General features: G+C 71.1%; 102 protein-coding genes, 2 tRNA genes and 1 riboswitch (1 of these 105 cut by a window edge). Of the genes, 51 read left to right on the top strand and 53 right to left on the bottom strand.

Annotated elements, in window-relative coordinates:
- A protein-coding gene (locus IE274_RS05085; RefSeq protein WP_190114357.1) for a DinB family protein crosses the window boundary here: on the top strand, positions 1-273 show its 3' portion. It extends 222 nt beyond the left edge of the window; the window shows 273 of its 495 coding nt (coding positions 223-495); the start codon falls outside the window, past its left edge; it ends in the stop codon at positions 271-273.
- On the opposite strand, the gene IE274_RS05090 is transcribed toward IE274_RS05085, so the two are convergent.
- On the bottom strand, positions 270-1,436 hold the full coding sequence (locus tag IE274_RS05090) for a ferritin-like domain-containing protein (RefSeq protein ID WP_372446975.1): 1,167 nt from the start codon (positions 1,434-1,436) through the stop codon (positions 270-272). The two genes, IE274_RS05085 and IE274_RS05090, sit on opposite strands and share 4 nt — an antisense overlap.
- 201 nt (positions 1,437-1,637) lie before the next feature.
- On the opposite strand from IE274_RS05090, the gene IE274_RS05095 reads away from it, so the two are divergent.
- The 4 genes from IE274_RS05095 (at position 1,638) to IE274_RS05110 (ending at position 5,167) form a co-directional block, all read left to right on the top strand.
- Complete coding sequence (locus IE274_RS05095) at positions 1,638-2,576, top strand: AurF N-oxygenase family protein (protein ID WP_190114358.1); 939 nt, start codon at positions 1,638-1,640, stop codon at positions 2,574-2,576.
- A 97-nt stretch (positions 2,577-2,673) separates the two neighbouring features.
- The gene (locus tag IE274_RS05100; RefSeq protein WP_190114359.1) at positions 2,674-3,405 is read left to right on the top strand and encodes a TetR/AcrR family transcriptional regulator; all 732 of its coding nucleotides are present in this window, start codon (positions 2,674-2,676) and stop codon (positions 3,403-3,405) included.
- A gap of 70 nt (positions 3,406-3,475) precedes the next feature.
- The gene (locus IE274_RS05105; RefSeq protein WP_190114360.1) at positions 3,476-3,859 is read left to right on the top strand and encodes a DUF8847 domain-containing protein; all 384 of its coding nucleotides are present in this window, start codon (positions 3,476-3,478) and stop codon (positions 3,857-3,859) included.
- A gap of 165 nt (positions 3,860-4,024) precedes the next feature.
- The gene (locus IE274_RS05110; RefSeq protein ID WP_190114361.1) at positions 4,025-5,167 is read left to right on the top strand and encodes a C40 family peptidase; all 1,143 of its coding nucleotides are present in this window, start codon (positions 4,025-4,027) and stop codon (positions 5,165-5,167) included.
- Between the two features lie 223 nt (positions 5,168-5,390).
- Here the strand turns inward: IE274_RS05110 and IE274_RS05115 are convergent, their stop codons facing one another.
- From IE274_RS05115 to IE274_RS05135, 5 genes are all read right to left on the bottom strand, one after another.
- Positions 5,391-6,665, bottom strand: coding sequence for a styrene monooxygenase/indole monooxygenase family protein (locus IE274_RS05115; protein ID WP_190114362.1), 1,275 nt, complete (start codon positions 6,663-6,665; stop codon positions 5,391-5,393).
- A 20-nt stretch (positions 6,666-6,685) separates the two neighbouring features.
- A complete protein-coding gene (locus tag IE274_RS05120) occupies positions 6,686-7,369 on the bottom strand; it encodes a GTP-binding protein (RefSeq protein ID WP_190114363.1) in 684 nt (227 codons plus the stop codon).
- Positions 7,350-7,763, bottom strand: coding sequence for a DUF742 domain-containing protein (locus tag IE274_RS05125; protein ID WP_190114364.1), 414 nt, complete (start codon positions 7,761-7,763; stop codon positions 7,350-7,352). The genes IE274_RS05120 and IE274_RS05125 overlap by 20 nt, the downstream gene beginning before the upstream one ends.
- A complete protein-coding gene (locus IE274_RS05130) occupies positions 7,757-8,185 on the bottom strand; it encodes a roadblock/LC7 domain-containing protein (protein WP_229909300.1) in 429 nt (142 codons plus the stop codon). Before IE274_RS05130 ends, IE274_RS05125 begins: the two co-directional genes overlap by 7 nt.
- A 143-nt stretch (positions 8,186-8,328) precedes the next feature.
- Positions 8,329-11,100, bottom strand: coding sequence for a nitrate- and nitrite sensing domain-containing protein (locus IE274_RS05135; RefSeq protein WP_229909234.1), 2,772 nt, complete (start codon positions 11,098-11,100; stop codon positions 8,329-8,331).
- A gap of 808 nt (positions 11,101-11,908) precedes the next feature.
- On the opposite strand from IE274_RS05135, the gene IE274_RS05140 reads away from it, so the two are divergent.
- Entirely contained in the window at positions 11,909-12,754 is an 846-nt protein-coding gene (locus IE274_RS05140) for a protein phosphatase 2C domain-containing protein (RefSeq protein WP_190114367.1), read from the top strand.
- A gap of 375 nt (positions 12,755-13,129) precedes the next feature.
- Positions 13,130-14,485, top strand: coding sequence for a hypothetical protein (locus tag IE274_RS05145; RefSeq protein ID WP_190114368.1), 1,356 nt, complete (start codon positions 13,130-13,132; stop codon positions 14,483-14,485).
- A 253-nt stretch (positions 14,486-14,738) separates the two neighbouring features.
- Here IE274_RS05145 and IE274_RS05150 read toward each other — a convergent pair whose 3' ends face one another.
- Complete coding sequence (locus IE274_RS05150; RefSeq protein ID WP_190114734.1) at positions 14,739-15,233, bottom strand: MarR family winged helix-turn-helix transcriptional regulator; 495 nt, start codon at positions 15,231-15,233, stop codon at positions 14,739-14,741.
- A gap of 299 nt (positions 15,234-15,532) precedes the next feature.
- Here IE274_RS05150 and IE274_RS05155 point away from each other — a divergent pair, with 299 nt between their 5' ends.
- On the top strand, positions 15,533-16,372 hold the full coding sequence (locus tag IE274_RS05155) for a lysozyme (RefSeq protein ID WP_190114369.1): 840 nt from the start codon (positions 15,533-15,535) through the stop codon (positions 16,370-16,372).
- A 143-nt stretch (positions 16,373-16,515) separates the two neighbouring features.
- Here IE274_RS05155 and lon read toward each other — a convergent pair whose 3' ends face one another.
- Positions 16,516-18,942 (bottom strand): endopeptidase La, encoded by a 2,427-nt coding sequence (gene lon / locus IE274_RS05160; protein ID WP_190114370.1) that lies wholly within the window; start codon positions 18,940-18,942, stop codon positions 16,516-16,518.
- Between the two features lie 179 nt (positions 18,943-19,121).
- On the opposite strand from lon, the gene IE274_RS05165 reads away from it, so the two are divergent.
- Complete coding sequence (locus tag IE274_RS05165) at positions 19,122-19,841, top strand: GNAT family N-acetyltransferase (protein WP_190114371.1); 720 nt, start codon at positions 19,122-19,124, stop codon at positions 19,839-19,841.
- A 53-nt stretch (positions 19,842-19,894) separates the two neighbouring features.
- Here the strand turns inward: IE274_RS05165 and IE274_RS05170 are convergent, their stop codons facing one another.
- From IE274_RS05170 to IE274_RS40310, 3 genes are all read right to left on the bottom strand, one after another.
- The gene (locus IE274_RS05170; protein ID WP_190114372.1) at positions 19,895-20,566 is read right to left on the bottom strand and encodes a hypothetical protein; all 672 of its coding nucleotides are present in this window, start codon (positions 20,564-20,566) and stop codon (positions 19,895-19,897) included.
- The gene (locus IE274_RS05175) at positions 20,544-20,960 is read right to left on the bottom strand and encodes a PadR family transcriptional regulator (protein ID WP_229909235.1); all 417 of its coding nucleotides are present in this window, start codon (positions 20,958-20,960) and stop codon (positions 20,544-20,546) included. The genes IE274_RS05170 and IE274_RS05175 overlap by 23 nt, the downstream gene beginning before the upstream one ends.
- Positions 20,961-21,153: 193 nt before the next feature.
- Positions 21,154-21,804, bottom strand: coding sequence for a rhomboid-like protein (locus IE274_RS40310; RefSeq protein ID WP_190114735.1), 651 nt, complete (start codon positions 21,802-21,804; stop codon positions 21,154-21,156).
- A 601-nt stretch (positions 21,805-22,405) separates the two neighbouring features.
- Here IE274_RS40310 and IE274_RS05185 point away from each other — a divergent pair.
- The 6 genes from IE274_RS05185 (at position 22,406) to erm (ending at position 30,719) form a co-directional block, all read left to right on the top strand.
- Positions 22,406-23,110 carry a spermidine synthase family protein gene (locus IE274_RS05185; RefSeq protein ID WP_190114374.1) on the top strand — a complete coding sequence of 235 codons (705 nt, stop codon included), beginning with the start codon at positions 22,406-22,408 and terminating at the stop codon, positions 23,108-23,110.
- 66 nt (positions 23,111-23,176) lie between these two features.
- Positions 23,177-23,917, top strand: coding sequence for a response regulator transcription factor (locus tag IE274_RS05190; protein ID WP_190114375.1), 741 nt, complete (start codon positions 23,177-23,179; stop codon positions 23,915-23,917).
- A 188-nt stretch (positions 23,918-24,105) separates the two neighbouring features.
- On the top strand, positions 24,106-25,155 hold the full coding sequence (locus IE274_RS05195) for a HAMP domain-containing sensor histidine kinase (protein ID WP_372446983.1): 1,050 nt from the start codon (positions 24,106-24,108) through the stop codon (positions 25,153-25,155).
- 298 nt (positions 25,156-25,453) lie between these two features.
- On the top strand, positions 25,454-29,254 hold the full coding sequence (locus tag IE274_RS05200) for a multifunctional oxoglutarate decarboxylase/oxoglutarate dehydrogenase thiamine pyrophosphate-binding subunit/dihydrolipoyllysine-residue succinyltransferase subunit (protein WP_190114376.1): 3,801 nt from the start codon (positions 25,454-25,456) through the stop codon (positions 29,252-29,254).
- 160 nt (positions 29,255-29,414) lie between these two features.
- Positions 29,415-29,597 carry a DUF6104 family protein gene (locus tag IE274_RS05205; RefSeq protein ID WP_019075209.1) on the top strand — a complete coding sequence of 61 codons (183 nt, stop codon included), beginning with the start codon at positions 29,415-29,417 and terminating at the stop codon, positions 29,595-29,597.
- A gap of 342 nt (positions 29,598-29,939) precedes the next feature.
- Entirely contained in the window at positions 29,940-30,719 is a 780-nt protein-coding gene (gene erm / locus IE274_RS05210; RefSeq protein ID WP_190114377.1) for a 23S ribosomal RNA methyltransferase Erm, read from the top strand.
- A gap of 46 nt (positions 30,720-30,765) precedes the next feature.
- On the opposite strand, the gene IE274_RS05215 is transcribed toward erm, so the two are convergent.
- Entirely contained in the window at positions 30,766-31,722 is a 957-nt protein-coding gene (locus IE274_RS05215) for a TIGR03620 family F420-dependent LLM class oxidoreductase (protein WP_190114378.1), read from the bottom strand.
- A gap of 189 nt (positions 31,723-31,911) precedes the next feature.
- On the opposite strand from IE274_RS05215, the gene IE274_RS05220 reads away from it, so the two are divergent.
- A complete protein-coding gene (locus IE274_RS05220; RefSeq protein WP_190114379.1) occupies positions 31,912-32,592 on the top strand; it encodes a TetR/AcrR family transcriptional regulator in 681 nt (226 codons plus the stop codon).
- Between the two features lie 55 nt (positions 32,593-32,647).
- On the opposite strand, the gene IE274_RS05225 is transcribed toward IE274_RS05220, so the two are convergent.
- Positions 32,648-33,448 carry a hypothetical protein gene (locus tag IE274_RS05225; protein ID WP_229909236.1) on the bottom strand — a complete coding sequence of 267 codons (801 nt, stop codon included), beginning with the start codon at positions 33,446-33,448 and terminating at the stop codon, positions 32,648-32,650.
- A gap of 353 nt (positions 33,449-33,801) precedes the next feature.
- On the opposite strand from IE274_RS05225, the gene IE274_RS05230 reads away from it, so the two are divergent.
- Both IE274_RS05230 and IE274_RS05235 read left to right on the top strand, forming a co-directional pair.
- A complete protein-coding gene (locus IE274_RS05230; RefSeq protein ID WP_190114380.1) occupies positions 33,802-34,800 on the top strand; it encodes a DUF4097 family beta strand repeat-containing protein in 999 nt (332 codons plus the stop codon).
- A 1-nt stretch (position 34,801) separates the two neighbouring features.
- Complete coding sequence (locus tag IE274_RS05235; RefSeq protein ID WP_190114381.1) at positions 34,802-35,905, top strand: PadR family transcriptional regulator; 1,104 nt, start codon at positions 34,802-34,804, stop codon at positions 35,903-35,905.
- Between the two features lie 629 nt (positions 35,906-36,534).
- On the opposite strand, the gene IE274_RS05240 is transcribed toward IE274_RS05235, so the two are convergent.
- The 4 genes from IE274_RS05240 to IE274_RS05255 form a co-directional block, all read right to left on the bottom strand.
- Complete coding sequence (locus tag IE274_RS05240) at positions 36,535-37,095, bottom strand: Clp protease N-terminal domain-containing protein (protein WP_190114382.1); 561 nt, start codon at positions 37,093-37,095, stop codon at positions 36,535-36,537.
- Positions 37,095-37,304, bottom strand: coding sequence for a helix-turn-helix domain-containing protein (locus IE274_RS05245; protein WP_030687611.1), 210 nt, complete (start codon positions 37,302-37,304; stop codon positions 37,095-37,097). The genes IE274_RS05240 and IE274_RS05245 overlap by 1 nt, the downstream gene beginning before the upstream one ends.
- 68 nt (positions 37,305-37,372) lie before the next feature.
- Positions 37,373-38,335, bottom strand: a complete 963-nt coding sequence (locus IE274_RS05250; RefSeq protein WP_190114383.1) for a zinc-binding dehydrogenase — start codon at positions 38,333-38,335, stop codon at positions 37,373-37,375.
- Between the two features lie 539 nt (positions 38,336-38,874).
- A complete protein-coding gene (locus tag IE274_RS05255; RefSeq protein ID WP_190114384.1) occupies positions 38,875-40,125 on the bottom strand; it encodes an NAD(P)-dependent malic enzyme in 1,251 nt (416 codons plus the stop codon).
- Positions 40,126-40,689: 564 nt separating this feature from the next.
- On the opposite strand from IE274_RS05255, the gene IE274_RS05260 reads away from it, so the two are divergent.
- Genes IE274_RS05260 through IE274_RS05270 form a run of 3 tightly spaced genes read left to right on the top strand, consistent with a single transcriptional unit; the run spans position 40,690 to position 43,392 of the window.
- Positions 40,690-41,649 (top strand): ABC transporter substrate-binding protein, encoded by a 960-nt coding sequence (locus IE274_RS05260; protein WP_190114385.1) that lies wholly within the window; start codon positions 40,690-40,692, stop codon positions 41,647-41,649.
- 37 nt (positions 41,650-41,686) lie between these two features.
- The gene (locus tag IE274_RS05265; protein WP_190114386.1) at positions 41,687-42,634 is read left to right on the top strand and encodes an amino acid ABC transporter permease; all 948 of its coding nucleotides are present in this window, start codon (positions 41,687-41,689) and stop codon (positions 42,632-42,634) included.
- Positions 42,631-43,392: an amino acid ABC transporter ATP-binding protein gene (locus IE274_RS05270; RefSeq protein WP_269821281.1), complete on the top strand. Its 762-nt coding sequence runs from the start codon at positions 42,631-42,633 to the stop codon at positions 43,390-43,392. The genes IE274_RS05265 and IE274_RS05270 overlap by 4 nt, the downstream gene beginning before the upstream one ends.
- Positions 43,393-43,513: 121 nt before the next feature.
- On the opposite strand, the gene IE274_RS05275 is transcribed toward IE274_RS05270, so the two are convergent.
- Positions 43,514-44,287: a class I SAM-dependent methyltransferase gene (locus tag IE274_RS05275; protein WP_190114387.1), complete on the bottom strand. Its 774-nt coding sequence runs from the start codon at positions 44,285-44,287 to the stop codon at positions 43,514-43,516.
- A 118-nt stretch (positions 44,288-44,405) separates the two neighbouring features.
- On the opposite strand from IE274_RS05275, the gene IE274_RS05280 reads away from it, so the two are divergent.
- Positions 44,406-45,035 carry a CGNR zinc finger domain-containing protein gene (locus tag IE274_RS05280; RefSeq protein WP_190114388.1) on the top strand — a complete coding sequence of 210 codons (630 nt, stop codon included), beginning with the start codon at positions 44,406-44,408 and terminating at the stop codon, positions 45,033-45,035.
- On the opposite strand, the gene sodX is transcribed toward IE274_RS05280, so the two are convergent.
- Positions 44,939-45,400 carry a nickel-type superoxide dismutase maturation protease gene (gene sodX / locus IE274_RS05285; RefSeq protein ID WP_190114389.1) on the bottom strand — a complete coding sequence of 154 codons (462 nt, stop codon included), beginning with the start codon at positions 45,398-45,400 and terminating at the stop codon, positions 44,939-44,941. The two genes, IE274_RS05280 and sodX, sit on opposite strands and share 97 nt — an antisense overlap.
- 167 nt (positions 45,401-45,567) lie before the next feature.
- On the opposite strand from sodX, the gene sodN reads away from it, so the two are divergent.
- Together sodN and IE274_RS05295 are read left to right on the top strand one after the other, a co-directional pair.
- The gene (gene sodN / locus IE274_RS05290) at positions 45,568-45,963 is read left to right on the top strand and encodes a superoxide dismutase, Ni (RefSeq protein ID WP_030359892.1); all 396 of its coding nucleotides are present in this window, start codon (positions 45,568-45,570) and stop codon (positions 45,961-45,963) included.
- A 360-nt stretch (positions 45,964-46,323) separates the two neighbouring features.
- Complete coding sequence (locus tag IE274_RS05295; RefSeq protein WP_190114390.1) at positions 46,324-48,390, top strand: elongation factor G; 2,067 nt, start codon at positions 46,324-46,326, stop codon at positions 48,388-48,390.
- Positions 48,391-48,393: 3 nt separating this feature from the next.
- On the opposite strand, the gene IE274_RS05300 is transcribed toward IE274_RS05295, so the two are convergent.
- The 8 genes from IE274_RS05300 to IE274_RS05335 all read right to left on the bottom strand — a co-directional run bounded on the left by IE274_RS05300 (position 48,394) and on the right by IE274_RS05335 (position 56,480).
- Positions 48,394-49,443, bottom strand: a complete 1,050-nt coding sequence (locus IE274_RS05300) for a sigma-70 family RNA polymerase sigma factor (protein ID WP_190114391.1) — start codon at positions 49,441-49,443, stop codon at positions 48,394-48,396.
- A 339-nt stretch (positions 49,444-49,782) separates the two neighbouring features.
- On the bottom strand, positions 49,783-50,493 hold the full coding sequence (locus tag IE274_RS05305) for an HAD-IA family hydrolase (protein ID WP_190114392.1): 711 nt from the start codon (positions 50,491-50,493) through the stop codon (positions 49,783-49,785).
- Positions 50,490-51,515 (bottom strand): hypothetical protein, encoded by a 1,026-nt coding sequence (locus IE274_RS05310; protein WP_190114393.1) that lies wholly within the window; start codon positions 51,513-51,515, stop codon positions 50,490-50,492. Before IE274_RS05310 ends, IE274_RS05305 begins: the two co-directional genes overlap by 4 nt.
- Before the next feature lie 106 nt (positions 51,516-51,621).
- On the bottom strand, positions 51,622-52,026 hold the full coding sequence (locus IE274_RS05315) for a hypothetical protein (protein ID WP_190114394.1): 405 nt from the start codon (positions 52,024-52,026) through the stop codon (positions 51,622-51,624).
- Between the two features lie 44 nt (positions 52,027-52,070).
- Positions 52,071-52,670, bottom strand: coding sequence for a dihydrofolate reductase family protein (locus IE274_RS05320; protein WP_190114395.1), 600 nt, complete (start codon positions 52,668-52,670; stop codon positions 52,071-52,073).
- 260 nt (positions 52,671-52,930) lie between these two features.
- Positions 52,931-53,530: a GNAT family N-acetyltransferase gene (locus IE274_RS05325; RefSeq protein ID WP_190114396.1), complete on the bottom strand. Its 600-nt coding sequence runs from the start codon at positions 53,528-53,530 to the stop codon at positions 52,931-52,933.
- A 336-nt stretch (positions 53,531-53,866) separates the two neighbouring features.
- The gene (locus IE274_RS05330) at positions 53,867-54,943 is read right to left on the bottom strand and encodes a family 2 encapsulin nanocompartment cargo protein polyprenyl transferase (protein ID WP_190114397.1); all 1,077 of its coding nucleotides are present in this window, start codon (positions 54,941-54,943) and stop codon (positions 53,867-53,869) included.
- A gap of 130 nt (positions 54,944-55,073) precedes the next feature.
- Positions 55,074-56,480, bottom strand: a complete 1,407-nt coding sequence (locus IE274_RS05335) for a family 2B encapsulin nanocompartment shell protein (protein ID WP_190114398.1) — start codon at positions 56,478-56,480, stop codon at positions 55,074-55,076.
- Between the two features lie 369 nt (positions 56,481-56,849).
- Between IE274_RS05335 and IE274_RS05340 the strand changes: the two genes are divergently transcribed.
- From IE274_RS05340 to IE274_RS05350, 3 genes are all read left to right on the top strand, one after another.
- The gene (locus IE274_RS05340) at positions 56,850-57,083 is read left to right on the top strand and encodes a hypothetical protein (RefSeq protein ID WP_190114399.1); all 234 of its coding nucleotides are present in this window, start codon (positions 56,850-56,852) and stop codon (positions 57,081-57,083) included.
- Positions 57,084-57,228: 145 nt separating this feature from the next.
- A complete protein-coding gene (locus IE274_RS05345) occupies positions 57,229-57,822 on the top strand; it encodes an N-acetylmuramoyl-L-alanine amidase (RefSeq protein ID WP_190114400.1) in 594 nt (197 codons plus the stop codon).
- A gap of 98 nt (positions 57,823-57,920) precedes the next feature.
- Positions 57,921-58,832 carry a 1-aminocyclopropane-1-carboxylate deaminase/D-cysteine desulfhydrase gene (locus IE274_RS05350; RefSeq protein ID WP_190114401.1) on the top strand — a complete coding sequence of 304 codons (912 nt, stop codon included), beginning with the start codon at positions 57,921-57,923 and terminating at the stop codon, positions 58,830-58,832.
- Positions 58,833-58,924: 92 nt separating this feature from the next.
- Here IE274_RS05350 and IE274_RS05355 read toward each other — a convergent pair whose 3' ends face one another.
- Entirely contained in the window at positions 58,925-60,523 is a 1,599-nt protein-coding gene (locus tag IE274_RS05355) for a Na+/H+ antiporter (protein WP_190114402.1), read from the bottom strand.
- A gap of 46 nt (positions 60,524-60,569) precedes the next feature.
- Here IE274_RS05355 and IE274_RS05360 point away from each other — a divergent pair, with 46 nt between their 5' ends.
- The 3 genes from IE274_RS05360 to IE274_RS05370 all read left to right on the top strand — a co-directional run bounded on the left by IE274_RS05360 (position 60,570) and on the right by IE274_RS05370 (position 62,651).
- Positions 60,570-60,830 (top strand): UBP-type zinc finger domain-containing protein, encoded by a 261-nt coding sequence (locus IE274_RS05360; protein ID WP_190114403.1) that lies wholly within the window; start codon positions 60,570-60,572, stop codon positions 60,828-60,830.
- A gap of 244 nt (positions 60,831-61,074) precedes the next feature.
- A complete protein-coding gene (locus IE274_RS05365) occupies positions 61,075-61,488 on the top strand; it encodes an ATP-binding protein (protein ID WP_030359877.1) in 414 nt (137 codons plus the stop codon).
- Positions 61,485-62,651 carry an RNA polymerase sigma factor SigF gene (locus tag IE274_RS05370; protein WP_190114404.1) on the top strand — a complete coding sequence of 389 codons (1,167 nt, stop codon included), beginning with the start codon at positions 61,485-61,487 and terminating at the stop codon, positions 62,649-62,651. The genes IE274_RS05365 and IE274_RS05370 overlap by 4 nt, the downstream gene beginning before the upstream one ends.
- Positions 62,652-62,748: 97 nt before the next feature.
- On the opposite strand, the gene IE274_RS05375 is transcribed toward IE274_RS05370, so the two are convergent.
- Entirely contained in the window at positions 62,749-63,201 is a 453-nt protein-coding gene (locus IE274_RS05375) for a hypothetical protein (RefSeq protein ID WP_190114405.1), read from the bottom strand.
- Between the two features lie 102 nt (positions 63,202-63,303).
- On the opposite strand from IE274_RS05375, the gene IE274_RS05380 reads away from it, so the two are divergent.
- Together IE274_RS05380 and IE274_RS05385 are read left to right on the top strand one after the other, a co-directional pair.
- Entirely contained in the window at positions 63,304-64,272 is a 969-nt protein-coding gene (locus IE274_RS05380; protein WP_190114406.1) for a diacylglycerol/lipid kinase family protein, read from the top strand.
- Between the two features lie 318 nt (positions 64,273-64,590).
- Positions 64,591-64,848, top strand: coding sequence for a WhiB family transcriptional regulator (locus tag IE274_RS05385; protein ID WP_016639615.1), 258 nt, complete (start codon positions 64,591-64,593; stop codon positions 64,846-64,848).
- A 224-nt stretch (positions 64,849-65,072) separates the two neighbouring features.
- Here IE274_RS05385 and IE274_RS05390 read toward each other — a convergent pair whose 3' ends face one another.
- Both IE274_RS05390 and IE274_RS05395 read right to left on the bottom strand, forming a co-directional pair.
- A complete protein-coding gene (locus tag IE274_RS05390; RefSeq protein WP_190114739.1) occupies positions 65,073-66,539 on the bottom strand; it encodes a sensor histidine kinase in 1,467 nt (488 codons plus the stop codon).
- A 525-nt stretch (positions 66,540-67,064) separates the two neighbouring features.
- Positions 67,065-67,661, bottom strand: coding sequence for a TetR/AcrR family transcriptional regulator (locus IE274_RS05395; protein ID WP_190114407.1), 597 nt, complete (start codon positions 67,659-67,661; stop codon positions 67,065-67,067).
- Between the two features lie 95 nt (positions 67,662-67,756).
- On the opposite strand from IE274_RS05395, the gene IE274_RS05400 reads away from it, so the two are divergent.
- Positions 67,757-68,593: an SDR family oxidoreductase gene (locus tag IE274_RS05400; protein ID WP_190114408.1), complete on the top strand. Its 837-nt coding sequence runs from the start codon at positions 67,757-67,759 to the stop codon at positions 68,591-68,593.
- 94 nt (positions 68,594-68,687) lie between these two features.
- Here IE274_RS05400 and IE274_RS05405 read toward each other — a convergent pair whose 3' ends face one another.
- Positions 68,688-69,758 carry an SIS domain-containing protein gene (locus IE274_RS05405; protein ID WP_190114409.1) on the bottom strand — a complete coding sequence of 357 codons (1,071 nt, stop codon included), beginning with the start codon at positions 69,756-69,758 and terminating at the stop codon, positions 68,688-68,690.
- Positions 69,759-70,596: 838 nt separating this feature from the next.
- On the opposite strand from IE274_RS05405, the gene nagB reads away from it, so the two are divergent.
- Complete coding sequence (gene nagB, locus IE274_RS05410) at positions 70,597-71,382, top strand: glucosamine-6-phosphate deaminase (protein ID WP_190114410.1); 786 nt, start codon at positions 70,597-70,599, stop codon at positions 71,380-71,382.
- Positions 71,383-71,622: 240 nt separating this feature from the next.
- Here nagB and IE274_RS05415 read toward each other — a convergent pair whose 3' ends face one another.
- The 4 genes from IE274_RS05415 to IE274_RS05430 form a co-directional block, all read right to left on the bottom strand.
- Positions 71,623-73,125: a glycoside hydrolase family 3 protein gene (locus IE274_RS05415; RefSeq protein ID WP_190114411.1), complete on the bottom strand. Its 1,503-nt coding sequence runs from the start codon at positions 73,123-73,125 to the stop codon at positions 71,623-71,625.
- 6 nt (positions 73,126-73,131) lie between these two features.
- A complete protein-coding gene (locus tag IE274_RS05420) occupies positions 73,132-73,962 on the bottom strand; it encodes a carbohydrate ABC transporter permease (protein WP_190114412.1) in 831 nt (276 codons plus the stop codon).
- The gene (locus tag IE274_RS05425; RefSeq protein ID WP_190114413.1) at positions 73,959-74,948 is read right to left on the bottom strand and encodes a carbohydrate ABC transporter permease; all 990 of its coding nucleotides are present in this window, start codon (positions 74,946-74,948) and stop codon (positions 73,959-73,961) included. Before IE274_RS05425 ends, IE274_RS05420 begins: the two co-directional genes overlap by 4 nt.
- Positions 74,949-75,115: 167 nt before the next feature.
- On the bottom strand, positions 75,116-76,390 hold the full coding sequence (locus tag IE274_RS05430) for an extracellular solute-binding protein (RefSeq protein WP_190114414.1): 1,275 nt from the start codon (positions 76,388-76,390) through the stop codon (positions 75,116-75,118).
- A 422-nt stretch (positions 76,391-76,812) separates the two neighbouring features.
- On the opposite strand from IE274_RS05430, the gene IE274_RS05435 reads away from it, so the two are divergent.
- From IE274_RS05435 to IE274_RS05470, 8 genes are all read left to right on the top strand, one after another.
- Positions 76,813-77,652 carry a GntR family transcriptional regulator gene (locus IE274_RS05435; protein WP_229909238.1) on the top strand — a complete coding sequence of 280 codons (840 nt, stop codon included), beginning with the start codon at positions 76,813-76,815 and terminating at the stop codon, positions 77,650-77,652.
- Positions 77,653-77,783: 131 nt separating this feature from the next.
- Positions 77,784-79,928, top strand: coding sequence for a carbon starvation CstA family protein (locus IE274_RS05440; RefSeq protein ID WP_190114415.1), 2,145 nt, complete (start codon positions 77,784-77,786; stop codon positions 79,926-79,928).
- Positions 79,925-80,125: a YbdD/YjiX family protein gene (locus IE274_RS05445; RefSeq protein WP_190114416.1), complete on the top strand. Its 201-nt coding sequence runs from the start codon at positions 79,925-79,927 to the stop codon at positions 80,123-80,125. Before IE274_RS05440 ends, IE274_RS05445 begins: the two co-directional genes overlap by 4 nt.
- 122 nt (positions 80,126-80,247) lie before the next feature.
- Positions 80,248-80,529 carry a DUF3311 domain-containing protein gene (locus IE274_RS05450; RefSeq protein WP_190114417.1) on the top strand — a complete coding sequence of 94 codons (282 nt, stop codon included), beginning with the start codon at positions 80,248-80,250 and terminating at the stop codon, positions 80,527-80,529.
- Positions 80,526-82,148, top strand: a complete 1,623-nt coding sequence (gene mctP, locus IE274_RS05455) for a monocarboxylate uptake permease MctP (RefSeq protein ID WP_190114418.1) — start codon at positions 80,526-80,528, stop codon at positions 82,146-82,148. Before IE274_RS05450 ends, mctP begins: the two co-directional genes overlap by 4 nt.
- 174 nt (positions 82,149-82,322) lie before the next feature.
- Positions 82,323-83,039 carry a hypothetical protein gene (locus tag IE274_RS05460; RefSeq protein WP_190114419.1) on the top strand — a complete coding sequence of 239 codons (717 nt, stop codon included), beginning with the start codon at positions 82,323-82,325 and terminating at the stop codon, positions 83,037-83,039.
- A 188-nt stretch (positions 83,040-83,227) separates the two neighbouring features.
- Positions 83,228-83,369, top strand: a riboswitch (cobalamin riboswitch).
- Between the two features lie 129 nt (positions 83,370-83,498).
- A complete protein-coding gene (locus IE274_RS05465; protein WP_190114420.1) occupies positions 83,499-85,937 on the top strand; it encodes a ribonucleoside-diphosphate reductase subunit alpha in 2,439 nt (812 codons plus the stop codon).
- The gene (locus tag IE274_RS05470; RefSeq protein WP_372447265.1) at positions 85,928-86,947 is read left to right on the top strand and encodes a ribonucleotide-diphosphate reductase subunit beta; all 1,020 of its coding nucleotides are present in this window, start codon (positions 85,928-85,930) and stop codon (positions 86,945-86,947) included. The genes IE274_RS05465 and IE274_RS05470 overlap by 10 nt, the downstream gene beginning before the upstream one ends.
- Here the strand turns inward: IE274_RS05470 and IE274_RS05475 are convergent.
- Positions 86,860-87,141: a hypothetical protein gene (locus IE274_RS05475; RefSeq protein ID WP_190114422.1), complete on the bottom strand. Its 282-nt coding sequence runs from the start codon at positions 87,139-87,141 to the stop codon at positions 86,860-86,862. The genes IE274_RS05470 and IE274_RS05475 overlap by 88 nt on opposite strands.
- A gap of 93 nt (positions 87,142-87,234) precedes the next feature.
- On the opposite strand from IE274_RS05475, the gene IE274_RS05480 reads away from it, so the two are divergent.
- Positions 87,235-88,206, top strand: a complete 972-nt coding sequence (locus tag IE274_RS05480) for a helix-turn-helix domain-containing protein (protein WP_190114423.1) — start codon at positions 87,235-87,237, stop codon at positions 88,204-88,206.
- A gap of 70 nt (positions 88,207-88,276) precedes the next feature.
- On the opposite strand, the gene IE274_RS05485 is transcribed toward IE274_RS05480, so the two are convergent.
- The 10 genes from IE274_RS05485 to IE274_RS05530 all read right to left on the bottom strand — a co-directional run bounded on the left by IE274_RS05485 (position 88,277) and on the right by IE274_RS05530 (position 98,963).
- On the bottom strand, positions 88,277-89,656 hold the full coding sequence (locus IE274_RS05485) for a bifunctional albaflavenone monooxygenase/terpene synthase (RefSeq protein WP_190114424.1): 1,380 nt from the start codon (positions 89,654-89,656) through the stop codon (positions 88,277-88,279).
- Positions 89,653-90,768: a terpene synthase family protein gene (locus tag IE274_RS05490; RefSeq protein WP_229909240.1), complete on the bottom strand. Its 1,116-nt coding sequence runs from the start codon at positions 90,766-90,768 to the stop codon at positions 89,653-89,655. Before IE274_RS05490 ends, IE274_RS05485 begins: the two co-directional genes overlap by 4 nt.
- A 427-nt stretch (positions 90,769-91,195) precedes the next feature.
- Complete coding sequence (def, locus tag IE274_RS05495) at positions 91,196-91,849, bottom strand: peptide deformylase (protein WP_190114426.1); 654 nt, start codon at positions 91,847-91,849, stop codon at positions 91,196-91,198.
- Between the two features lie 232 nt (positions 91,850-92,081).
- Positions 92,082-93,062 carry a tetratricopeptide repeat protein gene (locus IE274_RS05500; protein WP_030359852.1) on the bottom strand — a complete coding sequence of 327 codons (981 nt, stop codon included), beginning with the start codon at positions 93,060-93,062 and terminating at the stop codon, positions 92,082-92,084.
- A gap of 164 nt (positions 93,063-93,226) precedes the next feature.
- The gene (locus IE274_RS05505) at positions 93,227-94,555 is read right to left on the bottom strand and encodes an HD-GYP domain-containing protein (protein ID WP_229909242.1); all 1,329 of its coding nucleotides are present in this window, start codon (positions 94,553-94,555) and stop codon (positions 93,227-93,229) included.
- Positions 94,552-95,967: an HD-GYP domain-containing protein gene (locus IE274_RS05510; RefSeq protein WP_190114427.1), complete on the bottom strand. Its 1,416-nt coding sequence runs from the start codon at positions 95,965-95,967 to the stop codon at positions 94,552-94,554. Before IE274_RS05510 ends, IE274_RS05505 begins: the two co-directional genes overlap by 4 nt.
- Before the next feature lie 245 nt (positions 95,968-96,212).
- Positions 96,213-96,521, bottom strand: a complete 309-nt coding sequence (gene rsrA, locus IE274_RS05515) for a mycothiol system anti-sigma-R factor (protein WP_190114428.1) — start codon at positions 96,519-96,521, stop codon at positions 96,213-96,215.
- Positions 96,518-97,192, bottom strand: coding sequence for a sigma-70 family RNA polymerase sigma factor (locus IE274_RS05520; RefSeq protein WP_030359848.1), 675 nt, complete (start codon positions 97,190-97,192; stop codon positions 96,518-96,520). The genes rsrA and IE274_RS05520 overlap by 4 nt, the downstream gene beginning before the upstream one ends.
- Positions 97,193-97,411: 219 nt before the next feature.
- Positions 97,412-98,017 carry an alpha/beta hydrolase family protein gene (locus tag IE274_RS05525; protein WP_190114741.1) on the bottom strand — a complete coding sequence of 202 codons (606 nt, stop codon included), beginning with the start codon at positions 98,015-98,017 and terminating at the stop codon, positions 97,412-97,414.
- A gap of 130 nt (positions 98,018-98,147) precedes the next feature.
- Positions 98,148-98,963, bottom strand: coding sequence for an SOS response-associated peptidase (locus tag IE274_RS05530; RefSeq protein WP_190114429.1), 816 nt, complete (start codon positions 98,961-98,963; stop codon positions 98,148-98,150).
- Between the two features lie 105 nt (positions 98,964-99,068).
- On the opposite strand from IE274_RS05530, the gene IE274_RS05535 reads away from it, so the two are divergent.
- From IE274_RS05535 to IE274_RS05550, 4 genes are all read left to right on the top strand, one after another.
- Positions 99,069-99,791 (top strand): M50 family metallopeptidase, encoded by a 723-nt coding sequence (locus IE274_RS05535; RefSeq protein WP_190114430.1) that lies wholly within the window; start codon positions 99,069-99,071, stop codon positions 99,789-99,791.
- A gap of 182 nt (positions 99,792-99,973) precedes the next feature.
- Positions 99,974-101,290: a 3-phosphoshikimate 1-carboxyvinyltransferase gene (aroA, locus tag IE274_RS05540; RefSeq protein ID WP_190114431.1), complete on the top strand. Its 1,317-nt coding sequence runs from the start codon at positions 99,974-99,976 to the stop codon at positions 101,288-101,290.
- Between the two features lie 15 nt (positions 101,291-101,305).
- Positions 101,306-102,316, top strand: coding sequence for a ribosome small subunit-dependent GTPase A (rsgA, locus tag IE274_RS05545; protein WP_190114432.1), 1,011 nt, complete (start codon positions 101,306-101,308; stop codon positions 102,314-102,316).
- Positions 102,317-102,490: 174 nt separating this feature from the next.
- The gene (locus tag IE274_RS05550) at positions 102,491-102,814 is read left to right on the top strand and encodes a DMT family transporter (protein ID WP_016645400.1); all 324 of its coding nucleotides are present in this window, start codon (positions 102,491-102,493) and stop codon (positions 102,812-102,814) included.
- Positions 102,815-102,869: 55 nt separating this feature from the next.
- Here IE274_RS05550 and IE274_RS05555 read toward each other — a convergent pair whose 3' ends face one another.
- Positions 102,870-103,475: a TetR/AcrR family transcriptional regulator gene (locus tag IE274_RS05555; protein WP_190114433.1), complete on the bottom strand. Its 606-nt coding sequence runs from the start codon at positions 103,473-103,475 to the stop codon at positions 102,870-102,872.
- Between the two features lie 147 nt (positions 103,476-103,622).
- Here IE274_RS05555 and hisN point away from each other — a divergent pair, with 147 nt between their 5' ends.
- Both hisN and IE274_RS05565 read left to right on the top strand, forming a co-directional pair.
- Entirely contained in the window at positions 103,623-104,423 is an 801-nt protein-coding gene (gene hisN, locus IE274_RS05560) for a histidinol-phosphatase (RefSeq protein ID WP_190114434.1), read from the top strand.
- A gap of 246 nt (positions 104,424-104,669) precedes the next feature.
- On the top strand, positions 104,670-105,068 hold the full coding sequence (locus IE274_RS05565; RefSeq protein WP_190114435.1) for a CBS domain-containing protein: 399 nt from the start codon (positions 104,670-104,672) through the stop codon (positions 105,066-105,068).
- Positions 105,069-105,178: 110 nt separating this feature from the next.
- On the opposite strand, the gene IE274_RS05570 is transcribed toward IE274_RS05565, so the two are convergent.
- Positions 105,179-106,657: a catalase gene (locus IE274_RS05570; RefSeq protein WP_190114436.1), complete on the bottom strand. Its 1,479-nt coding sequence runs from the start codon at positions 106,655-106,657 to the stop codon at positions 105,179-105,181.
- A gap of 125 nt (positions 106,658-106,782) precedes the next feature.
- On the opposite strand from IE274_RS05570, the gene IE274_RS05575 reads away from it, so the two are divergent.
- Complete coding sequence (locus IE274_RS05575) at positions 106,783-107,199, top strand: Fur family transcriptional regulator (protein ID WP_190114437.1); 417 nt, start codon at positions 106,783-106,785, stop codon at positions 107,197-107,199.
- A 123-nt stretch (positions 107,200-107,322) separates the two neighbouring features.
- On the opposite strand, the gene IE274_RS05580 is transcribed toward IE274_RS05575, so the two are convergent.
- From IE274_RS05580 to IE274_RS05595, 4 genes are all read right to left on the bottom strand, one after another.
- Positions 107,323-107,396: transfer RNA gene (locus IE274_RS05580), tRNA-Met, on the bottom strand.
- A gap of 101 nt (positions 107,397-107,497) precedes the next feature.
- Positions 107,498-109,429: a tetratricopeptide repeat protein gene (locus IE274_RS05585; RefSeq protein WP_372447267.1), complete on the bottom strand. Its 1,932-nt coding sequence runs from the start codon at positions 109,427-109,429 to the stop codon at positions 107,498-107,500.
- Between the two features lie 347 nt (positions 109,430-109,776).
- Positions 109,777-109,850, bottom strand: a tRNA-Met gene (locus IE274_RS05590).
- A 78-nt stretch (positions 109,851-109,928) separates the two neighbouring features.
- Complete coding sequence (locus IE274_RS05595; RefSeq protein ID WP_229909302.1) at positions 109,929-112,859, bottom strand: UPF0182 family membrane protein; 2,931 nt, start codon at positions 112,857-112,859, stop codon at positions 109,929-109,931.
- 151 nt (positions 112,860-113,010) lie between these two features.
- Here IE274_RS05595 and IE274_RS05600 point away from each other — a divergent pair, with 151 nt between their 5' ends.
- Entirely contained in the window at positions 113,011-113,568 is a 558-nt protein-coding gene (locus tag IE274_RS05600; protein ID WP_229909246.1) for a PPA1309 family protein, read from the top strand.
- Positions 113,569-113,602: the final 34 nt, after the last annotated feature.

A 113,602-nucleotide genomic window follows, 5' to 3' on the forward strand; every position in this document is an offset into this window, starting at 1 on the left:
CAGTACAAGATGCCGCCGGGCGCGAGCGTGCCCGCCCTCGTGGCCGCGTACGAGGCGGCGGCGCGGGCGACCGACGAGGCGGTGGAGCGCGCCGGGCTCGACCGCGTCGTACCGCTGCCGGAGGCGCCGTGGGAGCCCGGAGTCGTACCGCGCTGGTCCGTGCGCCGGATCGTGCTGCACCTCCTGCGCGAGACGGCGCAGCACTCCGGGCACGCGGACATCGTGCGCGAGGCGCTGGACGGGGCGAACACCACGGCGCAGCTCGGCACTTAGGCGTCGGCGGCGCCGGCGGCGATCGCCTCGGAGACCTCCGCGACCCGCTCGTGTTCCTCCGCCGCGAACCGCTCCGCGTCGAGCTTCTCGGCGATCTCCTCGTCCTGCGCCATCAGCTGGTCGAGGTTGGAGTTGCCCATGTCGAACACGCCCATGTCGACGTACGCCTGCTGGAGCCGCTTGCCCCACAGGCCGATGTCCTTGACGCACGGCACGATGCGGCTGAACAGCAACTGCCGGAAGAGCTGCAGGTATTCGGAGCGCTCGCTGTACTCCTCGGCCTCCTTCAGCGGGATGCCGAAGTTGGTGAGGACCTCGACGCCGCGCAGCCGGTCGCGCATCAGGTAGCAGCCGTCGATGACGAACTCCTCGCGTTCGCGCAGTTCGGCGTCGGTGAGCTGCTTGTAGTAGTCGCGCAGCGCCATCCGCCCGAAGGCCACGTGCCGGGCCTCGTCCTGCATGACGTACGCGAGGATCTGCTTGGGCAGCGGCTTGTCGGTGGTGTCGCGGATCATGCCGAAAGCGGCGAGGGCGAGGCCTTCGATGAGGACCTGCATGCCGAGGTAGGGCATGTCCCAGCGGGAGTCGCGCAGCGTGTCGCCGAGCAGCGCCTGCAGATTGTCGTTGATCGGGTAGAGCATGCCGATCTTCTCGTGCAGGAAGCGGCTGTAGATCTCGGCGTGCCGGGCCTCGTCCATGGTCTGGGTGGCGGAGTAGAACTTCGCGTCCAGGTCGGGGACGGACTCCACGATGCGGGCCGCGCACACCATCGCGCCCTGCTCGCCGTGCAGGAACTGGCTGAACTGCCAGGAGGTGTAGTGCTTGCGCAGTTCACCGCGCTCGGCCGCGTTCATCCGGTCCCAGTACCGGGTGCCGTAGATGGACATGGCTTCGTCGGGGGTGCCGAGCGGGTCGAGCGGGTCGACTTCGAGATCCCAGGCGATGCGCTTGGCGCCGTCCCACTGCTTGTCCTTGCCCTTTTGGTAGAGGTTCAGGAGGCGTTCGCGGCCTGAGCCATCTTTTTGCCCAACAAACATGGCCTCCCAGCTGAAGCGGGCCGCTCCGGTCGCGGGCACCGTCCAGGCGAGGGCTCCCCCGCCATCCGTTCCCTGGCCGGTACCGCTCTCCCGGCCTGCGTTGACGTACAGATCGCGTGTGGACACTGACGGCTCCTCGCGGGTCTCGGCGGCCCCCGCTGCCGCGCAACCGCCGCACAGGGGTGGCTCCTTGGCAGGCTCACACGGTGGTAGACGCGGGGTCAACAAGTCGTGCGCAAGGGATTGACGGCCTTGCTGACAAGCAGTCTCATAAGACGTGACCCCCGGTAACCCGCTTGCGAGAGCACACGAGGAGCAGGAGATCTCATGACGACCGTGGCCGAAGACAGCGAACTTGCGGGTCTGCGGGACGCGCTCGGCCTGCTCAAGGACCGCGAGCAGGTGGCCCAGCGCCTCCTCGAGTCCTCCGCGAAGCACTCCTTCGACCCGGACAAGGAGCTGGACTGGGACGCGCCCGTCGAGGACGGCAAGTGGTTCTGGCCGCCCGAGCTGGTCTCGCTCTACGACACCCCGATGTGGCGGCGGATGTCCGAGGAGCAGCGCCACGACCTCGCCCGCCACGAGGCGGCTTCCCTGGCCTCGCTCGGCATCTGGTTCGAGATCATCCTCATGCAGCTGCTCGTGCGGCACATCTACGACAAGTCCGTGACCAGCGCACACGTGCGGTACGCGCTCACGGAGATCGCCGACGAGTGCCGCCACTCGATGATGTTCGCCCGCATGATCGAGAAGGGCGGGGCACCGACGTACCCCGTCACCAGGCTCAACCACAACCTGGCCCGCGTCCTCAAGACCGTCTCCACCACCCCCGGCTCCTTCGCCTGCACGCTGCTCGGCGAGGAGATCCTGGACTGGATGCAGCGCCTGACGTTCCCCGACGAGCGCGTCCAGACCATCGTGCGCGGCGTGACCCGCATCCACGTCGTGGAGGAGGCCCGCCACGTCCGGTACGCCCGCGAGGAGTTGCGGCGCCAGATGGTGACCGCGCCGCGCTGGGAGCGCGAGCTGACCCGCGTCAGCAGCGGCGAGGCGGCCCGCGTCTTCTCTATCGCCTTCGTCAACCCGCAGGTCTACACGAACGTCGGCCTGAACCGCCGCGAAGCCGTCGCCCAGGTCAAGGCCAGCGGCCACCGCCGCGAGGTCATGCAGTCCGGCGCGAAGCGGCTCACGGACTTCCTGGACGACATCGGCGTGCTGCGCGGCCCGGGCAGGCGCCTGTGGAAGTCCTCGGGCCTGCTGGCGTAGGCCGGTACCACCGCGTCCCGGCCACCCTCGCCCCGGCCCGCCCCCGTCCCCATCTCCTCATATCTCTTCGTACGAAATCACGGTTACGCTGCGGGACATGACCCAAGCCGTCGGCCCCACCCGCGCGTACCGGCGCCTCAGCGTCGAGGAGCGGCGGAGTCAGCTCCTCGACGCCGCCCTGAACCTCTTCGCGCACCGCGCGCCCGAGGAGGTCTCGCTCGACGACGTCGCGGAGGCCGCCGGAGTGTCTCGGCCCCTGGTGTACCGCTACTTCCCCGGCGGCAAGCAGCAGTTGTACGAAGCGGCGCTGCGCACGGCCGCCGACGAGCTGGAACAGTGCTTCGCCGAACCGCAGGAGGGCTCCCTCACCCAGCGCCTCGGCCGCGCCCTCGACCGGTATCTCGCCTTCGTCGACGAGCACGACACCGGGTTCAGCGCGCTGCTCCAGGGCGGCAGCGTCATCGAGACCTCGCGCACCAGCGCCATCGTCGACGGCGTCCGCCGCGCGGCGGCCGAGCACATCCTCGCCCACATGGAACTCCCCGGGCCGCCCGGCCCCCGACTGCGCATGACCGTCCGGATGTGGATCACCTCCGTCGAGGCGGCCTCCCTCATCTGGCTCGACGAGGACAAGCAGCCGCCCCTGGACGAACTGCGCGAATGGCTGGTCGAGCAGTTCATCGCCCACATCACGGCCACGGCGGGCCGCGACCCGCAGACCGCCGCCATGGTCCGGCACGCCCTGGCGCTGGAGACGCCGGAGGGACCGGTGGGCAAGCTGGTACGCCGGGTGCTGCCGGTGGCGGCGGAGGCGGTCCACCTGCTCTAGGGGCCGCGCAGGCCACGGGGCCGCCTGGCCGCGGGCCGCGCGGTCGGGTCGCCGGGGAGACACTGGTGCCGTGAAGAGTGAAGAGACCCCCTTCGTGGGCGGCCCCCTGGACGGCCGTGTCCTCCCCGTCCTGCTCGGCCCGACCGGCCACCCGCCGAAGGTCTACCGCGTCCCCGTCCCCGACGACGCGGGCGGCGAACCCACGGTCCTCGTCTACCGCCGCGTACCAGCGGGCACCGCCCGCCGCTTCGGCCTGCATCCGGGGTGGACGTACGAGTACGACGCGGGGGGCGGCGAGGGTGCGGGGGGATGGCGGAACTTGAAGTGGCCCTGGTCCAAGCCGGGCCCTGGACCCGGGGCGAGCTCTGGCCCGGAGGCGAGCCCTGACCCAGAGGCGAGCCCTGACCCGGAGGCGAGCCCTGGCCCGGAAGGCGGGCGCGGACCTCAGTCCTGAGGAGCGGGGTCCGGAGCGGAGCCGGACGCAACCCGCCGCGCCGAGGAGCCCTGGACGAGTGACCTCATTGCGCCAACCGCCCAGTGCCGACGGGCGGCGCCCACGGGGACACCCCATGCTCACGGTGCGCGGCGGACCCTCCGCCCCGCACCGGGAGGTGACGACGTGTCAGGAAGATTCCTACGCTGGGCCTGCACCGGCTCCGCCCTCTCCGCGCTGCTCACGGCCACCCCCCTCACCCCCACCACCCCGGCCCGAGCGGCCCCGACCCCCGACGCCCGCCCCGTGGCCGAACTCCTCACGGACCTCCAACGCCTCTACCGCCAGGCCGAGGAGTCCACGGAGACCTACAACGCGACCGACGAGAAACTCACCGGCCAACGCCGCGAGGTCAAGGACCTCAACCGCACCCTGGCCGAGGCCCGCGCCTCCGCACACGACGGCAGAGGGGCCGCCGGCCGCCTGGCCCGGCAGCAGTACCAGCACGGCACCATCGAGATCTCCTCCTACGTACGCCTCCTCCTGGCCCGCAACCCGCAGGGCGCCCTGGACCAGCGCCACGTCCTGCGCCGCGCCGCCGCCGAACGCGCCGCCACCGTCAACCGCCTCGTCGACGGCGAGAAGAAGGCCGACGGCCTGGCCCGCGCGGCCCGGCGCGCACTCGCCACGCAGGAGTCCCTCGCCCAGCGGCAACGCATCGCCCGGGACGCCGTACGGACCCGGCTCAAGGAGGTCGAGGAGCTGCTCGCCTCCCTCAGCGCCGAGGAGCTGGCCGCGTTGGGCCGGGCCGAGGAGGCCGGGGCCGCACGGGCGCAACGGCGGCTCGTCGCGTCCGGGGCGCTCGGTGCGCCCGCCGGGGTCGGGCGGGCGCCGTCCGCCCGGGGGGAGCGGGCCCTGCGGTACGCCGTCGCGCAGATCGGGAAGCCGTACGAGTGGGGGGCGGAGGGGCCCGCCGCCTTCGACTGCTCCGGGCTCACCCAGCGGGCCTGGGGGGTGGCGGGCCACGGCATCCCCCGGACCAGCCAGCAGCAGTGGGCCCGGCTGCCCCGGGTCCCCCTCCGCGACCTGCGCCCCGGCGACCTCGTCGTCTACTTCCCCCGCGCCACGCACGTCGCCCTCTACCTCGGCCGCGGCAAGGTCGTCCACGCGCCCCGCCCCGGCGCCCGCATCAAGGTCTCCCCCCTCGCCGCCAACCCCGTCCTCGGCGCGGTCCGCCCCGACCCCCGGGCCACGCCCGTCCCCGACTACCGTCCGCCCCGCTTGCCCGCCGGGGCGACGAAGGGGGCGGACCGGGGGTGGGCGGGGTAGGCCCTGCCGGGGGCTCTCCCCAACCCCGCCCCTTCCCGAAACCGGGGCTCCGCCCCGGACCCCGCTCCTCAAACGCCGGAGGGGCTGGTTTTTCCAGCCCGTCGTGGGGGTCCCCCCTGCTCCTTAAGAGCTTGGGGGAGATTGAGGACGAGGCGCGAAGCGCGCCGACAGCGGGGGTCCGGGGGCTGCCGCCCCCGGTTTCGGGAAGGGGCGGGATTGGGGGCTACGCAGCCGCGACCCCCGCCACATACCCCTCCGCCAGCTCCGCCTCATAGAAGTAGTTCTCGAAGTCCGCCGGATCATTGAACCCATTGGCGAAACGGTCGGCGACAGGCTGGAGTTCACCCGCCGCGCCCAGCAGGTTGAGGACGTGCTCGGGCGGCACGCCAAGCATCGCGTTGGTCCACTTGGTGACGTGCTGGGCGGTGGCCCAGTACCGGTCGAACGCCCCCTGCATCCAGGCCTCGTCGAAGGGCCGGTCCCCGTGGGAGACGATGGAGGAGAGGTAGGACGCGGCGCACTTGGAGGCCGAGTTGGACCCCTGCCCGGTGATCGGGTCGTTGGCGACGACGACGTCGGCGACGCCGAGGACGAGCCCGCCGCCGGGCAGCCGCCCGACGGGCTTGCGCACGGTGGGGGCGTACCGCCCGGCCAGAGCACCGCCCGCGTCGGTGAGTTCGACCTTGGTGGCGCGCGCGTACTCCCAGGGAAGGAACTTCTCCAGGAGTTCGAGGGTGAGGGCAAGATGCTCACCGGGGTCCTTGATGCCCTGGAAGACGTCGAGGGGACCGCCGGGGATGCCTTCCCAGAAGAGGATGTCGGCGCGGCCGGACGTGGTGAGCGTCGGCATGACGAAGAGTTCGCCGACCCCGGGCACGAGGTTGCAGCGGACGGCGTCGAACTCGGGGTGTTCGGGCCGCGGCCCGAGCCCGTGGACGTACGCCACGGCGAGCGCCCGCTGCGGCGCGTCGTACGGCGACCGCGAGGCATCCCGCTCGAACATGGACACCAGCTCGCCCTTGCCGGCGGACACGAGCACCAGGTCGTACGTACGGGAGAAGTAGTCCAGGTCGGAGACGGCCGCGCCGTGGATGACGAGCTGCCCGCCGCGCTGCGCGAACGTCTCCATCCAGCCGGCCATCTTCACGCGCTGGTCGACGGACTGCGCGTACCCGTCGAGCTTGCCGACCCAGTCGATGACGCGAGTGGGGTATCCCCTGCTCGAACCCGGTGGAGAGCTCGGGGACGAGTCGGGGCCGGCGACAGAGACGCCGACGCCCTCGATGAGGGGCGCCTGGGACTCCCAGAAGTTCAGGCCCAGGTCGCGCTCGTGCTGGAGGGCGGTGTGGAACATGCACTGGGTGGACATGACCCGGCCGGACCGGATCTCGTCCGCCGTGCGGTTGGACATGAGGGTGACCTCGTACCCCTGCGACTGGAGTCCGAGGGCGATCTGGAGGCCGGACTGACCGGCTCCGACGACAAGTATCTTCCGCATGCTGGTGGGGATCCTTCTGTTCAGGGCTGCTCGGGGGTGCGGTCCAGCGCGTGGCCCACGAGCGCGAGCAGCGACTCGACGGCTGAGATCCGCTGCCGCGCGTCCATGATCAGGACGGGGATGTGCGCGGGTACGGTCAGCGCTTCGCGGACGTCCTCGGCCTCGTACCGCGGGGTGCCCTCGAAGTGGTTGACGGCGACGACGTACGGCAGTCCGCAGCTCTCGAAGTAGTCGAGCGCGGGGAAGCAGTCGGTGAGGCGCCGGGTGTCGGCGAGCACCACGGCGCCGATCGCGCCGCGCACCAAGTCGTCCCACATGAACCAGAAGCGCTGCTGGCCGGGGGTGCCGAAGAGGTACAGCACGAGGTCGTCGTCGAGCGTGATGCGGCCGAAGTCCATGGCGACGGTGGTCGTGGTCTTCTCGGGCGTCGCGCTCAGGTCGTCGGTGTCGGCGCTGGCCTGGGTCATCAGCGCCTCCGTCTGGAGGGGCGTGATCTCGGAGACGGCGGTGACGAGCGTCGTCTTGCCGACGCCGAAGCCGCCCGCGACGACGATCTTCGTGGCGATCGGCGCGCGGGTGTGATCGTTCTGCCAGGCCTGTACGCCCTCCTCGTGGGCGAGGAGTTCGGAGACGGCGGAGTCGGAGACAGTGGAGTCGGAGACAGTGGAGTCGGAGACAGTGGAGTCAGAGACGGCGGAGTCCACTCAGCACCCTTTCGAGCAGTGCGCGGTTCGGCTGCCCGGGGCCGTGGCCCGTTCCGTACACGCGGATCTTTCCCTGGTCGGCGAGGTCGCTGAGCAGAACGCGGACCACGCCGAGGGGCATCTTCAGGAGCGCGGAGATCTCGGCGACCGTACGCATCCGGCGGCAGATCTCGACGATGGCCCGCATCTCCGGCATCACCCGGGAGCTCAGCGGGTCGCCCTTGCCCAGCTCCCGCCGCTCCTCGGGGGCCTCCAGGGCGGGGTTCGCGGCGACGAACGTCTCGACGAGCAGGACGTGCCCGAAACGGGTGCGGCCGCCGGTCAGCGAGTACGGGCGCACGCGCGCGGGCTTCCCCCCGCGGCGCCGGGGGAGCTCGGGCACGGGGCTCAGCACGCGTTCTCCATCGACTGGCGCAGCTCGCTGCGGAGTTCGGGGGTGAGCACGTGTCCGGCGCGGCCGACAAACAGCGCCATGTGGTACGCGACGACCGTCATGTCGCAGTCGGGCGTCGCGTGCACCCCGAGCAGCGAACCGTCGCTGACCGCCATCACGAAGAGGCTGCCCTCCGCCATGGCGACGACGGTCTGCTTCACCGAGCCGCCGTCCATCAGGCGGGCCGCGCCGAGGGTGAGGCTGCCGAGCCCGGACACGATGGTGGCCAGGTCGGCGCTGGAACCCCGGGGCCCGGTGGGGCTGGTGGCGGGGCGGCGCTCGGCGTTGCGCACGGGGTCGGAGGAGAGCAGCAGGAGCCCGTCGGAGGAGACGACGGCGACCGAGAGGATGCCGGGAACCTCCTCGACCAGGTTGGTCAGCAGCCAGTGGAGGTTCTTGGCCTCACTGCTGAGGCCGTACGCGACGGGTTCGCCGGACGGCGGTTCGGCGGTCGCCGACGCGGGGTCGGCGCCCGTGCGGGGTCGCACTGGCTTGGCGGAAGAACCGGGTGTGCGCATGGGCGCAGTCAACTGCTTGCCTCCTCGACTGGGTCCCCCGGAACATCTGCGGCACGGTGGCCTTCGGCACTCTCTTCGGTATGGGCCGATCGCTCTTCGGTACGGGCCAGTTCCGCCGCCACGTCGCGGCGGCCGCTGATGGCCCCCTGCTGGAACCCGCCCAGCCTGCGGCGCAGTTCCTCGGCGTCCACGGCGGGCCGCGGCTTCGGCACCGCGCTCCCCGCGGTCGGGCTGATCCTCGGGGTCCGCTTGGGGAGGCCCTTGGCGGTGAGGACCTGGGCGTCGGCGTCGCGGGCGCGGGCGGTGTCCGTGTCCGGTTCGGCGGCGGTGGCCGCGCCCGGCACGTCCCCGGCTGCCGCGTCCGGTACGACGACGGCCGCCGTGTCCTGCGACGGCGCCGCGGGCTCCCGTACGGCCTCCGCTTCCGAAGGGCCCCCGCCCTCCGGGAGCCCGTCCGGCATCGCTTCCGCCGCCAGTGCGGCATCCCGCTCCGACGGCGACTGCGCGTCCGGCTTCGGGCGCGCCTCCTGCTCCGGCCGGACCTCGTCGTCCGGCCGCGCGTGCGGCTCCGCGTCGTCCGGGTGGTCGGCCGGGACGGGCGGTGCCAGGAGTTCGAGTGTGGTCTCCGCGGCGGCGATCAGGGGGTCCCGGTCGCCCGAACGGGACGGCAGGACATTGGAGTTGGCCTCGGCCTCGGAGCCGGGCAGGTGCACGAGCGGCGCCTCGGCGGGCGCGGCGGGCACCGCTCCGGGCGTCCCGGCCGCGGGCGGCGCGGCGAGGATGCCGTCGGGCAGGACGACGACCGCGGCGACCCCGCCCTGCTTCTGCTCGCGCAGCCGCACCCGCGCCCCGTGCCGGGCGGCGAGCCGCGCCACGACGTACAGGCCGAGCCCGAGGCCGTCGCCGCTCTCCTGGTCGTACACGTCATCAGGGGAGAACTCGGCGAGCCGCGCGTTGAGTTCGTCGAGGCGCTCCGCGCCGACGCCGATGCCCTCGTCCTGCACGGAGAGCATCACCTCACCGTTCTCCAGGAGCCAGCCGGACACCTCGACGGCGGCGTCGGGCGGCGAGAACGAGGTGGCGTTCTCCAGGAGTTCGGCGACCAGGTGGCTGATGTCGTCGGCGGCGAACCCGGCGATGTGGGCGTGCGGCGGCAGCGTGGCGATGGTGACGCGTTCGTACCGCTCGATCTCGCTGACGGCGGCGCGTACGACGTCGACGAGCGGTACCGGACCCGCGTGCTGGTGGCCGTGCTCGGCGCCCGCGAGGACCAGGAGGTTCTCGCTGTGGCGGCGGGTGACGGTGGCGAAGTGGTCGAGCTTGAAGAGGGTGGCGAGCCGGTCGGGGTCCTGCTCGCGCTCCTCCAGGCCCTCGATGACGGCGAGTTGCCGCTCGACCAGACCGAGCGTGCGCAGCGCGAGGTTCACGAACGTGCCGTGGATGCTGCGTCGCACCCGCTCCAGGTGGACGGAGGCCTCGGCGAGTTCGGCGCGCAGCGCGTCGCGTTCGTCGGCCATCTCCTGGCGGGCGTCGGCCATGGTCTGGCGCTGGCCGATGAGGTGCTTGCGGTCGGCCTCCAGGGTGGTGAGGCGTTCCTGGAGGCCGACGGCGTGGCCGTGCAGCGCGTTGACGGAGCGCACGACGGCGGCGAACTCGTCGTCGCGGCCGGTGAAGCGCACCGGCTCCTCGGCCGCGGGCGCGGTCGCGACCCGCTCCGAGCCCCGGCGCAGCGCGGCGAGCGGGCGGGTCAGCGAGCGGGCCGTGCCCATGCACACGCCGACGGCGACGAGCAGCAGCACGCCGACGAGCGCGATGCGGATCTCCAGCGCGGTGACGTCGTCGTCGCGCAGGTCGCCGAGGCTCTGGGTGCGGGCGTCGGCGAGGGCGTTCTCGGCGCCGCGCATGGCCTCGATCCGGGCGGACAGCGCGCTGTCGAGCTTCTTGCGGTCCAGGCGCTGGTCGGCGCCGGAGAGCCGGGGCCGGTCGGTGAGGCGCGCGAGGTACTGCTCGGCGGTGGTCACGCCGTTGCCGGTGACCGTGGAGTCGTAGGTGGCACGGGCCTTGGCGGGCGCGGTGTCCTGGAAGTCGGCGAGCGCGGCCAGTTCCCGCACGTGGGCCTGCTGGGCGGCGGCGCTGAGGCCGTCGCGGCGGCCGTCCTCCTCGCTGTCCTCGGCCCCGGACGAGGTGGGCAGGCCGGTGACGGGGTCGACGGTGGAGCCGGTCGCGGCGGGGCGGGGCACGGCGAGCGCGGCGAGCAGCAGGCCGCGCGCGGAGCCCGCCTGGTCGACGGCGTGGTCGAGGTCGGCGAGGGCGTGGGCGCCGGAGCCCGCGCGTGGCGGGAGCTTCTCGGCCAGTTCGCGGGTGAGGCCGTGGAGTTCGGCGATGGCCTTCGCGTACGCCTTGTGGGCGTCGAGGGCCGTGGTCCTGCCGGTGAGGGCGGCTCTGCGCACGGACGCGAGTCCGGCGAGGTCGCGGCGCAGCTCGGCGGTGACGGAGGTGTTGGTGTTCGCGTCGGCGGCGGCTTCGCGGAGCTCCTCGATGCTCCGGTCCACACGGGCGCTGTGGCTCTCCGAGAGGCTCTTGCCGTCGGGGCGGCCGGCGGCGATGTACGCGGTGACCTCGTCGCGTTCATCGGCCAGGGAGTGACTGAGCGTGATCGACTGCTGGGTCAGCTCGGCGAGCGTCACCAGGCTCTGGGACTCGTTCAGTTGGCTCGTCGCGGTGACGATGACGGGCGCACCGGCGCCGGCGACGGCGGCGGCGACGACTGCGACGGCCACTATGAGGCGGTTGCGGACTCGGGCTTTGGGCGGGGCGGGGGGTGTGGGGGGTACGGGTGCGGTGGCTGGCGTGGCCGTCGCGGGGGGTACGGGCGCGGTGGCTGGCGTGGCCGTCGCGGGGGCGGGCGGGGGCGGGTCACCTGCGGTGCGGGCCGGGGCGTCGGGCGTCGGGCCGACCGGGGCGTCCGTTGCCCCGCCGGATGTGGTTCCCGTCGCCGACGAAGCCGCGCTCGCGCCGGATGTGGCGCCCGTAGTCGGCGAAGCCGTGCTCGCGCGGGATGCGGTGCCACTCACCGACGAGGCCGTACTCGCGCCGGATTCCGGCGTACCCGCCGCGGCGGCGGACCCCCGCTCCGCGGGAGTGGTCGCGCCGAGCGAGTCCCCTCCCGGGGCCTGCTGCCTGCCTTCGCGCCGAGGCCGCATCTCTTGCACCGGTGCTCGCATTCCTGTTTTCGGCTGCCCTGGGGCCCAGGTGACGATCCGTCAACGCGAGCGCTCCCGGCACGGTTCCCGACCTTCGCAGACGATTCCAGCGCCGGAGCGCGGCAGTCGAGCATCGTCTGCCTGGCCACCTGAAGGAGTGAACATCGACAGGGAGTTGGTGAGCAAGTCACCCTGCGTGTCGTGCGGGCCCTGCGCGGTGTGCCAGTTGGACGTCTGTGGGCGGCTTTGGCAGGATGCGCCGCCACACCCCCGCCGGAGATGATCATTCCGGCCGAAATCCGGCGCCCGACCTGCCGACTCCCCCTCCCCCTGGCCTGCCGCGCCCCTCCCGGGGGTCCGCGCCCGCCTCGGGCAGACTGATCGAATGCGCATCGAACTGACCACCGAACCCGGCGACCCGGACCGCCCCAACGAGGACTACGTGTCAGTGGCGCTCCCCGCGTCCGGACAGGGCGGATCACTGGTGCTCCTGGACGGGGTGACGCCCCCGTCCGGCGCCGTCGGCTGTTCGCACAGCGTCCCCTGGTTCACCGCCCGCCTGGGCGGCGCACTGGGTGAACTGTCCGTTTCACACCGGGATATGACGCTGCCTGAGATCCTCGCGGCGGCCATCGCGCGCACCGCGGACACCCACCGTGACGCCTGTGACCTTTCTCACCCGCGCACGCCACAGGCGACGGTGGTCCTCGCGCGGTGGGACGCCGAGCGCGTCGAGTACCTGGTCCTGTCGGACTCCGCGCTGCTCGTGGCGGGCGCCGACGGTGAAGTGGAGGCGGTCCTCGACCCGCGGCTGGACCAGCTCCCGGCCGCGGTCCGCGAGCAGCGCGACGTCGTACGGGCGCTGCCGCGCGGCTCCGCCGAACGGCAGGCGGAGGGGCGCCGGTACGCGGCGGCGGTCGAGGCCCTGCGGAACGCCGAGGGCGGCTTCTTCACGGCCGCGGCGGATCCGGCGGTGGCCGCGCGCGCGGTCACCGGCACCCGCCCCCGCGCAGCCGTCACCGCGCTCGCCGCCCTGACGGACGGCGCCGGGCGCTGGGTCGAGACGTTCCGCGAGGGCGACTGGGCGGAGTGCTTCGGGCTGCTGCGCAAGAGCGGGCCGCAGGCGCTGGTGGACCGGGTACGGGAGCTGGAGCGGGCCGACCCGGAGGGCGCGGGGTTCCCGCGGGGGAAGCGGCATGACGATGCGGCGGTCGCGTACGTGGAGTTGTAGGGCGCCGCGGGGCGGGGCCGCGCCCTGGGTGCCGGGACGCGCCCTGGGTGCCGGGGCCGGGCTGCGCCGTACGCGTTTCAGGTCCCGCCCGGCCGGACAAGAGATAGCCGAAGAATTCAATTCGCCGCCGTTCTGCACCGTTCTCTGCCGTTCTTCACTGTTCTTCACTTTTCTGCACTGCTCTTCACTGCTCTTCTCTGTTCTCAATCGCGGGAATTTCACCCACCCGCACCGAACTGATCTGCGGAACATTTCAACTGAAGTAGCGATCAGGAATTGCCTGTTGAAATTCGGTTCGCCGACAGGGAAGGATCTCCGGGCATGGGGAACACATGGCCACATCCGGTCATGTGCCCACGCACGAAGGAGAATTGAATGTCCCGGCGCATGGCGGTCATCGCGGGTTCGGTACTCGCGGCCGCGCTGGTGCTCAGCGGCTGTGGTTCGGACGACGACGGCGGCGACAGCAAGGAGGGCGGTTCGGGCTCAGCCGGGGCCGAGGCGAAGGTGCTCGCCGAGGTGGCGCAGCCGAAGGTCAGTGAGATGGCCGGGGCCATGGGCATGTGGACGACGGACAAGAATTTCGTCAAGGCCGGGCTCAAGCAGATATCCGGCTATCCGCTCGCCGGCGGAAAGGCCGCGTGGGAGGTCCCGCTGACCGGCGAGATCTGCTGGTCCTCCGAGACGCCCACCAAGGACGGAAAGGTCGCCGTCGTCTTCCAGAACGACAAGGAGGACCCGTCGGTCTGCACGGAGGTCGGCGTGGTCGACATCCAGCGCGGGAAAATGCTCTGGCACAAGCAGGGCGTGAACGCCGACGGCAATGCCGAGATGTTCGACGAGATCGCGGTCGGCGGCGGCACGGTCGCCGCGGCGGGCACCAGCGCGAGCGCGGGCTGGAAGCTCGACGGGACGCCCCTGTGGAAGCCTTCCGACGAGACCTGCGACACCGTCGGCCACGCGGGCGACGAGACGAAGCTGGTCGTGGTCCGCGACTGCGGCGACACCGACAACCCGAAGCTCCAGGTGGAGACGGTCGACCCGGCGACGCGCGCGGCGAAGTCGACGTACAAGCTGCCGCAGGGCACGGAGTACGTCCACGTCGTCGCCGTCGACCCGCTGGTGCTCGCCGCCGACAACGGCAAGTCGCAGGGGGGCTCCGGGATCTCGCAGTTCATCACCGTCGACGACAGTGCCTCGCGCGGCAAGGAGCTGAGCACGATCCCCGTGGGCGGCGGCAAGCACGGCAAGTACGAGGCCGAGTGCCCGGCCACCGAGGTCACGGGCTGCGCCCAGCTGGCGGTCAGCAAGGAGAAGAACGCGCTGTACCTGGGCACTTCGGAGCCCGCGAGCAGCTCGTCCGAGGCGCGCAACGACCTGGTGTCGTTCGACCTGAAGTCCGGCAAGCAGCTCCACCGGACCCCCGGCTCGGACTCGGGCCGTCTGGTGCCGATCGGCCTCGACGACTCCGGCAAGGTCATCGCGTACCAGGAGGCGAACATCGCCCGCGAGGAGGGCGGCGGGGTCTGGCAGGCCGACCCGGCCACCCTCAAGGCGACAAAGATCCTCCAGAACCCGGCCGACAGCTACGAGATGGAGTCCCGCTTCGAGTCCGACCGCCGAGCCCTGTACGCGGGCGGCCGCCTCTACCTGGGCGCGGACCACGTGACGGAACCGTCGACGGTGTACAAGACGGCGCAGCCATTGGCGGTGGTGTTCGGGGAGAAGTAGGGGGACCTGCGGTGCGGGGGGCCCGCGGCGCCTGTGGTGCGGGGGGGCAGCCCGCGGCGCGGACGGGGCCGGGGCAGCGCGCAGGGCAAGGCCTCTGAGACGGGCTGCGGCGCGGCGGATCCCGAGACCTCCGCGCGGGAGCGCAACGCCCACTGTCCGTACTGGGGCGAACGGGTGGAGCGGATGGGAGAAATCCACCGCGAAGCAGGCGGCGTACAACGCACCCCCGACACCGAGCGGGGACAGCGCCGAGCTAGGACTCGGCCCCGGCGTTGAGCTTCCCGAGCAACCGAGCCAGCTCGGCCACCTCCCCCCGATCCCACCCGGCGAGCTGCCGAACGTACCGCTCCCGCCGAGCCCCGCGCACCGTCCAGAACCGCTCACGCCCTTCCTCCGTGAGCCGCACGAGCCAGGCCCTGCCATCGGCGGGGTCTGGCTCACGCGCGACCAGCCCCAACTGCTCCAGCCCCCGCAACTGCCGACTCATCGTCGCCTTGCCGACCCCGATGAAGGCGGCAAGATCGGTGGCCCGCCGGGGCCCGGACTCGTCCAGAAACGCGAGCAGCCCATACGCGGCGGGCTCCAGATCCGGATGCACCTGCCGAGCCATCTCCCCGGACGAGGCCCGCGCCCGCCGAAGCAGCAGCGTCAACTCCCGCTCCAGGGACAGAAACTCGTGGTCCACACCACCGCCGGACCCGGCCCCGCCGGCCCCCGCCTCGCCGCCGCGGCCCGCGTCCTCGCGCATGTCAGCACCCATGCCACACATTTCCGATCCTGAAAGTTTCCGCCGACCACGGCCATCACCGCAGCTCGCCCAGTATTTCGCAGGCGTAGACCAACGGCGGGAGCGAGTGCCCCTTCCCCTTCGGGGTCTACGTGCGTAGCGTCATTGATGACATGTTCACACCAGCGACATGTCGACAGGTCCCCCCACCGAGACCCGTACCCACCGCACGCCCTCCGTACGACGCGGGAACCGTGAACCCCACGTACGGCGAGGCGTACCCGTGTACGAGACTCCACGAGGCCATACGGAGGCACGCCATGCCCGTGCACAGACCTGGAACCGCCCGCCGCACCCACCCCGCGGCCGGCATCCTCCTCGCCGTCCTCTCCGCCCTGTCCCTCCTCATCACCCTGCCCGGCGCCGCGCAGGCCGCCGACGGCGACGACGTCCCGCCGCGCGGCTCCGCCCGCATGGGTATGGGCGTCCTCGAACACGACGGCCAGGGCGGCCGTCCCAGTGGCGGCGACGCCGCCCAGACCGAGGGCGTCGACGTCAGCAGCCACCAGGGCAACGTCAACTGGTCCGCCCTGTGGAACAGCGGCGTGAAGTGGGCCTACGTCAAGGCGACCGAGTCCACCTCCTACAAGAACCCGTACTTCGCCCAGCAGTACAACGGCTCGTACAACATCGGCATGATCCGCGGCGCCTACCACTTCGCCACCCCCGACACCTCCAGCGGCGCCGCGCAGGCCAACTACTTCGCCAGCAACGGCGGCGGCTGGTCCCGCGACGGCAAGACCCTGCCGGGCGCTCTCGACATCGAGTGGAACCCCTACGGCGCCGCCTGCTTCGGCAAGTCGCAGGGCGCGATGGTCGACTGGATCCGCGACTTCCTCACCACCTACAAGGCCCGCACCGGCCGTGACGCCGTGATCTACACGGCCACCAGCTGGTGGAAACAGTGCACCGGCAACTACGGCGGCTTCGGCAGCGCCAACCCGCTGTGGATCGCCCGCTACAACACCAGCCCCGGTGAACTCCCGGCCGGCTGGGGCTTCCACACCATCTGGCAGTACACCTCGTCCGGCCCCATCGTCGGCGACCACAACAAGTTCAACGGCGCCTACGACCGGCTCCAGGCCCTGGCCAACGGCTGACCGCACCACTTCCCGCCCACGCGCGTCCCTCGCCCACCGGGCATCCGACGCCGCGCGGGTGAGCGGCAAGGCCCGGACCCTTCCTGGGGGCCCGGGCCTTTCCCTTCCCCGCCACGCCCGTCACGCCGCGACGGGAACCTGTGTCACGCCGCCGCCGGAACCTTCAGCTCGGCCGGCGCCAGAGCCAGCTCCAGGACCTGGCGGACGTCCGTCACCGCGTGCACGTCCAGCTTCTCCAGGACCTCGGCCGGGACGTCGTCCAGGTCCGGCTCGTTCCGCTTGGGGATCACGACGGTGGTGATCCCCGCCCGGTGCGCGGCGAGCAGCTTCTGCTTCACGCCGCCGATGGGCAGCACTCGCCCGGTCAGCGACACCTCACCGGTCATCGCCACATCCGTACGGACCAGGCGGCCGCTGAGCAGCGACGCCAGCGCCGTCGTCATCGTGACGCCCGCACTCGGACCGTCCTTCGGCACCGCACCCGCCGGGAAGTGGATGTGCACACCCCGCTCCTTCAGGTCACCCACGGGCAGTTCCAGTTCGGCGCCGCGCGAGCGCAGGAAGGACAGCGCGATCTGCGCGGACTCCTTCATCACCTCACCGAGCTGTCCGGTGAGCGTCAGCCCCGCCGCACCCGTCTCCGGGTCGGCCAGCGACGCCTCCACGAACAACACGTCTCCACCGGCCCCGGTGACCGCGAGCCCCGTCGCCACCCCCGGCACCGCAGTCCGCCGCTCGGACGGGTCCTGCGCCGACTCCGGAACGTGGTGCGGCCGACCGATCAGCCCGCGCAGATCACCCGCGCCGACCGTGAACGGCAGCTCCCGCTCGCCCAGTTCGTGCTGCGCCGCGACCTTGCGGAGCAGCCTGGCGACGGACCGCTCCAGATTGCGCACGCCCGCCTCGCGGGTGTACTCCCCCGCCAGTTTGCGCAGCGCGCTCTCGTCGATCGTCACCTCGCCGCCGCCGAGCCCGGCCCGCTCCAACTGTCGCGGCAGCAGGTGGTCACGGGCGATGACGACCTTCTCGTCCTCCGTGTACCCGTCCAGCCTGACCAGCTCCATGCGGTCGAGCAGCGCCTCCGGAATGGCCTCCAGCACGTTGGCCGTCGCCAGGAACACCACGTCGCTCAGGTCGAGTTCGACCTCCAGGTAGTGGTCGCGGAAGGTGTGGTTCTGCGCCGGGTCGAGCACTTCGAGGAGCGCCGCCGCCGGGTCGCCCCGGAAGTCCGAGCCGACCTTGTCGATCTCGTCGAGCAGCACCACCGGGTTCATGGACCCGGCCTCCTTGATGGCCCGCACGATCCGTCCGGGCAGCGCCCCCACGTACGTACGCCGGTGTCCCCGGATCTCCGCCTCGTCCCGCACCCCGCCGAGGGCGACCCGCACGAACTTGCGTCCCATGGCGTGCGCCACGGACTCCCCGAGCGAGGTCTTGCCCACGCCGGGCGGGCCGACCAGGGCCAGGACCGCGCCGCCGCGCCGTCCGCCCACGACCCCCATGCCCCGGTCCGAGCGCCGCTTGCGCACCGCCAGGTACTCGGTGATGCGCTCCTTCACGTCCTGCAGTCCCGCGTGCTCGGCGTCGAGGATCTCCTGAGCACCCTTGATGTCGTACCCGGAAGCACTGTCATCGGTTCGCTCGTTCCACGGCAGTTCGAGCACCGTGTCGAGCCAGGTGCGGATCCAGGAACCCTCGGGCGACTGGTCGCTGGCGCGCTCCAGCTTCTCGACTTCCTTCAGCGCCGCTTCCCGTACCTTCTCCGGCAGATCCGCGGCCTCGACCCGGGCACGGTAGTCGTCGGACTCCTCCTCGCCCTCCTTGCCGTCGAGCTCACGCAGTTCCTTGCGCACTGCCTCCAGCTGGCGCCGCAGCAGGAACTCGCGCTGCTGCTTGTCGACACCCTCCTGCACGTCCTTGGCGATGGACTCGGCCACGTCCTGCTCGGCCAGGTGCTCCCGCAACTGCTCGGTGGCCAGCTTCAGGCGCGCCGTCGGGTCCTCGGTCTCCAGGAGCTGGATCTTCTGCTCGGTGGTGAGGAACGGCGAGTACCCGGAGTTGTCCGCGAGCGCCGACACATCGTCGATCTGCTGCACGCGATCGACCACCTGCCAGGCCCCGCGCTTCTTCAGCCAGCTCGTCGCCAGCGCCTTGTACTCCTTGACCAGCTCGGCGGTGGCACCGGGCATCGGATCCGGCACGGTCTCCTCGACCCGCGCACCCTCCACCCACAGCGCCGCACCGGGCCCGGTCGTACCCGCACCGATCCGCACCCGCCCACGAGCACGGATCAGCGCCCCCGGGTCTCCATCCGCCAGCCGACCGACCTGCTCGACGGTCCCCAGCACACCCGTGCCCGCGTACGTCCCGTCGATCCGCGGAACAAGCAGCACCTGCGGCTTGCTACTGCTTCCACTGGACCGGGCGGCAGCCTGCGCGGCCTCCACCGCGGCCCGTACTTCGGCATCGGAAAGGTCGAACGGCACCACCATGCCGGGCAGCACGACCTCGTCATCGAGCGGCAGCACGGGCAGAGCGAGCGGTGTGTACGACGTGGACTCAGCAGCCATGATCTCCCCTTCGGCATTCAAGTTGAGCTATACCGACTCAATGCTTGTGAGCCTCCGAATGTTCCCCGGGCTTGTTCGCTGTCAGCGATCACCACTGTCGCTGCGGAAATCCCCCTACGTAAGGTTCTCTCGCTAGTTGCAGCTATTACACATCGGTCACCATCTGAAGGGTTTCCCCAATGCACGCGACGCAGACCACGACGCACGCGACAGAGGTGGCAGCGGGAGCCCCACTGGAGGGCCGCGAGGCCGTCCGGGCCTGGATCGACGGCTGGGTCGTCTCCCGCGGTGCCGCCGCGCCGGTCGCGGAGCCCTGGGGCTTCACGGTCGACGTCGGCCAGATCAAGCAGCCGAGCCGGCACGTCCTCGCCACCACGGGCTCGGACGTCCAGGAGTCGGACGTACGCAAGGTCGCCTCATCGGAGACCGGAGCCGGCGTGTGGCTGAAGGTCTTCGACTTTCCGGACCGCGTCGCCCCCTGGATCGGCCCCGAGTGGTGGATCGACCCGGAGGACGGCTACCTGATGACCGTGCCCCTCGCCCCGGCCCCCTCGAACCAGCTCGCCGTTCCGGACGGCTACCGACTCCGCACCTGGTCACAGGGCGGCGTCTTCCGCGCGATGGTCACGACCGCTGACGGCTCCTGGGCTGCTCGCGGCCAGATCGCCCCGACCGGCCGCACAGCCGTCGCCGACCAGATCGAGACGTCCCCGCAGCACCGCCGCAAGGGCCTGGGCAGCCTGGTCATGCGCACCCTCGCGGTCGCCGCCGTCGACGCGGGCGCAGAGATCGGCGTACTGGCCGGGACTCCGGAAGGACGCGCCCTCTACGAGGCGTTGGGGTGGCGCGTGGTCGCCGGCCTGACAAGCGCACGCCGGAAGGGACCGGGGGAAATCTGACCGCTCCGGCTGCCCAAGCCCCGCGGGCTGCCTCACCCGCCCCGGCCGCCCGGCTACTCGGCCGCCGGGGCCGCCGTCTTTCGAGCGCGCGTGTCCGCGTAGGCATAGGGGAGGCCAGGCAGCATCAGGAGCAGCGTCGCCCACACGGGCAGGTGGAAGAGCGTGTCGTCGCCCGCGAGCCAGGAGGCGAGCTGGGCGAACCCGACGCCTATCAGCCCGACGAACAGCCACCTCACAAAACCCAGGGACCCCCGCCGCAGTTCCAGGGCGACGGTGCCCGCCAGTATCACCGCGTAGAAAGCCATGCGCGGGGCCTCGATGGGCAGCGCGAGCGTCCAGTCGATCAGGTGCGTGAGGAGCAGCAGCGCACCGAGGACGAACGGGATCAGCGCGGCCATCCGCAGCACCCGCAGATGCAGGGGCGTGCGCGCCCGGGCCCAGTCGGCGGCGAACGTCTGCACATCGGCACCCACCACGTCCCGCGGGGAGCGACCAGCAGCCGCTGCCTCCTCCAGGTGCGCGGAGAGCTCGGCCAGCATCTCGCGCAGGGAGGCGTCGTCGATGCCCCTGTACTCCCAGTTGCTCCGGCAGACCGCCAATACGCGGGCTCGCTCCGCCTCACCGGGCAGGCCTTCCGGCACCGCACCGGGCGCGCTCTCCCGCGCAGCCTCGCCCGCGGTCACGTCGCCGCTGGTCGTCGTCTCATTGGTCGTCTGCTGCGTCATGCCGTGCCCCCGTGTCCCCCGTGTCGCTGTTCCGTGCACCGCCCCGGCTCCCCAAGGTCCTGGAGACGGCCACCGTGAAGGTGCTCCAGGTGGCGCGGCCCGCAGCCAGCTCGGCCGCGCCCGCGTCGGTGAGGCGGTAGTACTTGCGCGGTGCCCCGCCCGCTGCGGACGGAGCGCGATAGGAGTCGACCAGCCCCGCCCGCTCCATCCGGGCGAGCAGGGGGTAGATGCTGCCCTCGCTCACCAGGTCGAGGCCGCTCTCGGTGAGGGCCTCCACGAACTCGTACCCGTACCGAGGCCGTTCGCCGATGAGTGCGAGCAGGCACAGGTCGAGCACCCCGCGCAGCAACTGACTGCGACGCTGGTCATGCATCGCGGACAGTTCCTTTGCCATGCGGTACAAGATAGTCGCCAAGTACCTTGCACCGCAAGACATTTATCCGGAGGTCATCACTCCATATCCCTCACGGCAAAGAACCGGGCCCCATCGGCCACACGAGTGACATCAAGTGGCACAGAGCCACCTCGAACCTCATGGAACACACAGGCCTCACGGGCCACGCAGCCCCAGAGGCAGGCCAGCCGACTTACGCGGCAGCGCCCCGCCCACGGCCGCCCCGCAGCACCGGCCACGTCGCGACGCCCACGACCAGCGCGAGCAGATGGCCCCAGTTGGTCATCGGGTCCGTGAAGGCGATGAGGTCCTGGAGCAGCATCCAGCCGAACCCCGCGAGCACGGCCCAGCGCAGCCACGGCGTGAGCAGCCCGGCGAGTGCGCCGACGCTGGCCGCTACGCCGAAGCTGATGCCGTAGTCGAGCCGGTAGGCGGAGCTGCCGGGCAGATGGCCGGCCAGCACCGAGAGCCCGACGGGCACCTCGGTGGCCAGCGTGGCGACGGCGTGCCCGAGCAGGAAGACGCCCGCGGTGCGCAGCCCGCCGACGCGGCGCTCCAGCGCGGTGAGGACCAGCAGGAACACGATGGCGTACGGCGAAGTGATGCCGCCCGCGATCCACAGCGCGCTGGCGACGAGGACGAACATCGGCCGGTCCGCGAGGTGCGCCACGTCCGTGCTCGAACCCTGGTGCAGGGAGGAGACGAGGGTGGGATCGCCGTATTCGGCGAAGAGTGAGGTCAGGAGGAGGATGACGGCGTACCCGAAGGTGAAGGGCGTTCCGGTCGGAGACGGCAGCAGCCGCCAGGGCCGCAGCCCGCGCAGCACCCGAAGCCCCGCCCGCACATCGCAGGCCCTGGCTCCGGCTCCGGTCCCAGCTCCGGCACTGGCGCCGACACCGACACCGACACCACCCGCACCGACACCGGCCGCCGCGACACCGCCACCAGCGACACCGCCCCGAGCCACCTCGCCGGACAGCGCCCCCTCGACGGCGCCCTCGCCCCGGGCCGCCCCCTTGGGCACCCCCGGCGCCCGCCCACCGGCGAAGCCCGACCCGGCCGCCTGACTCGGCATCGCGTCCAGCGTCACGAGCCCCGCGACCCCGAGCAGCGCGTCCGCGCCCGCGACCCCCGACAGGCCTACGGCACCCACGGCCCCCTCGGAGCCCGCGGCACCCTCAGTAGCCGCCCCGCCACCGTCCTCACCCACGGCGGCGCCCCCACCCGAAACCCGCACAGACCGGTCCACGCTGAGGCGCTCCTTCCATCACGGCTTCACTGATCTTCCATCACAGAAGGATCACGGGATCACGCTTCACCGATCTTCCCCCTGCTGTCTATGACCGACGCCACGTGAGATGCGATTCACAGGAACTCACAGCAACCCCACACCATTCCCCGGCGTCCCGCAGCACGTCCCTGAGGGGCGGCAGCAGAATGGGCCGATGCACACCCCGTACCGACCCGATCCCCCCGTGGTTCTCGACCGGCACGAAGGCCCCTACGGCGAAGTCGTGCTGCGCCGCCACGGAGACCTGTTGCAGATCATTGCCAACGGCATGTTCCTGATGGACACCTCGGACGGCCGCTCCGAGCGGCTCCTCATTGACGCGGCCTGCGAAGCCCTGGACGGACGGCCGCGGCCGAGCGTCCTCATCGGCGGTCTGGGCGTCGGCTTCTCCCTCGCCCACGCCGCCACGGACCCGCGCTGGGGCCGTATTTCGGTGGTCGAGCGCGAGCGGGCCATCATCGACTGGCACCTCGACGGACCGCTGTCGGGGCTCTCGCGGGAGGCGCTCGCCGACCCGCGCACGGAGATCCTGCACACCGACCTGATCGCATATGTCAACGGCTCATTCGCAGGCGCCAACGCCTCTTCCGACACGTACGACGCCCTGTGCCTCGACATCGACAACGGCCCCGGCTGGACCGTCACCGAGGGCAACGAAAGCCTCTACTCCCCCGCAGGTCTCGCCGCCTGCAAGGCCCGTCTGAACCCCGGCGGAGTGCTCGCCGTGTGGTCCGCGCAGCCCTCACCCGCTTTCGACTCCGCTCTACGGAATGCCGGGTTCCAACAGGTACGTACGGAAGAGATCCCCGTTGCCCGGGGCGTACCGGACGTGGTTCATCTCGCGACAAGGGCTGCGTAGCCGAGGTGCCGTTACGCCCCGTACTCTGCTGACCGGACACCAAGCGATCACGTCAGGGGCGGGGCGATGGAGCAGACACACACCTCCCACAACGGCGCCACGGCAGCGATGCCCGGCGCTCAGCGCCGGGTTCTGGTGGTCGAGGACGACCCGACGATCGTCGACGCCATCGCCGCCCGGCTGCGCGCCGAAGGTTTCGTCGTGCAAACGGCGGCGGACGGCCCGGCAGCAGTGGACACCGCACAGGCCTGGCAGCCGGATCTGCTGATCCTCGACATCATGCTGCCGGGATTCGACGGCCTGGAGGTCTGCCGTCGCGTACAGGCCCAGCGCCCGGTACCCGTGCTGATGCTCACCGCTCGGGACGACGAGACGGACATGCTGGTCGGGCTCGGCGTGGGCGCCGACGACTACATGACCAAGCCGTTCTCGATGCGCGAGCTCGCCGCGCGCGTGCATGTGCTGCTGCGCCGGGTCGAGCGGGCCGCGCTCGCGGCCACGACGCCTCGGAGCGGCATCCTGCGCCTGGGCGAGCTGGAGATCGACCACGCGCAGCGGCGTGTGCGAGTGCGCAGCGAGGACGTACATCTGACGCCGACGGAGTTCGACCTCCTGGTGTGCCTCGCCAACACCCCGCGCGCGGTGCTGTCGCGCGAACAGTTGCTCGCCGAGGTGTGGGACTGGGCCGACGCATCCGGCACCCGCACCGTCGACAGTCACATCAAGGCCCTGCGTCGCAAGATCGGTGCGGAACGCATCCGTACGGTGCACGGGGTCGGGTACGCCCTGGAGACACCGACGCCATGACGGCGGACCCGGGCGCTGCGGACGGAACGGCTCGCGGCGCCCTGAGCGGTACCCCGGGAAGTGCGCACGGCACCCCGGGCGGCACCCCTGGCGGCACTCCCAGCGGCACGGAGAGCGGCCGGGGCACGGCCCGGAAGTGGCGCTGCGACCGGGGCGGGAGCATCGGCCTGAACGGCCCGTTCGCGGGTGTGCGGCCGTTCTCCATCAAGACGAAGCTGGGCACCCTGGTGGTCGTCTCGGTCTTCATCACCACCGGGCTGCTGATGGTGGCCATGGAGACGGAGACCGAGCTCCGCTTCATCACGGTCTTCTCCGTGATCGCCACTCTTCTGATCACACAGTTCGTCGCGCACAGCCTCACCGCGCCGCTCGACGAGATGAACTCGGTGGCCCGCGCGGTCTCGCACGGCGACTACACACGTCGCGTACAGGGAGCCGACCGCCGCGACGAGCTGGGCGACGTGGCGATGACGATCAACCGCATGGCGGACGATCTGGAGGCGCAGGACCAGCAGCGCAAGGAGCTCGTCGCCAACGTCTCGCACGAGCTGCGCACCCCCATCGCCGCGCTGCGCGCCGTCCTGGAGAACGTCGTCGACGGTGTCTCGGCGGCCGACCCGGAGACGATGCGCACGGCCCTGAAGCAGACCGAGCGCCTGGGGCGTCTGGTGGAGACCCTGCTCGACCTGTCGCGCCTCGACAACGGCGTCGTACCGCTCAAAGCGCGGCGCTTCGAAGTGTGGCCCTATCTGTCCGGTGTCCTGAAGGAGGCCAACATGGTGGCTTCCGCGCGCAAAGGGATGACGTCGGGCTCCGGCAGTCACACCCGCACGGACGTGCATCTGCACCTGGACGTCTCGCCTCCGGAGCTGACGGCCCACGCGGACGCGGAGCGGCTGCACCAGGTCGTCGCCAACCTCATCGACAACGCGGTCAAGCACAGCCCGCCGCACGGCCGCGTGACGGTGCTCGCCCGGCGCGGCCGCCACCCGGAGTCCCTGGACCTGGAAGTGCTCGACGAGGGCCCCGGCATCCCCGAGTCCGAGTGGCACCGCGTGTTCGAGCGCTTCAACCGGGGCGCGCACGTCGGTGTCGCGCCGGGCAGCGACGGCGGTACGGGGCTCGGGCTCGCGATCGCGCGCTGGGCGGTCGATCTGCACGGCGGGCACATCGGCGTGGCCGAATCGGCTCGGGGCTGCCGGATTCAGGTCACCCTTCCGGGCCTGCCCGAAGACTGAAGTTGACGTAAGGTTCGAAGCGGAAGCGATCTCTAGCCGCCCGCATGGTGCGCCGGACGGGTCGCAACCGCGTGTCGACGTACCCAGGACGTGCACAGACGTCCCCACCAGGGCTCCACGCGGTGCCTCGCCATAGCCGAACTTCGCTTGTTTCCCGCCATTTACAGCCCCGAAACCAGCTTTCCGGTGTGACTTACGCGACGGATGACCGGCCCGGTCTGCACTGGGCGTCCTTGGAGGCGTAGCCTTTATTTCCGCTGTCCATCACCTTGTGAAGCGGAAGAGGGCGGTTGCCGCCGTGTCGCCACAGTCCCCCAGTAACTCGAGCACCACGACCGACCAAGAAGCGCAGGGCAAGAACCCTGCTGCCGCGTTCGGTCCCAATGAGTGGCTCGTCGACGAGATCTATCAGCAGTACCTCCAGGACCCGAATTCGGTCGACCGTGCCTGGTGGGACTTCTTCGCCGACTACAAGCCGGGCGTGGGCGCCTCCGTCGCCGCCACACCGGCCAAGCCGGCGGGTGACGCGGCCGCGGGGGTCGCGTCCACCACGTCCCCCGCCCCGGCCGCCGCCAAGCCCGCAGCCCAGGCCGCCGCTCCCGCAGCGCCGCCCGCCGCCGCACCCGCGGCGCAGGCCCCGGCTCCCGCCCCGGCGAAGCCCGCGGCCGCCAAGGCCGCGCCCGCGAAGGCGGCACCCGCCAAGGCCGCCGCGGACGCCACGGAGAAGGCGGGTCCCGAGTACGTTCCGCTGCGCGGTCCGTCCGCGGCTGTGGCGAAGAACATGAACGCCTCGCTGGAGCTGCCCACGGCCACGTCCGTGCGCGCCGTCCCGGTGAAGCTGCTGTTCGACAACCGCATCGTCATCAACAACCACCTCAAGCGCGCCCGCGGCGGGAAGATCTCCTTCACGCACCTCATCGGGTACGCGATGGTGCAGGCCATCAAGGCCATGCCGTCGATGAACTACTCCTACGCGGACAGGGACGGCAAGCCGACCCTCGTCAAGCCGGAGCACATCAACTTCGGCCTGGCCATCGACCTGGTGAAGCCCAACGGCGACCGCCAACTGGTTGTTGCGGGCATCAAGAAGGCCGAGACCCTGAACTTCTTCGAGTTCTGGCAGGCCTACGAGGACATCGTCCGCCGTGCTCGTGACAACAAGCTCACGATGGACGACTTCACCGGTGTCACGGTCTCCCTGACCAACCCCGGCGGCCTCGGCACCGTCCACTCCGTGCCGCGTCTGATGCCCGGCCAGTCGGTCATCATGGGCGTCGGCTCGATGGACTACCCGGCGGAGTTCCAGGGCACGTCCCAGGACACCCTGAACAAGCTGGGCATCTCCAAGGTCATGACGCTGACCTCGACGTACGACCACCGTGTGATCCAGGGTGCGGCGTCCGGCGAGTTCCTGCGCATCGTCGCGAACCTCCTCCTCGGCGAGAACGGCTTCTTCGACGAGATCTTCGAGGCGCTGCGGATCCCCTACGAGCCGGTCCGCTGGCTCAAGGACATCGACGCCAGCCACGACGACGACGTCACCAAGGCCGCCCGGGTCTTCGAGCTGATCCACTCCTACCGCGTCCGCGGCCACGTCATGGCCGACACGGACCCGCTGGAGTACAAGCAGCGCAAGCACCCCGACCTGGACATCACCGAGCACGGCCTGACGCTCTGGGACCTGGAGCGCGAGTTCGCCGTCGGCGGCTTCGCCGGCAAGTCGATGATGAAGCTGCGCGACGTCCTCGGCGTCCTGCGCGACTCGTACTGCCGCACCACCGGCGTCGAGTTCATGCACATCCAGGACCCCAAGCAGCGCAAGTGGCTGCAGGACCGCATCGAGCGCCAGCACGCCTCCAAGCCGGAGCGCGAGGAGCAGCTGCGCATCCTGCGCCGGCTGAACGCCGCCGAGGCCTTCGAGACCTTCCTGCAGACGAAGTACGTCGGCCAGAAGCGCTTCTCCCTGGAGGGCGGCGAGTCCGTCATCCCGCTCCTGGACGCGGTCATCGACAGCGCGGCCGAGTCGCGCCTGGACGAGGTCGTCATCGGCATGGCCCACCGCGGCCGCCTGAACGTCCTCGCCAACATCGTGGGCAAGTCGTACGCCCAGATCTTCCGCGAGTTCGAGGGCAACCTCGACCCGAAGTCGATGCACGGCTCCGGAGACGTCAAGTACCACCTGGGCGCCGAGGGCACCTTCACGGGCCTCGACGGCGAGCAGATCAAGGTCTCCCTGGCCGCGAACCCCTCCCACCTGGAGGCGGTCGACCCGGTCCTGGAGGGCATCGCCCGCGCCAAGCAGGACATCATCAACAAGGGCGGCACGGACTTCACGGTCCTGCCGGTGGCCCTCCACGGAGACGCGGCCTTCGCGGGCCAGGGTGTCGTCGCGGAGACCCTGAACATGTCGCAGCTGCGCGGCTACCGCACCGGCGGCACGGTCCACGTCGTCATCAACAACCAGGTCGGCTTCACGGCCGCTCCGGAGTCGTCGCGTTCGTCGATGTACTCCACGGACGTGGCCCGGATGATCGAAGCGCCGATCTTCCACGTGAACGGCGACGACCCGGAGGCCGTCGTCCGTGTCGCGCGGCTCGCCTTCGAGTTCCGCCAGGCGTTCAACAAGGACGTCGTCATCGACCTGATCTGCTACCGCCGCCGCGGACACAACGAGTCCGACAACCCGGCGTTCACGCAGCCGCTGATGTACGACCTGATCGACAAGAAGCGCTCGGTCCGCAAGCTCTACACCGAGTCCCTGATCGGCCGCGGCGACATCACCCTGGAAGAGGCCGAGCAGGCCCTCCAGGACTACCAGGGCCAGCTCGAGAAGGTCTTCACGGAGGTCCGTGAGGCCACCTCGCAGCCCGCCCCGGCGGAGGTCCCCGAGCCGCAGGCCGAGTTCCCGGTGGCGGTCAGCACGGCGATCTCCCAGGAGGTCGTCAAGCGCATCGCCGAGTCCCAGGTCAACATCCCCGACCACGTCACCGTGCACCCGCGTCTGCTGCCGCAGCTGCAGCGCCGCGCGGCCATGGTCGAGGACGGCACGATCGACTGGGGCATGGGCGAGACCCTGGCCATCGGCTCCCTCCTCCTGGAGGGCACCCCGGTGCGCCTGGCGGGCCAGGACTCCCGCCGCGGCACGTTCGGCCAGCGGCACGCCGTCCTGATCGACCGCAACACGGGCGACGACTACACGCCGCTGCTGTACCTCTCCGAGGACCAGGCCCGCTTCAACGCCTATGACTCGCTGCTCTCCGAGTACGCGGCCATGGGCTTCGAGTACGGCTACTCCCTGGCGCGTCCCGAGTCCCTCGTGATGTGGGAGGCGCAGTTCGGCGACTTCGTCAACGGCGCGCAGACGGTCGTGGACGAGTTCATCTCGTCGGCCGAGCAGAAGTGGGGCCAGACGTCCGGCGTCACCCTGCTCCTGCCGCACGGCTACGAGGGCCAGGGCCCCGACCACTCGTCGGCCCGCCCCGAGCGCTTCCTGCAGCTCTGCGCCCAGAACAACATGACGGTCGCGATGCCGACCCTCCCGTCGAACTACTTCCACCTCCTGCGGTGGCAGGTGCACAACCCGCACCACAAGCCGCTGGTGGTCTTCACCCCGAAGTGGATGCTGCGCCTGAAGGCCGCGGCATCCAAGACGGAGGAGTTCACGACGGGCGGCTTCCGCCCGGTCATCGGCGATGACTCGGTGGACGTCAACGCGGTCCGCAAGGTCGTCTTCTGCGCGGGCAAGCTCTACTACGAGCTGGAGGCCGAGCGGAAGAAGCGCGGCGTCACGGACACGGCGATCATCCGCATCGAGCGCCTGTACCCGCTGCCGGGTGCCGAGCTCCAGGCGGAGATCGCCAAGTTCCCGAACGCCGAGAAGTACCTGTGGGCCCAGGAGGAGCCGGCGAACCAGGGCGCGTGGCCCTTCATCGCCCTCAACCTGATCGACCACCTGGACCTGGCGGTCGGCGCCGACATCCCGCACGACGAGCGGCTGCGGCGCATCTCGCGCCCGCACGGCTCGTCCCCGGCGGTCGGCTCCAAGAAGCGCCACGAGCAGGAGCAGGAGCAGCTCCTGAACGAGGTCTTCACGGCCTAGTCCGCGGCTGTTCGCACAGTTCGGTACGTCGGGTGGGCCCGGCCCCGAGTCCTGCTAAGGGACTTGGGGGCCGGGCCCACCGGCGTACGGCCGTACGATGAAACGGTCCCCAACCCGCCCCGGCCGCCGGCCCGGGTCCCGCCCGCACCAGGAGCAAGAGTTGTACTTCACCGACCGTGGCATCGAGGAGCTGGAGAAGCGGCGCGGCGAGGAGGAGGTCACCTTCGAGTGGCTCGCCGAGCAGCTCCGCACCTTCGTGGACCTCAACCCGGACTTCGAGGTCCCGGTGGAGCGCCTCGCCACGTGGCTGGCGCGCCTGGACGACGAGGACGACGACGAGTAGTCGGCCTCTTCGGAGGTGCCGATACCTCTCCTGGATGCCGGTACGGGTATCCCGCTCCTCCTAGGACCCCGGTAGCGGGAACTCCGGTTCGGGCCTCCGGCTCGCCGCAGCGGGCGCGGACGATGCCCCCGCCCCGGGAAAAATCGCTTGCCTGTAGGGCCCGGCCGCCACATACGCTGCCTCCCATGTGCGCATCCGCAGCCGCCGCCGCTGCCACGAGGACCCGCCGCGCCTAGCGGCGGGCCGACCTCACTTCCCCCTGGAACGCCCCGCCGCTTCCACGCGTAAGCGCCGAGCGGCACCTCGTGCTGCCCGGCTTACCTCGAAGCCGCGGAGACCCCTGTGCGCACGCACCATGGTCGTCATGAGTTCGGCCAGAACTTCCTCACCGACCGCTCCACCATCAGCACGTTCGTCGATCTCGTGAGCCGCACCCACGGGCCGATCGTCGAAATCGGCACCGGCGACGGAGCCCTGACCCTCCCCCTGCAGCGGCTGGGCCGACGCCTCACGGGCATCGAGATCGACCACCGCCGGGCCGAACGGCTGCGGCAGCGCACCGGCCCCTCGACGAAGATCGTCACCGCTGACTTCCTGCGCTACCGAACCCCTCCGGAGCCGCACGTCCTGGTCGGCAACCTCCCCTTTCACGAGACGACCCCCATGCTGCGCCGCATCCTGCGCTCGCCCGACTGGACCGACGCCGTCCTGCTCGTGCAGTGGGAGGTCGCACGCCGTCGCGCCGGGGTCGGCGGGGCGACGCTGATGACGGCCCAGTGGTGGCCCTGGTACGAGTTCGGCCTCGAAGGCCGCGTTCCGGCGGCGGCGTTCCGGCCGCGCCCCAACGTCGACGGCGGGCTGATGACGGTCACCCGCCGGGAACGGCCACGGGTCGCGAGCGCGCGTCGGCAGGAGTACCAGGAGTTCGTACGCCGGGTGTTCACCGGCCGGGGCCGAGGGCTGCCCCAGATCCTCGCCTCGGCGGCTCCCGACCTGCCCCGGCACAGGATCAAGGAGTGGGCGCGGCGCGGCGGCCACAGCGCCGCACGCCTGCCCAAGGACCTCGGCGCGGAGGAGTGGGCCGAGCTGTTCGGGATGCGGGTGAGGGGCGGGCGGGAGTAGGGCCGGCGCAGGGCTGGAGTGCGGCGGGTGCGGGGCGCGGCGTCGGTCAGCGGGTCAGGACCGGCGCCAGCTCCCGCCACTGCCGCAAGGGCAGTTCGCGGGGGTCGGCCGTCAGCACCTGTACGCAGACGTGGTCCGCCCCGGCGGCGAAGTGCTCCGCCACGCGCGCGTGGAGGTCGTCGACGTCTCCGTAGGCGACGATCGCGTCCACCAGTCGTCGGCTCGGCGTGCTGCTGTCGGCCTCTTCGGCGAAGCCGAGCCGCCGCAGGCTCGCGGCCTGGTGGGGCGCCTTCAGGTACCCGGCGACATGCTCCGTGGCCACCTCGCGGGCCCGCGTGCGGTCCGTGTCGAGGACGACGGCCTGCTCGACCCCGAGGAACGGCTCAGGGCCCAGGATGTCCCGCGCCCTCGCGGTGTGCGCCACCGGCACGAAGTACGGGTGCGCGCCCCAGGTGCGCTCGGCCGCGAGGCCCAGCATCTTCGGTCCGAGCGCGGCCAGGAGGCGCCGCGGGGCGGGGTCCGGCACGGGGCCGTACGCGGGGGCCGCGGCCATGGCGTCCAGGTAGCCCCGCATGGTCGCGACCGCCCGCCCGCGCGCGGGCACCGGGTAGCCGTCCACGTCCATGACGGTGTCGTCGATGCGGTGCCCGCCGAGGCCCAGGACGTAGCGGCCGGGGAACGCCTCACCGAGGGTGCGCTCGGCGTTGGCCATGGCCAGGGGTTCTCGGTAGGCGATGTTGGCGATGCCGGACGCGACGACGATCCGGCGCGTGGCGGACAGCAGCAGCCACGCCTGCCCGAACGTGTCCCGCCCGAACGCCTCCCCGTACCAGATCGCCCCGTAGCCCAACTCCTCGATCTCCGCGGCGGCTTCGCCCACCCGCCCTGCGGGCTGTCCCTCGAAGGCGAAGGTCCAGATACCCGCCCGCCCGAGCCCGGTGTCTGCGTGGCTGCGCCCGTCGGCTCCTTCGCCGACCCCGCCGACTCCTTGGAGGTCACTCATGTCCACCACCCCCGACCCATTACCGGAGACCCTCTCCGGATAGTTGCGGAGTACGATACGGAGAACCTCTCCGCAAGGCCAGCGCTCCCGCCCCCCTACCTCCCGCACCCCCTCCCCTCGCCCCGACCTCGCCCCGGATCCTGGATCCCGAGCCTGGCCCTCGGGAACCCACACCCCCGGGACCCAGAGATGAACCAGCCCCAGCCCCAAGCACGGCCGACCGCCGCCCCGACGACCACCTCCTCGGCGACCGCCGCCCCGTCGACCGGTCCGGCCCCGATCACCCCGACCTCTACGGGACGACCGGCCCGCGCCGACGCCGTCCGCAACCGGGAACGCCTCGTCGCCGCCGCGCGGGAGGCCTTCGCCGAGGCGGGCCCGGACGCGTCACTGAACGAGATCGCCCGCCGCGCGGGCGTGGGCCCCGGCACGCTCTACCGGCACTTCTCCGGTCGCCCCGAACTGCTCGCGGCCGTCCTGAAGGGGCGCATCGACACGCTGTGCGCCCGCGCGCAGGACCTGCTGGCGGCCGACTCGGCGGGGGCCGCGCTGGCGGAGTGGCTGGGCGCGTTCCTCGACCACGCGCGCGTGAACCAGGGGCTGGGCGGCGCACTGATGCTGGAGGAACTGGAAGCGGCCGGCGCGCTGGGCACCGACTGCCATCAGCGCATCCTCGACGCGGCCACGGCGCTGCTCACCCGCGCCCAGGAGTCCGGTGCCGCCCGCCGTGACCTGTCCCCGGCCGACCTGCTCCAACTGGTTGTCGGGGTCGCCATGTCCATCCCGCACAAGCGGACGTCACCGGCAGGCGATCCGGAGCAGCCGCAGCGGCTGCTCGGCCTGGTCCTCGACGCGACGAAGCCCCACTGAGCGGTTGACGCGACGAACCCCCACCGAGCGGTTTCCGTTCAGACGCCCCCGCAGGTCATTCCCCGTCCCGGGCCTTCCTCCGCTCCCGTACGAGCCCCAGCGCTCCGTGCACCACCAGCACCGCTCCGGCCAGCGCCCAGCCGCCACCGCGTCGGCGCGAGGACCAGAGCAGGAGGGGGATGCCGACCGCGAGTTGGGCCCCGGCCAGGGCGCGGGGCAGCGGTCCACTCTCGACGGCGTCGAGTTCCGCCCGTACCACGTCCCGCCAGCCGGACCACTCGACGTGCCGGACGCCGTCGATGACCCGGGCGACCTCCCGCAGGCGGTCGGCCGGCTCGCCGGGGCTCAGGCCGGGCGGCAGGTCGACGCCCGCCCGGGTGAGGACGGCCAGGAGCCCTCGCATCCGGGCTCGGGCGTCGGCCGCCGAGTCCGGCCGGGCCAGCGCGTCCAGGGCCTGCATGTCGAGCACCGGGTCCAGGCCCAGGCGCGCGGCGAACGACCGCATCGCCTCGTCCTCGCCGACCGGAGTGCCGTTGGCCAGCCACACGTACCCGACCGTCCGCCGGAAGCCCGCCGCCAGGGTGTAGCCGGAGCGGTCGGCGTCCCACCACAGCGCGAGCACCGGCCCCGGCGAGGCGACGGCGAGAGCGGTGGCCCAGCCGGTGAGCACCCGGTCGACCTGCTCGTCGCCGCGCCGCCACGGCTTGCCCTCGGGTACGAGCACGCTCCACTCGTCCCCCGCAGACGCGAGCAGCATCCGCTCGCGCAGCAGTTGCGCGAGCGTCTCGACGGCGTCCAGTCCAGCCCGGCAGAGCAGCAGGGCACCCGTGGTACCGGTCGGCTCGGCCAGATTCACGGACTGCGGGGACGTGACGGACTGTGGCGGCGTGACGGATTGCGGGGGCTCGGCGGATTGCGGGGGCTCGGCGAGATCTGGGGGGTCAGGGGGCACGGCGGGGTCGGAGGGCCGAGAGGGAGGCCACTGCTCGGATGACATGGCTCAACGCTAGGACATTTCATGATTTCCGGCCCGAGAGTCGACGGCGGAGCGCCTTGCGACTGTGGGCGACCGAGGGCAACCGAGAGCCGACCGCAAGGGCGGCCGCAGAGAAGAGATAGGTCTTGACTTTCCGTATCCGCGATATATCGTGTGTATCAGAGACGCGATATGGCGCGTCGTGTCCGACCCGCTCAAGGAGGTCCGCCACCATGCCAGAGTGGTCCGTCGCCGAGCCCCGGAAACTGACGTTCGACGAGCCCGTGAGGACACTGCGCGTGCGCGTGGTGAACGGCGCGGTGAACGTCGTCGGCACAGACGAGGACTCGGCCAGGCTGGAGGTCTCCGAGATATCGGGTCCTCCGCTCACCGTGACGCAGCACGACGGCACCCTGTCCGTCGCGTACGACGACCTGCCGTGGAAGGGCTTCCTGGAGTGGCTCGACCCCCACGGCACCCGCCGCCACACGGTGATATCGCTGGCGGTTCCGGCCGGGACCCGCGTCGAGGTGGGCGCGATCGGCGCGGGCGCCGTGGTCACCGGAATCGAGGGCAGCACCGAGGTGCGGGGCATCACGGGTGACACGACACTCGTCGGCCTCACCGGCCCGGTCCGGGCCGAGACGTTCTCCGGCAACGTCGCGGCCCAGGGCGTCACCGGTGACCTGCGGTTCGACTCGATCTCGGGCGATCTGACCGTCTTCGACGGCTCCGGGTCCTCCGTTCGGGCCGAATCCGTGAGCGGCTCGATGATCGTGGACCTGGATCCGGCCACCGGCTCGGCCGATGTCGGGCTCACCAGCATCTCCGGCGAGATCGCGGTCCGCCTCCCGCACCCGGCGCACGCGGAGGTGCGGGCCAATACGACGAGCGGCTCGATGTCCAGCGACTTCGACGACCTCCGGGTCAGCGGCCAGTGGGGCGCGAAGAAGCTCACCGGCAGGCTCGGGTCGGGCAGCGGCCAGCTGCGGGCGAAGACGATCTCCGGCTCGATCGCGCTTCTGCGCAAACCGTCGGTGGAGGAAGATCTCTACCAGCAAGACCTGTACAAGGCGGATGAGCCCCTGCGGGACGCACCCCCCTCGGACTCCCCGCCGCCGACCCCGCACTCTCCGGCCGCCACCCCGACCGGCGGCCCGGACGCGGACACCCCCGCCGACACCCCCAAGGCGGACGCCGCCGACGCCCCGACCGACAAGAAGGTGCTCTGAGATGCCTCCCGTGTTCGCCCACGGCCGCCTGCGCCTGTATCTGCTCAAGCTCCTGGACGAGGCCCCGCGCCACGGCTATGAGGTGATCCGCCTGCTGGAGGAGCGTTTCCAGGGGCTGTACGCCCCCTCGGCGGGCACCGTGTACCCCCGCCTGGCCAAGCTGGAGGCGGAGGGCCTGGTCACCCACACCACCGAGGGCGGCCGGAAGGTGTATGCGATCACTGACGCGGGCCGCGCCGAGCTGGCGGACCGCAGCGGCGAGCTGGCCGACCTGGAGCTGGAGATCCGCGAGTCGGTGGCAGGGCTCGCCGCCGAGATCCGCGACGGCGCGCAGGGCGCGGCGGGCGAGTTGCGTCGGGAGATGCGGGCGGCCGCCCAGGAGGCGCGCGCCGGCAGCAAGTCCGGCACGGGCGCGGGCTTCCCGAACCCGTCGGACTTCTTCGACAACTCCTGGACGGACAGCGACGGCTGGCGCCAGGCGAAGGAGGAGTTCCGGCGCGCCCGGCAGGAGTGGAAGGAGCAGGCTCGGCGGGCGAAGGACGAGAGCCGCAGGGCCCGCGAGGAGGCCCAGCGGGCGCGCAGGCAGGCGAAGGACGCGCAGGAGCGGGTGCGGGCGGAAGCCCAGGAGGAGCTGCAGCGCATGGCCAAGCGGGTGCAGGAGCAGGTGCAGGACCACTTCGCGCGCGGCGACTGGCCGACGGGTGTCCGTGAGGGCCTGTCCGAACTGGCCAAGGAATTCGGCGACTTCGGGAAGGAGTTCGGCAAGGACTTCGGGGTCGACTTCGGCAAGGACTTCGGTTTCGGGACGTCGGACAAGACGTCGGGGCCCAAGTCGTCCGAGCCGGGGCCCGTGTTCACGGTCGAGCGGGACGAGGTGCCCGTCGAGTACGTCCCGGACTGGGCCCACGAGGAGTCCAGCGGCGAGCCCGCACGCGACCTGGACCGACTCCTGGACCGCTTCCGCGACGACATCCGCGACGCGGCCCGCGACTGCGGGGTGTCCGAGGAGCAGCTCCGCGAGGCCCGCCGGCATCTGTCGGAGGCGGCGGCGCACATCGGGGCGGTGCTGCGGACGCCTAAGGCTCCTGAGTCGCCCAAATCCTGACTCGGCGCCGGGCGGGACGTCGACATCGGCCTGGCGGCGGCCGTGAGGTTGTGGGGCCGTGGGGTGGCGGTGAGGCGATGTCACTCTTCGGCGGGGCTGGTCCGCCCGAAGGAGACGTCGGCGGGAGGGCCGGGGTCCAGGGGGCACAGCGCCCCGGTTTCGGTGAAGGGGTGGGACTGGGGCGCCCCGCAAGGGCGGGCGCTCCGGGCGACGCAGCCCCGAACGGTGCCGGTGCGACCGACGGTGGAAGCCCGTTCAGGACAGGCAGGCCCACAGGGGTGGATCGCGGCCCGGGCAGGCTCCTCGCGGCGCACCCCGTCCGGCAGACACCCCGAAGCCGGACGCAGGTCGGGGTGGCTTCACGGAGCACCCCGACCCGAAGCGGGCCCCAGTCCTGCCGCAAGGCGGGCGAGGTGGCACCCGAGCTCACCCCGCCCCGCAGTCGCCCCTGGGCCTGACGGAACACAGGGCGAGGGAGCATGCCAGCTCCCCCTCGACCCGCAGTCCGTCCCAGGCCGGACGCGAGGCAGGGCGAGGAGCGTCCCAGCCCACCCCGCCCCAGTCGACCCCAGGCCTGCTGCAAGCCGGGGTGAGGTGGCCTGCCAGCCCACCCCACCCCGCAGCTGGCCCTAGGCCTGATACAGCACGCGTTCCACCGCGGCTCGCGTTACCCCGTGGTCCGCCAGGGCCTCGGCGACCATGCCGGGGCGGGTCGTCAGAGCGAGGAGGATGTGTTCGTCGCCGATGCTGCGGTCGCTACGGGCCGTGGCGATGCGGAGGGCTCGTTCCAGGGTGTCCTTGGCGTCGCGGGTGAAGCCGCGGTGGCCGATCCAGGCACCGAGGCCCCGGCGTTCGCGGCGGGCGCCCACGCCCGCCAACGCTCCGGCGCCATGGGCCTGTTCGACGCGGGAGACGATCTCGTCGACGTCGATGCCGAGCCCGGCGAGGGCGTCGGTGTCGGCCTGGGTGAGGCCGCCCCGGCGCCGCGCCTCGGCCAGTGCTCCGGCGATGTCCTCGCGGCGCCGGTCGGCACCGAGGGCGGCCAGGGCGAAGGAGGCGCGGGTGCCCTCGCGGTCGAGCAGCGCGAGCAGGAGGTGTCCGTCGTCGATGGAGTCGGCGCCCGCCCGTTCGGACTGCTCGACCGCGCCCGTGACCACGTCCCGGGCACCCTTGGTGAAGCGTTCGAACATCACTGCCTCCCGTACTTCTTGTGCACGGCCTGCCTGCTCACGCCCAGTTCCGCGGCGATCTCCTGCCACGACCAGCCCTGCTGGCGCGCGCTGCGCACCTGCACGGCCTCGAGCTGCTCCACCAGGCGCCGCAGCGCGGTGACGGCTCGCAGCCCGACTCGTGGATCGCGGTCGCCCGCGCGCTCGGCGAGATCCGTTGCTTCGGTCATGGTGTCAACGTACGTTGACAAGCCCCCACTGTCAACCGTAGTTGACAGTGGGGGCGGACTCGGTGACCTCAGACCGTCAGCACGATCTTGCCGAACTGGTCACCCGCCTCCAGGCGTTCGAAGCCCTCGCGGGCGCGGTCGAGGGGCAGGACCTCGTCGATCACGGGGCGTACACCGGTGGCCGCGCAGAACGACAGGAGGTCTTCCAGTTCGTCCTTGGAGCCCATGGTGGAGCCGACGATGCGCAGTTCCAGGAAGTAGACGCGGGTGAGTTCGGCGTGGGAGGGCCGGTCGCCGCTGGTGGCTCCGGAGATGACGAGGGTGCCGCCGGGGCGCAGCGACTTGATGGAGTGCGACCAGGTGGCGGCGCCGACCGTCTCGATGACCGCGTCGACCCGCTGCGGCAGCCGGGCGCCGGACGGCAGGGCCTCCACCGCGCCCAGTTCGAGGGCGCGCTTGCGCTTGGCCTCGTCGCGGCTGGTGGCGAAGACCTTCAGGCCTGCGGCCTTGGCGAGCACGATGGCGGCGGTCGCCACGCCGCCGCCGGCGCCCTGGACGAGGATCGAGTCTCCGGGGCGTACGCCTGCGTTGGTGAAGAGCATGCGGTATGCGGTGAGCCAGGCGGTGGGGAGGCAGGCGGCCTCGGCGAAGGAGAGTTCCTTGGGCTTGGGGAGGATGTTCCAGGTGGGTACGGCGACCTGCTCGGCGAAGGTGCCCTGGTACTGCTCCGTGAGGATGGAGCGGCGCTCGCGGTGGCCGACGCCGTGGCCGGACTGGCCGATGACGGAGTGCAGGACGACCTCGTTGCCGTCCTCGTCGAGGCCGGCCGCGTCGCAGCCCAGGATCATCGGGAGCTTGCCCTCGTCCAGGCCGACCCCGCGCAGGGACCACAGGTCGTGGTGGTTGAGGGAGGCGGCCTTGACGTTCACGGTCGACCAGCCCGGGCGTGGGGTGGGGGCCGGGCGGTCCCCCAGTTCCAGGCCGGTGAGGGGGTGATCGCGGTTGATGCGGGCGGCGTAGGCAGCGAACATGGCGCCGACGATATGCCTGGCCCCTGGGCCTTCGGAATGTCCCGCGGGTGTGACCCGCGCCGCGTCGCCCGCCCACCGGGCCTGGTCCGGACCGGCCCATCCTGCGCGTCGCCTCCGCCCCGCGACAGGATCGGGCGACGGACCCCGCCCCGGGCCCCGCCAGCACGCCCTCCGGCACCGCCGGCCCGCCAGGCGCCCCCAGCCCCGCACCCCGGACACCCCGGTTCGGCACGGGCAGTCGTGCTCAGCCCCGGACCCGAGGCGCCGCAGCTGTGCCCACCCGTCCCGCCCAGCGGGGACGATTACCCACAGCCCCCCCGGGGGGGCGGGACCAGGGCGAACCCCGAGCCCCTGCCCACCAGGGCAGCCCACCCCGCACCCGCCACCCCGCCCAACCCCAAAAGCAGCACCCACCCTCCGGACGACCAGAAGCGGGTGGGCGGGTGGGAAAACAAAGCGGGCGGGTGCGAAGGCAAAAGCAGGCGGGCGGGAAGACGAAAAGCGAGGGCCCCGCCGAACGACCGGCGGGGCCCCAGACGTCAGCGGCGGGCCACGCCCTCAGCCCTCGCGGCCGCCGCAACAGCCGCGGTGACCGCGGGAGCCACCCGCTCGTCGAACGGCGAGGGGATGACGTAGTCGGCGGACAGCTCGTCGCCGACGACACCGGCCAGCGCGTCGGCGGCCGCGATCTTCATACCCTCGGTGATCCGGGACGCCCGCACCTGCAGCGCGCCCGCGAAGATCCCGGGGAACGCGAGCACGTTGTTGATCTGGTTCGGGTAGTCCGAGCGCCCGGTCGCCACCACGGCGGCGTACTTGTGGGCGATGTCGGGGTGCACCTCGGGGTTCGGGTTGGCCATGGCGAACACGAACGAGTTCGGCGCCATGGAGGCCACCGCGGGCTCGGGCACCGTACCGCCGGAGACGCCGATGAAGACGTCCGCGCCGGCCAGGGCGGATTCGAGTGAGCCGCTGAGCCCGGCCTTGTTGGTGAGCTCGGCGAGCTCCCGCTTGACCGGCGTCAGGTCGTCCCGGTCCCGGGACACGACACCCTTGCGGTCCGCGACGGCGACATCGCCGAGCCCCGCTTCGAGCAGGAACTTCGCGATGGCCACACCGGCCGCGCCCGCGCCCGAGATCACGGCCCGCAGGTCACCGAGGGTGCGCCCGGTCAGCCGCGCCGCGTTGCGCAGGGCGGCCAGGGTGACGACGGCCGTGCCGTGCTGGTCGTCGTGGAAGACCGGGATGTCGAGGCGCTCCTGGAGCCGCCGCTCGATCTCGAAGCAGCGCGGCGCGGAGATGTCCTCCAGGTTGACGCCGCCGAAGGACGGCGCGAGCCGCACCACCGTGTCGATGATCTCGTCGACGTCGGTGGTGGCGAGCGCGATGGGCACCGCGTCGACCCCGCCGAACTGCTTGAAGAGGATGGCCTTGCCCTCCATGACGGGGAGCGAGGCCTCCGGGCCGATGTCGCCGAGGCCGAGCACGGCGGTGCCGTCGGTGACGACGGCGACGACGTTCGACTTCCACGTGTAGTCGTGGACGAGCTCCGGCTTCTCGGCGATGGCGCTGCACACCTTCGCGACGCCCGGCGTGTACGCCAAGGACAGGTCGTCCTTGTCGCGCACCGGCACGGTCGCCTGGACGGCCATTTTGCCGCCGCGGTGCAGCGCGAAGGCCGGATCGAAGGGCTCCTCCGCGCCTTCGTGACCGGCTGTGCTGCCGCTGGAACCCAGGCTTCCGCCGGTACCACGGCTTCCGCTGCGAGGATTGACGATCTCCGCTGCCACTGTGTCTGACCCCTTAATTCTTCTTGGTTGAGGGTGAACCACTTCCTGGTGGAGAAGTGGGGCGGGAACCGCGTCCGTGCTGAGCCCGCGGGCCTTGCGGCCGTTGGCTCCCCGCCTGTCGGCGGAGCGGTACGGGAGGTACGTACGAACGCGCGGGCACGCCGCACACGTGCCCTGGCCCCGGATGAGGGGTGTAACCGTCTTTTCTACCGGATGCCTCCGACCGCCGACGAGCCATATCTGTGTCAGACCGATGTGAACAGCAGGTATCTCCTGGACCAGGAGAGTAAAATGTCCGTATTGCTAGTAAATTCCCACCCCGGCAGTCCGCATCGCGAGATTGGGTGGTTATCAAATGGTTGGCGATCGTTCGCACCGACACGGTAATGACCGTGACGCACCGGGCTGTTGGGGTTTGCCGATCGCCCGTTATCCGATTTTGACATCTCCAGCCCCCAGAATCGGGCTGTCCGAATGGCAAGATGCCTCATCACACGAGGTCGCGACACCCGAAGGTGTGTGCACGACCGCTTGGCTGCTCCCCCATCCGCCGGAGGAACCCCTATGACCGCAGGCACCATTTGTCGCACGACCGCCGCGACGTCCGCGAAGTCCCGGATCGTCGCTGTCGGCGCGATCGCGGTCGCCGGCACGCTGCTGCTCACCGGCTGCGGCGACCAGACGGACAAGAAAGAGGGCAGCGGCAAGAAGGTCGTCAGCGCTCCCCTCTCTGACGAGCTGCCCGCGAACATCCGCAACAAGGGCGTCATCAAGGTCGGCTCGGACATCGCCTACCCGCCGGTCGAGTTCAAGGACAAGGACGGCAAGACGGTCGGTATCGACCCGGACATCGCCGATGCGCTCGGCAAGCAGCTCGGCGTGACGTTCGAGTTCGACAACGGCACCTTCGACACGCTCCTCGGCGGTCTGCGCTCCAAGCGCTACGACATCGCCATGTCGGCCATGACCGACACCAAGAACCGCCAGGAAGGCATCGACGAGGAGACCGGCAAGAAGGTCGGCACCGGCGTCGACTTCGTCGACTACTTCACGGCGGGCGTCTCGATCTACACCAAGAAGGGCGACGACCAGGGCATCAAGACCTGGTCGGACCTCTGCGGGAAGAAGATCGTGGTCCAGCGCGGCACCGTCTCGCACGACCTGGCCAAGGCCGAGTCGAAGAAGTGCAAGAGCGGCAAGATCTCGATCGAGTCCTTCGACAACGACCAGCAGGCCCAGACCCGGCTGCGCTCCGGCGGCGCCGACGCCGGCTCCTCGGACTTCCCGGTCGCGGCGTACGCGGTCAAGACCTCCGGCGGCGGCAAGGACTTCCAGCTCGTGGGCGACCAGGTCGAGGCCGCTCCGTACGGCATCGCGATCGCCAAGAACAACCCCAAGCTGCGCGACGCGATCAAGATGGCGCTGGACGCGATCGTCGCGAACGGCCAGTACGAGAAGATCATCAAGAAGTGGGGCGTCGACGCAGGCGCAGTCAAGGAAGCCAAGATCAACGGCGGCAAGTGACCGCGTCTCGTCATCTCGTCGCTGAAAGGCCACACCCGTGACAACGGACATCAGCAAGTCGGGCGATTCCGCGCCCAAGGATGAGCCACCGCGCTCCGCCCCCGAGGCGATCAAGGCGATCCCGGTGCGCCACTACGGCCGGTACGTAGCGGCCGTCCTCGCCATCGGCGTGCTCGTCGCGATCATCCTCGCGTTCGCCAACGGTGACATCAACTGGAACGCGATCCCGGACAACTTCTTCGACGACCGCATCATGAAGGGCGTCCGGGAGACGCTGATCCTGACGGTCCTCTCGATGCTCATCGGCGTGGTCGGCGGCATCACGCTGTCGGTCATGCGGCTGTCGAAGAACCCGGTGACCTCGTCGATCGCCTGGTTCTACATCTGGTTCTTCCGCGGTACGCCGGTCCTGGTCCAGCTCTTCATCTGGTTCAACCTCGGCTTCGTCTTCGAGTACATCAACCTCGGTCCGATCTACAAGGACGAGTGGTCGGACTTCATGACGCCGTTCCTGACGGCGCTCCTGGGTCTCGGCCTGAACGAGGCCGCGTACATGGCGGAGATCTGCCGCGCGGGCCTGCTGTCGGTCGACGAGGGCCAGACCGAGGCCTCGCAGGCGCTCGGCATGAGCCACAACAAGACGCTGCGCCGCATCGTCATCCCGCAGGCGATGCGCGTGATCGTGCCGCCGACGGGCAACGAAGTCATCAACATGCTGAAGACGACGTCGCTGGTCGCCGCGGTGCAGTACTACGAGCTCCTGAAGTACGCCCAGGACATCGGCACCTCGTCCGGCGCGACGGTGGAGGCGCTGCTCCTGGCCGCCACCTGGTACCTGATCATGACGTCGATCCTCAGCGTCGGTCAGTTCTACCTGGAGCGCTACTACGCGCGCGGCTCCTCGCGCGCCCTGCCGGACACGCCTTGGATGAAGATCAAGGCCAACATGCTGTCGCTCAGCAACCGTGGGGGAGGCATCCGATGACCGCCATGGTGAAGGCCGAGGGCGTCCACAAGTCGTTCGGCCACGTCGAGGTCCTCAAGGGCATCGACCTCGAGGTCAAGTCCGGCGAGGTCTTCTGCCTCATCGGCCCTTCCGGCTCCGGCAAGTCGACGTTCCTGCGCTGCATCAACCACCTGGAGAAGGTCAACGCCGGGCGGCTGTACGTCGACGGGGAGCTGGTCGGCTACCGGCAGAAGGGCGACAAGCTGTACGAGCTCAAGGACAGCGAGGTGGCCCTGAAGCGCCGGGACATCGGCATGGTCTTCCAGCGCTTCAACCTGTTCCCGCACATGACGGCCCTTGAGAACGTCATGGAGGCGCCGGTCCAGGTCAAGGGCCAGCCGAAGGCGGCCGCGCGGGAGCGGGCCGGGCAGCTCCTGGAGCGGGTCGGGCTGGCCGACAAGGCGAAGAGCTACCCCTCGCAGCTCTCCGGCGGCCAGCAGCAGCGCGTGGCGATCGCCCGCGCGCTCGCGATGGACCCGAAGCTGATGCTCTTCGACGAGCCGACGTCGGCGCTCGACCCGGAGCTGGTCGGCGACGTCCTCGACGTCATGCGCGACCTCGCCGAGTCCGGCATGACGATGATCGTCGTCACCCACGAGATGGGGTTCGCCCGCGAGGTCGGCGACAGCCTGGTCTTCATGGACGGCGGTGTGGTGGTCGAGTCCGGCAACCCGCGGGACGTCCTGACCAACCCGCAGCACGACCGGACGAAGTCGTTCCTGTCGAAGGTCCTGTAAGGCGCGAGGTCCCACAAGGGCTGTGAATCGATGCCTACGTAGAGGGGCGGTACGGATCGGTGATCCGTACCGCCCCTCTACGTAGGCGAGTTGCGGCAGAACCGCAGTGCGGCCGAAGTCCCTACTTCAGGCCTAGGACCAGAGCGTCCGACGGCGACGACCACACCGTGCGGGCCTCGGCGAAACCCGCCTCCCGGAGGGTGCGGATGTGCCACTCGGCGGTCGGGGTGTCGCCGTCGGCGTGCTCCCCGTAGATCTCGAACCGCTTGGCGGTGGGCTCGGCGAGGACCGGGTCGTTGGCGGCGAGCGCCCACCAGTCCGCCCAGTCCAGGACACCCGCGGCCTTCGCGGCGGACTGGCGGGCGTGGCGCTGCTCGCGGTCGGCGGCGTTGATGCGCGGGGTGGCGGGGTCGGGCATGTGGTCAGCGTTCATGAAGACGCCGCCGTCGGCCACGATCTTGCCGAGCTGGCCGTAGAGCGCGGCCAGCGGTTCGCTGAACAGCCAGTGCAGGGCGGTCGCGGTGAGGACGGCGTCGTACGAGTCGTGCGGAAGCTGGGAGGTCCAGCCCGGGTCCTTCAGGTCGGCGGTCACGAAGGTGACGCGGTCGTCGTCGGCGAAGGTGCCCTCGGCGATGGCGAGCAGGGCGGGGTCGAGGTCGACGCCCGTGCTGACGGCCTTCGGGAACCTTTTGAGGAGTCTGTCCGTAATACTTCCTGTACCGCACGCGAGGTCAAGGACGCGCGGCTCGGGGCCGACAAGGGCCTCGACCATGTCCAGCATGACGCGGAACCGCTCCTCACGGTCCGGCATGTACCACTCCTGCTGCCGATCCCAACTCTCCTGCCAGGCACGCCAGTCGGTCCCGAACCCCGTACCGCTAGCCGTTTCCGTCACCGGAAGACCTCCGTCCCGTACTACGCTCGACTAATCTCGTCGAGGTAACACCCGCGAGCGAAAAGCGACTGTTACCTCGCACGAGAACGAAGATAGCCCGCCCCCGTAAGGACTACAAGTGGAACTGGCCTATTACTCGGACTACGCCGTACGCCTGGTCAACACCGAGGAACCGGCTCGTCACAAGGACTCGCTGACCTCCGTGGACGCAATCCGCGAACTGTTCGGCGAGAACCAGCAGGCCGCGCGGCGCGCGACGGACTCCGACGTGACGCGCTTCCGCTCGGTACGGGCGCGGCTGCGCGGCGTTTTCGAGGCGGCCGACGGCGGGGACGAGACACTGGCCGTGGACCTGCTGAACTCCCTGCTCCTGGAGTTCCCGGTGAGCCCCCAGATCTCCGGCCACGACTACAGGGACGACGACGGCCGCCCCCTGTGGCACATGCACCTGGCGGACCACCCGTCGAACGTGACCGCCGGGTACGCGGCGATCGCCGCGATGGGCCTCGCCTTCCACCTCACGGAGTACGGCGTGGACCGGCTCGGCCTGTGCGAGGCGACGCCGTGCCGCAACGCCTATCTGGACACCTCGACCAACCGCTCCCGGCGCTACTGCTCGGACCGCTGCGCGACGCGTGCGAACGTCGCGGCCTACCGCGCGCGCAAGCGCCTGGAGAGCGAGCGGTCGGCGAGCACGGGGCGCACCGCCAAGAAGGTCCAGGAGACGAGCGCGGCCAGCGAGAGCTGACGCCGCCCCCGCGCCTCGCGCTCCTCACGGAATCTGCTCAGCGGCCGGAACCGCGCACGCACACGTGCGAGGACCAGCTCCTCCGGCACGACTCCGTAGACCGTGCTGTCGCCCCCCGCGTTGTACGGATTGTCGCCGAGCACCCACCAGCCGCCGTCGCGCCGTTCGACGGCACGCTTGACCACCAGCAGGTCCTGTTGCAGCGGATGACGCAGGATCACCACGTCACCGGGGCGCACCCGGGCACCGTGCCGCACCAGCATCCAGTCCCCCGGATTCAGCGTGGGCACCATCGACGGCCCGTCGACCTCGATCAGCTGGAACGGCACGCGTGTCTCCCGCCCGTCTGCCGTCGTCTCCGGCATCAGACAACCTCCCGGACCCATCCTCCACCGGCCTCCCGGTCCAATCCTCCACCGTCTCCAGTGTGACCCTGGACTTTTGTCCTAAGCCCATGGGGGCACTCGCGAAAACAGGTCTCTCACGGAGTAATGTCCCACCTGAGAAGACGATCACGAGGAAGGACAGCTCAATGCTCTCCCGCCTGTTTGCCCCCAAGGTGAAGGCCAGCGCACACTGCGACCTGCCCTGCGGCGTGTACGACCCGGCCCAGGCCCGCATCGAGGCGGAGTCGGTCAAGGCCGTCCAGGAGAAGATGGCCGCCAACGACGACGCGCACTACCAGGCTCGCGCCACCGTCATCAAGGAGCAGCGCGCCGAGCTCGCCAAGCACCACGTGTCGGTGCTCTGGAGCGACTACTTCAAGCCCCCGCACTTCGAGAAGTACCCGGAGCTGCACACGCTGGTCAACGACACCCTCAAGGCCCTCTCGGCCGCGAAGGCGTCGGCGGACCCGAAGACCGGCGAGAAGGCTCTCGAGCTGATCGCCGAGATCGACCGCATCTTCTGGGAGACCAAGAAGGCCTGAACCGGGCCCGGAATCCGGTCCGCGCGGACCGGCCCCTCGCCCACCCGACCGCACCCGGTCCGCCGGTCCGCCGTAGTCACGGCGGCCCTGACGGGCCGGGTGCGGTCGTCTGTCACGCCGCCAGGACACGGCCCCCGCTCTCTCCCCCCGGCGTACGCAGACGGCCGCCCTCGCCCCTCCCCCGCCCACAAATTCGGTTGCCGCCGCCCGCCACCCCCTGCTGCACTGACCGTGGCACCACCCGCGCCGCGCCCCGCGCGCCGCCACCCGCCCCGAGTGAGCCAGGAGTTCCCCGAATGCGCCAGACGTCCATGTCCCACCAGGAAGGAATCAACCCCCAAAACGAGGACATGACGCCTAGTGCAATCGCACGCCCTTCAACTCACCCAGAGCCGTCAACACACCCTTAACCTGGGCATTCTGGCGCATATCGACGCCGGTAAGACCAGCCTGACCGAGCGGCTGCTGCACGCCGCCGGAGTCATCGACGAGATCGGCAGCGTCGACGCCGGCAGCACCCAGACCGACTCCCTCGCGCTGGAGCGGCAGCGCGGCATCACCATCAAGTCGGCGGTCGTGTCGTTCGCGATCGACGACGTCTCGGTCAACCTCATCGACACCCCCGGCCACCCGGACTTCATCGCCGAGGTGGAGCGGGTCCTGAGCGTGCTCGACGGTGCCGTGCTCGTCGTGTCCGCCGTCGAGGGCGTCCAGGCGCAGACCCGCGTCCTGATGCGTACGCTGCGCAGACTCGCCATCCCCACGCTCGTTTTCGTCAACAAGGTGGACCGCCGCGGCGCGGACCCCGAGCGCGTACTCGCCGAGCTGGCCCGGAAACTGACGCCCGCCATCGCTCCCATGGGCACGGTGCGCGCCCCCGGCGGCCACGCCGCGCGGTACGTCCCGTACGCCGCCGACGATCCCCTCTTCACCGGCCGCCTGGCGGAGCTCCTCGCCGAGCACGACGACGCGCTGCTGTCCGCGTACGTGGAGGACGAAGCCGCCGCCCTTGCGCCCCGCGGGCTGCGTGCGGCCCTCGCGGACCAGACCCGGCGGGCCCGGGTCCACCCGGTGTTCTTCGGCTCGGCCATGACCGGCACCGGCCTGGACGCGCTCACCGGCGCCGTCAAGGAGCTGCTGCCCGCGGCGGCCGGGGCGGCGGACGGACCCGTCGCGGGCACCGTCTTCAAGGTCGAACGCGGCCCCTCGGGCGAGAAGGTGGCGTACGCGCGCCTCTTCTCGGGCACGGTGCGCGTACGCGACCGGGTGGCGCTCGCCGGTCGCGAGCCCGAGCAGGAGCATGCCGACGACAGCAAGGTCACCGCCGTCAGCGTCTTCGAGCAGGGCGCGGCCGTGCGGCGTGACGCCGTGGCCGCCGGGCAGATCGCGAAGCTGTGGGGGCTCACCCGCGTACGCATCGGGGACGTGCTCGGCGACGCGCGCCACGTACCCGAACGGCACACCACCGCGCACCACTTCGCCCCGCCGACCCTCGAAACCGTCGTCGCGCCCCGGCATGCCGCCGACCGGGCCGCCCTGCACGCGGCGCTGACCCAGCTCGCCGAACAGGACCCGCTGATCGACCTGCGGCAGGACGCGCTGCGGCAGGAGATCTCCGTGTCCCTGTACGGGGAGGTGCAGAAGGAGGTCATCGAGGCCACGCTCGCCGACGAGTTCGGCGTCGGCGTGGAGTTCCGCGAGAGCACGACCCTGTGCGTGGAGCGGGTCGTCGGCACCGGCGCGCACACGGAGTTCATCGACACCGACCCCAATCCGTTCCTCGCCACGGTGGGTCTGCGGGTGGAGCCCGCGCCGGCCGGGAAGGGCGTGGAATTCCGGCTGGGGGTGGAACTCGGCTCCATGCCTTACGCGTTCTTCAAGGCAGTGGAGGACACGGTCAGGGAGACGCTGGCACAGGGGCTGCACGGATGGGAGGTGCCCGACTGCCTCGTCACGATGACGCACTCCGGGTACTGGCCGCGGCAGAGCCACGCCCACGCCGTCTTCGACAAGAGCATGTCCAGCACGGCCGGGGACTTCCGCCAGCTCACCCCGCTCGTCCTGATGGACGCGCTGCGGCGGGCGGGGACGCGGGTGCACGAGCCCATGCACCGGTTCCGGCTCACCGTGCCCGCCGACGTGTTCGGCACGCTGCTGTCCGCTCTCGGACGGCTGCGCGCGGTGCCGCACGCGCCGACGGCACACGGGTCCACGTACGTCATCGACGGGGTGATCCCCGCCGCGCACGTGCACGGCCTTGAGCAGGCATTGCCCGGACTGACGCGCGGCGAGGGCGAGTTGGAGTCCGCCTTCGACCACTACGCGCCGGTGACCGGGACGCCGCCGGCGCGCCCGCGCACGGACCACAATCCGCTGGACCGGAAGGAGTACGTGCAGCGGGTCACGCGGCGGACCCGGGTGGGGTGAGGGTCAGTCGGCGGTGGGAGGGGTGCCGTCGGCGGTGGAGGAGGTGCCGTCGGCGGTGTTGGTTCCGGCATCGGCTCCGGCATCCGTGGCGGTTCCCGCCCCGGCGTCGGCGCCCGCGGCGGGTCCCGCGGACGTGACCGCCGCGACCGTCCGCTCGTCCACGAGCTCCCGCAGCCGCTCCTGGTCCGCCAGGATGTTGATCTCGACGATCCGGCCGTCCCTGACGGTGAACTCGCCGACGGAGAACGCCCTTCCGTCGTGGACGGCGATCTGCCCCACCTTGCCGTTGACCAGCGCGAGGTAGGTGGTCGGCGCCAGCGTGGAGAACGAGCGTGCCCCGGCGACCACCGCGGTCGCGCCCCGCACCAGCCGGGAGAGGCCCTCGGCGCCGCCGCCGTCGGCCCGCAGCACCACGCCCGGGTCGAGAAGTTCGAGCAGCGCGTCGAAGTCGCCCTTGCGGGCCGCCGCGAGGAAGGCCTCGACGACCTGGCGGTGCCGGGTGCGGTCCGTGTCCGGGGCGGGCGCCGGGTCCGAGCCGCGCACCCGGCGGCGGGCCCGGCTCGCGAGCTGCCGGGTCGCGGCCGGGGCCCGCTCGACGATGGGCGCGATGTCCTCGAACGGCACGGCGAACATGTCGTGCAGCACGAACGCGAGCCGCTCTGCGGGGCTCAGCGTGTCCAGGACGACGAGCAGCGCGAGCCCCACCGAGTCCGCGAGCAGAGCCTCCTGCTCGGGGTCGACGGCGTCCCGGCCGCCCGGCAGCGGGCTGACCTCCGGGTCGGGCACGTGCGTGTCGGAGGCCTGGACGTCCAGGGGCTGCTCGCCGCGCTGCTTGCGCGCCCGCAGCAGGTCGAGGCAGACGCGGCCGACGACCGTCGTGAGCCAACCGCCCAGGTTCTCCACGCGTTCGTCGTCGACGCGGCTGAGCTTCAACCAGGTCTCCTGGACGGCGTCCTCGGCCTCGCTCAAGGAGCCGAGCATGCGGTACGCGACCGCCTTCAGGCGAGGCCTGTGCTCCTCGAAGCGCTGTGCCAGAAGATCTCTTCCGTCCATCCGTCACATTCCTTCGTCGTGATCCGTCGTAGCGGTGACGTACCCGCGACGACGGTGCGCCGCAGGTCGGCACGGCAGGTGTGGACCAGCAGACCACGAAGCGGTGCGGCGGAAGCGATCTTGCCGATGTGACTTGGAGGACATTGCCATGACGTACGTCGACGCCCCGGTGCGGGCGGACCGCGCGGTGCGAGCGGGCGACACGGGATGGGGTGTGGTGCGGGCGGGCGACACGGGACGGGGTGTGGTGCGGGCGGGCGACACTGGGTGGGGTGCGGTGCCGGGAATGCCGCGGCCACGGATGTCCGCCCGCTGCCCACGCCCCCGGTGCGGGCACCCTCAGCCCAACACGGGCCCCAGCGCCGTCTCCAGGTCGTCCGGCCCCCGGTACAGCACGCCCGTCATGCCCAGCGCGACCGCCGCGTCCACGTTCTCCTCGCGGTCGTCCACGAACAGGCAGCGGGTGACCGCGACACCCAGACGCTCGGCGGCGACTTCGTAGATGCGGCGGTCGGGCTTCACCACGCCGAGTACCGCGCTGGAGACCACGTCGTCCACGAGGGTGTTGAGGCCGAGCAGCGCCAGGTCGTCGTCCAGCCAGGGGGTGGCGTTGGTGACGATCGACACGCGTACGTGCGCGCGGGCCCGCCGCAGCAGGCCGACGACCGTCTGGTCGGCCCAGAACTTGGAGTCGGCCAGGGCGATGCCGAGTTCACGCCCGTGCGCCGGGGCGAGCCCGTGCCCGCGCGCGAGTCCGGCCGCGATCGAGTCGGCCCACTCCGACTTGCCGATCCGCCCGAGCATGAGCGGCAGATCGGTCTCCGGCGCGAACGCGACCTCGGCGGTGGCACCTTCGGGCAGCCCGGCGGCGCGTTCGAGCTCGGCGACGTCGGACATGTCGTAGAAGCGGATGACGCCGTCGAGGTCGGTGAGGACGACGTCGAACGGGAGGTGAGAGTTCCTGTCGGACGGGAGGTGAGACGTCCTGTCAGGCGGGAGGTGAGACTGTCCGCCGAACGGGAGTTGAGGCTTTCCACCGTGCCGGTTCATCCACCGGCTCCCAGCACGCTCCGCACGGTCGACCGCACCCTTTCCTGGTCGGCGCGCACGGCTTCGTACGCGGATCTGTGCCGGGATATGTCGCGCCGCTGCCGCTCGGCCGCGACGGTCCGCCACACCCCGGCGGTGTTGTGCTCGCGCTTGCACTCGATGTCGGCGACGGCCGTGTCCCGCTCGCGCCGGGTGCGCCGGGTGTCGCCGTCGCTGCCGCGGTGCCACGCCTTGTCGCGGAAGGCGGCCTCCGGGCTCGCGTACCGCTTGAAGCCCTTGTCGACGACGCAGTCCGCCCAGGTGTCGAGGGCGCGCCGCATCCGTGGGTCCTTGGCGACGGCCTTGTCGATCGCGGCGCGTCGGCCGACGACGTACGCCGTCATGCGGGTCTCGTCCTTGACGTCCGCCACCACGCGCCGCGCGCCCACCTGGACGCAGCCGGCTTTGGGGACCTCATGTCCGCCGTCCTCGGGGGCCTTGCGCCCGCCTGCCCCGGAGGCACGCCCCGCGGCCGAGTCGTCGCCTGGTGGCATGCCGATGCCGAACAGCATGGTGTTCTCGTCCGGCGTGATCAGGCGTCCCTTCGGCGCGCGCTTCTTCTCGAACGCCTTGAGCGCCTCGCGGTCGAGGCCGTAGCCGCGGCTGCGGGCGCCGCCGAGGTCCAGGCTGCCGTACAGGGTCGTCGAGATGGCCACCGCTGTCCGGGAGCTGGACATGTCGATGCCCTGGTCGCGCCAGCGCAGGGGGAAGTCGGGGAAGCCGTGGGACCGCATGCACCGCTGGGTGAAGCGGGCGGACGCGTCCTCCCGGCGTTCGTGGTCACGCGCACTGAACTCGTACCGCTCCAGGGGCAGTCCGGTCAGGTCCTTCTCGTCGTCGACCTCAGGCACTCCCGAGCCACGCGCCGCGCCCCCGCCGGATCCGCCCGTCGTGGACCCGCACCCCGCCAGTGCCGCCAGCGCCACCACGGCCACCGCGACGGCCACGCGGCGCGACCCCCGCACCCCCCACGTCACCTTCATGCGCAGAACCCTAACCGCGCCCACTGACAGTCGAGGGTCCCGCTCCCCCGCCCCTTCCGGACGCAGCCGTTCCAGTCAGCTCCCTAGAGGCGAGGACTCCGAGGTGTCACGGAGGATCGGGCTCGGGGCGGGGCTTCGGCTCCGCTTGCGCTCCCGTCCGGGAGGCGACTTCCGGTACGGCCTGGGGAGCGGTCGCAGTCGCGCCGGACTCCAGGTCGATCTCCGGCGCGGGCTCCGCCGCGGCCTTGGTGCCGGCCTCCGGGGCGTGCCTCGGCAGGTGCCCGGGCTTGTGCTTGCTCTTGTAGCCGCGTCCCGCCCGCGACTTCTCGTCCGGTTCGTCGGCGACGCACGCGTCGCACTCCGGGTTGTGGCAAGGAGCCGGAGCCCACACCGGGACGTACGCCCCGAGCACCTTGCGCCGCTTGATGGCCGTACCGACGGGCCGTCCGCAGTGCTTGCACACGGGGTCGCTCTGCGGACGGGGGCCGGACCGGCGTCCATCGCTGCCCATGACCTCAGGGTAGGGCGATTCCCCGAGGTCGGACAGCCCAGCGGTCAGTCCTTCCCGCGCTTGCGGGAGTACGTGCGGACGACGACGCCGTTGCCGAAGATCCGGGACGAGGCCAGTTCGAACTCGCTGACCGCGGACTCCACGCCCCCGAACATCGGCATGCCCGAGCCGAGCAGCACCGGATAGGTCTTGAGGACCAGCTCGTCGACCTCGTCGATCAGCTGACCGGCGACCTGGGCACCGCCGCACAGCCAGATGCCGAGCTCGCCGTCCTCGGCCTTGAGCGCGCGGACCTTGCCGAGCAGGTCGTCGGTGATGATCTCGACGTTCGGGCTGGGCGACTCCCCGATGCTGTGCGAGGCGACGTACTCACGCAGGTGCCCGTACGGGCTCGGCTCGCCCTCGTCCAGGCCGAGCTGATAGCTGCCCCTGCCCTGGATGACGGTGTCGAACTTCTCGTTCGGCACGCCGTCGCCGAAGCCGAGGATCTTGCGTCCGGTGGCGGAGACGGTCTCCGGGTACTCGGTCTTGAGGAACCCCAGGAACTCCTCGTCCACGAACGGCATGAAGGAGTTGGCGTCGCCCGTCGGGTCACCGATGAACCCGTCGATCGAGACGGCGACGAAGTAGGTGAGCTTTCGCAAGCTGATTCTCTTTCCGCAGATGACAGTGGGGTTGAGACGAGGGTGACCGGGCCACCCCCGCTTCGAACAACTGCATTTATAGTGCTTCACCCGCAGTGGTTTCAAGTGTTTCTCTGAAACAGCCACAAAAAATCGGCCCCGGGGGCCTGGCGCCCTGCGCCACAGCCGTTCCCGAGGCCGATCCGTGAGCCCGCCCGCAGGCCTCCATGAGCCCGCCCGCAGGCCTGTCTCTGGCCGCCGATGCCGCCGAAGTCTCCGCGTCACACCGCCCGCGGCTCGCGCCACATGGGCCACATCCGCGGCCCGTCCGGCAGGTCCAGCGGGCTGCCGAGGTCGGTGAAGCCGAGCCGCAGATACAGCTCCCGCCCGCGCGGGCTGCTCGCCTCCAAGTAGGCGTGCAGCCCCTCACGGTCGCACCGCGCGAGCACCGGGGCGACGAGCGCCGATCCGATGCCCTCGCCCTGCCGCTCCGGCTTCACCCCGATCATGTGCAGGTACTGGTGCGGCCGGTCGGACGGGTGGATCTCCGACGCCAACCGGCCGATCGTCTCGACGCGTTCGTTGTCCGGGTCGACGGCCTGGCGCAGTTGCACGGGCCCGTCGGCGGCGTCCCCGGGCGGCGGGCCCGCGGGCACCGACCACCACAGGGCGACACCCGAGCCGTCCTCGGCGAGGTCCACGTACCCTTCGGCGAAGGCCATGTCGAGGAAGGCGCCCATGAGCGCGCCGTGCCGCCTCCGCCGCCGCTGCTCGTCCGGGAACACCCAACTGCTCACCGGATCCCGCATGAACGCCTCGTCGAGCAGCCCGACCACCTCCGCCCGGTCGCTCTCCCCGGCTCTCCGGATCGGCACACCCACGACGTCCCCCTCGTCCTTGCCTCGACGACCCGCGACCTCAGGCCCGGCCCCGCACTGCCGGTCGCAGCCTAAGTGATCGTTTCGTACGCGACGACGGCTCCGTAGACAGCTATTTCAGCGGTGGCCGGGGCGTTGTGGGTTCGGTGCCCCCGGCGTTCTCCGACCCTCCGGCCGACCCGCCCGTCAGCGCATGGCGAGCCGGTCGGCGTACGGCCGATGACCGCACGCCGACCGGCAGCGCCCCACCCCCTCCCGCACCACCGGCTGCCCCAAGACGACCGCCGGCTCCCCGGCGGAGCGCCCCCTCTCACGCCCCGCCGGGAAGCCCTCGGACGGTCAGTGCGACCGGCGTGTGACGAACTCCGCGAGCGCCAGCAGGCCACCCGCACGCTCCGGGTCGGGCACCGCCCGGGCCAGTTCCCCGAGCGCCCGCGACATCCGGTCCGCCGCGTGGAGCTGCGCCCAGTCCCGGCCCCCGGCGCCCTCCACGGCGCGGGCCATCCGGTCCAGGTCGCCCTGGTCCGACCCTCGGCCGTACAGCCCGGCGAGTGCCGCGCCTTCGGGCGTGCCGGAGGCCAGCGCGGCGACCACCGGCAGCGACTTCCTGCGGGCGGCGAGGTCCGCGCGCGCGGGCTTGCCGGTGCGCGTGGGATCCCCCCAGATGCCGATCACGTCATCGATGAGCTGGAAAGCGAGCCCGGCCTGCCGCCCGAACCCGTCAAGCGCCTCCACCTCGTCGGCCCCCGCCCCCGCGTACACCGCGCCGATCGCGCAGGCGCACCCGAGGAGCGCGCCGGTCTTGGCCTCGGCCGCGGCCAGGCACTCCGTGAGCGAGACCTCGTCCGGGCCCCGGCTCTCCAGGGCGCGGTCGGCCTGCTGCCCGGCGCAGAGCTCGACGACGCACGCGGCCAGGCGGGCGGCCGCCGCCGGGGCCCCCGGGTGGGGGTCCTCGGCGAGCAGCCGCTGTGCCAGTGCCTGCAGGGCGTCCCCGGCGAGGATCGCGTCGGAGTCGCCGAACACGGTCCACGCGGTGGGGCGGTGCCTACGAGTCGCGTCGCGGTCCATGACGTCGTCGTGGAGCAGCGTGAAGTTGTGCGTCAGCTCCACGGCTGCGGCCGCCCTGACAGCGCTCAGCGGGTCCCCGCCGAGGGCCCGCACCGCGGCCAGGACGAGGGCGGGCCTGATGGCCTTGCCCACGTTCCCGGCCGCGGGCGTCCCGTCGGCGTGTTCCCATCCGAAGTGGTACAGCGCGATGCGGCGCAACGAACCGGGCAGCGACTCGACCGCCGCGCGCAGCTCCGGGTCGACGCACAGCCGCGCCGACGTCAGGATCTCCGCGGCCTCGTACCCCTCCCCGAGGACCTGCCCGCGGGGGCGGGGCGCGCATTCCGTCATGTCCGTGGTGTCCGTCATGGACTCACTCCGGCGGGGCGGCGGACGGTGGCGGATCCTGGACCTGCGGGCGCGTACGCCAGAGGTCTACCCGTCTGCGTTCCCATGGGCACGGGCGACGGCCCGCCACCCGCGACGACGGGGCGTCGCCTCACCTCCACCGGCCGATCTCGACGTTCTCCAGGATGCCGAGGGCGTCCGGTACCAGGACGGCCGCGGAGTAGTACGTCGACACCAGGTAGGAGATGATCGCCTGGTCGCTGATGCCCATGAAGCGGACGGACAGGCTCGGCTCGATCTCGTCCGGGATGCCCGCCTGGTGCAGTCCGACGACGCCCTGCTCGTCCTCGCCCGTACGCATGCAGATGATCGAGGACGTCCGCTCCTCGGTCACCGGGATCTTGTTGCACGGGAAGATCGGCACGCCGCGCCAGGTGGGGATGCGGTTGCCGGACACCTCGATGGTCTCGGGGACCAGCCCGCGCTTGTTGCACTCGCGGCCGAACGCGGCGATCGCGCGCGGGTGGGCGAGGAACAGCTTCGATCCGCGCCTGCGGGTGAGCAGTTCGTCCATGTCGTCGGGGCTCGGCACGCCGTCGTGCGGCTGCAGGCGCTGGTCGTACTCGCAGTTGTTGAGCAGTCCGAACTCTCGGTTGTTGATGAGCTCGTGCTCCTGGCGCTCCTTCAGGGCCTCCACGGTCAGCCGCAGTTGCTGCTCGGTCTGGTTCATCGGCTGGTTGTAGAGGTCGGCCACGCGCGTGTGGATGCGCAGCACGGTCTGGGCGACGCTCAGTTCGTACTCACGCGGCCGCGACTCGTAGTCCACATAGGTGCCCGGCAGGACAGCTTCGCCCACGTGGCCCGAGGAGAGGTCGATGGCGGCCTCTCCGTAGTTGTTGGTGCGCTGGACGGGGATGGCACGCAGCCGGTCGAGGTGGGCGCGCAGGCTCTCGGAGCGCTCCGCGACCTGCTCCAGGTCCTGGCGCGGGAGCGTGAGGACCGTGCAGGCCGTCACCGCGCGCACCGTGTACTCCCAGATGGTCTCCGGGTCGATGAGGGCCTGGTCGCCGAAGTACGCGCCGTCGGCGAGCGTGCCGAGGACGGTGTCGTCGCCGTAGGGACCCGTGCCGATCTTCTCTGCGCGGCCGTGGGCGAGGAGGAACACCTCGTCCGCCTGGTTCCCGAACGACGTGAGCACCCCGCCGGCCTCGAACTCGCGCTGCTGGCAGCGGCGCGCCAGTTCGCTGAGCACCTCCTGGTCCTCGAAGTCCCGCAGGACCGGCAGTTCCCCGAGCTCGGCAGGGATCACCTCGACGCGGTCTCCCGTCTTGACGAACGTGACCCGGCCGTCCCCTACCGAGTAGCTCGTCCTGCGGTTCACGCGGTACGTACCGCCCTGCACCTGCACCCAGGGCAGCATCCGCAGCAGCCAGCGGGAGCTGATCTCCTGCATCTGCGGCGCGGACTTGGTGGTGGTGGCCAGATTCCGCGCGGCGGATGTGCCGAGACTCTGCTGCGGCTGGTCCTGCTCCGAACGGATCTCTTCGCCTACCGACATGGACAATGCCCTCCCAATCATGCGCTGACCTGGCTCGCAACCCTTCCAGCACGGTGAGTACGGGCGCCATTACACAAACGAGCGGGAATGGATCGAGGTGGACCGGGCACGTTGCCGTTTACCAGGCCCGATCCCTCGTACGTTCGTCCAAGGGCCGCTGCGGCGCGGCTCCGCGCGGCCGCAGAAGCGGAATATCAGCCGCCAAGGCGAATGGTTTCAGCCAACCCCTGGCGTGCGGGCCGACCGGCTGACGCGGGCGCCCACCGGGTACGGCGACGGGGCGAAGGGGAACTCCAAGATCCGTGCGTTCGTTCACAAGAGCGAGCGCAGCGTACGCACCATCAGCACCGAACCATCGGGAGAAGCGACATGGCAGGCTTCCTGGACCGCGCCAGAGAACAGGTGCAGCAGGGTCTCAACCAGGGCAAGCAGAAGCTGGACGACGTGCAGGCGCAGCGGGCGGGCAACGACCTGCTCAAGCAGCTCGGCGCGGCGTACTACGCGGAGCGACGCGGCAGCGGCACCCCGGACGCCACCCAGCAGGCACTCGCCGCCCTCGAGGCGCACATCGCGACCCACGGCGACGGCTTCCTGCGCGCCTGACACACCCCCACCGACCAGCCCTCCGGCTGACCGGATCGACTCGCACGGCGCCCGAACAGATGGTTCGGGCGCCGGCGGTTCCGGTACAAGCAGCGTACGAGGCGGATCGCGACCAGCGACCGTCGCGCCCGCAAAGGAGGTGGTCATGGCCCCACCCATGTCCGCGAACAGGTTCCTGGACTTGCTTCGGGACGAAGGCGTCACGGTCGTCGAAGTCGGCAACTGGCGCGAGCACAACCGCAATCATGTGGGCCCCTGGGGCCCGGTGCACGGCGTGATGATCCACCACACCGTCACCTCCGGCAGCGAGCTGACCGTGCGCCTGTGCCGCGACGGTCACTCCACCCTGCCCGGCCCGCTCTGCCACGGCGTCATCACCAAGGACGGCCGCGTCCACCTCGTCGGCTACGGCCGCGCCAACCACGCCGGCCTCGGCGACGACGACGTGCTGCGAGCCGTCATCGCGGAGAAGCGGCTCCCGCCGGACAACGAGGCCAACACCGACGGCAACCGGCACTTCTACGGCTTCGAGTGCGAGAACCTGGGTGACGGCGAGGACCCCTGGACCGACGAGCAGTTGGACGCCATCGAAAGGGTCTCGGCCGCCGTCTGCCGTCACCACGGCTGGACCGAGCGCTCCGTCATCGGCCACCTGGAGTGGCAGCCCGGCAAGATCGACCCCAAGGGGTTCACGATGGACGCGATGCGGGACCGGATCGGAGAGCGGCTGAAGGGCTGAACCAGCCACCACGGCCGGTGTCGACCGGTCTCAGCCGGTTATCCCCCCATCCACGCCTCCACCAGCCCAGACCGCCCACCACGAGGGAGAATGGCGGGGTGCCCGCCACCCCGCCCACCTCCGCCCTGCGACCCCGGCTCCCCACCCCGCTGCAGCCGGTCATGGACCCCCGTTTCGAGGCCCGCGACGTCCGCCTGCTCCTCAAGCGCGACGACCTGATACACCCGGACCTGCCCGGCAACAAGTACCGCAAGCTCGCCCTCAACCTGGAGCAGGCGCGGGCGGCGGGCCACCGCACACTGCTCACCTTCGGCGGCGCCTACTCCAACCACCTGCGGGCCACCGCCGCGGCGGGCCGCCTGCTGGGCTTCGCCACGGTCGGCGTGGTCCGCGGCGACGAACTGGCCGACCGCCCCCTGAACACGTCCCTCGCCCAGTGCGCGGCGGACGGCATGCGGCTGCACTTCGTCGACAGATCGATGTACCGGCAGAAGGCGGATCCCGCGGTCCTGACCGGGCTCCAGCGGGCGACGGCCGCCGAGGACGCGTATGTCATCCCCGAAGGCGGCAGCAACGCGCTCGCCGTCCAGGGCTGCGTGGCCCTCGGCGCGGAGCTGCGCGGCCGCACCGACGTCGCGGCCGTCGCCTGCGGCACCGGCGGCACCCTCGCGGGCCTGGCAGCGGGCCTCGGCCCCGGCCAGCGCGCGCTCGGCATACCCGTCCTGAAGGGCGGCTTCCTGGGGCCTGAGATAGCGGGCCTGCAGCGCGCCGCCTTCGGCGTCCCCGGCACCAACTGGTCCCTCGACGACCGCTTCCACTGCGGCGGCTACGCTCGCACCACCGCCGAACTCACCGCCTTCGCCGACGACTTCGAGCAGCGACACGGGGTCCCCGTAGAGCGCGTCTACGTGGCCAAGCTGCTGTACGCGCTGACCGTGCTCTCCGAAGAGGGCGCTTTCGCCCCGGGGACGACGGTTACGGCGGTCATCACCGGCACGCCATCCGCCTGACCTGCCCGCGGCCTCCCGCCCCCCCCGGCCCCCTTGCTCGCCCGGTCCGCCCGGCCCACTCAGCCCCGGCCCGCCATCCAGCGCCCCCCGGCTCAGTCCTCGATCTCCCGGTGGGCCGCCGCCTCCTCCAGGTCCAGCTTGCGCAGCAGCGTCCGCAACAGCTCGTCGTCGATGCGCCGCTCGTCCCGCATCCGTACGAACACCTCGCGCTCCGCGGCGATCGCCTCGCGCGTGAGCCTGCGGTAGGTCCCGTCCGCGGACTCGCCCGTGACGGGGTTGGACTGGCCGAGCCGCTCCCACACCGAGTTGCGGCGCCGTTCGAGAACGGTGCGCAGACGGTCCTCAAGGGGCCCTGGCAGCCGGTTCCGCTCGTCCTCCATCAGCTCCCGCAGCCGGGCCTCCGCGGCCTGCGAGGCGGCGTTCTGCGCCTGCGCCTCGGCCAGCGTCTGCGCCTGTGCGTCCCGCCCTGGCACCTTCAGGACCCGGATCAGCCACGGCAGTGACAGCCCCTGGACCACCAGCGTCCCGATGACGGTCGTGAAGGTCAGGAAGAGCACGAGGTTGCGGCCCGGGAACGGCTCGTCGTCGTCCGTCATCAACGGAATGGAGAACGCGATCGCCAGGGACACCACGCCGCGCATCCCCGCCCAGCTCACGATCAGCGGCCGCCGCCAGTCCATGTCGCCCTCGCGCTCGCGGATCCGCGCCGACAGCACGCGCGGCAGATAGGTCGCCGGATACGACCACACGAAGCGCACCGCCACGACGCACACGAACACCGCGACGGCGTACCAGATCGCCTGCCCGACGCTGTACTCCCCGAGTTCCCCGAGCACCACGGGCAGCTGCAAGCCGATGAGCGCGAAGACCGCCGACTCCAGGAGGAAGCCCACGACCTTCCAGACCGCGGCCTCCTGGAGCCGCGTCTCGAAGTCGACCTGCCAGGAGCGGTGCCCCAAGTAGAGGGCCACCACGACCACGGCGAGCACTCCGGAAGCGTGGAACTGCTCGGCGGCGGCGTACGCGACGAAGGGGATGAGGAGCGACAGCGTGTTCTGCAGCAGCGACTCCTTCAGGTGGGTGCGCAGCCAGTGGATCGGCACCATCAGGATCAGCCCCACCCCGATCCCGCCGACAGCGGCCACCAGGAACTCCCGGATGCCGCCGCCCCAGCTCGCGCCCTCGCCGACGGCCGCCGCGAGCGCCACCTTGTAGGCGGTGATCGCGGTGGCGTCGTTCACCAGGGACTCGCCCTGGAGGATCGTCGTGATGCGCGAGGGCAGTCCCACGCGGCGCGCGATGGCGGTGGCCGCCACGGCGTCCGGCGGCGCGATCACCGCCCCCAGGACGAGCGCGGCGGTCAGGGGGAGATCGGGGATCAGCAGATATGCGAGCCAGCCGACGACCAGGGTCGCGAACAGAACGTAACCGACGGACAGGAGCGCGACGGGCCGCACATTGGCTCTCAGGTCCAGATACGAGCTCTCCAGGGCGGCCGTGTGCAGCAGCGGCGGCAGGATCAGCGGCAGCACCACGTGCGGGTCGAGGTGGTACTCCGGCACGCCGGGGACGTACGCGGCGATCAGGCCCACGCCCACCAGGAGCAGCGGTGCGGGGACCGGGGTCCGGCGCGCGGCGCCCGCGATCGCGGCACTCGCGGCAATCAGCGCCACCAGGGGCAGTACGTCCATCGGCAAGGCCCTCCGCGGTCCGCTCTCCCGTCGTAACCTGGCCATCATGAACGAGTGCTCGCACGTCAGCGCGCTGCCCCACCCCGAACCGGCACCCTTGAGCGAAACGTGCCTGGAGTGCCTCGCGGCCGGCAGTCACCCCGTGCAGCTACGGCTGTGCCTGAGCTGCGGGCACGTGGGCTGCTGCGACTCGTCGCCGTTCCGGCACGCGACGGTGCACTTCAAGGAGACCGGGCATCCGGTGATGCGGACCTTCGAGCCCGGCGAGAACTGGCGTTGGTGCTTTGTCGACGGTTCGATCGTCTGAGGCCTGGGTACGTCAACCCGACGCTCGCTCTTTCCAATTGGGTCCGCGAAACCCCTAGCCACTGTCCGTACCCGTAGGCTTACTATGAGTGACAGCAACGGGGTGGGGCCCCGGGACACGGAACTGGGCAGCGCGGTAGCGTCACCGCTGAAAAACGTGGTGCGTCACCCGTGTGACGCAGTCCGGACCGCCGCGGCGCGACGGCCGGAGCCCCGAAAGTGCTTGTACCACCTTGGAGGTGAGGGTGTCCCAGATCGCAGGCGAGCCCGGGAATCAGGACTTCGTGGAGGTCCGCCTTCCGGCTGCGGGTGCCTACCTGTCGGTGCTGCGTACGGCCACGGCCGGCCTCGCGGCGCGCTTGGACTTCACCCTGGACGAGATCGAGGACCTCCGCATCGCTGTCGACGAGGCGTGCGCGATCCTGCTCCAGCAGGCCGTGCCCGGTTCCGTGCTCAGCTGCGTCTTCCGGCTCGTCGACGACTCCCTGGAGGTGACCGTCTCGGCGCCCACCACGGACGGCCGCGCCCCGGAGCGCGACACCTTCGCATGGACTGTCCTTTCGGCCCTCGCGGGCAAGGTCAACTCCTCGGTAGCCGACGACAAAACCGTTTCGATCAGCCTCTACAAACAGCGCGGCGCGGGACCCGGGCCGGCGTGAGGAACGGGGACGGGCCGGTGCGGGACGAAGAGCGCGGCACACGTGGCACACACGGTCTGCCCGCCCGCGGCAGGGGCGGCACACGTCCGGCCTCCGGGCGCGGTCCGGTGGAGCCGGGGCCTGCCCCGGGCGGCATCCCCGAGCAGCAGGCCAGGCCGCACCCTCAGGACCCGGAGCAGGCGGGCCAGCGCGCGGCGGCCGGGACGGCCGCCGCGCGAGAGCAGGCAGAGCCGACCGCCGGGGACGGGATCGACGAGCAGTCCGGCCCGGGCGGGCGACAGGACCAAGCAGGCGCCGCACGCAGGGGGTCGCCCCGGGCGTCCAGCACTGGGGGCGAGTCCCCAGAAGGGCGGCGGCGGGTGACGGGCGGGACGATGAGCGAGCACGAGCAGCACAGCCGGCACGATCCACAGGACCGCAGCGGCGCGCGGGCGAAGTTCATCGAGCTGCGCGCCCTGCAGAACGGCAGCCCGGAGTACGCGGAGCTGCGCAATCAGCTGGTCCGCATGCACCTGCCGCTCGTGGAGCACCTGGCCCGCCGCTTCCGCAACCGCGGCGAGCCCCTGGACGACCTGACCCAGGTCGCCACGATCGGCCTCATCAAGTCGGTGGACCGGTTCGACCCGGACCGCGGCGTCGAGTTCTCCACGTACGCCACCCCGACGGTCGTCGGTGAGATCAAGCGCCACTTCCGTGACAAGGGCTGGGCGGTCCGCGTGCCGCGGCGCCTGCAGGAGCTGCGCCTGGCGCTGACGACGGCCACGGCCGAGCTGTCGCAGTTGCACGGCCGTTCCCCGACCGTGCACGAGCTGGCCGAGAAACTGGCGATCTCCGAAGAGGAGGTCCTGGAGGGCCTGGAGTCGGCGAACGCGTACTCCACGCTGTCCCTCGACGTCCCTGACACCGACGACGAGTCACCGGCCGTCGCGGACACCCTCGGCGCCGAGGACGAGGCCCTGGAGGGCGTCGAGTACCGCGAGTCCCTCAAGCCGCTCCTCGAGGATCTGCCGCCGCGCGAGAAGCGCATCCTGCTGCTGCGGTTCTTCGGGAACATGACGCAGTCGCAGATCGCCCAGGAGGTCGGCATCTCCCAGATGCACGTCTCCCGGCTGCTCGCACGCACCCTGGCGCAACTGCGCGAGAAGCTCCTCGTGGAGGAGTGAGGGGGCCGCACGGCCGCACAGCGACGCCACTGGGGGCGGCGAGGATGTCCTCGCCGCCCCCAGTGGCGTCCGCAGACCGCGCGTACCGGTCGTACGGCTACTTGCTGCCCTCTTGTACGTTGCCGGGCCCGCCGATGCCGAGCGCCTCGGTGGTGGCGGGGTGGATCAGCAGCACCAGCGTCGCGACCGCGACCGCGGCGAGCGCGATGCCGCCGGGGATCAGCACGCTGTCGGCCTGGAGGAGCTGCCAGGCCACGGGCAGCGCCATGATCTGCGTGATGATCGCGGGCCCGCGCGCCCAGCGGCGCAGCCGCAGCAGGCCGCGGGCGGCGAGCAGCGGCAGCAGCGCGAGGACGATCAGCGTGACGCCGCCCGTCGTCGCCTGGCGCGGGTTGTCGGGGTCGCCCGCGAGCCCCATGACGAGCATGTAGGCACCGCCGACGACGAGGGCCAGGCCCTCCAGCGCGGCGAGCGCCGCGGCGGCCGTGAGGCGCCCGGGGCGGGGGCCCGACGCGGGGGCTTCGGGGGTGGTCTTCGGCTCAGTGCTCACGCATCGAGGGTAGCCCTGGGCGCCCGGGGACCGGCACATCGGTGCGGTTCAGGCCAGACCTCGGTCTGGGCCGGGTAAAGACCGCTAGGTAGTCTGCTGCGCATGCGTGCACTTCTCGTGGTCAACCCGGCGGCTACTACCACCAGTGCGCGCACACGTGACGTACTGATCCATGCGCTCGCGAGCGAGATGAAGCTGGAAGCGGTGACTACGGAGTACCGCGGTCACGCCCGCGACCTGGGTCGGCAGGCGGCGGAGAGCAAGGACATCGAGCTGGTCGTGGCCCTCGGCGGCGACGGTACGGTCAACGAGGTCGTCAACGGTCTGCTGCACAACGGCCCCTCTCCGGAGAACCTGCCGCGCCTCGCCGTCGTCCCCGGGGGCTCGACGAATGTCTTCGCGCGCGCGCTGGGTCTGCCGAACGACGCCGTGGAGGCGACCGGCGCCCTTCTGGACGCGTTGCGTGAAGGAAGTGAACGCACAGTGAGCCTCGGCCGGGTCTCCGGGACCCCGGGGACGGACGATGAAGCGGTGCCGTCGCGCTGGTTCACGTTCGCTGCCGGGCTGGGATTCGACGCGGGAGTGGTCGGTCGGGTCGAACAGCACCGGGAGCGCGGCAAGCGTTCGACGCACGCTCTTTACGTGCGCCAGGTGGTACGCCAGTTCCTCGGCGAGGGCGACCGCAGGCACGGCTCGATCACGCTGGAGCGGGCCGGCGAGGAGCCGGTGACCGACCTCGTGATGTCCATAGTCTGCAACACGTCCCCCTGGTCCTACCTGGGCAATCGTCCTCTGTACGCGTCCCCGAAGGCGTCCTTCGAAACGGGCCTGGACGTGCTGGGACTCAAGCGTCTTTCGACCGCTTCGGTGGCCCGCTACGGCACCCAGTTGCTGCGGTCGACACCCGATCGCGGGCCCCATGGGAAGAACGCCGTCTCGCTGCACGACCTGACGGACTTCACCTTGCATTCGAAGGCACCCCTCCCCCTCCAGATGGACGGTGACCACCTGGGGCTGCGGACGAGCGTGACGTTCACAGGCGTACGCCGTGCACTGCGTGTGATTGTGTGAGTGGAAGGGCCTAAAGTCCTTTCACTCGAACGTTTAGGCCAGGCTCCACCCCATGGAAGTACGGCTGTGACTCAGTCGACACCGAGGAATCAAAAAAAACTTTCCTGAAGGGGTTGTATCCGCCGCCGAGGTTTGCGAATCTCTACATGGCGATCGGGACGGCCCGCAACATCGGCCTCCACAGGTAGCCAGAACCCCTCCTCTCACTACAGGTCCACACCAGGCAACTGGGAGTCGACCCTTCCCGTGCGGGGGGATTCGTGAAAGCGTTCACATTCACAAGCAATCTTCATGTAAGACCAAGGAGAGGTAGCAGCCATGGACTGGCGTCACAACGCCGTTTGCCGCGAGGAAGACCCCGAGCTGTTCTTCCCCATCGGCAACACCGGTCCTGCGCTGCTGCAGATCGAGGAAGCCAAGGCCGTCTGCCGTCGCTGCCCCGTCATGGAGCAGTGCCTGCAGTGGGCGCTCGAGTCCGGCCAGGACTCCGGCGTCTGGGGTGGCCTCAGCGAGGACGAGCGCCGCGCGATGAAGCGCCGCGCCGCCCGCAACCGGGCGCGCCAGGCCAGCGCCTGACGCCCACGCCCCTTACGAGCCTTAGCTTGGCGGCGCGTGTGCCTGACGGCATTACTCCGTAGACAGCGCGTACGCAACCCCCGCCCCCGAGCCGCAGCCGCGCAGTACCCCCGATGCGCATCGCAACGTGAGCAAGAAGCCCCGGACCAACACGGTCCGGGGCTTCTTGCTGTGTGCGGCGGTACTGGCCCTGGTGCGTGCGCTGATCTTGCTGTGTGCGAGTGCTACTTGTCGCCGCGTACGGGAATGTCCAGGACGACGCGGGTCCCCCGCTCCGGCGCCTTGACCATGTCGAACGTTCCGCCGAGCTCGCCCTCGACGAGGGTGCGTACGATTTGCAGGCCCAGGTTGCCCGAGCGATGCGGGTCGAAGTCGTCGGGCAGTCCGACGCCGTCGTCCTGGACGGTGATCAGGAGCCGGGCGTCCTTCGCGGTGCCGCCGCGGACCGCGGAGACCTCGACGGTGCCGGTGTCCCCCTGTGCGAAACCGTGCTCCAGGGCGTTCTGCAGGATCTCCGTGAGGACCATCGAAAGCGGCGTCGCGACCTCGGCGTCGAGAATGCCGAAGCGGCCCGTGCGCCGGCCCGCGACCGTACCCGGCGAGATCTCCGCGACCATGGCGAGGACGCGGTCGGCGATCTCGTCGAACTCCACGCGCTCGTCCAGGTTCTGGGAGAGCGTCTCGTGCACGATGGCGATGGAGCCGACGCGACGCACGGCCTCCTCCAGGGCCTCGCGGCCGGAAGCGGAGTCGATGCGGCGCGCCTGGAGCCGCAGCAGGGCCGCGACCGTCTGGAGGTTGTTCTTCACCCGGTGGTGGATCTCCCGGATGGTGGCGTCCTTGGTGATCAACTCGCGCTCGCGGCGGCGCAGTTCGGTGACGTCCCGCAGCAGCACGAGCGAACCGATGCGCGGCCCCTTGGGCTTGAGCGGGATGGCACGGAGCTGGATCACGCCGTCGCCGCCCTCGATCTCGAACTCGCGGGGCGCCCAGCCGCTGGCCAGCTTGGTCAGGGCCTCGTCCACCGGGCCCCTGGACGGGGCGAGTTCGGCGGTGGCCTTGCCCAGGTGGTGGCCCACCAGGTCGGCGGCGAGACCGAGGCGGTGGTACGCGGAGAGGGCGTTCGGTGAGGCGTACTGGACGACGCCGTCCGCGTCCAGGCGCAGCAGTCCGTCGCCCACGCGCGGGGAGGCGTCCATGTCGACCTGCTGTCCCTCGAACGGGAACGATCCCGCGGCGATCATCTGCGCCAGGTCGGACGCCGACTGGAGGTAGGTGAGTTCGAGGCGCGAAGGGGTGCGCACCGTAAGGAGGTTGGTGTTGCGCGCGATGACGCCGAGGACGCGTCCCTCCCTGCGTACGGGGATGGACTCGACCCGCACCGGCACCTCCTCGCGCCACTCCGGGTCACCCTCGCGCACGATGCGCCCCTCGTCGAGGGCCGCGTCGAGGAGCGGACGGCGGCCGCGCGGGACGAGGTGGCCGACCATGTCGTCCTGGTAGGACGTCGGGCCGGTGTTGGGCCGCATCTGCGCCACGGAGACGTAGCGCGTGCCGTCGCGCGTGGGCACCCACAGCACGAGGTCGGCGAAGGAGAGGTCGGAGAGCAGCTGCCACTCCGAGACCAGCAGGTGCAGCCACTCGAGGTCGGAGTCGCCGAGGGCCGTGTGCTGGCGTACGAGGTCGTTCATGGAGGGCACGTGTGCGAGCGTACCTGGCGGTCCGGGCAGGTCCGGGGGTTCGGCTCCCGGCGACCGCCGGGGCGCCCGGCACAGGGCGCTTGCTGCGGGGATCCCGGTACGGGGCCACCGCACGGGGCCGTACGCCATGCCGGCACGGGTCCCCGTCGGGCAGCGGCGCCGGGGCGGGACCCTCAACCCGACCCCAACACCGCGGCCCTTCAGGTGCATCGGCAGCCAGAATGTGCGGTACCGGCCACCGATTGAGGAGTGCCCGGCGCGGTCAGGGCAGAGAGCACCGGCTCCTCGGCCGCTCTTCTGTGCGGGAAGAGCGGAGCTTTACTCCCGCATTGTGGACTAGACCATTCTCCCATGTCTATGCGCGGGACGGGGTTTGTTGTCGGATCTTCCTCCAGACCGGGCGAGGGTGGGCTGAGGCCTGCCAGGGAGCCCGGACGGAGGCCTTGCCCGACGGCCTCGCAACCCGCGCCCGACCGCCTCGCGACCCGCGCCGACCACCTCGCAACCCGCGCCCGCTCAGGCCTCCGGCCAGGCCCGCATCGCCAGGTCGACCACGGCCTGCAGGCCCTCCCTCGTGGCGCCGTCGCGGGACTGCTGGGACAGCCCCTGGAACACCGCGCCGACATACCGGGCGAGGTCCTCGGCACCGACGTCGACGGCGATCTCGCCCGCGTCGATCCCCTGCTGGATGCGGGACGCGAAGGTCGCGACGTTCGCGTTGCGCTGCTCGCGCAGGGTCTGCTCGACCTCCGGCGTGGTGCAGTTGGTCGCCGCGTGGATGACGAGGCAGCCATGCGGGTGGCCCGGTTCGGTGAAGGCGTCGGCGGCCTCGCGCAGGACGCGCTCCATCGCGGCGCGGGCGGTCGGCTCCTCGGCCAGCGCGCGCCCGCCGAAGGCTCCGTACGAGCCCGCATAGCGCACCAGGACCTCCCCGAAGAGCGTCCGCTTGTCGCCGAAGGCCGCGTACAGGCTCGGGGCGCCGATGCCCATCTCGCGGGTGAGGTCGGCGACGGTCGTCGCCTCGTACCCGTGCTCCCAGAACTGGCGCAAGGCCTTCTCCAGCGCCGTCTCACGGTCGAAGGAGCGCGGCCTGCCTCGCTGTTTCGTCGCCATGGGGAAATTTTATAGCGGGCGCTAGAAAAGCGGGGCACGATCCGGTACGGTTTTTTATGTAGCGACCGCTAGAGAAAGTTGGGGGGCGCCTGACCATGGGTGCGCTGACGGAGAAGACGACCACCACGCGGACCGCCGATGCGGCGGAGGAGAGCACGGGAGGCGGGGCGCCGGCGAAGCGGCTCGCGGGCAAGACCGCCCTGGTCACGGGCGGAAGCCGGGGCATCGGGCGCGGGATCGCCGAGCGGCTCGCCCAGGACGGCGCGCGGGTCGCCGTGCACTACGGCAGCAATGAGGTGGCCGCGAAGGAGACAGTCGCGGCGATCGAGCAGGCGGGCGGCTCCGCGTTCGCGATCGGGGTGGAGCTGGGCGTGCCGGGTGACGCGGCCGCGCTGTGGGCGGCGTTCGACGCGCACGCGGACGGCCTGGACATCCTGGTGAACAACGCCGGGATCGGTACGTCGCACGCGTTCGCGGAGATGGAAGAGGACGAGCACGACCGGCTGTTCGCGGTGAACGTCAAAGCACCGTTCTTCATCACCCAGCTCGGCGCGGAGCGGCTGCGGGACGGCGGGCGCGTCATCAACATCTCGTCCGGCCTCTCCCGCGCCGCCGCGATGCCGCAGATCATGACGTACGCCATGACGAAGGGCGCCCTGGACGTCTTCACGCAGAACTTGTCGAAGGTGCTCGGCCCCCGCGGCATCACGGTCAACTCGGTGGCCCCGGGCATCGTGGACACGGACGTCAACGCCGCCTGGCTCCGCGGCGAGGAGAACGAGCAGGCGTGGGCGGGCGCGGCAGCCATGTCGGCCCTGGGCAAGGTCGGGACGCCACAGGACATAGCCGACGCGGTCGCGTTCCTCGCCTCGGAGGACGGGCGCTGGGTGACGGGGCACTGGCTGGACGCGACGGGCGGCTCGCTGACCTGACGCCCACCTCCCCCACCCCGTCTCCCTGACCCGCCCCCCATCACCTCATCTCCGTCACCTCATCTCCCTCACCCCACCCCCTCACCCCGCCCCCTCACCTCGTCTCCGTCACCTTGGCGAGAGCCCTCGGCGCGTCCGGGTCCTGGCCACGGGCGATCGTCACCTCGTAGGCGAGGAGTTGGAGGGGGATGATCTCCAGGATGGGCTGGACCTCCTCGGGGACCCCGTCCGTCGGGAGGGCGAACCCGGCGGAGGCCTGCTCGACCTGGATCTTGGGCCCGATGACCACGAGGTCGGCGCCGCGCCCGCGCAGCCGGTCGAGGACGGGCTGAAGCGCCTCCCCTCCCCTGCCGTCCGGTACGACGGCGATGACCGGCGAGATGTTGTCGACCATGGCGAGGGGGCCGTGCAGGAGGTCGGCGCCGGAGTAGGCCAGGGCGGGGATGTAGCTGGTCTCCATCAGCTTCAGGGCTGCTTCCTTGGCCGTGGGATAGCCGTAGCCGCGCGAGGTGATCACCATGCGTTCGGCGAAGCGGTAACGGGCGGCGAGGGTCCGGATCTCCGGTTGGCGGGCCAGGAGGTCGGCGGCCAGGTCGGGCAGCGGTCCGGCGGCGGCGCCGTCGCCGTCGCGCAGCCCCTCGATGAAGAGGTAGAGGGCGAGCAGGGACGCCGTATAGGTCTTCGTGGCCGGCAGGGCCTTCTCCGGCCCCGCGAGGATGTCGATGTGGTGCTCGGAGACCGCGGCGAGCGGGGAGTCGGGGTTGTTGGTGACCGCCAGGGTGATGGCTCCGGCCTCACGGGCGGCCTGGGTGGAGGCGACAAGGTCGGGCGAGCCGCCGGACTGACTCACGGTGACGACGAGGACGTCACGGAGGTCGGGCTTGGCGCCGTAGGCCGTGGTGGTGGACATGGAGGTGAGGCCGCAGGGCAGGCCGAGGCGGACTTCGAGGAGGTATTTGGCGTAGAGGGCGGCGTGGTCGGAGGTGCCGCGGGCGGTGAGGAGGACGAAGCGGGGGCGGCGCGCGGCCACCTGCCGGGCGGTCTCGCGGATCTTCGGGGCACCGGCGCCGAGGAGCCGCCGCAGGACCTCGGGCTGTTCGGCCATCTCACGGGACATGACGCGGCCGGGCTGCTCGCTGTAAGTGGAGGACGACATCACAGTCATGCCTCCCACTGTGCTTGCTACTGGCCGGGAGCGCTTGCCCTCCGGACGGGGAGGCTGGACAGGTCTGGGCCGGGGGCCAAGTGCAGGGCGGGCCGGACTCGGCGTCGGGGAGGGCTGGGGCCGGCGGCGGGCAGCGTGGGGCTGCTGGGTGGGCGGGGCGCGGCTCTGCGGGCTTTGGTGGGGGGCGGCTCTGCGGGCTCCGGGCTACGAGAGCTACGAGGGCTACGGGCACGGTGCGGTTCTGCGGCGGTGGGCACGGCGCGGGTTACAGCAGCTGGTGGGACGCGAACAGCTTGCGGTGCGCACGGCGTGAGCCCGACGGCTCGGCACGGCGCGGGTCGCGACAGCTCACGGGACGAACAGCTCGCGGGCTGGGACGCGGGGTGGGCCCAGCAACTGCGGCACGGCGCGGGGCACCACAGCCCGTGGGACACGACCAGCTCGCGAGCCGGGGCGGGGACCCCCACGGCTGCGGGCACGGCGCTGCCCCTCGACGGGAGGTGGCCCACCTCGTCCCTGGGCGGGAGGAAGCCCACCTCGTCCCTGGGCGGGAGGAAGCCCACCTCGTCCCTGGGCGGGAGGGGGCCACCCCTCCCTTAGACGGGGGGCGACCCCGCGCCTAGGCGGAGGGCTGCCTCGGCGGGCGGGTGCGGGGGGCAGGTCGGAGTATGGACGGGTGGGCGCGGGTGTGGGTACGGGTGGGGAAGGGGTGGTGTCGTGGGAGGGGTGGGTGTGCGACCCCTGCACCTGGGGGGTGCGGCTCTGCTAGATTGGTCTATACCACGCTCTTCCGAGCGTCACTCCCGCCCCTCCCCTACAGCAGATCGGCAGGCCCAGCGTGGAAGTTGTCATCGTCCCGGACGCCAAGGCAGGCGGCGAGCTCATCGCGGAGGCCATGGCCGCCCTGGTGCGCCGCAAGTCCGACGCCCTGCTCGGTGTCGCCACCGGCTCGACCCCGCTGCCCATCTACGAGGCGCTGGCGGCGAAGGTCCGCGCGGGTGAGGTGGACGCGTCGCGGGCCAGGATCTGCCAGCTCGACGAGTATGTGGGGCTGCCGGTCGGGCACCCGGAGTCGTATCGCTCGGTGGTGCTGCGTGAGGTCGTGGCGCCGCTGGGGCTCGACGAGTCGGCCTTCATGGGGCCGGATGGCAGCGCGGCGGACGTGCAGGGCGCGTGCGAGGCGTACGACCGGGCGTTGGCGGAGGCGGGCGGTGTCGACCTGCAGTTGCTGGGGATCGGTACGGACGGGCACATCGGGTTCAACGAGCCCTGCTCGTCGCTGGCCTCGCGGACGCGGATCAAGACGCTGACCGAGCAGACCCGGGTGGACAACGCGCGGTTCTTCGACGGCGACATCGAGCAGGTCCCGCACCACGTCATCACCCAGGGCATCGGCACCATCCTGGAAGCACGGCACCTGGTGCTGCTCGCCACGGGTGAGGGCAAGGCCGACGCCGTGGCCGCGACGGTCGAGGGTCCGGTGGCCTCCGTCGTCCCCGCCTCGGCGCTCCAGTTGCACCCGCACGCCACGGTGATCGTGGACGAGGCGGCCGCGTCCAAGTTGAAGCTGGCGGACTACTTCCGGCACACCTTCGCCAACAAGCCTGGGTGGCAGGGGCTTTAGGCCTCCGTACGGGTACGGACACGGCGCCGGGCGCCCCCGCCAGTGGCGGGGGCGCCCGGCGCCGTGTTGGTACCGGTGACGCTAGGCCTTCGAGTGCGGGCCGGGGTGGGTTTGCGCCGCCCCGGACCGCCCTGCAGGCCGAGTGGGCACAAACCTCTTGGGGGCGTACACGGCGTACACGGCGGACTCGTCACGCCCCCGCCAGCCCCGCCCCCCGTCAGTCAGCCCCGCCCTCGGAGGTCACACCCCCACAAGCACCTCGGCCGCAGCCTGCCCGCAGACCCGGGCGGCGCCGTACGTGGCGATGTGGAGGGAGCCGGTGGGCTTGGACTGGGGGACGCCCATTTCGACGACGACGGTGTCGGGGCGGGCGGTGAGGAGGTGGTCGACGGCGGCGGCCATCCACGGGTGGCGGTGGGCGTCGCGGACGACGGCGACGACACGGCGGGAGCCGGCCGCCGCGAGGGCCTTCGCGCCCGCGTCGGCGCCGCTGAAGGAGCCGGTCTCCGTGCCGGGCAGACGGCGGGTCAGCTCGGCGGCGACGCCCCACGGGGTCTCGTCGCCGACGGCGATGTTGGCCACGGGGGCGAAGGTGGCGACGTAAGGGGCGTCCGTGAGCGGGCCCGCGTAGGTCTCCGTGTGGGTGACCGTCAGGGCGCGGCGGGCCGCGCGCAGGCCGATCTCGGGGTCGGCCGCGCCCCCGGCACCGGCGGCGCGCGAGGCCGAGGCCCAGTCGGCGAGGGCGCGCACCCGGGCGGCGGCCTCGGCGAGCCGCTCCTCCGGGAGTTCGCCCGCGCGCACCGCCGCGACGAGTGCGTCCCGCAGCCGCAGCACGGTCAGCTCGTCGTGCGGGCCGCCGCCCACGCAGATCGCGTCGCAGCCCGCGGCGATGGCGAGGGCGGTGCCGCGCTCCATGCCGTACGTACCGGCGATCGCCCGCATGTCGATGCCGTCGGTGACGATGAGGCCGTCGAAGCCGAGTTCGCCGCGGAGCAGGTCGGTGAGGATGCGGCGGGACAGGGTGCCGGGGTTGTCCGGGTCGAGGGCCGGGACGCTGATGTGGGCGCTCATCACCGCGCGGGTTCCGGCGGCGATCGCGGCGCGGAACGGGGCGAGTTCGCGGGCGGCGAGTACGTCCGCGTCGACGTCGATGTGCGGCACCGCGTGGTGCGAGTCGACCGCGGTGTCGCCGTGGCCGGGGAAGTGCTTGGCGCAGGCGCCGACACCGGAGGACTGCATGCCCTCGATGTAGGCGGCGGTGTGCCGGGCGACGAGGTCCGGGTCGGCGCCGAAGGAGCGTACGCCGATGACCGGGTTGCCGGGGTCGGAGTTGACGTCGGCGGACGGCGCCCAGTTGAAGGTCACCCCGCAGTCCGCGAGGCGCCGGCCGAGCTCGGCGGCGACGCCCCGGGTGAGGGCGGTGTCGTCCACGGCGCCGAGCGCGTGGTTGCCGGGGAAGGAGGAGCCGGTGCGCACCTCCAGGCGGGTGACGTCGCCGCTCTCCTCGTCGATGGCGACGACGATGTCCTCGCGCTCGGCCCGCAACTGGGCGGTGAGCGCGGCCACTTGCTCGGGCGTCTGGATGTTGCGCCCGAACAGGCCCACGGAGGCGAGGCCCTCGCCGATGCGGCGGAGCAGCCAGTCGGGGGCGGTGGTGCCGCCGAAGCCGGGCTGGAGGACGGTCAGGGCGTCGCGCGTGAGGGAGTCCGGCGTACCCGTGGAAGCGATGGAGGAGGAAGCCATGGTGCGTTAGCCCTTCACGGCGCCGTCGGTCAGGCCGGCGACGGCCCTGCGCTGGAGGAAGACGAAGAGGATCAGGATCGGGATGGCGAACAGCGAGGCCGCGGCCATGGTGGCGCCCCAGTCGTCACCGAAGGCGGTCTGGAAGCTGGACAGCCAGATCGGCAGGGTCTTGGCGTCCGCCTCCTTGTTGAGTACGAGGGCCATCGGGAACTCGTTCCAGGCGGTGATGAAGCCGAAGAGCGAGGTCGACATCAGGCCCGGCGCGAGGAGCGGCAGGATCACCCGGCGGAAGGCCTGCATGCGCGTGCAGCCGTCGACCATGGCGGACTCCTCCAGCTCCCTGGGCACGGCGGCGACGAAGCCGCGCAGCGTGAGGAGGGTGAAGGGCAGGATCATCACCATGTAGAAGAGGGTCAGCGGGATCAGGCTGTTCAGCATGTCCGCGTCGCGCACGATGATGTAGATCGCGATGACCATGACTTCCCACGGCGCCATCTGCGCGAGCATGAAGCCGATGATGAAGCCGCGCCGTCCCTTGAAGCGCATCCGGGCGAGGGCGAACGCCGCGGTCACGCCGATGATGAGGGAGAAGAGGACCGCGAGGACGGTCACGGTGAGGGAGTTGCCGACCATGGTCCAGAAGTGGTCGACGTCCATCGCCGTCTTGAAGTGCTCAAGGGTGGCGTCGGTCGGGAACCAGACCGGGTTCTCGGCGATGATGTCGCCGGTCGGCTTGAAGGCCGTCGCGAACATCCAGTACACGGGGAAGACGCACAAGATGAAGATGACGACGGCGACCAGGTTGGGCCACAGGCGGCCGATCAGCGAGCGCTTCACAGCTCGTCCTCCTCTTGCTTGAGCACGATCCGCAGGTAGAACGAGGTGATGGCCAGCAGGATGACGATGGTGAGCAGCGCGATCGCGGCACCCATGCCGAAGTGCTGGTTGCCCATGCCCTCGATGTAGGCGTAGACGGGAAGGATCTCGGTGAGCCGGTCGGGGCCGCCCTCGTTGAGCGTGAAGACCTGCACGAACGCCTTGAAGACCCAGATGATCTCCAGGAACGTCGTGGCGTAGAGGAAGGGCCGCAGATACGGCAGCGTGACCTGGGTGAACTGCTTCCAGGCACCTGCGCCGTCCAGCGACGCGGCCTCGTACAGCTCCTTGGGAATGGTGGTCGTGGCGGCGTACAGATTGATCGCCACGAAGGGGATGGACATCCAGACGATAAGGAGCAGGACGACGAAGAAGGTCGAGTACTGCGTGGCCAGCCAGTCGTGGTCGGCCATCGACTCGAAGCCGATCTTGGCGAGCACCCAGTTGACGACGCCGAAGCGCTGCGCGAACAGCCACTGGTAGACGGTGGTCGCCGCGACGACGGGCATCGCCCAGGCGAGCACGAGGCCGATCAGGAGGAACGTGCGCATCCTGCGGCCGAGGCGCGCGAGCAGCAGTCCCACGAGCGTGCCGAGGATCATGATCAGCACGACGTTGGCGGCGGTGAAGGCGACCGAGCGGCCGGTGACCCGCCAGAAGTCCTCGCCGGTGAGGATCTCCTTGTAGTTGTCGAATCCGTTCCACTCGGTCAAGTGCAGAATGAACTGCCGCATGTTGAGGTTCTGGAACGACAGGATCCCGTTGTTGACCAGCGGCCAGCCGAGCAGCAGCAGGGTGGCGATGATCGCGGGGGCAAGGAGCAGATAGGGCGTCAGGCCGGCGAGACGTCCTGGGTTTCTGCGCGGTCCTTCTGGTCGTGTCCCGCCGTCCGGTGTCTGCACCTCCGTCGGGCCGGAGGGCGGCCGTTCGGTCTTCTGCACGGTCATGCTCGCCATCTCTTTCGTGGGCAACGCGAAGCGCTGGGGGCAGCGCGGGGGACGCCGTGGGCAGCGCGAAGAACGCATGGCCGCGCCACTGGGGGCGCGGAGAGCGCATGGGTGCGCCGGGGGCGGCGGGGTCGGTTCACCCGCCGCCCCCGGCGGGGTCCGCGTTCTTACTGCTTCTGCGACAGACGCTTGTTGAGCTCGCCCTCGACCTGCTTGGCGGCGTCGGCAGGCGACTTACCGTTGAGCACCGCGGTCATGTAGTTCTTGATCGGGTTCGGCGGGTTCTCGACCGCGCCCCACTCCGGGATCAGCGGGGTGATGCCGCCGCCGGGAGTGGCGGGGGACATGGCCTTGGCGGCCGGGTTGCCCGCGAGGGAGGACTCCAGCGACTTCTTGTTCGGGATGACGCCGCCTTCCTTGGCGAACTGCCCCTCGAACTTGTCGGACAGCGCGATCTTCAGGAACTCCTTGGCGAGCTCCTGCTTCTCGCTGGTCGCGGCGATGGCGAGGTTGGAGCCGCCGAGGAACACGCCCTCGGGCTTGGCGGCCGTGGCGCCCGGGATCGTGAAGTAGCCGATGTCCTTCTCGATCTTCTTGTCGGCCTTGATGGCCAGGGCGGCCTCCCACGGCATGGCGATCATCGCGCCGGTCTTGCCCTTGCCGAAGACCTCGCCCTGCTGCGGCGTGGCCTCGTCCTTGTTCTTGGGGGCCTTGGAGAGCTTCTGGAACTCCTGGTACGTCTTCATGGCCTTGGCGACCTTCGGGTCGTCCAGGTTGGAGACGTACTTGTCGCCGTCCTTCTTGACCAGCTCGGCGCCCTCACCGATGGTCAGGCCGACGAAGTGGTACCAGAACTGGCCGGGCATGTAGAGCGGCTCGGCGTCGGTCTTCGCACCGATCTGCTTGAGGTCCTTGAGGAACTCGTCGCGGGTCTTGGGGGTGTCCTTGATGCCGGCCTCGGCCCAGATCTTCTTGTTGTAGATCACGACGCGGTTGAGGACGAACCACGGGGCGGCGTACTGCTTGCCGTCGATGACCGAGGCCTTGTTCATCGACTCGGTCCAGTCGGCGCCGATGCTCTCCTTGAGGTCACCGAGCTCGGCGAGGCCACCGGTCTTGGCGTACGCGGCGGTCTGGGTGTTGCCGATCTCGAAGACGTCCGGCGGGTTCTCCTCGGAGAGGGCGGTCGTCAGCTTCTGCTGAATGCCGTTCCACTGCTGGACCTCGAACTTCAGCTTCGCGCCGGTCTTCTTCTCGAAGGCCGCCGTGACGTCCTTCTGCCACTTCTCCGGCGTCGAGCCGTCCATGGCCCAGAGCGTCAGCGTCTCGCCCTTGAAGCCGTCCGCCCCGGACTTCTTGTCGTCCTTGTCGTCGCCGCCACAGGCCGCGACCGAGACCAACATGCCCGCGACACCGATAGCCGCTATGAGCTTGCGCTTCACAGTCATCCTCCTTTGGATGCCAGCCAACCCCCCACCCGCAGCGACCAAGAGGACCGAAAGTACTGCCCGTGGGACTGGACCTGGTCTTTAATGGTGTAGACCAGTACGGGGAGCTTGGCCTAGACCTTTAGGGGTGTCAAGGGTGTATAAGAAGGGCAGTCGCGTCCGTTATCGGACCGACACCTGAGGGGGCACGGGCCCTCTTCGGGCGCTCGACTCGCCCCGAGTCGGGGTGCTCCGCTGCCCCCGAGTCCGGGCACGGGACTTCCCCGAGTTCACGGCTTCGTGCGAGCTTCGCGCGAGCATGGGGGCGCCCCTCGCCCCGGACCGTGCCACGATGTGAGCCGCGACAGACGGAGGACCCGGTGGCGACAGCGCAGGAGCCGGTGACAACAGCAGCACAGGAGCCGGGAAGGCGGAGCATGGGCACAGAGGCGGGCAGTACCCAGGCCGGGACGGGCACGTCCGTGACGGGGGGAGCGCCCGTGACAGGAACCCCGGCCGCCGCCGCGACGGCGGACGGCTCGGGCCCCGGCAAGTCGGTACGGCCGGCGCGGGTGCCCAAGTACTACCGCCTGAAGCGGCACTTGCTCGACATGACCGAGACCCTGCCGCCCGGCACCCCGGTCCCGCCCGAGCGCACGCTGGCCGCCGAGTTCGACACCTCCCGCACGACGGTGCGCCAGGCCCTGCAGGAACTGGTCGTCGAGGGACGCCTGGAGCGGATCCAGGGCAAGGGCACCTTCGTGGCCAAGCCGAAGGTCTCGCAGGCGCTCCAACTCACCTCGTACACCGAGGACATGCGGGCCCAGGGCCTGGAGCCGACCTCCCAGCTCCTCGACATCGGCTACATCACCGCCGACGACACCCTCGCCGGTCTGCTCGACATCGCCACCGGCGGCCGCGTCCTGCGCATCGAGCGACTGCGCCTGGCCAGCGGCGAGCCGATGGCCATCGAGACCACGCACCTGTCGGCCAAGCGCTTCCCCGCGCTGCGCCGCTCGCTGGTCAAGTACACCTCGCTCTACACGGCGCTCGCCGAGGTGTACGACGTGCACCTCGCGGAGGCCGAGGAGACCATCGAGACCTCCCTCGCCACGCCGCGCGAGGCCGGACTGCTCGGCACCGACGTGGGCCTGCCGATGCTGATGCTCTCCCGCCACTCGCTGGACGGCCAGGGCCAGCCGGTGGAGTGGGTGCGGTCGGTGTACCGGGGCGACCGGTACAAGTTCGTGGCCCGCCTCAAACGGCCGCAGGACTGACCCGCGCGGGCAGACCCGCCCGCCCCCTCGGCACGCCCGTTCGGCCCCAGTCCCGTCCGCCCCATGGCGCGGATCACGTTCCTGCCCTACCGTCCTCCCGTCACCGCAACACGTGAACGGGAGGACGGCCCGTGCGCACAGCGAACCCCAAGAGCATCGCCCTCTGGACAGTCGTCGCGCTGGTCGGCGCCTCCGGCTGGACCGTACTCGCCCTCTCCCGGGACGAGGAGGTGTCGGCCGCCTGGATGGTGGCCGCGGCCCTCGGCTCGTACGCCATCGCGTACCGCTTCTACTCGAAGTTCATCGCGTACAAGGTGCTCAAGGTCGACAAGCGCCGGGCCACGCCCGCCGAGCGCCTCGACAACGGCATCGACTACCACCCGACCGACCGGCGGGTGCTGCTCGGCCATCACTTCGCGGCGATCGCGGGGGCCGGGCCGCTGGTCGGGCCGGTGCTCGCCGCCCAGATGGGCTATTTGCCGGGCACGATCTGGATCATCGCGGGGGTGATCTTCGCGGGGGCCGTGCAGGACATGGTGGTCCTGTTCTTCTCGACCCGCCGCGACGGCCGCTCGCTCGGCCAGATGGCGCGGGACGAGATCGGCCCCTTCGGCGGGGCCGCGGCGCTGCTCGCCGCCTTCGCGATCATGATCATCCTGCTCGGTGTGCTCGCGCTGGTGATCGTGAACGCGCTCGCCGAGTCGCCGTGGGGCACCTTCTCCATCGCGATGACGATCCCGATCGCCCTGTTCATGGGCTTCTACCTGCGGATCCTGCGGCCAGGCCGGGTCAGCGAGGTCTCGCTCATCGGGGTCTCGCTGCTGCTCTTCGCGCTGATCGCGGGGCGCTGGGTGGCGGAGTCCTCGTGGGCGGAGGCGTTCACGCTCGCGCCGTCGACGCTGGTGATCTGGCTGGTGGCGTACGGCTTCATCGCCTCGATCCTGCCGGTGTGGATGCTGCTGGCGCCGCGCGACTACCTGTCGACGTTCATGAAGATCGGCACGATCGTGCTGCTCGCGCTCGGCGTCGTGATCGCGCTGCCGACGCTGAAGATGGACCCGGTCACCGACTTCGCCTCGCGCGGCGACGGGCCGGTCTTCGCGGGCTCGCTGTTCCCGTTCGTGTTCATCACCATCGCGTGCGGCGCGCTCTCCGGGTTCCACTCGCTGATCTCCTCCGGCACGACGCCGAAGATGATCCAGAAGGAGACGCAGGTCCGGATGATCGGGTACGGCTCCATGCTGATGGAGTCGGCGGTGGCGATCATGGCCCTGGTGGCCGCGTCGATCATCGACCCGGGGCTGTACTTCGCGATGAACGCGCCCGCGGGTGTGGTCGGCGACACCGTCCAGGAGGCGTCGAAGGCCGTCGCGGGCTTCGGGTACACCATCTCCCCCGAGGACTTGGCTCAGGCCGCCAAGAACGTGGAGGAGAGTTCACTGCTCTCGCGCACCGGCGGCGCGCCCACGCTGGCCATAGGCGTCTCGGAGATCTTCGCCAAGGTCACCGGCGGCTCGCTGCGGGCCTTCTGGTATCACTTCGCGATCATGTTCGAGGCGCTGTTCATCCTCACGGCGCTCGACGCGGGCACGCGCGTGGGCCGCTTCATGCTCCAGGACATGCTGGGCAACGTCTACAAGCCCTTCAAGAACATCAGCTGGAAGCCGGGCCTGGTCCTCACCAGCGCCGCCGTGACCGGCCTGTGGGGCTACTTCCTCTGGGTCGGGGTGCACGAGCCGCTCGGCGGCATCAACCAGCTCTTCCCGATCTTCGGCATCGCCAACCAGCTCCTCGCGGCCGTCGCCCTCGCCGTCTGCACCACGCTGCTTGTGAAGTCCGGGCGCCTCAAGTGGGCCTGGATCACCGGGATTCCGCTGCTCTGGGACGCGGCGGTGACGCTCACGGCGAGCTGGCAGAAGGTGTTCTCCAGCGACCCGCGCGTCGGCTTCTTCAAGCAGCGCTCGATCTACCAGGACGCCATCGACGACGGCAAGGTCCTGCCGCCCGCCAAGTCGATGGACGACATGCACACCGTCGTCACCAACTCCACGGTGGACGGCGTCCTTTCGGCCGCGCTCGCCCTCCTCATCGTCATCGTCATCGCCGACGCGCTCCGCATCTGCGTCCGCCACATCCGCGATCCGCTGTCGTCGAAGCTGAGCGAGGCGCCGTTCGTGGAGTCCAAGACGGCCGCGCCCGCCGGTCTTTTCGCGACGAAGGAGGAGAAGGCGGAAATCGCGGCGGCCGAGGAGCGCGAGCCGGCGGGCTCGCCATGAGCGGGCCACTGCGGCGCGCGGTGCGCGGACTCCGTTGGTACGTAAGGGAGTTGACCGACGAGTCCGCGTACGAGCGGTACGTGGCGCACCTCCGCAAAGGTCATCCGGACGCCGTCGTGCCGAGCCGCCGGGCGTTCGAGCGGATGCGGACGGACCGGCAGGAGTCGGACCCACGGCAGGGCTTCCGCTGCTGCTGAGCAGGCATGACAGCGTTTCCGGTACCCGTCCGTTATACGGACGGGGGTTCCGTACCGCGAGATCTCTGACTTAGATTTCCCGAACGTTAAGAACGGGATAAGTGAGGGAACGGAGCCGCGGGATGTCAGATGCGCCTGAAGCGCCAGTTGCGCCCGAAGTGAGACAACCGGTGGTCACGCCGGTCCGCGTGATCATCGCCCTCTGCCTCGTGGCGCCCTTCGTGGCGATGCTCTGGGTGAGTTCGTACGCGAAGGCCGACCCGGACTTCATCGGGATCCCGTTCTTCTACTGGTACCAGATGCTCTGGGTGCTGATCTCGACCGCGCTCACACTGATCGCCTACCAGCTGTGGCAGCGTGACCAGCGCGGCCGCAAGGCCCTGAAGGACGGAGCGTCCCGGTGAACGACGGCGTGAACGGCGTCGCGCTCGCCGTCTTCATCTTCTTCTTCCTCGCGGTCACCGTGATGGGCTTCCTGGCGTCCCGCTGGCGCCGGGCCGAGAACGAGCAGAGCCTCGACGAATGGGGCCTGGGCGGCCGGTCGTTCGGCACCTGGGTGACCTGGTTCCTGCTCGGCGGCGACCTGTACACCGCGTACACCTTCGTGGCTGTCCCGGCGGCGATCTACGCGGCGGGCGCGGCCGGCTTCTTCGCCGTGCCGTACACCATCCTCGTCTACCCGCTGATCTTCACCTTCCTGCCCCGCCTGTGGTCCGTCTCGCACAAGCACGGGTACGTGACGACGTCGGACTTCGTCCGGGGCCGGTTCGGCTCCAAGGGGCTGTCGCTGGCCGTGGCGGTCACCGGCATCCTCGCGACGATGCCGTACATCGCGCTCCAACTGGTCGGCATCCAGGCCGTGCTCGACGTGATGGGCGTCGGCGGCGGCGAGGACACCAACTGGTTCATCAAGGACCTGCCGCTGCTCATCGCCTTCGGCGTGCTCGCCGCGTACACCTACTCGTCCGGGCTGCGGGCGCCCGCGCTGATCGCGTTCGTGAAGGACACCCTGATCTACATCGTGATCGTGGTGGCCATCATCTACATCCCGATCAAGCTCGGCGGGTTCGACGACATCTTCAGCGCGGCGGGCGAGAAGTTCTCCGCGACCAACGAGGCCACCGGCAAACCCGTCGGCTCCCTCGTCCCGGGCGACGCGGGCACCTGGACGTACGCGACGCTGGCCCTCGGCTCCGCGCTCGCGCTGTTCATGTACCCGCACTCGATCACCGCGACGCTGTCCTCGCGCAGCCGCGACGTGATCCGCCGCAACACCACCATCCTGCCGCTGTACTCGCTGATGCTCGGCCTGCTCGCGCTGCTCGGGTTCATGGCGATCGCGGCCGGAGTGAAGGTCGAGAACGGGCAGTTGGCGATCCCGCAGCTGTTCGAGGACATGTTCCCGGACTGGTTCACGGGCGTGGCGTTCGCGGCGATCGGCATCGGCGCGCTCGTCCCGGCGGCCATCATGTCGATCGCGGCCGCGAATCTCTTCACCCGCAACATCTACAAGGACTTCATCAGGCCCGACGCGACCCCCGCGCAGGAGACGAAGGTCTCCAAGCTGGTCTCGCTCCTGGTGAAGGTGGGCGCGCTCGCCTTCGTCCTCACCATGGACAAGACCGTGGCCATCAACTTCCAGCTGCTGGGCGGCATCTGGATCCTGCAGACCATGCCCGCCCTCGTCGGCGGCCTGTTCACGCGCTGGTTCCACCGGTGGGCGCTGCTCGCCGGGTGGGCGGTCGGCATGGTCTACGGGACGGTCGCCGCGTACGGGGTCGCCTCGCCGACGCAGAAGCACTTCGGCGGCTCCTCCAAGGAGATCCCGGGCATCGGTGAGATCGGCTACATCGGCCTGACGGCCTTCGTCCTGAACGTCGTCGTGACCGTCGTCCTCACCTTCGTCCTGAAGGCCGTGGGCGCCCCCGACGGCATCGACGAGACGTCCCCGGAGGACTACACGGCGGACGCCGGTGACAAGGGCGTGGCGGTGGAGCTGCCGAAGGTCGGAGCCGGGCACTGACCGCCCGGGGCATCGCCCCGCCCTCCCAGGAGGCCGCCCGCAGGCCGCCCGCAGCCCGCCCCGCAGAGGGCTCCTGAAGAGGCCAGTCGAAGAGGCCGCCGCGTTCCGTCCGGGACGCGGCGGCCTTCGCCGTGCCGCCTCCGGCGCCGAACCGGCGTACGGAAGAATGGGTCCATGCCGCGTCCTCGCCTCCTGCTCCCCACCGCCCTGCTGCTGCTCGCGCCCCTCGCCCTCACCGGCTGCGGCTCCGAGCACGCGGGCTCTGAGAACCCGGACTCCGGGAACGCAGGCTCCGAGCACGCGGGCTCCGGCGCCGGACCGACGCCCTCCCGCGCCGACCTGGAGGACCGCGCCCGCGCCGCCCAGACCCGGACGGCGCACGTGTACGTGACCGAGGCCGACGGGTTCACGCTGGCGGAGCAGTCCGTGGGCGTCCTCGGGGACGACGGCTTCCAGGCGGTGTACGTGGCGAAGGAGGGCGGCGCGCAGATCAAGGTCGGCGTCGAGCGGGGCACCGTCGACGGCAAGACCTGCCGGAGCGTCCATCCCCCGGCCGGGCGCTGCGAGAAGGACGGGAAGGGCTGGTACCGCACGCCCGGCTCCGCGGACTCGTCGGGTTCCGCGGGTTCGTCGGGCGCGTCGGGCTCCACCGGCTCCTGGCACGCGTACGCCCGCTCCGAGCACGGCCTGCGCGTCCAGCTCTCCGCCGACCCCCGCCTCGTGGACCGCGACACGCTGCGCGCCGCCGCCGAGCAGGCCCACCGCGCGGACGCCGCCGAGCTGGACGCCGTACTGCCGAAGAAGACCTCGCCCGCCACGCCGGTGGAGCGCGGCGACATCCCCCGCGACGGCGACGGCGCGCCCCAGGACCCGCCGGGCGCGGGCGGCTGAACGACGCCGCGGTGACGGCCGAGTGGGCCCTCAGCGACCGCTGAGCGGGCCCCGGGCGGCAGCCGGACGCCCCCTTGGAATGCCACGCCCCGCCCCCGAGTTGAGGTTCAGGGCGCCCCGTCCCGCGACAACGCCACTACCCTCCGACACAACATCTAGGGGTGGCACCGAAAGCCAGCACAAGATGTATGCTCGTGCTCGCTGTCGCCGCAGGGGAATCCGGTGCAAGTCCGGAACTGTCCCGCAACGGTGTACTGGTACGCATTTGTGTGCTCGCGCCCGCAACATGCGCCGGTGAGTCCGACGACCTGTCGACAGCGCACCTGGACCGTCCGGTCCTGGTGCCGAGACGTCCGGGCCTCGCGGAATGGGTTGGTGGACGCGGAGTCGCCCCTGCGCGGGCGCAGCCGCGCCGTGCCGCCCTCCGAAGGCCCAGAGCCGAGCGAGGGAGAGCACCACGTGACCATCGCGCCCGCCGAACCCGCGTCAGCGCAGGCCCAGAAGTCGGCGCAGGCCGGCCCGCAGGCCGAGGCCGAGCAGGCCGCGCAGACCACCGACGGCCCAGGGACCGCCCTGCTGCGCACCCTGACCGACCTCACCGCCGACCTCCCCGACGCCGACCCCGGCCGGGTCGCCGCCGCCGCGCTGCGCGGCCGCTCGGCCAAGGCGGACGCGGTGGAGCTGCGGGAGCTGGCGACCGAGGCCGCCGCCGGGTTGATCTCGGAGGACCCCGCGTACTCCCGGCTCGCGGCCCGGCTCCTGACCATCGGTATCCGCGAGGAAGCCGCCTCGCAGGGCGTCACGTCGTTCTCCCAGTCCGTCGCCGTCGGCCACCGCGAGGGCCTGATCGCGGACCGCACCGCCGAGTTCACCACCCTGCACGCGGACCGCCTCGACGGCCTCGTGGACGCCGCGCTCGCCGATGGCGCCGACCGCCGCTTCGGCTACTTCGGCCTGCGCACCCTGCACAGCCGCTATCTGCTCCGGCACCCGATCACCCGCAAGGTCGTCGAGACCCCGCAGCACTTCATGCTGCGCGTGGCCGCCGGTCTCGCCGAGGACGCCTCCGAGCGCGCCCTCGACGAAGTCGCCGCGCTCTACCGCCTGATGAGCCGTCTCGACTACCTGCCGTCCTCGCCGACGCTCTTCAACTCCGGCACCCGGCACCCGCAGATGTCGTCCTGCTATCTCCTCGACTCGCCGCTCGACGAGCTGGACTCCATCTACGACCGCTACCACCAGGTCGCGCGACTCTCCAAGCACGCGGGCGGCATCGGCCTCTCGTACTCCCGCATCCGCTCGCGCGGCTCCCTGATCCGCGGCACCAACGGGCACTCCAACGGCATCGTGCCGTTCCTGAAGACGCTCGACGCCTCCGTCGCCGCCGTGAACCAGGGCGGCCGCCGCAAGGGCGCCGCCGCGGTCTACCTGGAGACCTGGCACTCCGACATCGAGGAGTTCCTGGAGCTGCGGGACAACACCGGCGAGGACGCCCGGCGCACCCACAACCTGAACCTGGCGCACTGGATCCCGGACGAGTTCATGCGCCGCGTCGCCGCCGACCAGCCGTGGTCGCTGTTCTCCCCGGCCGACGTGCCCGAGCTCGTCGACCTGTGGGGCGAGCAGTTCGACGCCGCGTACAAGAAGGCGGAGGCGGCCGGTCTCGCGCAGAAGACCATCCCCGCCCGTGACCTGTACGGCCGCATGATGCGCACCCTCGCGCAGACCGGCAACGGCTGGATGACCTTCAAGGACACCGCCAACCGCACGGCCAACCAGACCGCCGAGCCCGGCCACACCGTCCACTCCTCCAACCTCTGCACGGAGATCCTGGAGGTCACGGACGACGGCGAGACGGCCGTCTGCAACCTCGGGTCGGTGAACCTCGGCGCGTTCGTCGACACCGAGCGCGGCGACATCGACTGGGAGCGGCTCGACGCCACCGTGCGCACGGCCGTCACCTTCCTCGACCGCGTCGTGGACATCAACTTCTACCCGACCGAGCAGGCCGGGCGCTCCAACGCCAAGTGGCGGCCCGTGGGCCTCGGCGCGATGGGCCTCCAGGACGTCTTCTTCCAGCTGAAGCTGCCGTTCGACTCCCCCGAGGCACGGGCGCTCTCGACCCGCATCGCCGAGCGCATCATGCTCGCTTCGTACGAGGCGTCCGCGGACCTCGCCGAGCGCAACGGCCCGCTCCCGGCCTGGGAGAAGACCCGCACCGCGCGCGGCGTCCTGCACCCCGACCACTACGGTGTGGAGCTGACCTGGCCGGAGCGCTGGGCGGCCCTGCGGGAACGCATCGCCGTCACCGGCATGCGCAACTCGCTGCTCCTCGCCATCGCGCCGACCGCCACCATCGCGTCCATCGCGGGCGTGTACGAGTGCATCGAGCCGCAGGTCTCCAACCTGTTCAAGCGCGAGACCCTGTCCGGCGAGTTCCTCCAGGTCAACTCCTACCTGGTGCAGGAGCTGAAGCGGCTCGGCGTGTGGGACGCGCAGACCCGCGAGGCACTGCGCGAGTCCAACGGCTCGGTGCAGGGCTTCACCTGGGTCCCCCAGGACGTCCGCGACCTGTACCGCACGGCCTGGGAGCTTCCGCAGCGCGGCCTCATCGACATGGCCGCCGACCGCACGCCGTTCCTGGACCAGGCGCAGTCCCTGAACCTGTTCCTGGAGACGCCGACCATCGGCAAGCTCTCCTCGATGTACGCCTACGCCTGGCAGCGCGGCCTGAAGACCACGTACTACCTGCGTTCGCGCCCGGCGACGCGCATCGCCCGCGCGGCCGGTGGTTCGGCCGCCGCCGCTGCCCCCACCCCCGTCCCCCAGCAGGTGAGCGACCCCGACGCGATCGCCTGCTCCCTGGAAAACCCCGAGTCCTGCGAGGCATGCCAGTAATCATGAGTGACAAGAACCTGCTCGACCCGGGCTTCGAACTGACCCTGCGGCCCATGCGCTACCCGGACTTCTACGAGCGCTACCGCGACGCGATCAAGAACACCTGGACGGTGGAGGAGGTCGACCTCCACTCGGACGTCGCCGATCTCGCCAAGCTCACCCCCGGCGAGCAGCACATGATCGGCCGCCTGGTCGCGTTCTTCGCGACCGGCGACTCGATCGTCTCCAACAACCTGGTGCTCACGCTCTACAAGCACATCAACTCCCCCGAGGCGCGGCTCTACTTGAGCCGTCAGCTCTTCGAGGAGGCCGTGCACGTCCAGTTCTACCTGACGCTGCTCGACACCTACCTGCCCGACCCGGACGACCGCGCGGCGGCGTTCGACGCGGTCGAGGAGATCCCCTCCATCCGCGAGAAGGCGCAGTTCTGCTTCAAGTGGATCAATGAGGTCGAGAAGATCGAGCGCCTGGAGACGAAGGCCGACCGCCGTCGCTTCCTGCTCAACCTGATCTGCTTCGCGGCGTGCATCGAGGGGCTGTTCTTCTACGGCGCCTTCGCGTACGTCTACTGGTTCCGCTCGCGCGGCCTGCTGCACGGCCTGGCGACCGGCACCAACTGGGTGTTCCGCGACGAGACCATGCACATGAACTTCGCGTTCGAGGTCGTGGACACCGTCCGCAAGGAGGAGCCGGACCTCTTCGACGACGAGCTCAAGGAGCAGGTCACGGACATGCTGCGGGAGGCCGTCGACGCGGAGCTGCAGTTCGGCCGCGACCTGTGCGGCGAGGGTCTGCCGGGCATGAACACCGAGTCGATGCGCCAGTACCTGGAGTGCGTCGCCGACCAGCGGCTCGTGCGTCTCGGCTTCCCCGCGCTGTACGGCTCCGAGAACCCGTTCTCGTTCATGGAGCTGCAGGGCGTTCAGGAGCTGACCAACTTCTTCGAGCGGCGCCCGTCGGCGTACCAGGTCGCCGTGGAGGGCTCGGTCTCCTTCGACGACGAGTTCTGAGTCCGGTCCGGGGCCGGAGCCGGGTTCCGGCCCGGCTCCGGGACCTGCCCGAGGTGGGGTCCGTCCCCGCGCTCGGCCGCGCGCAGCTGCCGGTCGATCCGGCGGTCGTGGGCGTGACCGATCAGTGACGGCAGGGCCATGAGCAGGAAGACTCCGAGGACGGCCAGCGTGTTGAGTGCGTCGTGTGCGTTCATGACATCCACTCTCGCGCCGGCCGTCCTTCGCCGTGAGTGGCAGGACTGCCGCACACCCTCGATTTCCTGCCAGCGCTACGGCACACTGGCAGGATGCTGAACAACGTGGCCGCCGTCGTGCTCGACGGCGTGCATCCCTTCGAACTCGGCGTCGTGTGCGAGGTGTTCGGCCTCGACCGCAGCGACGAGGGGCTGCCGGTGTACGACTTCGCGGTCGCCTCCGCCGAGGGCCCCGTGCTCTCCACCCACGCCGGGTACACGATCACCGCCGCGCACGGCCTCGACCGCCTCGAAGAGGCCGACCTCATCACCGTCCCGGCCGGCGACTCCTACGTGACCAGGGATTTTCCGCCCGACCTGCTCGCCGCCCTGCGCCGCGCCGCCGACCGCGGCACCCGGGTGCTCAGCGTCTGCACCGGGGTCTTCGTGCTCGCCGCCGCCGGACTGCTCGACGGGCGGCGGTGCGCCGTGCACTGGCGGCACGCCGAGGAGCTGAAGCGGCGCCATCCGCGCGCGATCGTGGAACCGGACGTGCTGTACGTCGACGAGGACCCGGTGATCACCTCCGCGGGCACCGCCGCGGGCATCGACGCCTGCCTGCACCTCGTCCGCAGGGAGAACGGCACGGAGGTCGCCAACGCCATCGCCCGCCGGATGATCGTCCCGCCGCACCGCGACGGCGGCCAGGCCCAGTACATCGAGCGGCCGCTGCCCCGCACCGCCTGCGACACCGTCGGCGGCGTGCTCGCGTGGATGGAGCGCCATCTCGACCGGGAGCAGACCGTCGACCAGCTCGCCGCCCGCGCCCACATGTCACCGCGGACGTTCGCGCGCCGCTTCCAGCAGGAGACCGGCACCACGCCCTACCGCTGGCTGCTGCGCCAACGGCTGCTGCGCGCGCAGGAGTTGCTGGAGGCGACGGACGAGACGGTGGACGCGATCGCGGGCCGCGCCGGGTTCGGGAACGCGGCGGCGCTGCGGCATCAGTTCGTCCGGGCGCTCGGCACGACGCCCAACGCGTACCGGCGTACGTTCCGCGGGCCCGAGGCGGACTCGGCCGCCTGACCACGGGCCCGGGGCCGACCCGGCCGCCCGCGGGCGGGGGCGCGTCGGCCTCGGACCCCGTGTCACCCGGTCAGCGCCGTTCGGCGCGCAGGACCAGCTTCTTCGGGTGCAGGGTGATGCCGACCTTGGTGCCGGTGTCGGTCGCCGCGACCGGACTGAGGCGCCACTTCGGCAGGACCGTGGCCAGGATGAGGGTGAGTTCCGCCAGACTGAAGTGATCGCCCGGGCACTTACGGTTGCCGACGCTGAACGGCATCATCGCGAACTCCGGTACGCTCGCGGCGCGTTCCGGATTCCATCGGTCCGGGTCGAACTCCAGATGCCGGTCGAACGAACGCGGATCGCGCTGCATCGCGTACACGCTGTAGACGATGTCCGCGTCGGCCGGAATGCGATAGCCGCCGAGACTGGTCTCGGCCACCGAGCGGCGCGTGAAAATCCACGCGGCCGGGCGTATACGCATCGCCTCCGTGACGACATTGCGGGTGTGCGGCAGCTCCTTGAGATCGGCGAAGGCGACCGGACGTCCCGACGTCACGGAATTTACCTCTTCAACCAACCGCCTTTCCTGCTCCGGGTGTTCGGTGAGCAGATGGAAGGTCCACGCCAGCGTGGACGCGACATTCTCCGCGCCCGCGACGACGAGCGAGACCACATGGTCGTGGATCTCCTGATCGGCGATCGGCTCCCCGGTTTCGTCGCGCGCGCGGAGCAAATCGGCCAGCAGGTCCTGTTCCTGGCCGGTGCCGAGGGCGCGGCGTTCGGCGATGATCTCGTCGACGAGCGCGTGCAGGTCCGCGAGCGCGCGCTCGAAGCGCCGGTTGGCGGGGGTCGGCACGCGGTAGAGCGGGCCGACGGAGAGCACCATGCGGCGGTAGAGACCTTCGAAGACGGTGTGCAGCGAGTCGCTGATGCGGTCCGCCTTCTCCCCGATCGAGTCGACCTCCAGGAGCGAGCGGGACACGATGCGTACGGCGGTGCGGAACATCTCCGCACTGACGTCCACCGTGCCGCCGTGGCCCCAGCGGGCCGCCGTCGCCTGTGCCTCCTCGGCCATCACGCGCGCGTAGTCGGCGATGCGCTCGGGCCGGAACGCGGGCTGCATCATGCGGCGCTGACGGCGGTGCAGCGGGCCGTTGCTGGTGGCCACGCCCTTGCCGAGCAGGACCTCCAGGGTGTCCCAGAGGGGCCCGCCGACGATGTACTCCGGGCTCTTGAGCATCCGGCCGACCAGTTCGGGATCGCACACCGCGTACGCGGTCTTCGGCCCCAGCCTGATCCGGACGAGATCCCCATGGTCACGCAGGTCGGCGAGGAAGCCGAGCGGGTCGCGCACCAGGTTCCATGCGTGGCCGAGAACCGGTGCCCCGCCCTGGACCACCGGTGGGGTGCGGAGCTGTGCGGTGGGCGTGGTCGCGGGTATCGCTGAGGCCGTGAATTCAACGGTCATTCTTCACCACCAGAGGGATCGATTTCTGCCAGGTCGGTGCTCGGGAATTCGGGGGCTCCGGCGTCGGAGACATACGGGGGAAGGGCCCTGTCGTCCCAACTGTCGACGCGATACCTGCCGGATTCGTGATGGAACCAGTACACGGAACTGAACCAGTTCCGCATGTTGAAGACACAGGATTGCAGCGCGGCGCCCGTGCGCTTTCCCTGCTTGCCATCGGCCTTCATCTCGTCGGCGAGGAGCAGGAGTTCCGGCTCCACCGCCAAGAAATCACTGACGCAGTCACGCACACGCCGGTGCACTTCCGCCACGGTCTCCTGCAACGAGAGTCCCTCGTGCTGCATGAGGGATATTCCAAGGTTGTGCACCTCGTCACCGGCCAGCTCTTTGGGAAGCGAGCAGAGGTCGTTGTACCAGGCGGAGAAATCCTGGGTCGCGAGCGCCGCGGCGCGATAGGCCGGGTGTTTACGGACGGCGTCCGGCAATTCGTAACGTGCGGTGGGTTCGAGGAGATCGATCCACACCCAGTGCGCGAAGGTGAGGCGCCGCAGTTCCACGTACGCCTCGACGCCCGGGACGGTCCCGGTGCGCCGGTTGCCGAACTCGTGGTCGTACGCGTCGATCACCGGGTGGAAGTGCCGGGCGAACCGCGCGTTCCAGCGTGGCCCGAGGTGCGAGTAGAGCCTCAGGACGCAGTCAGCGAAGCCCGCGACCAGTGGGTCCGGATGGCCCAGTTGCCGCCGGGGGTGCTCCAGTGTCGTGTGCAGCCCTTGGCACAGCCGCCGCCACTGCGCCGTTCTGCCGTGCACCGCGTCGCGGTCGTGCCGGTCGTCCCAGCCGAAGAACCAGGAGCTCAAGTCCGCGATGGCGGCAAGCAGTTCGTCCGGGGCGCCGATGTAGTACCCGGCGACCAGGTCGGTGTAGCAAAGGCTGTCGGCATATGCCGCGACCTTGTCCGGGGACATGAGCCGCTTTTCCAGGAGCCATGCCCGTGAGTTCTCCTGAAGCTTTGGCCAATACGGATGCAGATGACGGGGAAACTCCGACTCCACCACCGGAAGGGCCAGTGGGGGCGGCACCGATACCGCCCGCGTTCGAACGGCCGGACGCATCGGCCCGGTCGGCTTGCGTCGCTGCCGCGGGACGCGTTCCGCCGCATATGCCGGAAGCCCTGTCGGTACCCGTGCCGTCCGGTCCGACTGTGAAGTGCTGCGTGAGGAAGCAGGCACGAACAAACCCCTCTCGACCGCCTGAGGACACACGCCCCTCCCGCCGTGCCGGGCGCGCGCCGTTGCGTATCCCCGCGCTTTCCATTCAGCACCACAACTGACCGTTCAGGGAACACATTTGCGCCATTCACTACCCCGGTGTGCCGAGAACATCCCCTTACGTGACTGAATCTGGATCACCGGCGGCCGATCATGGGCTAGTCCTGTCCTGTTCTGCACGGGTACGCCAACGGCCCCTGGTCAGTGGGGTGTTCCCGACCAGGGGCCGCTGCTGTCACGTACTTCCCGTGCGCCTCAACCGGTGCACAGTTCAGTCGTTCGGCACCACGGGGTAGCGCGGAGTGCCCTCTTCCATCTGCCGGAGCGCGTCCTTGCGATCCCGCTTGGAGAGCCGGTCGATGTACAGATACCCGTACAGGTGGTCCGTCTCGTGCTGCAGGCAGCGCGCGAAGTAGCCCGTTCCGCGCACCTTGATGGCGTTGCCCTTCTCGTCCTGACCGGTCACGACCGCGTAGTCCGGCCGGGCCAGGTCCGCGTACGCCGTGGGCACGGACAGGCAGCCCTCGCCCGACTCGTCCAGGTGGCGCTGGTCGGCGGGCAGCTCCTGGAGCACGGGGTTGCACACGACGCCGACGTGCCGGACGCCCTCGTCGTCCATGCAGTCGTAGACGAAGACCTTCAGGTCCACGCCGATCTGGTTGGCGGCCAGGCCCACGCCCTGCGCGGTGCGCTGGCTGGCGAACATGTCGTCGACCAGCCGCGCCAGCTCGTCGTCGAAGGCGGTGACGTCCTTGCACTCCTTGTGCAGGACCGGGTTCCCGACGACCGTGATCGGCCGCGAGGTGCCGCGCTCACGGAAGGCCGTCTCGCGCTCCTCGGCGTCCTCCGTGTCCACGACGAACCCCTCGTCGTCGACCGGAAGCACCCCTCCGCCCGGCTGCTGCTGCTCAGTGTCCTGCGCCATGTCCGCCGTATGCCTTCTTCCTGGAAACCGCTGCCTGTCGTGCCCGTACAGGGTACGGCGTCCGCAGGCGCCGGACGGGCTCGCGCTGCTTCCCCCGCCGGGCCGGCAGCGGCTTCAGGGACGGCCGGGGCGGAGGGGTTCAGCCCGTCCCGTCCGACGCCTGCGGACGAGCCGCGCGGCGGCGCCGCGCCGCCCGAAGCCCCGGGGCCAGGGCCGGTCCGATGGATCGGCCCTAGCAAACCTCTTCGAGGTCCCGCCAGTCCCGCGAATCCGGACTGTCCGCGACCCACCCGTCGAGCAACCCCCGCACCAGCCCCGCGGGCGCAGCCAGTCCGCACTCCCGCTCCGGCACCCACAGGGCCCCCGGGCTCCGATGCCCGAGCGGCCCCGGATGCCCGGGCTCGCTGTGGTCGTGGGGATCCAGGTGCTCCCCGTCCCCCTCGTCGCTCGGCATCCGCGACTCCGAACACATCCGGCACAGCAGCCGCACCGAGGACGACCAGTCCTCCGCGGCGAACCCGGCGTCGGCGGCGAGCCGCTCCAGCGCGTCCCGGTCCTCCTCGGTGGCGGCTTCGAGCAGCACCACCCACGTGGGCACCGGCGAGGGCGCCCACAGCTCGATCTCGTCGAAGACGGGGTACGCGTGCCCCGCGGCCGTGGTCCGCTCACCGTGCGGCACCCCGTCGTGCAGGACGACCTCGCCCCAGCGCCGCCCGGAGGACGGCAGCGGGATGGAGAGCACCTCTATCCGCGCCGGGTCGAGGCGACGGCCCCACACGACCTCCGCCTCGCCCTCCGGCGAGAGCCGCACGGCCGCGCTGCCCAGCTCCATGCCCATGGGTTCACCCGTGGCGGCGACCCCGCCGGGCACCTTCAGGCCGTACGCCTGCCAGGCGCGGCGGGCGAGCGGCCAGTCCTGGAGAGCGGTCGCGGCGATGCCGACGTTCCACCAGTCGGGGGCCCCGGCGGAGCGGTCGAGCAGCGCCACGGCCCTGAGGCCCGCGGCCCGCGCCTGCTCCCAGTCGTGCCGGAACTTGTGCAGCAGCGCGAGGTTGAACCAGGACTCGGACAGCCAGGGTTCGAGATCGGCGGCGCGTGTCAGGAGCGCGCCCGCGTCCTCGTAGCGGCCGTCGCCGATGAGCGTGAACGCCCGGTCGGTGGCCTGCCGCCAGGAGGCGGAGGGCCGGTGCCGTCCCTTGCCGAAGATCCTCACGATTCCCGCCTGCCAGCTCTTGTCGGGGTTTCCCCGCTGCCGTGCTGTCGCGCTTTCGCGCTTCCTTCGCATCCAACCACGTACCGTCGGAAGGCCGCTCATTACCCATGGGTTACCCAGCGGAGCACGGGGTCAGACGGCCCGTGGCGCACGCCACCACGGCGTCACCCGCGCTCCCCCGCGGGCCCCTGGGGAAGCCCGTCGGGGGCCTCCTGGGGCGGGCCCGGCGGCTCGGCGGCCTGCCGCCGTTCCCCGGGCCGCCCCCGCCCCCGCGCGAGCACCCGCGCCAGGGCCTCCACGACCTCCGGCTGGTAGTCCCGGCCGGTGGCCAGGCGAAGCCGCTCCAGGGCGCTGAGCGGCCCCTGCGGCCCGTGTTCCCGAGCCATCTCGTCGTATGCGTTCGCGGCGCGCACGATGCGCGCGGTGAGCGGCTGGTCGCGGTACGGATCGGCCTGGCGCTCCACGACCACGGCGACGCCGGCGGCGACACCTGTCTGGCGTACGACGGCGCCGCCGAGCAGGGCGATGCGGCGCTGCTCGGCCTCGGGCAGGGCGGCGGTGGCACCGGCGGGGACGGGGTCGACGAGGGAGAGCTGGCCGATGTCGTGCATCAGGGCGGCGTGCTCCAGGACGCCCAGGTCGGCGCCGGAGAGGCCCAGCTCGCGGCCGGTGGCGCGGCTGAGGTCGGCGACGCGGCGGGCGTGGCCGGGCGGGGTGTACCCGGCGATCTCGGTGGCGCGGGCGAGGGAGGCGATGGTCTGCCGGTAGGTGGTCCGGGCGCCCACGTACCGGCGGAAGGCCAGCTGGGTGAGGAGCAGCGGCAGGCTGAACACGGGCAGCGCCCACAGTCCGGCCACGGCGACGGCCAGCGCCATCACGGCCCCGGTCGCGCACACGGCGGACCCGATCCCGGCCATGCCCCGCAGCTCGTCCCGCAGCAGCGGCCCGAACGGCCACCCCGACCGGGCGTGCGCCAGGGCGGCCGCGAGCACGGCGTCGCACAGCGCGGTGAGCGCGAGCAGTATCACGATGACGGCGGCGTACCCGGGCCCGTGCCCGGCGACGGCCTCCAACCGCCCGGAGTTGTACAGCGGTTGGAAGCACAGCGCGGCGAACGCCACGGCGAGCACCCGGCGGGCGATGTGGTCGAGGGACGGGTCCCGGCCGAGCGCCACCTGCGGCACGGCCCCGACCAGGCCCGCCGCCACCACGACGGCGACGACCTGCAGCACCCCGTGGTGCGTGGCCCGCCCGCCGCACTCCCCCAACAGGGCGTACGCGAGGGCCCCCGCGGACCCCAGCGGCGCGGGCTCCCGCTCCGCCCCGCTCCCCCACCGCGCCAGCTCCCCCACCGCTATGAGCACCCCGAACCCCAAGGCGATCCCCGGCTCCGCGACCCCGCTCCACAGCGTCGCGCCCAGCGCGGCGACGGCGAGAAGGACGGCGGCGCCGCGCACCACGACGGGCAGCCGCACCCCGCTCCGAGGGGTCACCGGCGGAGGGGGCGGTACGCCTCGGGGCGGCGCGCGTCGCCGCCGGGCGCGGACCCGGACCCGCTCACCACCGCGGCCGGAGCCGCCCCGGTCACGGAGCCGCCGCCCGGGCCGGCCGCCCCGCGCCCCTCCGGGCCGCCCGGCTCCCGCTCCTCGGCACCGCCCCCGGCGGTCACCTCCGCGTCCCACCCGTGCCGCGCCAGCGCCCGCACCAGTGCCCCCACCATCTCCGCGTCGAACTGGACCCCGGCGCAGCGCTCCAGTTCGGCGACGGCGGCGGGGACGGGGCGGGCGCGGCGGTAGGAGCGGGAGGAGGTCATGGCGTCGAAGGCGTCGGCGACGGCGACGACGCGGGCGGACTCGGGGATCTGGGTGCCGGTCAGGCCGTAGGGGTAGCCGCTGCCGTCGATGCGTTCGTGGTGGTGCAGGATCGCGGCGCGCGCGTCGCCGAGGAAGCCGATGCCGCGGACCATCTCGTGGCCGTACTCGGGGTGCAGTTCGATCACCCGGCGCTCCTGCGGGGTCAGCGGTCCGTCCTTGCGCAACAGCCGCGTGGGGACGCCGAGTTTGCCGACGTCGTGCAGGATCCCGGCGAAGCGGAGGACCTCCACGCGCGCGTCGTCCATGCCGAGTTCGCGGGCGATCAGGACGGCGGCGCGGCCGACCCGTTCGCTGTGTCCGCGGGTGTAGCGGTCCTTGAGGTCGACGGCCTGGACGAGCGCGCGGATGGTGGCCTGGTGGGCGGCGCGTTCGCGGTGGTACTGCGCGAACACCCAGCAGGAGACCCCCATCGGCAGCAGGACGAGGAGGGCGGCGGGCGGGCCGTAGGGGCTCTGCCAGAGGACGGCCATCATCAGCCCGGCGAGCCCGTGCACGGCGACGGGCGCGAGCGAGCGGGGCAGCAGTCCGCGCCAGGCGGTCCGCGCGGGCACCCGCTCCGCCGTCACGAGGATCCCGCCGTCGAGCGCGGCGAGCACCCCGGCGAAGGCGAGCACGGCGGCCGCGGCGGGCAGCAGGACGTACGGGAAGTCGGGCGCCGAAGCGGCCGCGGGCCCGTCGAACGCGGCGTAGGCCTGCCCGGCGGCCCAGGCGGCCAGGGCGAGTTGGGCGGCGCGCCAGGCCCGGCGCAGTCGGCGCGGCTGCCGTTCGACGCGGGCGCACAGGGCGCCGGGGACGGCGACGAGGGCGGCGGCCGCGGGCGGCAGCAGGAAGACCCCGGCGAGCAGGACGGGGAAGAACGTGCGGGCGGCGACCTCGTGCCGCACGGCGCGCTCGCCCCCGGCGTACAGGGCGGCGAGCAGCGCGACGACGGTCCAGCGGGTGCCGGGACCGAGGGCGGGCGCCACGCAGGCGGCGCCGCCGAGGGCGACGCCGATGACGTAGCCGCGGGCCCGTGCCGGAACCGAGCGCATGGCCGCCTCCTCCCCGATCCAGGTCCGGAGATCCGGAGACTAGAACGGGGTTCGCGCACGCCACGGCTCGCAGCCGCGAATTAGCACCTTCGAGTGAGAAAGCGCGTCAGAAAGAAGAGAAACGAACGACCGGCGGCCGAATTCCACCGCCCGCGCATCTCGGCGGATCGAACCGCCCGACCGCCGCAGCCGATCAAGCCGCCCGGCCGCCTCAGCGGATCAGGCCGTGCCGCACGCGCAGCGGATCAGGCCGTGCCGTCCACCGGCGTCGCCGTCAGGTCCTGGTCGGGCACCGCCTGGCCCGAGCGGATCAGGTCGATCCGGCCCATGACCTTGGCCCGCAGGTCGGCGGGCACGTCGTCCTGGCCGCAGCAGCGCTTCACCAGCTTCTTGACCGCCTGCTCGAGGCCGTACTTCTCCAGGCACGGAGAGCACTCCTCGAAGTGCGTCTCGAACTTGGTGCAGTCACTGTCCGGCATCTCGTGGTCCAGGAACTCATAGAGATGGTCCAGGACCTCACTGCAGTCAGTCTCGTGCGGCTCTCCGCAGCTCATGAGCCTGAGCCTTTCGCTTCGTTCGACTCCCCGGCACCGGCCGGGACCAGACCGCGGTCGCGCGCGTAGTCCTCGAGCATGCCGCGGAGTTGGCGGCGGCCGCGGTGAAGACGGGACATCACCGTACCGATGGGTGTACCCATGATGTCGGCGATCTCCTTGTACGCAAAGCCCTCTACGTCCGCGAGATAGACGGCGATGCGGAATTCCTCCGGGATCGCCTGCAGCGCGTTCTTCACGTCCGAGTCCGGCAAGTGGTCCAGGGCCTGCGACTCGGCCGAGCGCAGACCGGTGGACATGTGCGACTCGGCACGCGCGAGCTGCCAGTCCTCGATCTCCTCGGCGGCGCTGCGCTGGGGCTCGCGCTGCTTCTTGCGGTACGAGTTGATGAACGTGTTCGTGAGGATGCGGTACAACCACGCCTTGAGGTTGGTGCCCTCGCGGAACTGGTGGAACGACGCGTACGCCTTCGCGTAGGTCTCCTGCACCAGGTCCTCCGCGTCCGCCGGGTTGCGCGTCATGCGCAGCGCCGCCGAGTACATCTGGTCGAGGAACGTGAGCGCGTCCCGCTCGAAGCGGGCCGTGCGCTGCGCGGCCGTCTCCTCGGGCTGCCCCGACTGCTCGGCGTGGCCGTTCTCGGTCCCTGCGTCGGTCCCAGTGACCGGACCCACCTCCTCCAACGACGTGGCGGGTCCGAAAGCGGCCCCACTCGAATCGGAGGATAGACGACGACCCCCTCCGCGCGCCGCCCGAATAGGAGCGGCCTTGGGCGCGCTCAGCACCGTCCACTCCAGGTCAGAGGCAGTGGAGCGGTTCGGGCAGATGGTCGATCCCATGCGGGGGCTCCCTCTCGTACGAACACTTGCGGGGTCTGCTCGCCACAACAGTCGTCACGGGCTCAACATTCCCGCCCACCGGGCGACGGCGTCCGTGATGCGTTTCACGGCCTCGTCCTGCCCGATGTCCGCCCGTTTGGGCACGGCGAAGGAGTGATCGCCGAAGGGGATCTCGACGAGTTCGTACGCGGTGTCGTGCGCGGTGGCCTCCGGGAACTCCGCCGGTTTGCCGAAGGGGTCGTTGCCTCCCTGGACGACGAGGGTCGGCACCCCGGCGCCCAGGAGTTCGTCCGCGCGGGACTTCTCCGGCTTGCCCGGCGGGTGCAGCGGGAAGCTGAGCGCGAGCACGGCGGCCGCGCCGAGTCCGGTGGCGGTACGGCAGGCCACGCGGGCCCCGGCGCTGCGGCCGCCCGCGACGACGGGCAGGCCCGGCTCGGCCAGCGCGGGCCAGACGCCGCGCCAGCCGACGTCCAGGGTCTTCGGCGCGGGCGCCACCTTCTTGCCCGCGACCCGCCACGGCTGCTCCACCAGGGCGACGGTCACGCCGTGCGCGGGCAGGGCGGCGGCGATGGCCCGCAGGTCCCGCGCCTCGATCCCGCCGCCCGCCCCGTGGCCGACGGCGAGGACGAGCCGCGCCCGCTTCGCCGGGTGCCAGGTGATCCGGGCCGTACCCGCGTCGGTCTCGACGGTCTCGGTGGTCTCGGTGGTCTCTGCGGTCTCGCTCTTGGCCGCGTCTGCAGCGCCGGACGCCTTGCTCCGGGCGGCGCTGGAAGCCTTGCTCTTGGTCACGTCAGAAGAGTGTGCCCTCTTCCGGACCCTCCAGCTCCGTCAGCAGCTCCGGCCCGTTGTTCTTCACACTGCTCACGGCCGTCGACACCGGGTAGGCCCGCATGAGGCCCGCCGGGGGCGGCTCCAGGAGGGAGCGCAGGTCGTCCACGTCCGTGCGGGACGGGTCGAGCCAGGCGTCCCAGCGGTCGGGGGTCAGCATCAGCGGCATGCGCGGGTGGATGTCCGCCAGCGTCTTGGGGCCTTCCTGGGGGGCCACGCCCAGCGGCGTCGTCTCCGCCTCCGTGGTGATCACGGAGCAGGTCACCCACCACGCCAGCGGGTGCTCGTCCGGCAGCGTCTTGTCCCGCCAGAACTCGTACAGACCCGCCATCGCGAACACCGACCCGTCGGCCGGGGTCACGAAGTACGGCTGCTTGCGGGGCCGCTTCTTCTTGCCCTCGACCTCCAGCTCCCGCTCGGCCTCGCCGGTCACCCACTCGTAATAGCCGTCCGCGGGCAGCACGCACCGGCGCGTGGTGAAGGCCCGCCGGTACGACGGCTTCTCGTGCACGGTCTCGGCGCGCGCGTTGATCATCCGCGCCCCGCCCTCCGGCGTCTTCGCCCAGGACGGTACGAGTCCCCACTTCAGCTTGCGGAGCTGGCGAACCGGACGGCGCTCCTCGGCGTCTTTAAGGGGACGGTCGAGGACGGCGTAGACCTCTTTCGTAGGAGCCACGTTGTAGTCCGGCTCAAGAGCCTCCTCCGGATCCCACTTCTCGATCTCAAAGATTCCTGCGAGATCCTCGGGCCTACGACTCGACGCATACCGTCCGCACATGCGTGCCACACTGCCATGCCCGCCCGTCACCCGACCACCACCCCGCAACGACCGCGCTACGCGCGGGCACCCGCTGCTCGCCGACGACAGGGAGCCAACCCGGCAATGCACACCACCGCTTCCGCCAGCCTGGGCGATCTCTGGGACCGGCTCACGGGCACGCAGGCCGCCCCCGAGCAGTGGCTGGTGCTCGTCACCGGGGCCGTCGCGCTCGCCGCCGTCCTGCCGCACGCCGTCTGGCGGGTCGCCCGCAACGCCGTGACCATCGCCCACGAGGGCGGCCACGGTCTGGTCGCCCTGCTCACCGGGCGCCGCCTGGACGGCATCCGGCTGCACTCCGACACCAGCGGCCTGACCGTCAGCCGCGGCAGGCCCACCGGCCTCGGCATGATCCTCACCGCCGCCGCGGGCTACACCGCGCCCCCGCTGCTCGGCCTCGCGGGCGCCGCGCTGCTCGGCGAGGGCCGCATCACGGCGCTGCTGTGGGTCGCCACGGCCCTGCTCGTCGCCATGCTGGTGATGATCCGCAACGCCTACGGCGCGCTGACCGTGATCGTCTCGGGCGGCGTCTTCCTCGCTGTGTCCTGGCTCGCCGACACCGATGTGCAGGCGGCCTTCGCGTACACCGTGGTGTGGTTCCTGCTGCTCGGCGGCGTACGTCCCGCCTTCGAGCTGCAGGCCAAGCGCAGGCACGGCGGAGCCGGGGACTCCGACGCGGACCAGCTGTCGCGGCTCACGCACGTTCCGGCGGGGATGTGGCTGTTCCTGTTCCACGCCGTTTCGCTGTGCTCGCTGATAGGGGGAGCGCGCTGGATGCTCACGGCGTGACGCCGGGGCTCCCGCTCGTGGCGTGACAGGCGACGGCCCGTGGCGTGACGCCGGCGGGACAGCTCGCGGCCGCCCCGCCGTGGCCCGGTACTCCCCGTACGCCCTACCCGTTCTCTGTTTCGCCTGGGTTTCGCCACTTTTGATCAAGATCTGCGGTCGGCGCGAGACACTAAAGTGTGGGCATGACCGTGAACCCGACACACACCGCCCTCTGGCCCGCCCCGCACGCGAGCGGAGCCGTCGCCGCGACGGTCCACGTGCCGGGATCCAAGTCGGTCACCAACCGTGCCCTCGTCCTCGCCGCGCTCGCCGCCGAGCCCGGCTGGCTGCGCCGCCCGCTGCGCTCGCGCGACACCCTCCTGATGGCGGCCGCGCTGCGCGCGATGGACGTGGGCATCGAGGAAGGCGTGGGCCCCGACGGCTCCGGTGAGGCCTGGCGCGTGATCCCCTCGGGCCTGCGCGGCCCGGCCACGGTCGACGTCGGCAACGCGGGCACGGTCATGCGCTTCCTGCCGCCGGTCGCCGCGCTGGCCGACGGCCCGATCCGCTTCGACGGCGACCCCCGTTCGTACGAGCGCCCGCTGCACGGCGTGATCGACGCGCTGCGCGCGCTCGGCGCCCGCATCGACGACGACGGCCGCGGCGCGCTCCCCCTGACCGTGCACGGCGCCGGCGCCGTGGAGGGCGGCCAGGTCGAGATCGACGCCTCCTCGTCGTCCCAGTTCGTCTCCGCGCTGCTGCTCTCGGGTGCCCGCTTCAACCAGGGCGTGGAGGTGCGCCACGTCGGCAGCGCCCTGCCCTCCATGCCGCACATCCGCATGACCGTCGACATGCTGCGCGCGTGCGGCGCCCAGGTCGACACCCCCGAGGCGGGCGGCGAGCCGAACGTCTGGCGGGTCGCCCCCGGCGCCCTGCTCGGCCGCGACCTGACCGTCGAACCGGACCTGTCCAACGCCCAGCCGTTCCTGGCCGCGGCCCTGATCACCGGCGGCCGGGTCACCGTCCCCGACTGGCCCGCCCGCACCACGCAGCCCGGTGACGCGCTGCGCCGGATCTTCACCGAGATGGGCGGTTCCTGCGAGCTGACCGAGCAGGGCCTCACCTTCACCGGCTCCGGCTCGGTCCACGGCATCGACGTCGACCTCAGCGAGGTCGGCGAGCTGACGCCGGGCATCGCCGCCGTCGCGGCCCTCGCCGACTCCCCCTCCACCCTGCGCGGCGTCGCCCATCTGCGGCTGCACGAGACGGACCGCCTGGCCGCGCTCACCAAGGAGATCAACGAGCTGGGCGGTGACGTCACCGAGACCGCCGACGGCCTGCACATCCGCCCGCGCCCGCTGCACGGCGGCGTCTTCCACACGTACGACGACCACCGCATGGCCACCGCGGGCGCGATCATCGGCCTCGCCGTGCCCGGCGTGCAGATCGAGAACGTCGCGACGACGGCCAAGACGCTGCCCGACTTCCCCGAGCTGTGGGCCGGAATGCTCGGGAACTGACGGGCGATCACGATCATGCGCCGCTACGGCAAGAACCCGGACGAGGACGACATCCGCGTCCGCCCCAACCGCAAGGGCAACCGCCCGCGCACGCACATCCGCCCCAAGCACGAGGACGCCGCCGAGGGCATGGTCCTCACCGTCGACCGCGGCCGCCTCACCTGCCTCGTCGAAGACCGCGTCATCGTCGCCATGAAGGCCCGTGAGCTGGGCCGCAAGGCCGCCGTCGTCGGCGACCGCGTCGGCATCGTCGGCGACCTGTCCGGCAGGAAGGACACCCTCGCGCGCATCGTCCGCATCGAGGGGCGCTCCTCCGTGCTCCGCCGCACCGCCGACGACGACGATCCCTACGAGCGCGTGGTCGTCGCCAACGCCGACCAGCTCGCCATCGTCACCGCCCTCGCCGACCCCGAGCCGCGCCCCCGCATGATCGACCGCTGTCTGGTCGCGGCCTTCGACGGCGGCCTGTCCCCGCTGCTCGTCCTCACCAAGTCCGACCTCGCACCCCCGGACCAACTCCTGGAGCTGTACGGGGACTTGGACATCCCCTACGTCGTCACCAGCCGTGACGAGCTGGAGCACGGCGGCGCGGCCGACGTGGTACGCGCCCAACTCGCCGGGAAGGTCACGGCGTTCGTCGGCCACTCCGGCGTCGGCAAGACCACCCTGGTGAACGCGCTCGTGCCGCCGGAGCGGCGACGCACCGTGGGCCATGTGAACGCCGTGACCGGCCGCGGCCGGCACACCACCACCTCCGCGCTCGCGCTGCCGCTGCCCGACGACGAGGGCTGGGTCGTCGACACCCCGGGCGTGCGCTCCTTCGGCCTGCACCACGTCGACCCGTCGCGCGTCATCCACGCCTTCCCCGACCTGGAGCCCGGCACGGAGAACTGCCCGCGCGCGTGCAGCCACGACGAGCCGGACTGCGCGCTCGACGCGTGGGTGGCCGAGGGGCACGCGGATCCGGCGCGGCTGTACTCGCTGCGGCGGCTGCTCGCCACCCGGGAGCGGCGCGAGGGCGACTGACCGGCCCCGGACTCCGCGTCGTCACCGGCCGTGCCCGTACCCCACGTTGCTCCGCCCGTCCCGAACTCCGCGTTGTTTACGTCTCCGCCGCATCGGTAAGTGCATAATCGCACCAAGATTGATCCAAGCTTTGGTGAAGCGGTCACGGAACGTACGGACGCGGGAGGCACAACCATGGCGTGGCTGCTGGTCATCGTCGCCGGGATCCTCGAAACGGGCTTCGCGGTCTGTCTGAAGCTGTCGCACGGTTTCACCCGGCTCTGGCCGACCATCGCGTTCGCGTCCTTCGCCCTCGGCAGCTTCGGTCTGCTGACGCTGGCCCTGAAGAAGCTGGACGTGGGGCCCGCGTACGCGGTCTGGACGGGCATCGGCGCGGCGGGCACGGCGATCTACGGCATGATCTTCCTCGGCGACCTGGTGTCCACGCTGAAGATCGTCTCGATCTCGCTGGTGATCGTGGGGGTCATCGGCCTCCAGCTCTCGGGCTCGGCGCACTGACGTCGGCGGCATCGGGCGACCGACGCCGCCCAGCCCCGTCGTACCGCCGGAACGGTCATCGCCCCACCGCCCCCGCGATCACCCTCCGCACCAGCCGCGCCGGATCCTCCTCCCGCCCCGCGGGCGCCACCACGTACGACAGCGCGACCCGCACCGCGCTCTCGCACGCCCGCGCCAGCTCCTCCGTCTCCGAGGGTCGGCCGCGTTCGGTGAGCGCGAGCATCGCGCGGTCCCTGACCTGCGCGAGGAGTTCGGCGGGGCTGGGCACGCCCGCGTCGGCGCGGCGCTGGGCGGGGACCGGGGAGCTGGACACGGCCGCCCGGCTCGGCAGCGGCAGGCGTTCGCCCCAGAAGCCGGTGAGCACCGCCCGTACCAACACGTTGTCGCGCGCGGCGCCGATCGTCCACGCGCTCACCGCCGCCAGCCGGTCCACCGGGTCCCTGGCCTGTGCGAGCGCCCGTTCGACGCCCCGCAGATACGTGTCGGTCTCGCGCCGCAGCAACGCCCGCGCGAGGCCGTCCTTGCTGCCGAACTCGTTGTAGAGCGTCTGCCGGGACACCCCGGCGACGGCTGCCACGTCGACCATCCGCACTCCGGCCCACGGCCTGCGGGCCAGCGCGGTGTAGGCCGCGTCCAGCAGTGACTCCCGCGCTGCAGGCATCGTCGCCTCCCGCTGCCCCGGGCCCGGCCGGCCCTTGCGGTCCTGTTCGCCAGAGTTGACGCGCCCGCGGGCACTGTCAAGGGTTCCGGCGGGCAGCGCCCGATACGCGCTGTGGCCCGTGCGAATCGAGATCGATACTGTTCACCCATGCCCGACTACCACGATGATCTGCGCCTGGCCCACGTCCTCGCGGACGCCGCCGACGCCGCGACCATGGACCGGTTCAAGGCCCTCGACCTCAAGGTCGAGACCAAGCCGGACATGACGCCGGTCAGCGAGGCCGACAAGGCCGCCGAGGAGCTGATCCGCGGCCAGCTCCAGCGCGCACGGCCGCGCGACGCGATCCTCGGCGAGGAGTACGGCATCGAGGGCACGGGGCCGCGCCGCTGGGTCATCGACCCGATCGACGGCACCAAGAACTACGTACGCGGCGTACCCGTCTGGGCCACGCTCATCTCCCTCATGGAGGCGGGCGAGGGCGGTTACCAGCCGGTCGTCGGCGTCGTCTCGGCGCCCGCGCTCGGCCGCCGCTGGTGGGCGGCGAAGGGCGGCGGCGCGTACACGGGCCGCAGCCTGACGTCCGCGACGCGGCTGCGCGTCTCCGAGGTCTCACGGCTCCAGGACGCCTCGCTCGCGTACTCCTCGCTGAGCGGCTGGGAGGACCAGGGGCGCCTGGACGGCTTCCTCGACCTCACCCGGGCCTGCTGGCGCACCCGTGGGTACGGGGACTTCTGGCCGTACATGATGGTCGCCGAGGGCTCCGTCGACCTGTGCGCGGAGCCGGAGCTCTCCCTCTGGGACATGGCCGCCACCGCGATCGTCGTGACGGAGGCGGGCGGCACCTTCACCGGCCTCGACGGCACCCCCGGCCCGCACAGCGGCAACGCGGCGGCGTCCAACGGCCTGCTCCACGACGAGCTGCTCGGCTACCTCAACCAGCGCTACTGACACGGGCGACGCCCTCCGCGTACGACGAACAGGACGTGAACCGGCGCTCGTGGCGCCCGGCGAACTGACCCCGCACGCCCTCTTGTTGCCGCCCGGCGCGCCTGCGACTCTGAGAGCTCCCCCACTTGTGAACTTGTGAACTCATTCTCCAAGTCGATGACGATGACGCCTCCGGCCGCTCCGAAGCGGAGGCAATCCTTCGGCATCGCGCGGACCACGGGTTCACCAAGGAGGTGGCTCCAGCCCATGCTCGTCCGCGACGCCATGAGCACGATGGTCCTCACCATCGGCCCCGCCCACACCCTCCGGCAGGCGGCCCGGCTGATGTCGGCCCGCCGCGTCGGCGCGGCCGTCGTCCTCGACCCCGACACCTACGGCCTCGGCATCCTGACCGAACGTGACGTCCTCAACTCCCTCGGCCTCGGCCAGGACCCGAACACCGAGACCGCGGGCACACACACGACGACCGACGTCGTCTTCGCCGCGCCGACCTGGACCCTGGAGGACGCCGCCGACGCGATGTCGCACGGCGGGTTCCGGCACCTCATCGTGCTCGACGGCGACGAGCCGGTGGGCATCGTCTCCGTTCGGGACATCATCCGCTGCTGGGCACCGATACGCCGCCAGGCGGCGACGGTGGCCTGAGCACAACGGCGCCTGCGCGGACTTCATCCGCACAGGCGCCGTACGAGACAGCAATCATCAATTGAGCAACCCCCACGCCGGGCAACCAGGTCCGCGAGAGCGGCGCCGGTTTAGGCGCAAAGGGGGCGGAGGGCCTGGACCGCGGCCTCAACGCGCTTGCCGAAGTCGTCGTCCGCCTGACGGAAGTTGTTGATGGCGCGCTCGGCGATGTCGTCGCGCGAGACACCCGCGATGTTGCCCGCGAGGTTCTCGATCAGGCGCGCCTTCTCGTCCTCCGACATCAGCCGGTAGAGGTCGCCGGCCTGCACGAAGTCGTTGTCCTCGGCGTGGCTCGGGGCCTCGTGGTTGCCGGTGCCGCCGCTGACGGCGGTGGACGCCCACAGCGCCCGGTCCGTCTGGAAGGGGCCGCCGAAGCTGTTCGGCTCGTAGTTCTTCGCGCCCTTGTGGCGGCCGTCGTAGAGGAAGCCGTCCCGGCTGTTCGTCCGCGCCTCGGTGGCGTGCGGGCGGTTCACCGGCAGGTGGTCGGCGTTGATGCCGACGCGGTACCGGTGGGCGTCGCCGTACGCGAACAGGCGGCCCTGGAGCATCTTGTCCGGCGACGGGCCGATGCCCGGCACGAAGTGGGCGGGGCTGAAGATGGACTGCTCGACCTCCGCGAAGACGTTCTCCGGATTGCGGTTGAGCTCCAGCTTGCCGATCTCGATCGGCGGGTAGTCCTCGTGCGGCCACACCTTGGTGAGGTCGAAGGGGTTGAAGCGGTAGTTCGCCGCGTCGGCCGCGGGCATGATCTGCACCTGCACGGTCCAGGTCGGGAAGTCACCGCGCTCGATGGACTCGCGCAGGTCGCGCTGGTGGGAGTCCGGGTCCTTGCCCGCGAGGGCCTCGGCGTCCGCCGCGGTCAGGTTCTTGATCCCCTGGTCGGTCTTGAAGTGGTACTTGACCCAGAAGACCTCACCCGCCTCGTTGTTCCACTGGAACGTGTGCGAGCCGTAGCCGTTCATGTGGCGGTACGACGCCGGGATGCCGCGGTCGCCGAACAGCCAGGTCACCTGGTGGGTCGCCTCCGGGCTGAGCCCCCAGAAGTCCCACACGTTGTCCGCTTCCTGCGAGCCCGTGTACGGGTCGCGCTTCTGCGTGTGGATGAAGTCCGGGAACTTGATGGCGTCCTTGATGAAGAACACCGGGGTGTTGTTGCCGACGAGGTCGTAGTTGCCCTCCTCGGTGTAGAACTTCAGCGAGAAGCCGCGCGGGTCGCGCACCGCGTCGGCCGCGCCGAGGTTCCCGGCCACCGTGGAGAAGCGGAGAAACGTCTCCGTCTCCTTGCCGACCTCGGAGAGGAACGCGGCGCGCGTGTACTTCGTGACGTCCGCGGTCACCGTGAAGGTGCCGTACGCGCCCGCGCCCCGGGCATGCACGACGCGCTCCGGGATGCGCTCGCGGTTGAAGTGCGCGAGCTTCTCGAGCAGCAACTGGTCCTGGATCAGCATCGGCCCGCCGACGCCCGCGGTCTCGCTGTTCTGGTTGTCCGCGACCGGTGCGCCGGTCTCCGTGGTGAGGGGTCCCTGCGTCACGTGCGCCTCCTGCGTCATCTGGTGCAAGTCCTGTCCCTTGGCTTATGCCGAACTCGATCCTACGATAGACAATGTCTAAGTCAAGTAAGCTTCCAAAGTCACATCCGTTCGGGACCTGGTCCCCTGCCTGTTAGGCTGGCTGTATGAGTGACCTGTTGGAACGGCTGCGCGGACGCGGCTGGCGGATGACCGCGCAGCGACGTGTCGTGGCCGAGGTCCTCGACGGAGAGCATGTGCATCTGACGGCGGACGAGGTGCACGCCCGCGCCGTCGACAAGCTGCCCGAGATCTCCCGGGCGACCGTCTACAACACCCTGGGCGAGCTGGTCTCGCTCGGCGAGGTCCTGGAAGTCTCGACGGACCGCCGGGCCAAGCGGTACGACCCGAACGCGCACCGGCCCCACCAGCACCTGGTGTGCGCCCGCTGCGGCGCCATCCGCGATGTGCACCCGACGGGGAACCCGCTGTCGGCGCTCCCCGACTCGGAGCGCTTCGGCTTCACGATCTCGGACGTGGAGGTCACGTATCGAGGCGTGTGCCCCAACTGCGCGGCGGCGTAGCACCGCTTCTCTCGTACGAAGGGCCCGGCACCGTGGGTGCCGGGCCCTTCGCCGCACACTGACCGCTGCCGCACATACGACTGAGGGCCGGATCCGCAATGGATCCGGCCCTCGGTCTTTCAGTAGCGGGGACAGGATTTGAACCTGCGACCTCTGGGTTATGAGCCCAGCGAGCTACCGAGCTGCTCCACCCCGCGTCGGTGAACCCAACAGTACGCCAGGCCCACGACCAGCGCAAATCGCTTCCACCGCCCCCGCCGTGGGCGGCTGTTCCGCCCCCGTGGCGGGGGGGCGGAACCTACGCCGTCAGCTCCTGCCGCAGCGCCTCGCGCAGCCGCGCGGCCCGCTCGGCGACCTCCGCGGGCCCGAGCTCCACAGCCCGGGAAGCCCACCGCTGCCCCTCGGCAAGCTGCCCCCGCCGCGCGTACAGCAGCGCGAGCCGCAGCGCCGCCCGCCCGTGCCCCGCGTCGGCGGCCCGGGTCCACCACAGCGCGGCCTCCGGCTCGCTCCCCTCCCGGGCGAGCAGCAGCCCCAGGTTGAACGCCCCGTTCCGGCTCCCGGCCTCGGCGGCAAGGCGGTACCACCGCGCGGCCTCGACCACATCGCCCCGCCCGGCGGCAAGCATCCCGACCCGCACCTGAGCCCGCCGGTGCCCCTGCTCGGCCGCGCGCTCGTACCACTCCTCGCACTCGGTCTTCTGCGCGGCGGGCTCCCCGAGCGCGGGCGGCCCGGCGGGCGGACGCCGCGCGTCGAGCACGGTCCCGAGCCGGTACGCGGCCTCCGCGCTGCCGCCACCGGCCGCGCACCGCAGGTGCCGCTCGGCGTCCCGCTCGTCGCCGTCGCGCAGCCGCGCCGTGCCGACCTGGAGGGCGGCCTCGGTGTGCCCGGCGGCAGCGGCGCGCTCGTACCACTTGAGGGCCGCGGCGTCGTCCCCCCGACTCGCGTACAGGATCCCGAGGTTGAACGCCGCGTCCACGCTGCCGGCCTCCGCGGCCTTGGAGAACCACGGCTCGGCACCGGCCGCGTCGCCGCCCTGGAGCAGCAGCACGGCGAGCGCGTTGGCGGCCTCGCGGTGCCCGGCGTAGGCGGCGCGGCGGTACCACTGGTCGGCCTGCGCGGTGCGCTTCTGCTCGGCGCAGAGCAGGCCGAGGTTGTACGCGCCGTTGTTGTCGCCCGCGTCCATGGCCGCGCGGTACCAGCGCTCGGCGGTCTGGGTCTCGCCGCGCTCGGCGTGCAGCGCGCCCAGCGCGTTCGCGGCGTTCCCGTCGCCGTCCTGGGCGGCCCGGAGCCACCACACGGCGGCGTTCTCCTCGTCACCCGCGTCGCGCAGCAGGAAGGCGAGCGCGCAGGCGGCGCGCGCCTCGCCGTCCTTGGCGGACGTCAGGTACCAGCGCCCGGCCTCCTTGAGGTCGCCGCGCCGCTCCAGGATCGCGCCGAGGTGCAGGGCGGCCCGGCGGTGTCCGCGCGCGGCCGCCTGCCGGTACCACTGCTCGGCCTCGTCGGTGAGCGAGAGGCCGCGGTCGCCGCGCCGGGCGTCGGCGCCGCCCGCGCGGACACCGTCTTTCCGTCCGTTGTCAGAGCGCGCGTCACCGGAGCGCACACCACCAGCAGGGCGCATGCTTCCGATGCGCGCCCCCATGTCGGGGCGCACGAGACCCGACTTGGCACCGTCGACCCGCCCGCCCACGCCGGGGCGGGAAGAGAGAACAGACAGCGCGGGGCGCAGACCGGTCCCGGTCCGTGCGCCGGACTCCCCCGGCCCCTCCCGCTCGGCGCGCTTGTCCAGGACCCTAGCCAGGCGGTACGCCGCCTCGCGGTGGCCGCGCTCGGCCGCCGTACGCATCCAGCGCTCGGCGCCGACGTCACCGCGGTGTTCCAGGAGGTCGGCGAGGGCGTACGCCCCCAGCGTGTGGCCCTGCTCGGCGGACTGCCGCAGCCAGTACTCGGCGGCGGGCTCGTCGCCGCGCTCGCGGTGGTGGCGGCCGAGCGCGTGCGCCGCGGCGGCGGAACCGGCGACGGCGGCGATGCGCCACCATCCTGCCGCTTCATCGACATATCCACGCTGATGCAGAAGGACACCGAGGTTGTTGGCGGCGGCGCGGTCACCGGACGCGGTCGCGGCCCGCAGCAAGGATTCGGCACCGTCGAGATCACCGCGGCGCAGCAGCAGGCTGCCGAGGACGCTCATCGCGTCCACGTCTCCGGCCTCGGCCGCGAGTCGGTGCCGCATCTCCTCAGCGGCCGATCCGGGATCCTCCCGTTCGGCCGGCTGCGCAAACCGCCCAGTCTCCAACAGAGTTGCCTTGTCCCCCATAACGTCCATCGTCGCACCACCTGCAACCTGGGTACACCTGGTATACCGCAGCCAGTGAGGTCACTTCAGCGTTTTGTCGACATGCCCACAGAGAGATAAGTGAAACACAGCTTTGCCCAACTCCCCCCGCCCGGACCACTCTTCGCACGAACCCCACACCGATGGCATGGGCCACCGGAATAGGCCGCACCGGGACCGGACCGGCGGGACGGGCGCATGACGAAGGCCCGGATCCTGTAGAGGATCCGGGCCTTCGTCGTGAGTAGCGGGGACAGGATTTGAACCTGCGACCTCTGGGTTATGAGCCCAGCGAGCTACCGAGCTGCTCCACCCCGCGCCGTTGTGTTGCAACCGTACCACGGCGCGAGGTGGTGCCTGTGCGCTGCCCGCGCGCTACGGGCGGGCAGCGCGGCGGCTAGCCGCTGTCTCCGTCACCCTTGTCCGATCCCTTGCCGTCACCGCTGCCCGACGGCTTGGTCTGGGCGTCCTCGGCCCGCTGCAAGGCGTCCTGCAGCTTCTGCTGCGCCTTGCCGTAGGCCTCCCAGTCGTCGTTCTTGAGGGCCTCCTTGCCTTCGTCGATCGCCTTCTGGGCGTCGTCGATGGCCTTCTGGAGACTGGGGTTCTCCGTGGTCGGCGGCTTCTCCTTGTCCGGCTTATCGGGTTTGTCACCCTTGTCCGGTGGCTCGGTGGGAGTCTTGGCGGCTGTCCCGAAGACCACGTTGAGCGCCTTGTCCAAGGTGTCCTCGAAGGCGATCTTGTTGCCGTAGGTGACGAGGACCTTCTTCAGAAGCGGATACTTCAGCCCGCCGCCCTTGACGTAGACGGGCTCCACGTAGAGCAGCCCCCCGTCCAACGGCACGGTCAGCAGATTGCCGTAGTCGACCTCTGAGTCACCGCCCTTGAGAAGTCTGATCTGTTCCGCGATCGCTTCGTTGGAGTTGAACTTGCTCTGGACCTGTTTGGGTCCGTCGACCGTCGTGCTCGACGGCATCTTCAGGATTCTGATCTTGCCGTAGTCGCCTGTCCCCGCCTCGGCGTTGACCGACATGAAGGCACTCAGGTTGTCCCGGCCGTTGGGATTGAAGGACGTCGTCAGCGAGAAGTCCTGCTGTTTCTGGCCGGGCATCTTCATGCTCAGGTAGTACGGCGGCACCGCGCTCGACGTCTGGTTCGTCGGGTCGTCCGGCACCTGCCACACCTCGCTGCCGCTGAGGAACGTCTCGGCGTCCTTCACGTGGTAGCGGGTGAGCAGTTCGCGCTGCACCTTGAACAGGTCCTGCGGATAGCGCAGGTGGTCCATCAGGGCCGCGGAGATCTCGCTCTTGTCCTTGACGGTGCCCGGGAACGCCTTGCGCCACGTCTTGAGGACGGGGTCCTTGGTGTCCCACTCGTACAACTTGACGTCTCCGGTGTAGGCGTCGACGGTCGCCTTCACCGAGTTGCGGATGTAGTTGACCTGGTTCTGCTGGGCCACCACCGCGCGCTGGTTGTTCTTCGCCGTCAGCGAGTCGGCCGTGGTGTCGCCGAGCGTGGTCCGCGAGGCGTACGGATAGCCGTTGGTCGTGGTGTATGCGTCGACGATCCACTGGATCTTGTTGCCGACGACCGCCGGGTAGGCGTCGCCGTCGATGGTCAGCCAGGGGGCCACCGCTTCGACGCGTTCCTTGGGCGTGCGGTTGTACAGGATCCGCGAGCCCTCACCGATCGCTCCGGAGTACAGCATCTGCGGTTCGCCGAACGACACCGCGTACGCCGCCCTGTTGAGCGGATTGGAGAGGTTGACGCCGCTCTTGCCCTTGTAGCTGGTCGTCTTCTCGCCGTCGTCGTCGGAGTAGTCGATCTCCTTCTGGGGACCGCCGACGATCGAGTACTGCGTGGTCTTCTCGCCGTAGTAGATCCGCTGCTGGTACTTGCCCAGGTTGCCCTTGGACGGCAGGTCGGACTCGGTGAACTTCGGCCGTCCCTGCTCGTCGGCCTCGGTGCCCTTGGCCGCGACCACTCCGTAGCCGTGGGTGTAGCGGAAGTGGTCGTTGATCCAGTTGTTCTTCGGGATGCCGTCCAGGTTCAGCTCGCGCAGACCGATGACGGTGTCCTGCTCCTTGCCGTCCTTCGACTTGTACCGGTCGACGTCCAGGTTCGACGGGAAGCCGTAGTAGTTCTTCATCTGCTGGAGCTGCTGGAACGTCGGCGAGACGATGTTCGGGTCGAGCAGGCGCAGGCTCGCCGCGCCCGCCACGTCGTCGCGCAGCTTCGTCTTGTCGGTGGTCCGGCTGACGCCGGGGTACTCCGTGACGTCGGTGCCGCCGATGCCGTACGCCTTGCGGGTCGCCTCGAGGTTCTTCTCGACGTACGGCGACTCCTTGGCCTGCTCGTTCGGCTGGACCTGGAACTTCTGCACGATGGCCGGGTACAGACCGCCGATGAGGATCGCGGAGAGCACCATCAGGCCGAAGCCGATGACCGGGAGCTGCCAGGTGCGCCGCCACAGCGTCGCGAAGAACAGCAGCGCGCAGATGACGGCGATGCAGAACAGGATGGTCTTCGCCGGGAGGTAGGCGTTCGCGTCGACGTAGCGCAGGCCCGTCCAGTTGCCGGTGGCCTTGAAGTCACTGGACTTCACCGCGAGGCCGTACCGGTCGAGCCAGTACGCGACCGCCTTGAGGGCCACGAAGATGCCGATGAGCACCGAGAGGTGACCGGTCGCCGCGGCCGTGGCCCGCCCGCCGGGGCTGGTGATGCGCAGCCCGCCGTACAGGTAGTGGGTCAGGGCGGCGGCGATCACCGAGAGCACCGCGGCGGCGAAGCCGAAGCCCAGCAGGAAGCGGTACCAGGGCAGGTCGAAGGCGAAGAAGGACACGTCCAGATGGAACTGGGGGTCCTTCTGGTGGAAGGGGACGCCGTTGACCCACATCAGCCAGGTGCGCCACTGGCCGGCGGCGGACGCGCCCGCGATCAGGCCGACGAGGGCCGTGATGCCGATCAGCAGCCACTTCTTGTAGGGCGCGATCGCCATGCGGTACCGGTCGAGGCTCTGCTGCTCCATCGACATGGCGCTGAGCGGCGGGCGCAGCCGGTGCGCCAGCCAGATGTTCACGCCGACCGCGGCCGCCATGAGCAGACCGAAGACGAAGAACAGGCCGATCTTGGTCCACAGGGTGGTCGTGAAGACCGATGAATAGCCGACCGAGCGGTACCAGAGCCAGTCCGTCCAGAATCCCGCGAACATGACGAACGCCATGGCCAGTACGGCCAGGACGCCCAGCGTCATGAGCAGGGTCCGGACGCGACGGGACGGTCGGCCCACTCTGATCCGTGGCCCCGTCGGGCCTCCGCCGCGGTCCGGCATCTGGAAAGCCAAGGTGCGCACCTCGAAGTTCGCTGTAGCTGTTGCTGTGGCTGGCTGAAACGGGCCCCGCGATCGTAGAGCCCACTCATGCAACTTACCGACGCTTTACTCAGTTCCCGTTCCCGGGTCCGAACGAGGCAGGATATTGGGCATGCCCAACGTTTCCTCCTCCGGCCCACCGATGGCCGCGAGTCCCCTCACCCGCGCAGTGCTCGAAATCGACGACTATGTCGCCGGTCTCGGCTGGGATCAGCCCGCACGGCTCTTCGCGCTCGTCGACACCGCCCGGCTCCGTGTACAGGAGCCGACCCTGGCGGACCGCCTCGGCCTGGCCGACGCCCCGTCCGCCGCGCCCCTGACCCCCATCGAGCAGGAGGAACTGCCCCCGGGCTCCCCGCTCGACGAGTTCCTCGGCACCATCGCCTGGCCCGACTCGGTCGCCGGCTGCGCCCTGAGCGTGGAGCGCCTGATGCTCCCGCCGTCCGCGGAGGCATCCGTTCCGGAGGGCATGAGCGAGAAGCAACTGGCGAAGTGGGTGGCCAAGCACCCCGAGCGCCAGGAGGTCCGCATGACCGTCGCGGTGCTGCGCGACGGCGCCCGCGAGTCGGCGCTGCGGCTGCGCGAGAAGGACGCGGCCACGGACGTCCTCACGGGCTCCGACCTGGTGCCGGGCCTCGCGGAGGCACTGGCGGCGACCTTCGCCGAGTAGCACCTCGCCCGTACGGAGCGAGTTCCTGATCCTG

It is taken from the genome of Streptomyces flavofungini (assembly GCF_014650815.1).
Classification (GTDB): Bacteria; Actinomycetota; Actinomycetes; order Streptomycetales; family Streptomycetaceae; genus Streptomyces; species Streptomyces flavofungini.

What these genes read in the sequence shown, in the direction of transcription:
- IE274_RS05380 (WP_190114406.1), top strand. Translation starts at nt 63,304, where the DNA reads ATGCGTGCACTTCTCGTGGTCAACCCGGCGGCTACTACCACCAGTGCG.
- IE274_RS05385 (WP_016639615.1), top strand. Translation starts at nt 64,591, where the DNA reads ATGGACTGGCGTCACAACGCCGTTTGCCGCGAGGAAGACCCCGAGCTG.
- IE274_RS05250 (WP_190114383.1), bottom strand. Translation starts at nt 38,335, where the DNA reads ATGTTCGCTGCCTACGCCGCCCGCATCAACCGCGATCACCCCCTCACC.
- IE274_RS05260 (WP_190114385.1), top strand. Translation starts at nt 40,690, where the DNA reads ATGACCGCAGGCACCATTTGTCGCACGACCGCCGCGACGTCCGCGAAG.
- rsrA (WP_190114428.1), bottom strand. Translation starts at nt 96,521, where the DNA reads ATGAGCTGCGGAGAGCCGCACGAGACTGACTGCAGTGAGGTCCTGGAC.
- IE274_RS05480 (WP_190114423.1), top strand. Translation starts at nt 87,235, where the DNA reads ATGCTGAACAACGTGGCCGCCGTCGTGCTCGACGGCGTGCATCCCTTC.
- IE274_RS05550 (WP_016645400.1), top strand. Translation starts at nt 102,491, where the DNA reads ATGGCGTGGCTGCTGGTCATCGTCGCCGGGATCCTCGAAACGGGCTTC.
- IE274_RS05565 (WP_190114435.1), top strand. Translation starts at nt 104,670, where the DNA reads ATGCTCGTCCGCGACGCCATGAGCACGATGGTCCTCACCATCGGCCCC.
- IE274_RS05490 (WP_229909240.1), bottom strand. Translation starts at nt 90,768, where the DNA reads ATGCGTCCGGCCGTTCGAACGCGGGCGGTATCGGTGCCGCCCCCACTG.
- IE274_RS05165 (WP_190114371.1), top strand. Translation starts at nt 19,122, where the DNA reads ATGCACGCGACGCAGACCACGACGCACGCGACAGAGGTGGCAGCGGGA.
- IE274_RS05390 (WP_190114739.1), bottom strand. Translation starts at nt 66,539, where the DNA reads ATGAACGACCTCGTACGCCAGCACACGGCCCTCGGCGACTCCGACCTC.
- IE274_RS05570 (WP_190114436.1), bottom strand. Translation starts at nt 106,657, where the DNA reads ATGACGCAGGAGGCGCACGTGACGCAGGGACCCCTCACCACGGAGACC.
- IE274_RS05215 (WP_190114378.1), bottom strand. Translation starts at nt 31,722, where the DNA reads ATGAGTGACCTCCAAGGAGTCGGCGGGGTCGGCGAAGGAGCCGACGGG.
- IE274_RS05460 (WP_190114419.1), top strand. Translation starts at nt 82,323, where the DNA reads ATGCCGCGTCCTCGCCTCCTGCTCCCCACCGCCCTGCTGCTGCTCGCG.
- IE274_RS05555 (WP_190114433.1), bottom strand. Translation starts at nt 103,475, where the DNA reads ATGCCTGCAGCGCGGGAGTCACTGCTGGACGCGGCCTACACCGCGCTG.
- IE274_RS05600 (WP_229909246.1), top strand. Translation starts at nt 113,011, where the DNA reads ATGCCCAACGTTTCCTCCTCCGGCCCACCGATGGCCGCGAGTCCCCTC.
- IE274_RS05300 (WP_190114391.1), bottom strand. Translation starts at nt 49,443, where the DNA reads ATGGACGGAAGAGATCTTCTGGCACAGCGCTTCGAGGAGCACAGGCCT.
- IE274_RS05170 (WP_190114372.1), bottom strand. Translation starts at nt 20,566, where the DNA reads ATGACGCAGCAGACGACCAATGAGACGACGACCAGCGGCGACGTGACC.
- IE274_RS05185 (WP_190114374.1), top strand. Translation starts at nt 22,406, where the DNA reads ATGCACACCCCGTACCGACCCGATCCCCCCGTGGTTCTCGACCGGCAC.
- IE274_RS05145 (WP_190114368.1), top strand. Translation starts at nt 13,130, where the DNA reads ATGTCCCGGCGCATGGCGGTCATCGCGGGTTCGGTACTCGCGGCCGCG.
- lon (WP_190114370.1), bottom strand. Translation starts at nt 18,942, where the DNA reads ATGGCTGCTGAGTCCACGTCGTACACACCGCTCGCTCTGCCCGTGCTG.
- IE274_RS05475 (WP_190114422.1), bottom strand. Translation starts at nt 87,141, where the DNA reads ATGAACGCACACGACGCACTCAACACGCTGGCCGTCCTCGGAGTCTTC.
- IE274_RS05345 (WP_190114400.1), top strand. Translation starts at nt 57,229, where the DNA reads ATGGCCCCACCCATGTCCGCGAACAGGTTCCTGGACTTGCTTCGGGAC.
- IE274_RS05485 (WP_190114424.1), bottom strand. Translation starts at nt 89,656, where the DNA reads ATGACCGTTGAATTCACGGCCTCAGCGATACCCGCGACCACGCCCACC.
- IE274_RS05245 (WP_030687611.1), bottom strand. Translation starts at nt 37,304, where the DNA reads ATGACCGAAGCAACGGATCTCGCCGAGCGCGCGGGCGACCGCGATCCA.
- IE274_RS05175 (WP_229909235.1), bottom strand. Translation starts at nt 20,960, where the DNA reads ATGGCAAAGGAACTGTCCGCGATGCATGACCAGCGTCGCAGTCAGTTG.
- IE274_RS05230 (WP_190114380.1), top strand. Translation starts at nt 33,802, where the DNA reads ATGCCAGAGTGGTCCGTCGCCGAGCCCCGGAAACTGACGTTCGACGAG.
- IE274_RS05535 (WP_190114430.1), top strand. Translation starts at nt 99,069, where the DNA reads ATGCACACCACCGCTTCCGCCAGCCTGGGCGATCTCTGGGACCGGCTC.
- IE274_RS05315 (WP_190114394.1), bottom strand. Translation starts at nt 52,026, where the DNA reads ATGGGCAGCGATGGACGCCGGTCCGGCCCCCGTCCGCAGAGCGACCCC.
- IE274_RS05575 (WP_190114437.1), top strand. Translation starts at nt 106,783, where the DNA reads ATGAGTGACCTGTTGGAACGGCTGCGCGGACGCGGCTGGCGGATGACC.
- IE274_RS05445 (WP_190114416.1), top strand. Translation starts at nt 79,925, where the DNA reads ATGAGCGGGCCACTGCGGCGCGCGGTGCGCGGACTCCGTTGGTACGTA.
- IE274_RS05415 (WP_190114411.1), bottom strand. Translation starts at nt 73,125, where the DNA reads ATGGCTTCCTCCTCCATCGCTTCCACGGGTACGCCGGACTCCCTCACG.
- IE274_RS05150 (WP_190114734.1), bottom strand. Translation starts at nt 15,233, where the DNA reads ATGCGCGAGGACGCGGGCCGCGGCGGCGAGGCGGGGGCCGGCGGGGCC.
- IE274_RS05435 (WP_229909238.1), top strand. Translation starts at nt 76,813, where the DNA reads ATGGGCACAGAGGCGGGCAGTACCCAGGCCGGGACGGGCACGTCCGTG.
- IE274_RS05360 (WP_190114403.1), top strand. Translation starts at nt 60,570, where the DNA reads ATGAACGAGTGCTCGCACGTCAGCGCGCTGCCCCACCCCGAACCGGCA.
- IE274_RS05235 (WP_190114381.1), top strand. Translation starts at nt 34,802, where the DNA reads ATGCCTCCCGTGTTCGCCCACGGCCGCCTGCGCCTGTATCTGCTCAAG.
- IE274_RS05595 (WP_229909302.1), bottom strand. Translation starts at nt 112,859, where the DNA reads ATGCCGGACCGCGGCGGAGGCCCGACGGGGCCACGGATCAGAGTGGGC.
- IE274_RS05330 (WP_190114397.1), bottom strand. Translation starts at nt 54,943, where the DNA reads ATGACGGACACCACGGACATGACGGAATGCGCGCCCCGCCCCCGCGGG.
- aroA (WP_190114431.1), top strand. Translation starts at nt 99,974, where the DNA reads ATGACCGTGAACCCGACACACACCGCCCTCTGGCCCGCCCCGCACGCG.
- rsgA (WP_190114432.1), top strand. Translation starts at nt 101,306, where the DNA reads ATGCGCCGCTACGGCAAGAACCCGGACGAGGACGACATCCGCGTCCGC.
- hisN (WP_190114434.1), top strand. Translation starts at nt 103,623, where the DNA reads ATGCCCGACTACCACGATGATCTGCGCCTGGCCCACGTCCTCGCGGAC.
- IE274_RS05395 (WP_190114407.1), bottom strand. Translation starts at nt 67,661, where the DNA reads ATGGCGACGAAACAGCGAGGCAGGCCGCGCTCCTTCGACCGTGAGACG.
- sodN (WP_030359892.1), top strand. Translation starts at nt 45,568, where the DNA reads ATGCTCTCCCGCCTGTTTGCCCCCAAGGTGAAGGCCAGCGCACACTGC.
- IE274_RS05470 (WP_372447265.1), top strand. Translation starts at nt 85,928, where the DNA reads ATGCCAGTAATCATGAGTGACAAGAACCTGCTCGACCCGGGCTTCGAA.
- IE274_RS05355 (WP_190114402.1), bottom strand. Translation starts at nt 60,523, where the DNA reads ATGGACGTACTGCCCCTGGTGGCGCTGATTGCCGCGAGTGCCGCGATC.
- IE274_RS05405 (WP_190114409.1), bottom strand. Translation starts at nt 69,758, where the DNA reads ATGACTGTGATGTCGTCCTCCACTTACAGCGAGCAGCCCGGCCGCGTC.
- IE274_RS05140 (WP_190114367.1), top strand. Translation starts at nt 11,909, where the DNA reads ATGCGCATCGAACTGACCACCGAACCCGGCGACCCGGACCGCCCCAAC.
- IE274_RS05095 (WP_190114358.1), top strand. Translation starts at nt 1,638, where the DNA reads ATGACGACCGTGGCCGAAGACAGCGAACTTGCGGGTCTGCGGGACGCG.
- IE274_RS05340 (WP_190114399.1), top strand. Translation starts at nt 56,850, where the DNA reads ATGGCAGGCTTCCTGGACCGCGCCAGAGAACAGGTGCAGCAGGGTCTC.
- sodX (WP_190114389.1), bottom strand. Translation starts at nt 45,400, where the DNA reads ATGCCGGAGACGACGGCAGACGGGCGGGAGACACGCGTGCCGTTCCAG.
- IE274_RS05100 (WP_190114359.1), top strand. Translation starts at nt 2,674, where the DNA reads ATGACCCAAGCCGTCGGCCCCACCCGCGCGTACCGGCGCCTCAGCGTC.
- IE274_RS05450 (WP_190114417.1), top strand. Translation starts at nt 80,248, where the DNA reads ATGTCAGATGCGCCTGAAGCGCCAGTTGCGCCCGAAGTGAGACAACCG.
- IE274_RS05190 (WP_190114375.1), top strand. Translation starts at nt 23,177, where the DNA reads ATGGAGCAGACACACACCTCCCACAACGGCGCCACGGCAGCGATGCCC.
- IE274_RS05400 (WP_190114408.1), top strand. Translation starts at nt 67,757, where the DNA reads ATGGGTGCGCTGACGGAGAAGACGACCACCACGCGGACCGCCGATGCG.
- IE274_RS05585 (WP_372447267.1), bottom strand. Translation starts at nt 109,429, where the DNA reads ATGCGGCACCGACTCGCGGCCGAGGCCGGAGACGTGGACGCGATGAGC.
- IE274_RS05310 (WP_190114393.1), bottom strand. Translation starts at nt 51,515, where the DNA reads ATGAAGGTGACGTGGGGGGTGCGGGGGTCGCGCCGCGTGGCCGTCGCG.
- IE274_RS05115 (WP_190114362.1), bottom strand. Translation starts at nt 6,665, where the DNA reads ATGCGGAAGATACTTGTCGTCGGAGCCGGTCAGTCCGGCCTCCAGATC.
- IE274_RS05305 (WP_190114392.1), bottom strand. Translation starts at nt 50,493, where the DNA reads ATGAACCGGCACGGTGGAAAGCCTCAACTCCCGTTCGGCGGACAGTCT.
- IE274_RS05510 (WP_190114427.1), bottom strand. Translation starts at nt 95,967, where the DNA reads ATGCGCTCGGTTCCGGCACGGGCCCGCGGCTACGTCATCGGCGTCGCC.
- IE274_RS05155 (WP_190114369.1), top strand. Translation starts at nt 15,533, where the DNA reads ATGCCCGTGCACAGACCTGGAACCGCCCGCCGCACCCACCCCGCGGCC.
- IE274_RS05335 (WP_190114398.1), bottom strand. Translation starts at nt 56,480, where the DNA reads ATGTCGGTAGGCGAAGAGATCCGTTCGGAGCAGGACCAGCCGCAGCAG.
- IE274_RS05530 (WP_190114429.1), bottom strand. Translation starts at nt 98,963, where the DNA reads ATGTGCGGACGGTATGCGTCGAGTCGTAGGCCCGAGGATCTCGCAGGA.
- IE274_RS05425 (WP_190114413.1), bottom strand. Translation starts at nt 74,948, where the DNA reads ATGACCGTGCAGAAGACCGAACGGCCGCCCTCCGGCCCGACGGAGGTG.
- IE274_RS05220 (WP_190114379.1), top strand. Translation starts at nt 31,912, where the DNA reads ATGAACCAGCCCCAGCCCCAAGCACGGCCGACCGCCGCCCCGACGACC.
- def (WP_190114426.1), bottom strand. Translation starts at nt 91,849, where the DNA reads ATGGCGCAGGACACTGAGCAGCAGCAGCCGGGCGGAGGGGTGCTTCCG.
- IE274_RS05270 (WP_269821281.1), top strand. Translation starts at nt 42,631, where the DNA reads ATGACCGCCATGGTGAAGGCCGAGGGCGTCCACAAGTCGTTCGGCCAC.
- IE274_RS05240 (WP_190114382.1), bottom strand. Translation starts at nt 37,095, where the DNA reads ATGTTCGAACGCTTCACCAAGGGTGCCCGGGACGTGGTCACGGGCGCG.